General features: G+C 53.1%; 108 protein-coding genes, 1 other RNA gene, 1 pseudogene and 1 other annotated feature (2 of these 111 running past the window's edge). Of the genes and pseudogenes, 50 read left to right on the forward strand and 60 right to left on the reverse strand.

Annotated features, from left to right (window positions below; genetic code table 11):
- Window positions 1–1486: the 3' portion of a hypothetical protein gene (locus HV352_RS17580; protein ID WP_181634941.1), read on the forward strand. Its footprint begins 659 nt before the window's first position; the window shows 1486 of its 2145 coding nt (coding positions 660–2145); the start codon falls outside the window, past its left edge; it ends in the stop codon at window positions 1484–1486.
- A complete protein-coding gene (locus HV352_RS17585) occupies window positions 1456–2172 on the forward strand; it encodes a DUF3142 domain-containing protein (protein WP_047416837.1) in 717 nt (238 codons plus the stop codon). Before HV352_RS17580 ends, HV352_RS17585 begins: the two co-directional genes overlap by 31 nt.
- Here HV352_RS17585 and cueR read toward each other — a convergent pair.
- A complete protein-coding gene (gene cueR, locus HV352_RS17590; protein ID WP_029139441.1) occupies window positions 2169–2579 on the reverse strand; it encodes a Cu(I)-responsive transcriptional regulator in 411 nt (136 codons plus the stop codon). The two genes, HV352_RS17585 and cueR, sit on opposite strands and share 4 nt — an antisense overlap.
- A 290-nt stretch (window positions 2580–2869) precedes the next feature.
- On the opposite strand from cueR, the gene HV352_RS17595 reads away from it, so the two are divergent.
- From HV352_RS17595 to ybaK, 10 genes are all read left to right on the forward strand, one after another.
- Window positions 2870–5014 (forward strand): TonB-dependent receptor, encoded by a 2145-nt coding sequence (locus tag HV352_RS17595; protein WP_181634942.1) that lies wholly within the window; start codon window positions 2870–2872, stop codon window positions 5012–5014.
- 2 nt (window positions 5015–5016) lie between these two features.
- Window positions 5017–5841, forward strand: a complete 825-nt coding sequence (locus HV352_RS17600) for an ABC transporter substrate-binding protein (protein ID WP_016152100.1) — start codon at window positions 5017–5019, stop codon at window positions 5839–5841.
- Window positions 5842–5859: 18 nt separating this feature from the next.
- Window positions 5860–7206 carry a heme anaerobic degradation radical SAM methyltransferase ChuW/HutW gene (gene hutW / locus HV352_RS17605; RefSeq protein WP_019076190.1) on the forward strand — a complete coding sequence of 449 codons (1347 nt, stop codon included), beginning with the start codon at window positions 5860–5862 and terminating at the stop codon, window positions 7204–7206.
- Window positions 7207–7209: 3 nt separating this feature from the next.
- The gene (gene hutX, locus HV352_RS17610) at window positions 7210–7704 is read left to right on the forward strand and encodes a heme utilization cystosolic carrier protein HutX (RefSeq protein ID WP_181634943.1); all 495 of its coding nucleotides are present in this window, start codon (window positions 7210–7212) and stop codon (window positions 7702–7704) included.
- Window positions 7704–8327: an anaerobilin reductase gene (chuY, locus tag HV352_RS17615; protein ID WP_016152097.1), complete on the forward strand. Its 624-nt coding sequence runs from the start codon at window positions 7704–7706 to the stop codon at window positions 8325–8327. Before hutX ends, chuY begins: the two co-directional genes overlap by 1 nt.
- Before the next feature lie 51 nt (window positions 8328–8378).
- The gene (locus tag HV352_RS17620) at window positions 8379–9371 is read left to right on the forward strand and encodes an iron ABC transporter permease (protein WP_016152096.1); all 993 of its coding nucleotides are present in this window, start codon (window positions 8379–8381) and stop codon (window positions 9369–9371) included.
- On the forward strand, window positions 9368–10138 hold the full coding sequence (locus HV352_RS17625; RefSeq protein ID WP_019076187.1) for a heme ABC transporter ATP-binding protein: 771 nt from the start codon (window positions 9368–9370) through the stop codon (window positions 10136–10138). Before HV352_RS17620 ends, HV352_RS17625 begins: the two co-directional genes overlap by 4 nt.
- A gap of 146 nt (window positions 10139–10284) precedes the next feature.
- The gene (gene copA / locus HV352_RS17630) at window positions 10285–12786 is read left to right on the forward strand and encodes a copper-exporting P-type ATPase CopA (RefSeq protein ID WP_181629062.1); all 2502 of its coding nucleotides are present in this window, start codon (window positions 10285–10287) and stop codon (window positions 12784–12786) included.
- A gap of 202 nt (window positions 12787–12988) precedes the next feature.
- Window positions 12989–13783, forward strand: coding sequence for a TraB/GumN family protein (locus tag HV352_RS17635; protein WP_047358021.1), 795 nt, complete (start codon window positions 12989–12991; stop codon window positions 13781–13783).
- A gap of 200 nt (window positions 13784–13983) precedes the next feature.
- On the forward strand, window positions 13984–14463 hold the full coding sequence (ybaK, locus tag HV352_RS17640) for a Cys-tRNA(Pro)/Cys-tRNA(Cys) deacylase YbaK (RefSeq protein ID WP_049042602.1): 480 nt from the start codon (window positions 13984–13986) through the stop codon (window positions 14461–14463).
- A 181-nt stretch (window positions 14464–14644) separates the two neighbouring features.
- On the opposite strand, the gene ushA is transcribed toward ybaK, so the two are convergent.
- Window positions 14645–16297 carry a bifunctional UDP-sugar hydrolase/5'-nucleotidase UshA gene (gene ushA, locus HV352_RS17645; protein WP_016155880.1) on the reverse strand — a complete coding sequence of 551 codons (1653 nt, stop codon included), beginning with the start codon at window positions 16295–16297 and terminating at the stop codon, window positions 14645–14647.
- Between the two features lie 297 nt (window positions 16298–16594).
- Between ushA and fsr the strand changes: the two genes are divergently transcribed.
- Both fsr and ybaL read left to right on the forward strand, forming a co-directional pair.
- On the forward strand, window positions 16595–17815 hold the full coding sequence (gene fsr / locus HV352_RS17650) for a fosmidomycin MFS transporter (RefSeq protein ID WP_016155879.1): 1221 nt from the start codon (window positions 16595–16597) through the stop codon (window positions 17813–17815).
- 224 nt (window positions 17816–18039) lie between these two features.
- Window positions 18040–19719, forward strand: a complete 1680-nt coding sequence (gene ybaL, locus HV352_RS17655; RefSeq protein ID WP_016152087.1) for a YbaL family putative K(+) efflux transporter — start codon at window positions 18040–18042, stop codon at window positions 19717–19719.
- A gap of 45 nt (window positions 19720–19764) precedes the next feature.
- Here the strand turns inward: ybaL and gsk are convergent, their stop codons facing one another.
- Window positions 19765–21069, reverse strand: coding sequence for an inosine/guanosine kinase (gsk, locus tag HV352_RS17660; RefSeq protein WP_016152086.1), 1305 nt, complete (start codon window positions 21067–21069; stop codon window positions 19765–19767).
- 152 nt (window positions 21070–21221) lie between these two features.
- Here gsk and aes point away from each other — a divergent pair, with 152 nt between their 5' ends.
- Window positions 21222–22181 (forward strand): acetyl esterase, encoded by a 960-nt coding sequence (aes, locus tag HV352_RS17665; RefSeq protein ID WP_016155878.1) that lies wholly within the window; start codon window positions 21222–21224, stop codon window positions 22179–22181.
- On the opposite strand, the gene hemH is transcribed toward aes, so the two are convergent.
- The 8 genes from hemH to HV352_RS17705 form a co-directional block, all read right to left on the reverse strand.
- The gene (gene hemH / locus HV352_RS17670; protein ID WP_016152084.1) at window positions 22178–23140 is read right to left on the reverse strand and encodes a ferrochelatase; all 963 of its coding nucleotides are present in this window, start codon (window positions 23138–23140) and stop codon (window positions 22178–22180) included. The genes aes and hemH overlap by 4 nt on opposite strands.
- A gap of 180 nt (window positions 23141–23320) precedes the next feature.
- The gene (gene adk, locus HV352_RS17675) at window positions 23321–23965 is read right to left on the reverse strand and encodes an adenylate kinase (RefSeq protein ID WP_003021773.1); all 645 of its coding nucleotides are present in this window, start codon (window positions 23963–23965) and stop codon (window positions 23321–23323) included.
- Between the two features lie 232 nt (window positions 23966–24197).
- The gene (gene htpG / locus HV352_RS17680; protein WP_016152083.1) at window positions 24198–26072 is read right to left on the reverse strand and encodes a molecular chaperone HtpG; all 1875 of its coding nucleotides are present in this window, start codon (window positions 26070–26072) and stop codon (window positions 24198–24200) included.
- Window positions 26073–26182: 110 nt separating this feature from the next.
- The gene (gene recR / locus HV352_RS17685) at window positions 26183–26788 is read right to left on the reverse strand and encodes a recombination mediator RecR (RefSeq protein ID WP_016152082.1); all 606 of its coding nucleotides are present in this window, start codon (window positions 26786–26788) and stop codon (window positions 26183–26185) included.
- Window positions 26788–27117 (reverse strand): YbaB/EbfC family nucleoid-associated protein, encoded by a 330-nt coding sequence (locus tag HV352_RS17690; RefSeq protein ID WP_003021764.1) that lies wholly within the window; start codon window positions 27115–27117, stop codon window positions 26788–26790. Before HV352_RS17690 ends, recR begins: the two co-directional genes overlap by 1 nt.
- Window positions 27118–27175: 58 nt before the next feature.
- Complete coding sequence (dnaX, locus tag HV352_RS17695) at window positions 27176–29104, reverse strand: DNA polymerase III subunit gamma/tau (RefSeq protein WP_019076181.1); 1929 nt, start codon at window positions 29102–29104, stop codon at window positions 27176–27178.
- Window positions 27779–27843 (reverse strand) — a sequence feature (DnaX frameshifting element). Its footprint overlaps the gene before it by 65 nt.
- A 118-nt stretch (window positions 29105–29222) precedes the next feature.
- A complete protein-coding gene (gene apt / locus HV352_RS17700) occupies window positions 29223–29774 on the reverse strand; it encodes an adenine phosphoribosyltransferase (protein WP_006685676.1) in 552 nt (183 codons plus the stop codon).
- 193 nt (window positions 29775–29967) lie between these two features.
- On the reverse strand, window positions 29968–30345 hold the full coding sequence (locus HV352_RS17705; RefSeq protein WP_103284448.1) for a DUF454 family protein: 378 nt from the start codon (window positions 30343–30345) through the stop codon (window positions 29968–29970).
- A 69-nt stretch (window positions 30346–30414) separates the two neighbouring features.
- On the opposite strand from HV352_RS17705, the gene priC reads away from it, so the two are divergent.
- Both priC and rsmS read left to right on the forward strand, forming a co-directional pair.
- A complete protein-coding gene (gene priC, locus HV352_RS17710; RefSeq protein WP_103283557.1) occupies window positions 30415–30942 on the forward strand; it encodes a primosomal replication protein N'' in 528 nt (175 codons plus the stop codon).
- 14 nt (window positions 30943–30956) lie between these two features.
- A complete protein-coding gene (gene rsmS / locus HV352_RS17715) occupies window positions 30957–31118 on the forward strand; it encodes a pleiotropic regulatory protein RsmS (protein ID WP_016155875.1) in 162 nt (53 codons plus the stop codon).
- Window positions 31119–31192: 74 nt separating this feature from the next.
- Here the strand turns inward: rsmS and mscK are convergent, their stop codons facing one another.
- The gene (mscK, locus tag HV352_RS17720; RefSeq protein ID WP_016152076.1) at window positions 31193–34558 is read right to left on the reverse strand and encodes a mechanosensitive channel MscK; all 3366 of its coding nucleotides are present in this window, start codon (window positions 34556–34558) and stop codon (window positions 31193–31195) included.
- 127 nt (window positions 34559–34685) lie between these two features.
- Window positions 34686–35336: a multidrug efflux transporter transcriptional repressor AcrR gene (acrR, locus tag HV352_RS17725; RefSeq protein WP_016152075.1), complete on the reverse strand. Its 651-nt coding sequence runs from the start codon at window positions 35334–35336 to the stop codon at window positions 34686–34688.
- A gap of 141 nt (window positions 35337–35477) precedes the next feature.
- On the opposite strand from acrR, the gene acrA reads away from it, so the two are divergent.
- From acrA to HV352_RS17755, 6 genes are all read left to right on the forward strand, one after another.
- Window positions 35478–36671 carry a multidrug efflux RND transporter periplasmic adaptor subunit AcrA gene (acrA, locus tag HV352_RS17730; RefSeq protein ID WP_053389373.1) on the forward strand — a complete coding sequence of 398 codons (1194 nt, stop codon included), beginning with the start codon at window positions 35478–35480 and terminating at the stop codon, window positions 36669–36671.
- 22 nt (window positions 36672–36693) lie between these two features.
- Window positions 36694–39843: an efflux RND transporter permease AcrB gene (acrB, locus tag HV352_RS17735; protein WP_016152073.1), complete on the forward strand. Its 3150-nt coding sequence runs from the start codon at window positions 36694–36696 to the stop codon at window positions 39841–39843.
- A gap of 487 nt (window positions 39844–40330) precedes the next feature.
- Window positions 40331–40705 carry an Hha toxicity modulator TomB gene (tomB, locus tag HV352_RS17740; RefSeq protein ID WP_019076175.1) on the forward strand — a complete coding sequence of 125 codons (375 nt, stop codon included), beginning with the start codon at window positions 40331–40333 and terminating at the stop codon, window positions 40703–40705.
- A gap of 27 nt (window positions 40706–40732) precedes the next feature.
- Window positions 40733–40951, forward strand: a complete 219-nt coding sequence (locus HV352_RS17745) for an HHA domain-containing protein (protein WP_002892050.1) — start codon at window positions 40733–40735, stop codon at window positions 40949–40951.
- A gap of 180 nt (window positions 40952–41131) precedes the next feature.
- Window positions 41132–41683: a maltose O-acetyltransferase gene (gene maa, locus HV352_RS17750; protein ID WP_016155874.1), complete on the forward strand. Its 552-nt coding sequence runs from the start codon at window positions 41132–41134 to the stop codon at window positions 41681–41683.
- Window positions 41684–41799: 116 nt separating this feature from the next.
- Window positions 41800–42270, forward strand: a complete 471-nt coding sequence (locus HV352_RS17755) for a YlaC family protein (RefSeq protein WP_016152071.1) — start codon at window positions 41800–41802, stop codon at window positions 42268–42270.
- A 78-nt stretch (window positions 42271–42348) separates the two neighbouring features.
- On the opposite strand, the gene ykgO is transcribed toward HV352_RS17755, so the two are convergent.
- Together ykgO and HV352_RS17765 are read right to left on the reverse strand one after the other, a co-directional pair.
- Window positions 42349–42489 (reverse strand): type B 50S ribosomal protein L36, encoded by a 141-nt coding sequence (gene ykgO, locus HV352_RS17760; RefSeq protein WP_005125190.1) that lies wholly within the window; start codon window positions 42487–42489, stop codon window positions 42349–42351.
- A 1-nt stretch (window position 42490) separates the two neighbouring features.
- Window positions 42491–42751: a type B 50S ribosomal protein L31 gene (locus HV352_RS17765; protein WP_016152070.1), complete on the reverse strand. Its 261-nt coding sequence runs from the start codon at window positions 42749–42751 to the stop codon at window positions 42491–42493.
- Between the two features lie 188 nt (window positions 42752–42939).
- Between HV352_RS17765 and HV352_RS17770 the strand changes: the two genes are divergently transcribed.
- Window positions 42940–44493 carry an EAL domain-containing protein gene (locus HV352_RS17770; protein ID WP_016155873.1) on the forward strand — a complete coding sequence of 518 codons (1554 nt, stop codon included), beginning with the start codon at window positions 42940–42942 and terminating at the stop codon, window positions 44491–44493.
- 51 nt (window positions 44494–44544) lie between these two features.
- Here the strand turns inward: HV352_RS17770 and HV352_RS17775 are convergent, their stop codons facing one another.
- Both HV352_RS17775 and HV352_RS17780 read right to left on the reverse strand, forming a co-directional pair.
- On the reverse strand, window positions 44545–44898 hold the full coding sequence (locus HV352_RS17775; RefSeq protein WP_003831033.1) for a DUF1428 family protein: 354 nt from the start codon (window positions 44896–44898) through the stop codon (window positions 44545–44547).
- A 64-nt stretch (window positions 44899–44962) separates the two neighbouring features.
- Window positions 44963–45592, reverse strand: coding sequence for a membrane protein (locus HV352_RS17780; protein ID WP_016155872.1), 630 nt, complete (start codon window positions 45590–45592; stop codon window positions 44963–44965).
- An 87-nt stretch (window positions 45593–45679) separates the two neighbouring features.
- On the opposite strand from HV352_RS17780, the gene HV352_RS17785 reads away from it, so the two are divergent.
- Window positions 45680–47107, forward strand: a complete 1428-nt coding sequence (locus HV352_RS17785; protein WP_181634944.1) for a PLP-dependent aminotransferase family protein — start codon at window positions 45680–45682, stop codon at window positions 47105–47107.
- A gap of 59 nt (window positions 47108–47166) precedes the next feature.
- Here the strand turns inward: HV352_RS17785 and HV352_RS17790 are convergent, their stop codons facing one another.
- The 3 genes from HV352_RS17790 to ffs all read right to left on the reverse strand — a co-directional run bounded on the left by HV352_RS17790 (window position 47167) and on the right by ffs (window position 47927).
- Entirely contained in the window at window positions 47167–47385 is a 219-nt protein-coding gene (locus tag HV352_RS17790; protein WP_016155870.1) for a hypothetical protein, read from the reverse strand.
- Window positions 47382–47633 (reverse strand): hypothetical protein, encoded by a 252-nt coding sequence (locus tag HV352_RS17795; protein WP_016152065.1) that lies wholly within the window; start codon window positions 47631–47633, stop codon window positions 47382–47384. Before HV352_RS17795 ends, HV352_RS17790 begins: the two co-directional genes overlap by 4 nt.
- A 197-nt stretch (window positions 47634–47830) precedes the next feature.
- An RNA gene (ffs, locus tag HV352_RS17800) (signal recognition particle sRNA small type) lies at window positions 47831–47927 on the reverse strand.
- Between the two features lie 150 nt (window positions 47928–48077).
- Here ffs and HV352_RS17805 point away from each other — a divergent pair.
- Window positions 48078–48401 (forward strand): annotated as a pseudogene (locus HV352_RS17805) (MGMT family protein); the annotation flags it as partial.
- Between the two features lie 31 nt (window positions 48402–48432).
- Here the strand turns inward: HV352_RS17805 and HV352_RS17810 are convergent.
- Window positions 48433–49002, reverse strand: coding sequence for a YbaY family lipoprotein (locus HV352_RS17810; protein WP_016152063.1), 570 nt, complete (start codon window positions 49000–49002; stop codon window positions 48433–48435).
- Window positions 49003–49214: 212 nt separating this feature from the next.
- Between HV352_RS17810 and tesB the strand changes: the two genes are divergently transcribed.
- On the forward strand, window positions 49215–50075 hold the full coding sequence (gene tesB / locus HV352_RS17815; RefSeq protein WP_016152062.1) for an acyl-CoA thioesterase II: 861 nt from the start codon (window positions 49215–49217) through the stop codon (window positions 50073–50075).
- A gap of 49 nt (window positions 50076–50124) precedes the next feature.
- On the opposite strand, the gene amtB is transcribed toward tesB, so the two are convergent.
- The 5 genes from amtB to decR form a co-directional block, all read right to left on the reverse strand.
- Complete coding sequence (gene amtB / locus HV352_RS17820) at window positions 50125–51411, reverse strand: ammonium transporter AmtB (RefSeq protein WP_008783954.1); 1287 nt, start codon at window positions 51409–51411, stop codon at window positions 50125–50127.
- A 31-nt stretch (window positions 51412–51442) separates the two neighbouring features.
- Entirely contained in the window at window positions 51443–51781 is a 339-nt protein-coding gene (glnK, locus tag HV352_RS17825) for a P-II family nitrogen regulator (protein ID WP_003021657.1), read from the reverse strand.
- A gap of 256 nt (window positions 51782–52037) precedes the next feature.
- Window positions 52038–53816: a SmdB family multidrug efflux ABC transporter permease/ATP-binding protein gene (locus HV352_RS17830; RefSeq protein ID WP_016152061.1), complete on the reverse strand. Its 1779-nt coding sequence runs from the start codon at window positions 53814–53816 to the stop codon at window positions 52038–52040.
- Complete coding sequence (locus HV352_RS17835; RefSeq protein ID WP_080858958.1) at window positions 53809–55581, reverse strand: SmdA family multidrug ABC transporter permease/ATP-binding protein; 1773 nt, start codon at window positions 55579–55581, stop codon at window positions 53809–53811. The genes HV352_RS17830 and HV352_RS17835 overlap by 8 nt, the downstream gene beginning before the upstream one ends.
- Before the next feature lie 44 nt (window positions 55582–55625).
- Window positions 55626–56084, reverse strand: coding sequence for a DNA-binding transcriptional regulator DecR (gene decR / locus HV352_RS17840; protein ID WP_016152059.1), 459 nt, complete (start codon window positions 56082–56084; stop codon window positions 55626–55628).
- Between the two features lie 116 nt (window positions 56085–56200).
- Here decR and HV352_RS17845 point away from each other — a divergent pair, with 116 nt between their 5' ends.
- Entirely contained in the window at window positions 56201–57256 is a 1056-nt protein-coding gene (locus HV352_RS17845) for a PLP-dependent cysteine synthase family protein (RefSeq protein WP_152692699.1), read from the forward strand.
- Window positions 57257–57306: 50 nt separating this feature from the next.
- Here HV352_RS17845 and cof read toward each other — a convergent pair whose 3' ends face one another.
- Window positions 57307–58125 (reverse strand): HMP-PP phosphatase, encoded by an 819-nt coding sequence (cof, locus tag HV352_RS17850; RefSeq protein ID WP_016152057.1) that lies wholly within the window; start codon window positions 58123–58125, stop codon window positions 57307–57309.
- 217 nt (window positions 58126–58342) lie between these two features.
- On the opposite strand from cof, the gene HV352_RS17855 reads away from it, so the two are divergent.
- Both HV352_RS17855 and queC read left to right on the forward strand, forming a co-directional pair.
- On the forward strand, window positions 58343–60043 hold the full coding sequence (locus HV352_RS17855) for an SgrR family transcriptional regulator (RefSeq protein WP_016152056.1): 1701 nt from the start codon (window positions 58343–58345) through the stop codon (window positions 60041–60043).
- Window positions 60044–60107: 64 nt separating this feature from the next.
- Window positions 60108–60803, forward strand: a complete 696-nt coding sequence (queC, locus tag HV352_RS17860; RefSeq protein ID WP_003021638.1) for a 7-cyano-7-deazaguanine synthase QueC — start codon at window positions 60108–60110, stop codon at window positions 60801–60803.
- Window positions 60804–60910: 107 nt separating this feature from the next.
- Here queC and fadM read toward each other — a convergent pair whose 3' ends face one another.
- From fadM to bolA, 9 genes are all read right to left on the reverse strand, one after another.
- On the reverse strand, window positions 60911–61309 hold the full coding sequence (gene fadM, locus HV352_RS17865) for a long-chain acyl-CoA thioesterase FadM (RefSeq protein ID WP_016152055.1): 399 nt from the start codon (window positions 61307–61309) through the stop codon (window positions 60911–60913).
- Window positions 61310–61414: 105 nt separating this feature from the next.
- A complete protein-coding gene (locus tag HV352_RS17870; protein WP_047416882.1) occupies window positions 61415–61789 on the reverse strand; it encodes a helix-hairpin-helix domain-containing protein in 375 nt (124 codons plus the stop codon).
- Window positions 61790–61935: 146 nt separating this feature from the next.
- Complete coding sequence (ppiD, locus tag HV352_RS17875) at window positions 61936–63810, reverse strand: peptidylprolyl isomerase (protein ID WP_016152053.1); 1875 nt, start codon at window positions 63808–63810, stop codon at window positions 61936–61938.
- A gap of 267 nt (window positions 63811–64077) precedes the next feature.
- Entirely contained in the window at window positions 64078–64350 is a 273-nt protein-coding gene (hupB, locus tag HV352_RS17880) for a nucleoid-associated protein HU-beta (protein WP_003021629.1), read from the reverse strand.
- 208 nt (window positions 64351–64558) lie between these two features.
- Window positions 64559–66913: an endopeptidase La gene (lon, locus tag HV352_RS17885; protein WP_016152052.1), complete on the reverse strand. Its 2355-nt coding sequence runs from the start codon at window positions 66911–66913 to the stop codon at window positions 64559–64561.
- A 184-nt stretch (window positions 66914–67097) separates the two neighbouring features.
- Window positions 67098–68372 (reverse strand): ATP-dependent protease ATP-binding subunit ClpX, encoded by a 1275-nt coding sequence (clpX, locus tag HV352_RS17890; RefSeq protein WP_003831013.1) that lies wholly within the window; start codon window positions 68370–68372, stop codon window positions 67098–67100.
- Between the two features lie 126 nt (window positions 68373–68498).
- The gene (gene clpP, locus HV352_RS17895; RefSeq protein ID WP_003021624.1) at window positions 68499–69122 is read right to left on the reverse strand and encodes an ATP-dependent Clp endopeptidase proteolytic subunit ClpP; all 624 of its coding nucleotides are present in this window, start codon (window positions 69120–69122) and stop codon (window positions 68499–68501) included.
- A 247-nt stretch (window positions 69123–69369) separates the two neighbouring features.
- A complete protein-coding gene (gene tig / locus HV352_RS17900) occupies window positions 69370–70668 on the reverse strand; it encodes a trigger factor (RefSeq protein WP_181634945.1) in 1299 nt (432 codons plus the stop codon).
- Window positions 70669–71012: 344 nt separating this feature from the next.
- The gene (bolA, locus tag HV352_RS17905; RefSeq protein WP_016152051.1) at window positions 71013–71330 is read right to left on the reverse strand and encodes a transcriptional regulator BolA; all 318 of its coding nucleotides are present in this window, start codon (window positions 71328–71330) and stop codon (window positions 71013–71015) included.
- Window positions 71331–71636: 306 nt separating this feature from the next.
- Here bolA and HV352_RS17910 point away from each other — a divergent pair, with 306 nt between their 5' ends.
- The 7 genes from HV352_RS17910 (at window position 71637) to cyoE (ending at window position 78988) form a co-directional block, all read left to right on the forward strand.
- Window positions 71637–72215 (forward strand): lipoprotein, encoded by a 579-nt coding sequence (locus HV352_RS17910; protein WP_016152050.1) that lies wholly within the window; start codon window positions 71637–71639, stop codon window positions 72213–72215.
- A 44-nt stretch (window positions 72216–72259) separates the two neighbouring features.
- Window positions 72260–73735: a muropeptide MFS transporter AmpG gene (ampG, locus tag HV352_RS17915; RefSeq protein WP_016155863.1), complete on the forward strand. Its 1476-nt coding sequence runs from the start codon at window positions 72260–72262 to the stop codon at window positions 73733–73735.
- A 459-nt stretch (window positions 73736–74194) separates the two neighbouring features.
- Window positions 74195–75142, forward strand: a complete 948-nt coding sequence (cyoA, locus tag HV352_RS17920; protein WP_003847580.1) for a cytochrome o ubiquinol oxidase subunit II — start codon at window positions 74195–74197, stop codon at window positions 75140–75142.
- Between the two features lie 19 nt (window positions 75143–75161).
- The gene (gene cyoB, locus HV352_RS17925) at window positions 75162–77153 is read left to right on the forward strand and encodes a cytochrome o ubiquinol oxidase subunit I (protein ID WP_003831008.1); all 1992 of its coding nucleotides are present in this window, start codon (window positions 75162–75164) and stop codon (window positions 77151–77153) included.
- The gene (locus HV352_RS17930) at window positions 77143–77757 is read left to right on the forward strand and encodes a cytochrome o ubiquinol oxidase subunit III (RefSeq protein WP_003831007.1); all 615 of its coding nucleotides are present in this window, start codon (window positions 77143–77145) and stop codon (window positions 77755–77757) included. The genes cyoB and HV352_RS17930 overlap by 11 nt, the downstream gene beginning before the upstream one ends.
- Complete coding sequence (locus HV352_RS17935) at window positions 77757–78086, forward strand: cytochrome o ubiquinol oxidase subunit IV (protein WP_003831006.1); 330 nt, start codon at window positions 77757–77759, stop codon at window positions 78084–78086. The genes HV352_RS17930 and HV352_RS17935 overlap by 1 nt, the downstream gene beginning before the upstream one ends.
- Before the next feature lie 11 nt (window positions 78087–78097).
- Window positions 78098–78988 carry a heme o synthase gene (gene cyoE, locus HV352_RS17940; RefSeq protein ID WP_003831005.1) on the forward strand — a complete coding sequence of 297 codons (891 nt, stop codon included), beginning with the start codon at window positions 78098–78100 and terminating at the stop codon, window positions 78986–78988.
- Between the two features lie 59 nt (window positions 78989–79047).
- On the opposite strand, the gene HV352_RS17945 is transcribed toward cyoE, so the two are convergent.
- Genes HV352_RS17945 through tssD form a run of 3 tightly spaced genes read right to left on the reverse strand, consistent with a single transcriptional unit; the run spans window position 79048 to window position 80320 of the window.
- Window positions 79048–79392 carry a DUF1493 family protein gene (locus HV352_RS17945; protein ID WP_046276090.1) on the reverse strand — a complete coding sequence of 115 codons (345 nt, stop codon included), beginning with the start codon at window positions 79390–79392 and terminating at the stop codon, window positions 79048–79050.
- Window positions 79377–79826, reverse strand: a complete 450-nt coding sequence (locus tag HV352_RS17950) for an STM2901 family protein (RefSeq protein ID WP_049042295.1) — start codon at window positions 79824–79826, stop codon at window positions 79377–79379. The genes HV352_RS17945 and HV352_RS17950 overlap by 16 nt, the downstream gene beginning before the upstream one ends.
- Before the next feature lie 11 nt (window positions 79827–79837).
- The gene (gene tssD / locus HV352_RS17955) at window positions 79838–80320 is read right to left on the reverse strand and encodes a type VI secretion system tube protein TssD (RefSeq protein ID WP_016155861.1); all 483 of its coding nucleotides are present in this window, start codon (window positions 80318–80320) and stop codon (window positions 79838–79840) included.
- Window positions 80321–80502: 182 nt separating this feature from the next.
- On the opposite strand from tssD, the gene HV352_RS17960 reads away from it, so the two are divergent.
- Window positions 80503–81867, forward strand: coding sequence for an MFS transporter (locus HV352_RS17960; protein WP_016152045.1), 1365 nt, complete (start codon window positions 80503–80505; stop codon window positions 81865–81867).
- Between the two features lie 94 nt (window positions 81868–81961).
- Here HV352_RS17960 and HV352_RS17965 read toward each other — a convergent pair whose 3' ends face one another.
- Window positions 81962–82453 carry a YajQ family cyclic di-GMP-binding protein gene (locus tag HV352_RS17965; RefSeq protein WP_003831002.1) on the reverse strand — a complete coding sequence of 164 codons (492 nt, stop codon included), beginning with the start codon at window positions 82451–82453 and terminating at the stop codon, window positions 81962–81964.
- Between the two features lie 174 nt (window positions 82454–82627).
- Here HV352_RS17965 and panE point away from each other — a divergent pair, with 174 nt between their 5' ends.
- The 3 genes from panE to HV352_RS17980 are packed head-to-tail and all read left to right on the forward strand — an operon-like array spanning window position 82628 to window position 85203.
- Complete coding sequence (panE, locus tag HV352_RS17970) at window positions 82628–83539, forward strand: 2-dehydropantoate 2-reductase (protein ID WP_016155860.1); 912 nt, start codon at window positions 82628–82630, stop codon at window positions 83537–83539.
- The gene (yajL, locus tag HV352_RS17975) at window positions 83502–84092 is read left to right on the forward strand and encodes a protein deglycase YajL (protein ID WP_016152043.1); all 591 of its coding nucleotides are present in this window, start codon (window positions 83502–83504) and stop codon (window positions 84090–84092) included. Before panE ends, yajL begins: the two co-directional genes overlap by 38 nt.
- A gap of 31 nt (window positions 84093–84123) precedes the next feature.
- Window positions 84124–85203, forward strand: coding sequence for a hypothetical protein (locus HV352_RS17980; protein ID WP_181635484.1), 1080 nt, complete (start codon window positions 84124–84126; stop codon window positions 85201–85203).
- Between the two features lie 99 nt (window positions 85204–85302).
- Here the strand turns inward: HV352_RS17980 and thiI are convergent, their stop codons facing one another.
- A complete protein-coding gene (gene thiI / locus HV352_RS17985) occupies window positions 85303–86751 on the reverse strand; it encodes a tRNA uracil 4-sulfurtransferase ThiI (protein WP_005125147.1) in 1449 nt (482 codons plus the stop codon).
- 208 nt (window positions 86752–86959) lie between these two features.
- Between thiI and xseB the strand changes: the two genes are divergently transcribed.
- Genes xseB through yajO form a run of 4 tightly spaced genes read left to right on the forward strand, consistent with a single transcriptional unit; the run spans window position 86960 to window position 91020 of the window.
- Complete coding sequence (xseB, locus tag HV352_RS17990; RefSeq protein WP_016152040.1) at window positions 86960–87202, forward strand: exodeoxyribonuclease VII small subunit; 243 nt, start codon at window positions 86960–86962, stop codon at window positions 87200–87202.
- Window positions 87203–88102: a (2E,6E)-farnesyl diphosphate synthase gene (gene ispA / locus HV352_RS17995; protein WP_016152039.1), complete on the forward strand. Its 900-nt coding sequence runs from the start codon at window positions 87203–87205 to the stop codon at window positions 88100–88102.
- A gap of 24 nt (window positions 88103–88126) precedes the next feature.
- The gene (gene dxs / locus HV352_RS18000; RefSeq protein ID WP_019076160.1) at window positions 88127–89989 is read left to right on the forward strand and encodes a 1-deoxy-D-xylulose-5-phosphate synthase; all 1863 of its coding nucleotides are present in this window, start codon (window positions 88127–88129) and stop codon (window positions 89987–89989) included.
- 56 nt (window positions 89990–90045) lie between these two features.
- Window positions 90046–91020 (forward strand): 1-deoxyxylulose-5-phosphate synthase YajO, encoded by a 975-nt coding sequence (gene yajO, locus HV352_RS18005; RefSeq protein WP_049270173.1) that lies wholly within the window; start codon window positions 90046–90048, stop codon window positions 91018–91020.
- 100 nt (window positions 91021–91120) lie between these two features.
- On the opposite strand, the gene pgpA is transcribed toward yajO, so the two are convergent.
- The 6 genes from pgpA to nrdR form a co-directional block, all read right to left on the reverse strand.
- Window positions 91121–91639, reverse strand: a complete 519-nt coding sequence (pgpA, locus tag HV352_RS18010) for a phosphatidylglycerophosphatase A (protein WP_016152036.1) — start codon at window positions 91637–91639, stop codon at window positions 91121–91123.
- Window positions 91617–92594, reverse strand: coding sequence for a thiamine-phosphate kinase (thiL, locus tag HV352_RS18015; protein WP_019076158.1), 978 nt, complete (start codon window positions 92592–92594; stop codon window positions 91617–91619). Before thiL ends, pgpA begins: the two co-directional genes overlap by 23 nt.
- A gap of 77 nt (window positions 92595–92671) precedes the next feature.
- Complete coding sequence (gene nusB, locus HV352_RS18020) at window positions 92672–93091, reverse strand: transcription antitermination factor NusB (RefSeq protein WP_000801129.1); 420 nt, start codon at window positions 93089–93091, stop codon at window positions 92672–92674.
- Between the two features lie 19 nt (window positions 93092–93110).
- On the reverse strand, window positions 93111–93581 hold the full coding sequence (gene ribE, locus HV352_RS18025) for a 6,7-dimethyl-8-ribityllumazine synthase (RefSeq protein WP_016152034.1): 471 nt from the start codon (window positions 93579–93581) through the stop codon (window positions 93111–93113).
- 86 nt (window positions 93582–93667) lie between these two features.
- Complete coding sequence (gene ribD / locus HV352_RS18030; RefSeq protein ID WP_016152033.1) at window positions 93668–94771, reverse strand: bifunctional diaminohydroxyphosphoribosylaminopyrimidine deaminase/5-amino-6-(5-phosphoribosylamino)uracil reductase RibD; 1104 nt, start codon at window positions 94769–94771, stop codon at window positions 93668–93670.
- A gap of 3 nt (window positions 94772–94774) precedes the next feature.
- Window positions 94775–95224, reverse strand: coding sequence for a transcriptional regulator NrdR (nrdR, locus tag HV352_RS18035; RefSeq protein WP_016152032.1), 450 nt, complete (start codon window positions 95222–95224; stop codon window positions 94775–94777).
- Window positions 95225–95377: 153 nt separating this feature from the next.
- Here nrdR and HV352_RS18040 point away from each other — a divergent pair, with 153 nt between their 5' ends.
- Both HV352_RS18040 and HV352_RS18045 read left to right on the forward strand, forming a co-directional pair.
- The gene (locus HV352_RS18040) at window positions 95378–95917 is read left to right on the forward strand and encodes a DUF3251 domain-containing protein (RefSeq protein WP_029139433.1); all 540 of its coding nucleotides are present in this window, start codon (window positions 95378–95380) and stop codon (window positions 95915–95917) included.
- Window positions 95918–96215: 298 nt separating this feature from the next.
- Window positions 96216–97100, forward strand: a complete 885-nt coding sequence (locus HV352_RS18045) for a nucleoside-specific channel-forming protein Tsx (protein ID WP_016152030.1) — start codon at window positions 96216–96218, stop codon at window positions 97098–97100.
- Window positions 97101–97145: 45 nt separating this feature from the next.
- On the opposite strand, the gene HV352_RS18050 is transcribed toward HV352_RS18045, so the two are convergent.
- The 7 genes from HV352_RS18050 to queA all read right to left on the reverse strand — a co-directional run bounded on the left by HV352_RS18050 (window position 97146) and on the right by queA (window position 103862).
- A complete protein-coding gene (locus HV352_RS18050) occupies window positions 97146–97838 on the reverse strand; it encodes a YafY family protein (protein WP_181634946.1) in 693 nt (230 codons plus the stop codon).
- Between the two features lie 23 nt (window positions 97839–97861).
- Complete coding sequence (locus HV352_RS18055; protein ID WP_016152028.1) at window positions 97862–98227, reverse strand: VOC family protein; 366 nt, start codon at window positions 98225–98227, stop codon at window positions 97862–97864.
- A gap of 169 nt (window positions 98228–98396) precedes the next feature.
- A complete protein-coding gene (secF, locus tag HV352_RS18060; RefSeq protein ID WP_003021550.1) occupies window positions 98397–99368 on the reverse strand; it encodes a protein translocase subunit SecF in 972 nt (323 codons plus the stop codon).
- Window positions 99369–99378: 10 nt separating this feature from the next.
- Window positions 99379–101226 (reverse strand): protein translocase subunit SecD, encoded by a 1848-nt coding sequence (secD, locus tag HV352_RS18065; RefSeq protein ID WP_003021547.1) that lies wholly within the window; start codon window positions 101224–101226, stop codon window positions 99379–99381.
- Window positions 101227–101253: 27 nt separating this feature from the next.
- A complete protein-coding gene (gene yajC / locus HV352_RS18070; RefSeq protein ID WP_003021544.1) occupies window positions 101254–101586 on the reverse strand; it encodes a preprotein translocase subunit YajC in 333 nt (110 codons plus the stop codon).
- A 22-nt stretch (window positions 101587–101608) separates the two neighbouring features.
- Entirely contained in the window at window positions 101609–102736 is a 1128-nt protein-coding gene (tgt, locus tag HV352_RS18075) for a tRNA guanosine(34) transglycosylase Tgt (RefSeq protein ID WP_003021535.1), read from the reverse strand.
- 55 nt (window positions 102737–102791) lie between these two features.
- The gene (gene queA, locus HV352_RS18080) at window positions 102792–103862 is read right to left on the reverse strand and encodes a tRNA preQ1(34) S-adenosylmethionine ribosyltransferase-isomerase QueA (protein WP_181634947.1); all 1071 of its coding nucleotides are present in this window, start codon (window positions 103860–103862) and stop codon (window positions 102792–102794) included.
- Window positions 103863–104079: 217 nt separating this feature from the next.
- Here queA and acpH point away from each other — a divergent pair, with 217 nt between their 5' ends.
- Together acpH and HV352_RS18090 are read left to right on the forward strand one after the other, a co-directional pair.
- Window positions 104080–104661: an ACP phosphodiesterase gene (acpH, locus tag HV352_RS18085; RefSeq protein ID WP_016155851.1), complete on the forward strand. Its 582-nt coding sequence runs from the start codon at window positions 104080–104082 to the stop codon at window positions 104659–104661.
- Window positions 104662–104829: 168 nt separating this feature from the next.
- Window positions 104830–105432, forward strand: a complete 603-nt coding sequence (locus HV352_RS18090) for a peroxiredoxin (RefSeq protein WP_003021524.1) — start codon at window positions 104830–104832, stop codon at window positions 105430–105432.
- A 48-nt stretch (window positions 105433–105480) separates the two neighbouring features.
- On the opposite strand, the gene HV352_RS18095 is transcribed toward HV352_RS18090, so the two are convergent.
- The 5 genes from HV352_RS18095 to HV352_RS18115 form a co-directional block, all read right to left on the reverse strand.
- Complete coding sequence (locus tag HV352_RS18095) at window positions 105481–106875, reverse strand: DUF3999 domain-containing protein (protein WP_181634948.1); 1395 nt, start codon at window positions 106873–106875, stop codon at window positions 105481–105483.
- Window positions 106872–109514: a DUF2339 domain-containing protein gene (locus HV352_RS18100; protein ID WP_181634949.1), complete on the reverse strand. Its 2643-nt coding sequence runs from the start codon at window positions 109512–109514 to the stop codon at window positions 106872–106874. Before HV352_RS18100 ends, HV352_RS18095 begins: the two co-directional genes overlap by 4 nt.
- A 136-nt stretch (window positions 109515–109650) precedes the next feature.
- Entirely contained in the window at window positions 109651–111519 is a 1869-nt protein-coding gene (locus tag HV352_RS18105) for an amidohydrolase (RefSeq protein ID WP_016155848.1), read from the reverse strand.
- A 21-nt stretch (window positions 111520–111540) separates the two neighbouring features.
- On the reverse strand, window positions 111541–112086 hold the full coding sequence (locus HV352_RS18110; RefSeq protein WP_016152022.1) for an antibiotic biosynthesis monooxygenase: 546 nt from the start codon (window positions 112084–112086) through the stop codon (window positions 111541–111543).
- Between the two features lie 173 nt (window positions 112087–112259).
- On the reverse strand, window positions 112260–112901 hold the full coding sequence (locus HV352_RS18115) for a hydrolase (RefSeq protein WP_003021513.1): 642 nt from the start codon (window positions 112899–112901) through the stop codon (window positions 112260–112262).
- A gap of 273 nt (window positions 112902–113174) precedes the next feature.
- Here HV352_RS18115 and HV352_RS18120 point away from each other — a divergent pair, with 273 nt between their 5' ends.
- A complete protein-coding gene (locus HV352_RS18120) occupies window positions 113175–114077 on the forward strand; it encodes a LysR family transcriptional regulator (protein WP_049042268.1) in 903 nt (300 codons plus the stop codon).
- Here the strand turns inward: HV352_RS18120 and malZ are convergent.
- Window positions 114071–115343, reverse strand: partial view of a maltodextrin glucosidase gene (gene malZ, locus HV352_RS18125; protein WP_181634950.1) — the 3' portion only. It continues 545 nt past the right edge of the window; the window shows 1273 of its 1818 coding nt (coding positions 546–1818); the start codon falls outside the window, past its right edge — the gene reads right to left on this strand; its stop codon occupies window positions 114071–114073. The genes HV352_RS18120 and malZ overlap by 7 nt on opposite strands.

The raw sequence follows: 115343 nt of genomic DNA on the forward strand, positions 1-115343 counted from the left end.
AGCCAAAAGCGATCGTCCGTGGCTGGCTGAGACCGCGCAATACATGCTGATACGTGCGGCGTTGAACAAAAGCAGCCAGAACAGCGTGGGCGAGTACGGCGATTTTGATATCACAAAAATTAACCGCGAGGACGCTTCTCAGGCTCAGACGCTGGCGCAAGCCTATCTGCAACACTACCCGCAAGGCCTGTACGCCGCTTCCTCGCACGGTATGCTGCGTCGTATCAACTGGTATTTACAGGCGTGGCCGCAATTGGCGGGGTTGTATGAGCAGACGCTTCAGCAATCGGCTGACGCACAGCAACTGCGTGAGATCGTCATCGAATACGATAATGTCTACGGCATGGCGTTCTACGAACAGTCCGTGGTGGAGGCTTTCCCCGATGCGCCGCTTGTCAGCTATATCGAACTGCTGCGCGCGTTGCGCCTGAATAACAACAACAAACCAACGCTGACGCAGGCCCAGCTTGACGCCAGCAAACCGGTGTTTGAGCAGAGCCAAAAACTGCCGCTATGGCGCGATCTGCAGCTGAATCTGTGGCTGGCAATGGGCAACTACGCGGCGATTATTTCGGCAGTTACCCCAGCGCAGAAACTTCCGGCCCACGATACGCTGGCCTTCAGCGAACAGGTGCTGTACGGCGAAGCGCTGATGGGCCAGCAGAAATGGACCACGGCACGTGATTTCTGGCAGACATTGCTGAAGCTCAGCCAGGACAATGAACAGCAGCAGTATGTGCAGGCTAAGCTAGCCGCGACGCTGGTTTATAGCGGCGACGTGGCGGCAATTTTCGCCCCAGAAAGCGCAGTAACTAACCTGCGCTTTCGCTCGCAGGTGCTGAAAACCCAGGCCACGCCTGAACTACTGCGACAGCAAGCCGTCCACGGTCCTAATAACGAAGAGCGTACCATCGCCCTGCATACGCTGCTGGTGCGGGATCTTACTGAGCATCGCTTTGACGACTGGCTGAATGACAGAAAACTGGCCAACGCCATTACGCCGCCGGTCATTGGCGAAGCGTTTGATGACGTTAATCTGAGTATTTTCGACTGGAACGGAGACTCTGCCGAGAGCGGTTATACCTGTCGCAGCCTCAATGAAACGGTAACAGTTCTGAGCAAACAAGCGCATGATGCCCACGCCCTGAACTGCTTAGGCGAATTTTTCCGCACTACGCAAACCCACGTTGATTTATGGAAAAACAGTTCCGGCAACGATGTGCTTGAATCAGCAATCTCGCGCAAGAAACCGTTCGGCCAGTTCGACAGGCAAAGCTACTACCAGCAGGTGATCACATCGCCAAAAGCAGAGGTTGAAGATAAGAGCTTTGCGCTGTATCGCGCCATCATGTGCTATGCGCCGTCAGGCTCTAACGAGTGCGGCGGTGAGGAAGTGGATAAACTACAGCGTAAAGGCTGGTTCACCCAACTGAAAACGCAGTATCCGGGAAGTCCGTGGGCGCAAAAACTCAAATACTACTGGTAACTGCGCTGCTACTCGGCCAGGCACAGGCGGCGGAAATCGTCGCCGCCCGTGAACATCCGGCCTTCTGGCTATGGTCCGGAGTGAAGGCCAGTGACGAGCTGAAAAACGCACAAACAGTCTATCTGCATCAGGGCGAAGTCCTGGTTCGTTCAGGTAACGTGGTGTTCCAGCGTCTAGGACTGCCGGTTAATCGCCTGACTTTCCCCTCTATCTGGTTGACCGTGCGCTTTACCACACTCGACGTACCGGAGGAGATCCCGGCGCGCATCATACGCTTGATGCAACGCTGGCAGGCGGCCGGAAATCACGTCATCGGCCTGCAGGTTGATTTTGACGCGGCGACCCATCAGCTTGCCGATTACGCCCACTTTCTGCAGCAGTTACGCCAACGGCTACCGACCGAGTTTGCACTTGGCGTAACCGGACTACTGGATTGGGCAAAAACGGGCGACGTCGCCACGCTGAACGCGCTGGCGGTCGATGAACTGGTGGTCCAGAGCTATCAGGGACGTCACACGGTACCGAATTATCAGGCGTATCTGCCCGCCCTCAGTCGTCTGCGCATTCCATTTAAGCTGGGGCTGGTACAAAACGGTAGCCGGGACCCGCAGGCTGAAGCGCAGCTTGAGAAATCACCGTGGTACCGCGGCACTGTGGTGTTTATGCTTAATCCGCCACCCCGTTAAGCCTTCGCTTTATGGTGGCAGCAGCCGGAGAGATTATCAATAATCGGGCATTCAGCGCTGTCATCGCCAGGGCAACTCTCCGCCAGCGCCAACAAATGCAAGCGCATAGCCTGCAGCTCGCTGATATGGCGCTCAATGTCCGCCACCTTTTCTAACGTACGCTTTTTCACATCTGCGCTGTGACGTGCCGGATCGTTAAACAGGTTCACCAACTCGCCGCACTCTTCCAGGTTAAAACCAACCTGTCGTGCCTGTCGTAACAGCGTAAGCTCATTCAGATGCTGTTGGTTGTATGTGCGATAGCCATTTTCGCTACGCAGCGGCGGCGTCACTAACCCCTTTTCTTCATAAAAGCGTATCGCTTTGCTGGTTAAACCGGTTTTTTTCGCAACATCGCTAATATTCACATTTCCCCCGCTGATCTTGTTGGTACTGAGCCACATTATAGCCCACATTGCCGTAATCCTTTACCCAAGAACCCCGCGCATTTTCCACCATCACAGCGATGCACAAATCCTTTTAATTCACATTGTTATATCCGATTCAGATCACATTTCAGCATTTATTGACCACGCAAAATTGACTCAAATCAAAAGATGTATCGGTTCTGCACCTTTCATCTTGAACAAAGGGAAACAATTTTATATACAAACGCGAATGATAATGATGATCATTTACATTCAATAAAGGTTCTCTTATGTTGCCACGGATTAATCAAAGGCCATTTATTCTTTCAGCCCTGACATTATGCATGTCAGGCGCTACTTTTGCAGCGACCTCTCCAACACACGGTTCAACGTCCGACGAAGATACGGTGATCGTTACGGCTAACCGCACAGAAAGTAGTCTCTGGGATAGCCCGGCAACCATTCAGGTTATCGATCGCCAGACGCTACAAAACTCCACCAGCGTTTCTCTTGCTGATGATTTACAAGATATCCCCGGCGTCGAAGTTACCGATAACGCTCTCGCAGGTCGGAAACAAATTCGTATCCGTGGCGAAGCTTCTTCGCGGGTGCTGATTTTGATAGACGGCCAGGTCGTCAGCTACCAACGTGCCGGACAAAACTACGGAGCCGGTTTACTGATTGACGAATCCGCGCTGGAACGCATTGAAGTGGTCAAAGGCCCTTATTCTGTCCTCTACGGTTCGCAGGCAATTGGCGGCGTCGTGAACTTTATTACCAAAAAAGGCGGCGATAAGCCTCTGGGTGGTAGCGTTAAGGCTGTTTATAACTCCGCAACGGCAGGATGGGAAGAGTCAGCGGCAGCCTGGGGAAGCATCGGTAACTTTGACTACCGTATCAATGGCAGCTATTCCGACCAGGGGGATCGCGATACACCTGACGGAAGATTGCCCGACACCAACTTCCGTAATAACGGCCAGGGAGTGTGGCTTGGTTACAACCTCGATCGCCACAAAATTGGACTCTCACTCGACCGTTATAAGCTATCCACTCAAACCTGGTTTGACGATCCCGAAGGTCAGTTCGACGACTTTAGCGTCAAAATTCCTAAGCTGGAACGCGAGAAAATCGGTCTTTTCTACGACTACGCGGCCGACGGGGATTACCTGAAGAATATCCATTTTGACGCATATACCCAGACAATAGAGCGCAAATTTGAAAACCGGGTCAAAACGACCCAGATTATCCCCAGCCCGATGATTAAAGCGCTGACGGTAAGCAATCAAACCAATACCAACGACAAACAACATACCCAGGGTGTAACGCTGCAGGGCAATATCTCCCTTCCGGCTAACAACACGCTGGTGATTGGCACTCAGTATCAGCATGACAAAATAAAACAGGACACGGACGGCAGTACGCGCCAGACCGCGGCTACCGGCTTCTTCGATACGCAAACCCGTACCCTGTCATATAACGAAGCGGAACAAAGCAACACCTCACTGTTCGCGCAAAACGACTGGCGCTTTGCTGATGACTGGACGTGGACCGTGGGCGCACGCCAGTACTGGCTGTCTTCGAAACTCAATCGCAACGATACGCAAACCATCCAAAGCAGCGGCACCACTTGGCAATCCACCGGGGGAAATTCCGTTCACGATGATGAACTGGTGACCTCGACCAGCCTGCGCTATTCCGGCTTTGAAGATCTTGAACTCCGGGCTGCATACGCCCAGGGCTATGTCTTCCCCACGCTTACTCAGTTGTTCATGCAGACATCCGCCGGCGGCAGCGTTACCTACGGCAACCCAAACCTGAAGGCTGAACACTCGAATAACTATGAGTTGGGCGCGCGGTATAAAGGGAATATGTGGCTGATTGACGGTGCTATTTATTACTCCGAAGCCAAAGACTATATCGCCAGTCTGGCCTGTTCAGGCCAACCCGTTTGCAACGGCAACACCACCTCTTCCCGCGGCGGCTATTACTACTACGACAACATCGATCGTGCCAAAACCTGGGGCATGGAATTAACCGCAGAATACAACGGCTGGGCGGTTTCACCCTACCTGAGCGGTAATCTCATTCGCCGTCAATACGAAGGCAACACCATAAAAACCTGGGATACCGGCGAACCCACGCTGACCGGGCGCGTTGGCCTGAAACATACCTGGTTGATGAATGTCGCTAACGTGACGTCCGATGTCTTTATTCGCGCGGCGTCCCGCGCCAAAGATAATACCGGCACCACGGAAATAAACTATCCAGGCTGGGCCACGCTTAACCTCGCATTCAACACCGAGTTTGGTCCGCAGGACCAGTATCAGGTCAACCTCGCGCTCAACAACCTGACCGACAAGCGTTACAGAACCGCGCATGAATCTATCCCAGACGCTGGTTTCAATGCCGCTGTTGGCTTTGCGTGGAATTTCTGACGATGAAAAAACTCATGATTGGCTTACTGAGCCTCGCCTGTGTTTTCAGCGCCCAGTCCGCTGACCGCCTGGTGGTGGCGGGCGGTTCGCTTAGCGAACTGATTTACGCCATGGGCGTCGGCAACCGGGTGGTTGGCGTCGATGAAACCACCTCGTACCCACCTGAAACTGCCGCACTCCCGCATATCGGCTACTGGAAGCAGTTAAGCAGCGAGGGCATTTTATCGCTGCACCCGGACAGCTTTATCACCTGGCAGGATGCAGGCCCTCAAATCGTTTTGGATCAGCTCCGGGCGCAGAAAGTTAACGTCGTTACATTGCCGCGCGTACCGGCCACCGTCGAGCAAATGTACGCCAACATTCGGGAGCTGGCTCAAACGCTGCGCATTCCTGAACAAGGTGAAGCGCTGGTCAATCGCCTGCATCAACGTCTGGATCGTGTTCAGCACAGCGTGGCGGCGAAAAATGCGCCGGTCAAAGCCATGTTCATTCTCTCCGCTGGCGGCAGCGCGCCGCAGGTCGCCGGCAAGGGCAGCGTTGCCGATGCCATTATGACCCTTGCAGGCGCACAAAATGTCGCCACCCACGCGCAGTATAAAAGTTACAGCGCGGAGTCGCTGATCGCCGCCAACCCGGAGGTGATCGTGGTGACGTCGCAAATGGTGGATGGCGATCTGGCTCGTCTGAGCGCGATTGCCGGTATTACCCACACTGCGGCCTGGAAAAATCAGCGCATTGTGGCGGTAGACCAGGCGCTGATTCTGGGTATGGGGCCTCGCGTCGCCGATGCGGTTGAAGCCCTGCACCAGCAATTCTGGCCTCACTAACTGGATTTATAAAAAAGAATGAAAACTGAACACTCGCTGGATCTCACCGCGCATTTTGCGCTTGAGGGAAGTCAGCCCTTTAAGGATCGCCGCGCCACAATGCCATGGCGCGGGGCGATCCCGATTGCCAAAGAGCTATTGTCACAAACCTGGCAGGATGTTATCAGCCAGCCTACCCCGCCGCGTAAACGGCTGGTGTACTTGCATATCCCTTTTTGTGCAACGCATTGTACTTTCTGTGGTTTTTATCAAAACCGGTTCGAAGAAGATCACTGCGCCCGCTACACCAACGCGCTGTTGCGCGAAATCGAGATGGAAGCCGATAGCGCATTACATCAGTCAGCCCCAATTCACGCCGTCTATTTTGGCGGCGGTACGCCTTCAGCGCTGTCAGCACGGGATCTGGGCAGAATCATCACCGCGCTGCGTGAAAAGTTACCGCTGGCACCGGACTGCGAAATTACCATTGAGGGACGAGTGCTCAATTTTGACGATGCGCGAATTGATGCCTGCCTTGACGCTGGCGCCAATCGGTTTTCGATCGGTATTCAATCTTTTAACAGCCGGATCCGCAAGAAAATGGCGCGCACCTCAGACGGCCCGACCGCAATTGCCTTTATGCAGGGGCTGGTAAAACGGGATCGTGCCGCCGTGGTATGCGATCTGTTGTTTGGTCTGCCAGGACAAGATGCAAAACTGTGGGGCGACGATCTGGCGATTGCCCGTGACATCGGCCTCGACGGCGTAGATCTTTATGCGCTGAACCTGATCCCCAATACACCGCTTGGCAAAGCAGTTGAAACCGGGCGCACAACCGTTCCCTCTCCCGCCGAACGTCGCGATCTCTATCTTCAGGGTTGCGATTTCATGGACAGCGCAGGCTGGCGCTGCATCAGCAACAGCCACTGGGCGCGTACCACGCGTGAACGCAATCTGTACAACCTGCTGATTAAACAGGGAGCGGACTGTCTGGCATTCGGCTCAGGCGCCGGGGGATCAGTCAATGGCTATTCCTGGATGGTCGAGCGCAATCTGACAACATGGCATGAATCTATCGCCGCCGGGAAAAAACCGCTAATGATGATGATGCGTACCGCCGAGCGTGGTTTCCAGTGGCGACACACTCTCCAGGCGGGCATTGAAACGGCCCGCGTTCCGCTGGATGAACTGACGCCTCATGCACAAAAACTGACCCCGCTACTGACCCAATGGCATCACGCAGGACTGACGCGAGATGCCAGCACCTGTGTGCGCCTGACCAATGAAGGGCGTTTTTGGGCGAGCAATATTTTGCAGTCTCTTGATGAACTTATTCAGGCACTTAACGCGCCGCGCATTGCGGTAGAACAACCATACCAGGAGTGAATTATGAGCCATGTCTCTTTACAGGATTTTTTGAAAACTGAACCGGACGGTACGCTGGAAGCTATCGCTGCCCAGTACAACACCACGCTGCTGGAGGTGGTGAAAAACCTCCCCTCCCCGACGCTGGTTTCCGGCGATCAATTTGATACCGTCTGGGAAACCGTCAGCGAATGGGGCAAAGTCACCACCCTGGTCCATACTGCTGATGTCATTCTGGAATTCACCGGTGAATTACCTTCCGGATTCCACCGTCATGGCTACTTCAACCTGCGCGGCAAAAAAGGCATGACCGGTCATATCAAGGCAGAAAACTGTACGCATATTGCCCTGATTGAACGCAAATTTATGGGAATGGACACCGCGTCCATTCTCTTCTTTAACCAGGCGGGTAGCGCAATGTTCAAAATTTTCCTCGGTCGGGATGAACATCGACAGCTACTGGCCGAACAGGTCAGCGCCTTTCACGCGTTGTCTTCATCTTTAAGGGAACATGCCTGATGGCTCCATGGCTCATTTTTGGTGCGGGTGGTAGCGGCGTCGGCGCGAAAACGCTTGAACTCGCACTGGCGGAACAACGTCCGGTGATTGCCGTCGTTCGCAACGCACAGGTCGCTGCTGGGTTGCAGGAAAAAGGTGTGCAGGTCTTCATCGGCGACGCCTGCGATAGTCAGGTCACCGCCTGTGCCTGTCGCGCAGCGGGTCAACATGCCACGGTGATCTCCTCCATGGGCGGCGCCCAGGATTATCTGGCGCACAGAACCGTCATTGATGAAGCAGAAAAAGCGGAGATCAAGCGCATGATTCTGGTGACCTCACTCGGCTGCGGTGACAGTTGGCCTTTTCTTTCTTCACGCGCAAAGGCCGCATTTGGTCAGGCTGTACGGGAAAAATCGTTGGCTGAAAGCTGGCTACAAACCAGTCGACTGGACTACGCCATTCTCCGCCCCGGCGGTTTGCTGAACGGTGCAGCCACCGGCCAGGCGCAACGAATACAGGCTCAGGAGTGTCACGGCTTTGTAATGCGTGCAGATGTTGCGAAGCATATTCACGAACTGGCCACTGCGCCGGCACTCAATAACCAGATTTACAGTTTGGTTGAGCCGGGACTGAAACCCGCGTAAACCCCTCACGGCGCGGGAACTCCGCGCCGCAAAGACGTTATGGAGCGTTACGTGCTTAAGGACTCGCTTTCTTCCGTCAGCATCCTGACGGGTCTTTCTCTTTTGCTGGTTGCTCTGATGCTCTTCGGTGCCAGCCAGGGAGCGCTGAACATTAGCTTCAGCGCCCTGTTCAACGACGAATATCGTGATATCTGGTTAAACATCCGCTTGCCTCGCGTGCTGCTGGCCGTTCTGGTCGGTGCTGCGCTGGCGACGGCTGGGGTCATCATGCAGGGACTTTTTCGCAATCCGATGGCCGATCCTGGCCTGCTTGGCGTCAGCAGCGGCTCCGCGCTGATGGTCGGCATCGCGATAGTTATCCCATTTTCGTTCCCCGTGGTGCTGGTGCTGTATGAGCAGATGATTTTTGCCGTCGCTGGCAGCATGGTGGTCTGCACGATTATTTTCCTGATAAGCCAGCGTCATAACCACGGTGGAATGATGCAACTGCTGTTAGCCGGTATCGCTATCAATGCCCTGTGCGGTTCGGCTATTGGCGTACTGAGCTATGTGGGCGACGAGCAGCAGCTACGTCAACTTACATTGTGGATGATGGGAAATCTCGGCCAGGCCCAATGGCCAACGCTGTTGGTTGCCAGCACGTTTGTTCTTCCAGCCATTGTTGTAACCATCTGCATGGCGGGAACGCTTAATTTACTGCAGTTGGGTGATGAAGAGGCGCATTACCTCGGCGTAAACGTCAAACGTAAGCGGCAGCAGTTGCTGTTGCTCAGTTCGCTCCTGGTTGGCGCTGCGGTTTCCGTCAGCGGCGTAATTGGTTTTATTGGCCTGGTGATCCCACATCTGATCAGAATGACGACCGGTGCCGATCATCGCTGGTTGATTCCCTGCTCTACGCTGGCCGGTGCCTGTTTACTTCTGATTGCCGACACGTTGGCCCGCACACTTGTTCAGCCAGCCGAAATGCCCGTTGGCCTGTTAACCAGCCTGATCGGTGGACCGTATTTCCTGTGGTTAATACTGCGTAGCCGGAGGGTGTCATGATCGTCGCTGAAAATCTGGTCTACCACATTCAGGGAAGACGACTGACCGACGACGTTTCCCTGACGCTACCTGATGGAGAGATCATCGCGATTCTTGGCCCGAACGGAGCCGGGAAATCGACGCTGCTACGTCAGCTTACGGGATATCTGCAGCCCCACAGTGGGCGTTGTAGCATGTTTGGCAAGCCGCTGGACAAGTGGTCAATCACCGAACTGGCAAAAACCCGTGCCGTGATGCGCCAGAATAGTCATATGGCCTTCCCGTTTAGCGTTCAGGAGGTCATTCGCATGGGCAGACATCCGTATCGTACGCGCAACACGGGCGATGAAACGGAGTACATCATGGCATTGTGTGATTGCCAGGCGCTGGCCGCACGCGATTACCGGCATCTCTCGGGAGGAGAACAACAGCGGGTACAACTGGCGCGCCTGCTGGTTCAGCTTTGGGAGCCCGAGCCTGGGCCGAAATGGTTGTTTCTTGATGAACCCACCTCCGCGCTGGATATTCACCACCAGCAGCACCTTTTTCGTCTGCTACGTCGTCTGGTGCGTGAACGGCAGTTTAACGTCTGCTGCGTCCTGCACGATCTCAACCTCGCGGCGCGCTATGCCGACCGTGTGGTATTGATGGAACGCGGCAGGATAGTTGATAACGGATATCCGCAGGATGTCCTGAAGCAACGGTCGCTGAACGCGCTGTACGGTGCCGATCTCACGGTCATAAATGAACCGGAGCATCGAACGCCGATTATCGTCCTCAATCAATAACAGACCGGGAACCCCTGACGTGGCGTTCCCGTTTTTCTCCCTTTACACCCTTTTTTCACCTTTTCTAAAAACGCCCTTGACCTTCCCCTTGCTGGAAGGTTTAACCTTTATCACAGTCAGTTAATCCTGCAAAAAAGGAGTTGGTTATGTCTCAAACAATCGATCTAACCCTGGACGGCCTGTCCTGTGGTCACTGCGTAAAACGCGTTAAAGAAAGTCTGGAACAACGTCCGGACGTTGAGCAAGCGGATGTCACCGTGACAGAAGCGCATGTTACCGGGAGCGCCAGCGCAGAAGCGCTGATTGAAACCATTAAACAAGCCGGTTACGGCGCGGAGTTAAGCCACCCAAAGGCTAAACCGCTGACGGAGTCATCAATCCCGTCGGAAGCACTGGCAGCGGTCCCTTCCGAGCTTCCGGCAGCTACGGCTGATGATGACAGCCAACAGTTGCTGTTAAACGGCATGAGCTGCGCCAGTTGTGTGACCCGCGTACAAAATGCATTGCAAAGTGTACCGGGCGTCACGCAGGCACGGGTAAACCTGGCGGAACGCACTGCGCTGGTAATGGGCAGTGCCTCCGCCGCAGATTTAGTACAGGCGGTTGAAAAAGCGGGCTACGGCGCAGAAGCGATTGAAGATGATGCTAAGCGTCGCGAACGTCAGCAAGAAACCGCCGTGGCAACCATGAAACGTTTTCGCTGGCAGGCAGCCGTCGCGCTGCTCCTGGGTATCCCGGTGATGGTATGGGGCATGATTGGCGACAACATGATGGTGAGCGACGACAACCGCAGCCTGTGGCTGATGATTGGTCTGGCAACGCTTGCCGTGATGGTTTTCGCGGGCGGTCACTTTTACCGCAATGCGTGGAAAAGCCTGATGAACGGCACCGCGACCATGGATACGCTGGTGGCGCTGGGTACGGGGGTGGCATGGCTCTATTCCATGAGCGTCAACCTCTGGCCACAATGGTTCCCGATGGAAGCGCGACACCTCTATTATGAAGCCAGTGCCATGATTATCGGTCTGATTAACCTCGGACACATGCTGGAAGCGCGGGCTCGCCAACGCTCGTCTAAAGCACTGGAAAAACTGCTCGATCTGACACCGCCGACCGCACGCGTCGTCACTGACGAAGGTGAAAAGAACGTGCCGCTGGCAGAGGTGCAGGCTGGAATGTTGCTGCGCCTGACCACCGGTGACCGCGTTCCGGTTGATGGCGAAATCACTCAGGGTGAAGCCTGGCTGGATGAGGCCATGCTGACCGGTGAGCCGATTCCACAGCAAAAAGGTGCAGGCGATAGCGTCCACGCCGGTACGGTCGTACAGGACGGTAGCGTGCTGTTCCGCGCCAGCGCTGTTGGCAGTCACACCACGCTGTCGCGCATTATTCGTATGGTGCGCCAGGCGCAAAGCAGCAAACCGGAAATTGGCAAACTGGCCGACCGCATCTCCTCGGTGTTCGTTCCGGTCGTGGTCGCCATTGCGCTGGTCAGTGCGGCTATCTGGTATTTCTTTGGACCGGCGCCGCAGATTGTCTATACGCTGGTAATCGCCACCACCGTCCTGATTATTGCCTGCCCTTGTGCGCTGGGTCTGGCAACGCCGATGTCGATTATTTCCGGAGTCGGGCGTGCCGCTGAATTTGGGGTGCTGGTACGTGATGCCGATGCGCTACAGCGCGCCAGCACGCTCGATACCATCGTGTTTGATAAAACCGGGACGCTAACTGAAGGCAAACCACAGGTTGTCGCCATCAAAACGTTTGCCAATACCGACGAAGCACTGGCAATTCGTCTGGCAGCGGCCCTTGAACAGGGTTCCAGCCACCCGTTAGCCAGGGCGATTCTGGACAAAGCAGGTGATGTCACGCTGCCGCAGGTCAACGGTTTCCGTACGCTGCGCGGTTTAGGCGTCAGTGGCGAAACGGAAGGTCACACGCTGCTGCTGGGAAACCAGGCGCTGCTCAATGAACAGCAGGTAGATACCACTGAAATGGAGGCTGAAATCACCGCTCAGGCTTCCCAAGGCTCAACCCCGGTACTGTTAGCGATTGACGGTAAAGCAGCAGCGCTGTTAGCGGTACGTGATCCTCTGCGTAGCGACAGCGTGGCAGCACTCCAGCGTCTGCACCGCGCCGGGTATCGTCTGGTGATGCTCACCGGCGACAACCCAACGACCGCCAACGCCATTGCCAAAGAGGCGGGTATTGATGAGGTGATTGCTGGCGTTCTGCCGGACGGTAAAGCCGAGGCGATTAAACGTCTGCAGAGCCAGGGGCGTCAGGTTGCCATGGTCGGTGACGGTATCAACGATGCGCCTGCGCTGGCTCAGGCTGACGTAGGGATTGCCATGGGTGGCGGCAGCGATGTGGCGATTGAAACCGCCGCGATTACGCTGATGCGCCATAGCCTGATGGGCGTTGCCGATGCGCTGTCTATCTCCCGGGCAACGCTGCGCAATATGAAGCAGAACCTGCTCGGCGCGTTTATCTATAACAGCATCGGTATCCCCGTTGCCGCCGGGATTTTGTGGCCGTTCACCGGAACACTGCTCAACCCGGTCGTTGCCGGGGCGGCGATGGCGCTCTCCTCCATTACCGTGGTGAGCAACGCTAATCGACTGCTGCGCTTCAAACCTAAAGAGTAAGCCTTTACCGGATGGCGCTCTGAACGGAGCCCCAAATCATTCGCATTGCCTCAAAGCTGCAAGTATAAAAACCCCAGGAGCATAGCCAACTATGTGACTGGGGTTTTTGCTCGCTGCCAATAAAGAGGCGGAGGGAATGATGAAGTGTATTTGCACCTTCCAGGACCACGCGCTAGCATGGAAGTCTACTTAGGGAGGCCGTATGGATCTGTTGTACCGGGTAAAATCATTTTTCACCGCGCTACGCGGCAACCACTATACCTGGCCTGCCATCGACATCTCCTTGCCCGGTAACCGCCATTTTCACCTGATTGGCAGTATTCACATGGGCAGCCGCGATATGGCGCCTCTGCCTGCCAAATTACTCAAAAAGCTCCAGCGTGCCGATGCGCTCATTGTCGAAGCCGATGTTTCCGGCGACGACGCGCCGTTTGCCAACCTTCCGACCTTTGCCGCACTGGAAGAGCGCATCAGCCCAGAGTTGCTAGATAATCTGCACAAAGTCACCGACGAGCTGGGTATTTCCCCTTCCCTGCTGTCTACCCAGCCGCTGTGGCAAATCGCCATGGTCTTGCAGGCAACGCAGGCGCAGCAGTTGGGGTTACGGGCGGAATACGGCATTGATTACCAACTACTGAATGCGGCAAAACAGGTGCATAAACCCATAATCGAGCTGGAAGGCGCATCCAGCCAAATCGAGCTGTTATGTCAGTTACCCGATAACGGACTGGCTCTGCTGGACGATACCCTGACGCACTGGCATACCAATGCCAGACTGCTACAACAGATGATGGGCTGGTGGCTTAAAACGCCGCCACGCAATAGCGAACTCACTCTACCCAATACTTTTAGCCAGTCGCTGTATGACGTTTTGATGCATCAGCGTAATGCGGCCTGGCGCGATCGACTCAGGGCGATGCCTGCCGGTCACTATGTTGTAGCCGTTGGCGCGCTGCATTTGTATGGAGAAGGAAATTTGCCGGAGATGTTACGGTAAAAAAATGGCCAATATTGCTATTGGCCCGTCAAAGAGGAATTTCATCATTATTATGATCCCGACGCTTAAAGCATCGGTGTAGTTCGATTGTCGCTCAAAGTCATCATCCTGCCAACACTATTGCGCAAGATGGTACTATTTTTTAGACAGACATCAGGCGTATGCTTGTGTCGTATTTTGTCTGGGCCAGGAAAATTGCTATGACACCCGCCGTTAAATTACTCGAAAAAAACAAAATTTCTTTCCAGATCCACACCTACGATCACGATCCGTCCGAGACGAACTTTGGTGACGAAGTGGTACGCAAGTTAGGTCTGAATGCGGACCAGGTCTACAAAACGCTACTGGTTGCCGTGAATGGCGATATGAAGCACCTGGCGGTTGCCGTTACGCCGGTAGCCGGTCAACTGGATCTCAAAAAAGTCGCCAGGGCGTTGGGAGCCAAAAAGGTCGATATGGCCGATCCGATGATCGCGCAGCGAACCACCGGGTATCTGATTGGCGGCATCAGCCCGCTGGGACAGAAAAAAAGATTGCCGACGCTCATCGACGCTCCCGCCCAGACGTTTGACACCATTTATGTGTCCGGCGGCAAACGCGGGCTGGATATTGAACTGGCAGCGGGCGATTTGGCGAAAATTCTGGATGCGAAATTCGCCGATATCGCACGCCGTGATTAATTGTCTTTTGCCCGGTGATACGGCGATTGAGCCTACTGCGATTACAGGGCGTGATTGGTGAAGACAGTTTGGACTCGGCCAGCGCGCAAGAACCGGAGCATAGAGGTAATAAGTAGAATTATTGGGCCGCCATGAAGGGCGGCCCGTAGGAGCGGATAAAATGATGCCCCAAATTGCCCTGTTACTGCCAGCTTACCTCACCCTTCGGCTCATACGCACCAGCATCGAGCGGTGAGTTCTTCTGCACGTACTCTTTCAGCACCTCCGCATCAATAAACCCGGTATTCACATAGCCAGGCTTGTTATCAATTCGCGGATAGCCATCGCCGCCGGTGGCATTGAAGCTCAGCGTTGCCATGCGATAGGTTTTGGCTGGATCAACGGGTTCGCCTTTAATTTTCAAATCGTTAAGCTTGCCGTCTTTCGCCACGAAGCTGACGTTGGCAAACTGCGGATAAGCCCCGGAATCCGGCTTCATTTGTGCCACGGCGGTCAGATAGTCAATCACCTCTTTCCCGCTCATGTCGGCGTACACCACGATGTTACCGAACGGCTGCACTTTCAGCACGCTCTTATAGGTGATATCACCGCCTTCGATGGAGTCACGGATACCGCCGCCGCTCATCACGCCAAAATCAGCGCTGGTTCGCGCCATTTGCGCAGCCAGCAGTAAATGCCCCATGTTGGTCTGTACGAAACGGACTTTGCTACGGTCGCCTTCGAGGCGCGCATTGACGCTACCAATTTTCACATCGAGCTGCGCTTTACCTTTATTCTGGAACGGCGTCAGCAGAGAAAGCATTTGCTGATTTTCTGCAATTTCCGGGGTGTAGAGTACGCGCTCACTTTTACCGTTGTCCCAGGTCACTTTTTTCTTAAGGTTGACGGGGATGAGCTGGTAGTTAACCATTTTCATTTCGCCATTGCGGAACTCAAAGTCCGCCCGCCCCACGTATTTCCCCCACTCATGCGCCTGCACAATCCAGATCCCGTTTTGCTTGTCTGGCGCACACGGCGTACCCGGTACGTAATCAACCTGCTTCTTGTTTTCCGCGGCCATACATACCGGATCCTGCGAGTGACCACCCACAATCATTGCCAGCGATCCCGCCGGCAGGCTGCGCGCCATTTCTACGTCGCCAGGCGCGTTCGAGCCGTGATTGCCATTGTCATAATGTCCCATATGGGTGGTCGCAATAATGATGTCCGGCTTTTCCCCCATGTTCAGTTCCTGGATAACCAGTTTGGCTTCATCAGCAGGTTTACGGAACTCAATATCGGTAAAGAACTCTGGGTTGCCAATTTTCGCCGTATCGTCAGTGGTTAAACCGAGTACGGCAATTTTTAAATCCTGGCGCTTAAAGATGGCCCACGGCTTAAACAAACGCTCGCCGGTGCTTTTCTGATAGATATTGGCCGAGAGAAACGGGAATTTGGACCATTTTTCCTGCTGGCGCAATACGCTAAGCGGATTATCAAACTCGTGGTTTCCGACCGCCATAGCATCATAGCCAATCAGGTTCATTCCGCGAAAATCAGGTTCCGCATCCTGCAGATCAGACTCCGGTACGCCGGTATTAATGTCGCCACCGGAAAGCAGCAGTACACTGCCTCCTTCCTCAGCCACCTCTTTACGAATACCGTCCACCAGCGTTTTTTGTGCCGCCAGCCCGTATTCACCGTATTCGCTGCGCCAGAAGTGACCGTGATGATCGTTGGTATGCAGAATGGTAATTTTGTAGGTTTTATCTTTTTCGTACGCCTGTGCAGGTTGACCTGCCAGCGCAAATGCGGCTAATAACGCCAGCGCCACGCCCCGTTTTAAAAACTTCATATTTCACTCCCTGACTCAATATCAACCGCCATACCCGTTATCCTTCAAATTACATGTGCGTTGGCTGCGCTCACTTCCCCCTGTCGCTTATGCAGTAAGCTCCTGGGACTCTCGCGTTTGCCGCCTACCTGTAAGTCGAATTAGTTCGGGCATAAAATTACAGCTACTGAAAATAATAGCCGAAAATGTTTTCAGAAATGAGACTTCCTTCAAACACCTTCCGCAGGTATGTTAGTCAGGTAATAATAACAAATTAGATTACCCTCATAATCGCAACCCAAACAGAAGTGACTTTCTATGGCAATAAGTGAACCAACCCAGCCAGTGGCTGGCGCGTCAGCGTCGGTTGCTAAAGCACGCACCTCATTTGGCATTTTAGGGGCAATCAGCCTCTCCCATCTGCTAAACGATATGATCCAGTCGCTGATCCTGGCGATTTATCCGCTATTGCAGTCAGAGTTCTCGCTGACGTTTATGCAGATAGGGATGATTACCCTGACCTTCCAGCTTGCTTCCTCACTGCTGCAACCGGTTGTGGGTTACTGGACGGATAAATACCCGATGCCGTGGTCGCTGCCCATTGGGATGTGCTTCACGCTGAGTGGGCTTGTTTTGCTGGCCATGGCCGGCAGTTTCCATATGGTCCTGCTCGCCGCGGCGCTGGTTGGTACCGGCTCTTCGGTATTTCACCCGGAATCATCCCGCGTGGCGCGAATGGCCTCCGGCGGTCGTCACGGTCTTGCCCAGTCAATTTTCCAGGTTGGCGGCAACTTTGGTAGCTCTCTGGGACCGTTACTGGCGGCTGTCATCATCGCGCCATATGGTAAGGGTAATGTGGCCTGGTTTGTGCTGGCTGCGTTATTAGCGATTGTCGTTCTGGCGCAAATCAGCCGTTGGTATGCCGCGCAGCACCGGATGAGTAAAGGAAAACCGAAAGTCGCCATCGTGAATCCGTTACCACGGAATAAAGTGGTGTTGGCGGTAAGCATCCTGTTGGTGCTGATTTTCTCCAAATACTTCTATATGGCGAGCATCAGCAGCTATTACACCTTTTATCTGATGCAAAAATTCGGATTATCGGTACAAAATGCCCAGTTTCACCTGTTTGCCTTCCTGTTTGCCGTCGCAGCCGGGACGGTGATTGGTGGACCATTGGGCGATAAAATTGGCAGAAAATATGTTATTTGGGGCTCTATCCTCGGTGTAGCACCCTTTACCCTCTTTTTACCCTACGCAACGCTGGAATGGACCGGGATTTTAACCGTGATCATTGGTTTTATCCTCGCATCGGCGTTTTCTGCCATTCTGGTCTACGCGCAGGAGCTGCTTCCTGGCCGTATCGGCATGGTTTCTGGGCTATTTTTCGGTTTTGCCTTCGGCATGGGCGGCTTGGGAGCCGCGGTGTTAGGGCTGATTGCCGACCATACCAGCATCGATTTGGTCTACAAAATATGTGCTTTCCTGCCACTACTGGGGATACTGACCATATTCTTACCTGATAACCGACATAAAGCGTGATTTCCTGACGGCCAAAAGTAAATTTTGGCCGTCAGACTTACAGTAGCCATCAGCCTTTGCCTCTCACATACCGCTGTACTTTTCCGATCCGTGCTTTTTTACGTCTAAAATCCTATTTTCATCAAAATTCAATAATTATTCACAAACAAAAACATCAAAATTGTCATAAACTATTACTCGTCGTTTGAGTTTTCAGGATTATCACAGCAACCAAAGGAGACGGAATGCATCACGCCACCCCGCTTATCACCACCATTGTCGGCGGCCTTGTGCTCGCTTTTATATTAGGCATGATTGCCAATAAACTACGTATTTCTCCTCTGGTGGGATATCTGTTAGCGGGCGTTCTGGCCGGTCCATTTACACCTGGTTTTGTTGCTGATACCAAGTTAGCGCCTGAACTGGCCGAGCTTGGCGTAATCCTGCTGATGTTCGGCGTGGGGCTGCACTTTTCGCTGAAGGATTTGATGGCGGTAAAGTCTATCGCCATTCCCGGCGCGATTGCCCAGATAGCGGTGGCAACGCTGTTGGGCATGGCGCTTTCAGCGGTGATGGGCTGGTCGCTGATGGTTGGGATCGTGTTTGGTCTGTGTCTTTCAACCGCCAGTACCGTGGTGCTATTGCGTGCGCTTGAAGAAAGGCAGCTCATTGACAGTCAGCGCGGGCAAATCGCCATTGGCTGGCTGATTGTCGAAGACCTGATGATGGTACTGACGCTGGTTCTCCTGCCAGCCGTCGCTGGAATGCTGGAAAAAGAAGATGTCGGCTTTGCCTCGCTGGCCGTAGATATGGGCATTACCATCGGTAAGGTGGTGGCGTTTATCGCAATTATGATGCTGGTTGGTCGTCGCCTGGTGCCGTGGATTATGGCCCGTAGCGCCGCAACCGGCTCACGCGAACTGTTTACCCTGTCAGTCCTCGCCCTCGCATTAGGTATCGCATTTGGCGCAGTGGAGCTGTTCGATGTCTCCTTTGCACTGGGGGCATTCTTCGCCGGCATGGTGCTGAACGAATCTGAACTGAGTCACCGTGCGGCGCATGACACCCTGCCGCTGCGCGATGCGTTCGCCGTACTGTTCTTTGTTTCCGTCGGGATGCTCTTTGATCCCATGATTCTGATTCAGCAACCGCTGGCGGTGCTGGGCACGCTGGCGATTATCATCTTTGGTAAATCCCTTGCCGCCTATTTCCTGGTGCGCCTGTTTGGTCACTCCCAACGCACAGCGCTCACCATTGCCACCAGCCTGGCGCAGATTGGTGAATTTGCCTTTATCCTGGCGGGTCTGGGCATGGCGTTAAACCTGCTGCCGCAGGCCGGACAGAATCTGGTGCTGGCGGGGGCGATCCTGTCCATCATGCTTAACCCGGTGCTGTTCGCGGTGTTAGAAAAATATCTCGCCAAAACAGAAACGCTGGAAGAACAGACGCTGGAAGAGGCTATTGAAGAAGAGAAGCAAATTCCGGTGGATATCTGCAATCACGCCCTGCTGGTTGGCTTTGGGCGCGTCGGTAGCCTGCTGGGCGAGAAATTGATGGCTGCGGGGATCCCGCTGGTAGTTATCGAAACCTCACGCACCCGAGTGGATGAACTGCGCGAGCGCGGGATCCGCGCGGTGCTGGGAAATGCCGCCAACGAAGAAATTATGAATCTGGCGCATCTGGATTGCGCACGCTGGCTGCTGCTGACTATTCCCAATGGCTATGAAGCGGGTGAAATTGTCGCTTCAGCACGCGAGAAGTGCCCGTCGATTGAAATTATCGCCCGCGCGCATTATGACGACGAGGTGGAATACATTACCGAACGCGGCGCCAATCAGGTCGTCATGGGTGAGCGTGAAATCGCCCGTACCATGCTGGAGCTGATTGAAACGCCGCCTGCTGGTGAGGTGGTCGTTACAGGCTGATGTCGTTGCCGGATGACGCTATCGCTTATCCGGCATGTGCATGATTTAACGATCCCAGTACGACTCTTCGAGGCTATCTTCGCGTTCCGGCAAACCGCGCGTCAGGCGCGGGGAATGCTGGTTCAGTACCTGATAACTCACGCGATTCGCATATTTACACACCTGGGCTAACGACGAATAGGTCAGCCAGGTGAACTTGTGCTTGCTGGAGTTAGGCACGTTGCTGCGGTGATAGCTGTTAGCGGTAATATCATGCAGCAATGCCGCCAGCGCGCCGTCGCCAGCGCCGTTGGTATTCATGATCTTCTCTGGGCCGCCCATATACGGCGCGATGTGCGAATACACACGCAGCGGATTGGTACAATCTTTATGGCGCATGGCGCGGCTAAACTCGTACTGGTTGAATTCGGCAATGGCCCCAGGCAGCAGCGGATGCTGGGTTTTACGTTTGACTTCTTCTTCCGTAAAGCCCGCCATATAAAGACCCGCCGGACCCGCTGTGCACAGCACCAGATCCACCCAATCCAGCGCCTTGTCGGACGCCAGCAGCGGATCGTTTTCGCCGGTCAGCGCTTCGGCCTCTTCTTCATTCATCGCCAGAATTGAGACATGCTCTTTCAGGAATGCCTGCCACCACTGCGGATTATCGGCAATGACAAATTTGGTGCCCAGCGTCAGTACCACCGGTACATTGTGTTTTTTAGCAAATTCGATCGCCTTCATGGTCGCTTCCGGCATTGGCTCGCCCGGCTCGCAGCGCACCAGATAGGACGTCAGCACAAGCGCGGACGCTCCGGCAATCACCGATTCAGGGATGCTATCCGCCCGTAGCTTGTTCATATGCCCTGGGCTGATTGCAAAGGTACGCTCACCGGACTCGCCAATCAGCGTAAAGCAGCGACCAATCGGTCCATCTACGCCCTGCAGGTAGTTCAGATCGGTACGACTGGAGGTATTGCATAAATAGCGGTACGCATAGCTGCCAATCTCGATATTGCTGCACATCACACCCAGCAGCACCGAGCGGTCATCCGCCAGCACGGAGTAGTTGTGCATTGTATTACCGATAGTACCGCCCGCAAACTGATGGGTGATCAAATTTTCACGCACCAGTTCCTGGTAGAGCGCTTCAGCGACATCATCTGCAATCACCAGAGAGTGCCCGGCGCTTAATCCATAACGTTTTACAAAGTTATCATCAACTTTGGCTTCAATATCCACCAGCGTCTGGTCAATACCCACCACCCAGGCTGCGCTGGTTTCATTTTCTGGCTGAATTTGTTGCAGCAACGGATCGCGCGCGCTGACGGGAAAATAGTGTTTGGATTTACGTTTACCGGGAAATTTCATGGTCGATTTTACGGGTGGTTAGCTGAGCGATGCATGGTAGCACATTCCCCGCTGCGCATGCGATGCGGCGCTGAGTTTCAATATCGGACGGTGAGATCGCAGTTTATCCGGGATGAATTTCTACAATAACTCACCTTCACAAGGAGCGCTTTATGAAGCCGGAAAACAAGATCCCCGTACTCGACAACATTTCGGATGAAATGAAAAGTGTGGTGAATTTTCATCGCGAAGATTTGCCGCCGTGGCCCGCTGCCGATGACTTTGTGGCCCAGCGTAAACACTACATTCATGAACGGCAGTTGTGGAATGCCGATGCCCCACAGATGAATACCCGAGAATGCGTTATTTCCACCGCATGCGGCCCCGTTGCCACACGAATTTACGCTCCGCTGCCCCATAGCCAGGCGACGCTATATTACCTGCACGGCGGCGGTTTTATTCTCGGTAATCTGGATACCCACGATCGCATTATGCGTTTACTGGCGCGCTATACGCAGTGCACGATAATTGGCATCGACTATTCGCTTTCGCCAGAGGCCCGCTACCCGCAAGCCATCGAAGAGATTGTCGCCGTCTGTCAGTACTTTTATCAGCACGCTGGCGATTATTCCCTTAATGTGAATCATATTGGTTTTGCGGGCGATTCCGCCGGGGCCATGCTGGCGCTTGCCAGCGCGTTGTGGTTGCGGGATAAACACATTGCCTGCGGCAAGGTGGCTGGCGTGCTGTTGTGGTATGGGCTTTACGGCCTGCAGGATTCACTGAGCCGACGGCTAATGGGCGGAGCCTGGGATGGTTTAACTCGCGAGGATCTGCAGATGTACGAAAACGCGTACCTGCGTAGCGCCGACGATCGTGAATCACCGTACTATTGCCTGTTTAATAACGACCTGACGCGCGACGTGCCGCCGTGTTTTATCGCCGGTGCGGAGTTTGATCCGCTGATTGACGACAGCCGCTTATTGTTCCAGACGCTACAGGCGCATCAGCAGCCCTGCCAGTACAAAATGTACCCCGGCACGTTGCACGCCTTCCTGCACTATTCGCGGATGATGAAAACCGCCGACGATGCGTTGCGGGAGGGCGCGCGTTACTTCAGAGCGCAGCTTTAACGGTAGGCTGCGGTCAGTTTAACCATCATTTCGATATGTTCCGGTGTGGCATTCAGCGCCGGAATATACTCATATTGCTTACCGCCTGCCTCGAGGAAAATCTCCCGGTTTTGCACCGCTATCTCTTCCAGCGTTTCGAGACAATCAGCCGCGAAGCCCGGACACATGACCTGGATATGTCGGGTCCCTTTCTCCGCCAGCATTTTTAACGTTTCATCGGTATATGGCGTCAACCACGGTTCACGGCCAAAACGAGACTGGAAGGTCATCATCACTTTTTCCGGCGGCAAGCCAAGCGCAGAAACCAGCTCACGAGTCGTATCACGACAGCGCTGCGGGTAGTCATCGCCTTCATCGGCGTAGCGCTGCGGAATGCCGTGATAGGAAAGCAGCAGCAAATCGGGTTCACCATGTTGAGCAAATGAATCACGGGCGCTCTTGGCCAGCGCATCAATGTAGCTGCTGTCATCGGCGTAATCACGAATAAATGAGATGCCAGGAATACTGCGTTTACGCGCTAAGATTCGCGCCAGTTCATCCCAGACTGCCGCCACGGTAGAACAGGAATATTGCGGGTACAGCGGTAACACCACCATGTGTTCAACTCCGCTTGCCAGCAGTTCATCGACCGCGCTTTCAAGCGACGGTGAACCGTAGCTCATCCCCAGCGCGACAGGCGTATTTGGCAGACGTTGTGCCAGCGCCTGCTGTTGCGCCTTGCTGTAGACCATCAGCGGGGAACCGTCTTCCATCCAGATTGACTGGTACAGCTTTGCCACGCGTGGCGCACGTAGCGGCAAAATCACACCACGCAGCAGCGGCCACCACAGCGCAGGTGACGTATCGACTACGCGTTGATCGCTTAAAAACTGGCGCAGGTAGCGCTTAACGGCTTCGGGGGTTGGGGCATCGGGAGTGCCGAGGTTTGCCAGCAGGATACCGGTTTTCGTCTGACGCATTACCGCCTCTTATCGATTCAAATTGTTGATAATTGTAGCGGAAAAGCGATAAAGAAGAACTAATTGCTGTGAAAGGTAAGACGAGAATTTGCCTGATGGCGCTGTGCTTATCAGGCCTACATAAAATCGTAGGCCGGATAAGGTGTTTACACCGCCATCCGGCATTGACTGCGCTAAAACTTAACCGAGGATTTTTTCCAGCGCTGCGCGAACGTCAGCCACAGCCTGGGTGCCGTCAACTTTCGCGTATTTGGTGTTACCCGCCTGCGCTTCTTTAGAGTAGTAGCCGATCAGCGGAGCGGTCATCTGATGGTATTCCACCAGGCGCTTACGTACGGTCTCTTCCTGATCGTCTTTACGGGTGGTCAGCTCTTCGCCGGTCACGTCGTCTTTGCCTTCAACCTTAGGCGGGTTGAATTTGATGTGGTAAACGCGGCCAGAAGCAGCGTGTACGCGACGACCCACGATACGGTCAACGATCAGCTCGTCCGGAACGTCGAATTCAAGAACGTAGTCCACGTTGATACCTGCTTCTTTCATGGCATCAGCCTGCGGAATAGTACGCGGGAAGCCATCAAGCAGGAAACCATTACGGCAGTCTTCCTGAGCAATACGCTCTTTTACCAGCGCGATCACCAGCTCATCAGTCACCAGCTTACCGGCGTCCATGATGTCTTTCGCTTGTTTGCCCAGCTCGGAGCCAGATTTCACGGCAGCACGCAGCATATCACCGGTGGAGATTTGCGGAATACCATACTTCTCCATGATGAACTGAGCCTGAGTTCCTTTACCCGCGCCCGGAGCGCCAAGCAGAATGATACGCATTACGAAAATCCCCTTAAAGGTTGTCGATATTTTTTAAAAAGCGCTAAACGATACCACCATCACGCAATTGGCTCAAGGAAGACGCCCGACGCTGAAACGGTTAACGATGGGAAAATTAAAAATGAGGAGAGAAAATGCCGGATCGCGGTGTAAACACCGTATCCGGCCAGGGATCGACGAGATGGTGTAAGCCGGACACGCGTTAGCATCATCCGGCATTACCTTACGGCTATCAGGACACCAGCAACTGGTTCATACGACGAATGAACTGGTTCGGATCTTCCAGCGTGCCGCGTTCAGCAAACAGCGCCTGATCCAGCAGCAGTTCAACCCATTCTTTGAACTGCGCTTCGTCCTGGGTATCCGCCGTGCGTTTGACCAGCACGTGATCCGGGTTGAGTTCAAAGATATATTTCACTTCCGGTACGGCCTGGCCGGCAGCAGCGAACAGTTTCGCCATCTGGGTGCTCATTTCGTCCGCATCGGTGGTAACGATGGCCGGCGTGTCGGTCAGACGGTGAGTCAGACGCACTTCTTTTACGCGATCGCCCAGCAGGGTTTTCACGCGCTCAACGAACGGCGTCAGCGCTTTTTCCGCTTCTTTTGCCGATTCGTCAACGTCATCCGCCAGCTTGTCGATGGACTCGTCAGCTTTGGCTACGGACTGGAATGCCTTACCGTCGAACTCGGTCAGGTAGTTCATCATCCACTCATCGATACGGTCAGAAAGCAGCAGCACTTCGATGCCTTTCTTACGCAACAGTTCCAGGTGCGGGCTGCTCTTCGCCGCCGCATAGCTGTCTGCGGTGATGTAGTAGATTTTCTCCTGCCCTTCTTTCATACGCGACACGTAGTCTTCCAGCGACACGGTTTGTGCGGAGGAATCAGTGTGCGTGGACGCGAAGCGCATCAGCTTAGCGATCGTTTCCTGGTTAGCGTTGTCTTCCGCCGGACCTTCTTTCAGTACCAGGCCGAACTGTTTCCAGAAGGTCTGGTATTTTTCCGCGTCGTCTTTCGCCAGTTTTTCCAGCATCTGCAGTACGCGTTTGGTCAGCGCGCTACGCAGGTTACGGGTGACGGTGCTGTCCTGCAGGATCTCACGAGAAACGTTCAGCGGCAGATCGTTAGAATCTATCAGGCCACGCACAAAGCGCAGGTAATTCGGCATAAACTGCTCGGCGTCGTCCATAATGAACACGCGCTGAACGTACAGTTTCAGACCATGCTTGTGATCGCGGTTCCACATATCCCACGGAGCCTGAGACGGGATGTACAGCAGGCTGGTGTACTCCTGCTTACCTTCCACACGGTTATGACTCCAGGTCAGCGGATCAGTGAAGTCGTGCGCGATATGTTTGTAGAATTCGTTGTACTCGTCGTCTTTGATTTCCGACTTGTTACGGGTCCACAGCGCCTGCGCCTTGTTGATCTTTTCCCAGGAAACCACGGTCTCGCCGTCTTTCTCTTCGGATTTTTCGATCTCTACCGGCAGCGCGATATGGTCGGAATATTTGCTGATGATGGAACGTACGCGCCAGTCATCAAGGAACTCGTCTTCGCCTTCGCGCAGATGCAGCGTGATTTCGGTGCCGCGATCGTCTTTGGTGATGTCGGCAACGGTGTACTCACCTTCACCCGCAGATTCCCAGAACACACCATTTTCCGGTTTATCGCCCGCTGCGCGGGTACGCACGGTGACTTTATCCGCCACGATGAACGCAGAGTAGAAGCCAACCCCGAACTGGCCGATCAACTGGCTGTCTTTCGCCTGATCGGATCCCATGGATTCAAGGAAAGATTTAGTACCGGATTTCGCAATGGTCCCCAGATGATCGATAACGTCATCACGGTTCATCCCCACGCCGTTATCGGCAATGGTCAACGTACGCTTATCTTTATCGAAGGAAACACGCACACGCAGCTCACCGTCACCTTCATACAGGTCCGGGTTAGACAGTGCGCGAAAACGCAGCTTGTCTGCCGCATCCGAGGCGTTAGAGATAAGCTCACGCAGGAAGATTTCTTTATTGGAATACAGAGAATGGATCATCAGGTGCAGAAGCTGTTTTACTTCTGACTGAAAACCACGAGTTTCTTGTCCTTTCATGTAGGTCTACCTCAACAATGCCATTTTCAATGGTAAAAACAGGTTGAGGGTGAAATGGGGACAAGCGGGAAGGATTTCAAGCGGAAGCCGCCGTCGCGGCCTCCGTTTGTTCAGAATTTAATCTTGTGTCGTCCTGCCAGAGAGTGCGACAGCGTGGTGCCATCGACCATTTCCAGCTCGCCACCAACCGGAACGCCATGGGCGATACGGCTGGCTTCAACGTCATATTGCATGCAAAGCTCAGCAATATAGTTGGCGGTCGCCTCTCCTTCGACCGTGGGATTGGTCGCCAGGATCAGTTCGCTGATTTGCTCAGATGCCAGCCGCTGCTCGAGACGATCCAGCCCGATATCATCAGGACCAATACCGTCCAGCGGCGACAGGTGTCCCATCAGCACGAAGTAACGTCCAGAAAATTGCCCGGTTTGCTCAATGGCGTAGATGTCCGCCGGACTCTCCACCACGCAAATCTGACCGTTTTCCTGGCGACGCGGGTTCGAGCAGATGTTGCAGACGTCTTGTTCTGTGAATGTGCGGCAATCGGCACAGTGGCCGATTTCCGACATCGCCTTCGTTAACGCCTGCGCCAGACGCATCCCGCCGCTGCGATCGCGCTGAAGCAGCGTGAACGCCATGCGCTGCGCAGACTTCGGGCCAACGCCCGGCAGACAGCGCAGAGCTTCCATAAGCTGAGTTAACAGCGGGCTGGTTTGCATCAGAACGGCATCTTAAAGCCAGGCGGCAGCTGCATTCCGGAGGAAACAGAGGCCATCTTCTCTTTCTGCGTCTCTTCAATACGGCGCGCGGCGTCGTTGAATGCCGCAGCAACCAAGTCTTCCAGCATCTCTTTGTCGTCTTCCAGCAGGCTTGGATCGATCTCCACACGACGGCAGTTATGCGCGCCGTTGATGGTTACTTTTACCAGACCCGCGCCAGATTCGCCGGTCACTTCCAGCTTGGCGACTTCTTCCTGCATCTGCTGCATTTTTTCTTGCATCTGCTGGGCCTGTTTCATCAGGTTACCCAGACCGCCTTTACCAAACATAGGCTTCTCTCTCAATCACGTTAAGGGATGACGACCGTCAAACCGTAATGGCTGACGATCAAATGGGGCGAATACTCTCTTCGTCCAGGTCCGCATCGAAAAAACGACGCAGCGTCTGAATGTTATTATCCGCAATAATCGACTCACGCGCCTGCGCGAGTTTCTCTTCATAAATGGCCTGACGCCACTCCAGCGGCGTGCGCACCGCTGGATTATCATCTTCAACGATGGTCAATTCAACCGTTGACCCTGTTAAGGAACTCAATGCTTCGGCCAGTTTTTGCTGCGCGCCGCTGGAGTTAAGGTGTCGCTGCGTGGAACGCAGGTGCAGGCAAACCACGTTGCCATTCTCTTCTTTCCAGGCATTAAGCGCCACCTGCTCCACCAGTTTAGGCAGCGAGAGCTGGCTTACCTGTGCGGCCCACGGGTCGCGTTCGATGGCCTCAGCCGCCAGCTTTGCCGCCAGTTCTGGCGTTTTTTCATGCTCAAGCGCTTTTTTCAGCGCTTTCGGCGTAGCGACGACTTCTTTGACTTCTGCAACAGGATTGGTCGCTTTCCAGCGATACGCTTCTTTCTTCGCTGGCGCTTTTTCCAGCGCAGAGACCGCTGGACGCGCCTGAACACGTTCCGACACCGAAGCCAGTCTTTCCAGCGCAGCATTATTCACCGGCCGCGCGCGGGAAGCGGCTGCCGGTTCACTCTTTTTTGGTTTGGTTGCTCCCTGAGCGCGTTGCAGCTGGCTGCGTGCCGCCAGCACCTGGCTGGTAGCATCGGAGAGCGGTACATTCTGTTGCTGTTGCGCTGCCGCAGGCTGCTGCGGCACCTGCGTCGGGTTCATCACCGCAGTGGGGGCGACCGGGGCAAAAGACTGTCGCGGGGCTTCAGGTTCCGGGAGCGGCATGCGCGGATGAAAAGCCAGCGCACGTAGCAGCGTCATTTCAACGCCCATTCGCCTGTCCGGCGCATACGGCAGTTCTTTGCGCCCGATTAACAGGGTCTGGTAGTAAAGCTGCACATCGGTTGGCGGGACGATTCGCGCCAGTTCGCGCATACGCTGTTCAATGGCGGCCATATCGCTGCCGAGCGCGGCAGGTGAAAGCTGAACCATGGCAATACGATGCAGCAGAGCCGACATCTCAACCAGTAGCGCTTCCCATTCAATACCGCGCGCGGCGGCATCGTTCACCAGCGTCATAACGCGTTCGCCGTCCGCAGCCACAACCGCTTCAACCAGCGAAAGCGCCTGGTCGTCGTCCAGCGTACCAAGCATGGTGCTGACCGCGTCGGTCGAGACCTGACCATCGCCGCTGGCGATCGCTTGATCGGTCAGGCTCAGCGCATCGCGCAGGCTGCCGTCCGCGGCGCGAGCCAGCAGTTGCAACGCACGTGGCTCATGGGCGATATGCTCTTCTTTGAGGATATGCTCAAGCTGATGGCGAATCTGTTCGACATCCAACGCTTTAAGATGGAATTGCAGACAGCGCGACAGGATAGTCACCGGCAGCTTCTGCGGATCGGTGGTCGCCAGCAGGAACTTAACGTGTGCGGGCGGCTCTTCGAGCGTTTTCAGCAAGGCGTTAAAACTGTGGCGCGACAGCATGTGCACTTCGTCAATCAAATAGACCTTAAAGCGACCGCGCGCTGGCGCGTACTGGACGTTATCCAGCAGGTCACGGGTGTCTTCGACTTTGGTGCGTGAGGCGGCGTCGATTTCAATCAGATCGACAAAGCGCCCCTGCTCGATTTCACGGCAGTTATCACACACGCCGCACGGCGTAGCGGTGATGCCGGTTTCACAGTTTAATCCCTTCGCCAGCAAACGGGCGATTGACGTTTTCCCGACGCCACGGGTGCCGGAAAACAAATAAGCATGATGAATACGCCCTAACGACAAGCCGTTCGCCAGTGCCGTCAGCACATGTTCCTGGCCGACGACGTCAGCAAAGGTTTGTGGGCGCCATTTTCGGGCTAAGACCTGATAACTCATTGGCAGGCTCTGAAAGGCTGGAGGGTGGATTCACAGGGAGATAATGCTAACACAACCTCGCAGCGACGGCGAGGTTGTGTGTCTCGGTATTAATCTGCCGAGATAAGATAGCCCGAAATTAGTGGCCCGGGAATGGAACCAGGCTATAACAGGTCAGTCCCTGCTTTTCCAGACGCTGCTCGCCACCCAGATCAAACAGGTTAATGATAAATGCAGCATCGGTCACTTCGCCACCCAGACGGCGGATCAGTTTCACGGTCGCTTCAATCGTGCCGCCGGTTGCCAACAGGTCGTCCACAACCAGGACTTTATCACCAGGTTTGATGGCATCAACGTGGATTTCCAGTTGATCGGTGCCGTATTCCAGCTCATAGCTCTCAGCAATAACTTCACGCGGAAGCTTACGGGGTTTACGTACCGGAACAAAACCAACGCCCAGACCCAACGCTACCGGCGCGCCAAACAGGAAGCCACGCGCTTCGGTACCAACCACTTTAGTGATACCCGCATTTTTGTAGCGTTCAACCAGCAATTCAATACTGAGGGCGTAGGCTTTCGGGTCTTCCAGTAAACTGGTGACATCACGAAAAAGAATGCCCGGTTTTGGGTAATCGTGGATGCTTTTGATGCTATTTTTGAGAAACTCAAGCTGCTGTGCAGTCGCGGTCATAAGTTTGTGCCTGATTAATACAGTATTACTTCACGGCGCACTATACACTTCATCCTCGACGTATCTTGAATGATTTTGTGTCTGTATAAGAGCCAAGGTTATATTTGCTTAACCTTTGACCACCTGCGCCTGTGCTCGAAAACGGTCGAATTTACTGGCTGTGAGAGACAATTGCAACAGCGTTTATTGCGCTTTACTGCTTTTGTTGTTTTTCATCAATCACCGGGATCCGCCACATAAAAATCAGTAAACAGGCGAGAATAACCAGCAGCAGGCCGCGTACCCACATCATATTGACCAGCCACAGTGAAATACTAAACGTTACCAGGATCAACAAAATAGCGCGCGGCTTTGCTCCCGGCGGCATCGCGCGGTGTTTTTGCCAGTGGCGCAGATACCCGCCGAACCACGAACGGTACAGCAACCAGTCGTGAAAACGCGGCGACGAGCGAGCAAAACACCAGGCGGCCAGCAAGATAAACGGCGTTGTCGGCAACAGAGGCAATACAACGCCCAGCGTTCCTGACACTACCGCTATCCAGCCTATGATGATTAGAATAATGCGTTGCATAATATGAATACTTAACACAGAGAATCGCTACTTTATCATAACAGTTCTCATTTTCATCGGAGTGTTGTCGTGAAAACCGTCATGCTGCTTCAGACGCTCGAAAACCAGCTTAACCGCTTGCGGCAGCGTTGTGCCCCACTGGCACACCATGCCACGCTTAGCGCCCGCTTTGACAGGCATCTGTTTCACACCCGCAGCACGTTGCTACAGGCCTGTCTGGATGAAGCTGATGATAATCTCACTGCTCTACGTCGCGCAGTTGAACAGCAACAACTACCACAAATTACCTGGCTTACGGAACACCTTGCCTCACAGTTAGAGGCGATTTCACGTGAAACCGCCAGTTGGTCGCTCCGGGAGTGGGACTGCGCCTCTCCTGGTCTGGCGCGCTGGCAGCGTAAGCGAGTTCAACACCAGGAGTTTGAGCGCCGCCTGGTTGAAATGACGCGTGAACGTAAAGAACGCCTGGCACAGGTTACAGGCTTTGAAGAACAGCAAAAACTGCATCGCGAAGTAGAGGCATTCGAAGCACGACTGGCACGCTGTCGTCATGCACTGGCAAGAATAGATAACATGCTGGCGCGTTTAACCCGCTAATCCCCGGAGAATTTATGTCATTAGAGAACGCCCCAGATGAAGTCAAACTGGCCGTCGATTTGATTGTCCTGCTTGAAGAGAATCAGATGGAGCCTGAAACAGTTCTGAAAGCACTGGAGATTGTGAAGCAGGATTACGAGAAGAAACTACTCTCTTTATCTAAAAAAGAGCTGTAACTGAAAACCTGATGGCTTTGCACTTATCAGGCCTACGAATGAATCGAAGCTCGCAGGCCTGATGATTATTTCTGTTAACCTACCGAAGGCGTCGGATCGTCACCTTTAATGATGTCACGTTTAACCTCGGTCACGGTGTCACCTTTCGCGTTATGCAGATGAACTTCGAGCTGGTTAAAGGCGATATCAATGTCATTTTCACGGCACAAACGATCGACCGCCCGGTTAAGTTCATCAACCGTGTGGCTACGATCGCGCAATTCACGCACGTATAAACGCAGCTCATGATCCAGCGTGCTGGCGCCGAAGGCAGTAAAGAACACTGCAGGCTCCGGATCGTGCATCACTTTCGGGTGTTCTGTCGCCGCCTGCAACAGCACCTTCTTCACTTTGTCCAGATCCGAACCATAGGCCACGCCAATGCGGATCACCAGACGCGTGGTGGTATCGGAGAGCGACCAGTTGATCAAACGCTCCGTCACGAATGCTTTGTTCGGGATGATCACCTCTTTACGATCGAAGTCAGTAATGGTGGTGGCACGGATACGGATCTTGCTGACCGTTCCGGAGAACGTACCGATGGTCACGGTATCGCCGATGCGTACCGGGCGTTCAAACAGAATAATCAGACCGGAAACAAAGTTACCGAAAATTTCCTGCAAGCCGAAACCAAGACCAACCGAGAGAGCAGCGGCCAGCCACTGTAGCTTATCCCACGAAACGCCGAGCGATCCGAAGACCGTCATCGCACCGATGGCGATGATGGCGTAATTCAGGATCGTGGTGATCGCATAAGAAGCCCCCTGGCGCATCTTCAGTCGCGAGAGCACCAGCACTTCCAGCAGGCCGGGTAAGTTGCGGATCAGCGCCCACGCGACCATTGACGCAATAATCGCAAACAACAGGCTGCCCATGGTGACGTCTTTCACCACTGCCGCACCCGCTTCGGTGCCGTTGTAATGCCAGAGCGTTATGCTGTCGAGATAGCTGAACACGGTTATCAAATCAGACCAAATGGCCCAGAACAGAACACCAAACAGGGCAACCATCACCAGCATGGTTATACGCAGCGTTTGCTGGTTAACCTGTTCCAGCGCAATAGTCGGTTCTTCCTGCGGCTCTGCGCCTTCGGCCCCTTCTTTCACCAGGTTCTGACGACGCGCTAACGCACGACGCCAGGCGATACGGCGAGCCGCTACGCTCAACCCTCGCAGTACCGTCTGGTACAGCAGATTCCAGAGGATAACCAGATAGACCGTTTCAATCCAGCGGCCCGCCAGGCGCAGCGTGGTGTAGAAATACCCTGTCGCCGTCAGCACCATTAATGCAATCGGAATAATAGACAGCACGGTAATAGTGACCAGACGCAGACCATGCGACTCTTTGTCACGCCAGCTTTCGCGGCACATTGGCCATACCAGGAAGGCGATCAGCAGCAGGTTGAGGAAAATGACCACCTGGCCAAGCACATCGTCCATCAAATTAAGCGGCGACAGCTCAGCAATGACCGACCAGAAGTTAAGCGGCAACAGCGCAAGGCTAATACGCACAATCTGGCGACGCCAGTGGCTGGTCTGCTTCGCTGGCATGCCAAAATGACGTATCGCCACGCCATCTTTTTCCAGCACCTTCCAGCACAGACCAAACACCAGCCAGAAGATGGTCATCTTCTTACTGAACGCCCACAGCAGGTCGCTAATATTCAGTTGCATAGTCAGCAGAATCAGACCCACCGCGAGGATAATCAGACACGCCGGCAAGGCTCTGATGAGATCGATCAGAATCGCTTTTGGCGTATTAAGCTGACTGTCATTGCGCAGGTTCCCCACCGCGGCGGCTAATTTTGCCTGATAATCCTTCAGCCACTTCAAACGCCAGCGGATTAACCCGGCGATAAGCAGCAGCGGCAGCCCCGCCAGGAACGCAATAAATACGGCGGGCCAGGCTTTTTCCCAGTTCACCGTGATTTTCATCGACTTAAACTGGTCTTTTAGGGTTTGCGGGAAGGCTTTGATCCAGTCCCAGTCCATCGGACGGTTACTGTTAACCCAGAAGATTTGTTGCGTGAGGATCTCTTTCAGGTTTTTCGACACGCTCATTAACTGCTGCTGGTTGATTTGCAGATTAATCGCCATCATCAACTGGTTGCCCAGCTGCTTATTTAGCTGATCCAACAGTTCACGACGCATATCCACAACCTGCAGCAGGGCATCATGGACTTCAGGGTTAACGTCGTTGCTGTGCCCTTCTTCCAGTTTGGCGACAAACGCATCATTCTGGAACAACGTATCGCGCTGCTGGTTAACTTCGAACTGCTCCAGACGCAAATCGGCGATCCGGTTGGTCATATCGGCAAGCTCATCCGCCGACGGCAGCGTTTGTTGTTGCTGATATAAAATGCGCGACAGCAGCAGACTGCCTTTCAGAACGGCGATCTGCTCTTTAATGTTGCGTTCGGATTGCAGCGCGCGGTCAAGCCAGTTTTTGACCTTGATATTTTGCTGCATCAGGCTGTTGCCGTTTTCAGTCGCGGCAATCAGGCGCTGGCTGAGCTGATGGTTAACATCAAGTTCCTGCTTCACTAACGGATTGGACTGAATACGCTCGGCTTCGTCCGGCGTTACCGCTTCCTGTGCCGTCTTTTCGGTTAACGTCAGTCGTTTGCTGTTCACCGCCTCTTGCAGGAGCTGGAGCTGGTGTTCAAGGCGGTTACTGTGCGCCGTCACATAATCGCGTTGTTTTTGCAGGGTATCCTGCAAAACGGTATTCCCTTCGAGGCTCTTACGCTGCTGGTCGATCTGCGCGTTCAGCAACGCTTGCTGCGCCTGCAGCAGCACCTGCTGGCTGGGGCGTAAAGCCGCCTCTCCCACAGTGGTGCCATCGAGTCGATTGCGGATTTGCTGCATCTGTTGCGACGCGGTGTACATCGCATTTTGTACGCGCTCTGGCTGTGTCTGCAGCGATACCAGTTGGCTGTTGTAAGCGGCCAGATCGTTTTGCGAGCTTTGCAGGTCATCCAGGACCTGCGACACGCGCGACTCAAGCTGTCGTAAGGAGAGCGTACTCAGCGTTTTTCGCGTTTCATCGTCATTATCGACATCGCTAAGCGAATTTAGCGCATCCGTCGCCTGACGCATTTTCTCCGGCGCCTGGGCAACTTTTTGCCGAAGCTGTACGGTTTCATCCTTCACACGATCGATTTTATCCAGCGTGGCAATGGTATCGATGAGATCCTGTTGAACCAGCTTATCCTGTGCGGAGAGATCTTTTTGTTTATTCAGCGTGTCTAACTGGCTCTGAATATCCGCTTTCGTCGGCAGTTCACCACTCTGTTGCGCCCGCGCAAATGCAGATGACTGGCAGGATAGCAATAGAATGAAGAAAAGAATGGTAATAGCAATAAGATGCTGTGAACGTTTATAGAGCTGCAACATAGTCATGAGAATGAAGGTTTCTGAACCGGAAAAGTGACCGAAAATAGTCAAGCGGCAAGAATATCACGGCTGTGACCGGCAGAATAGCAGGAGGCAAAATGACCAGGAGAATTCCTGGTACAGACCCAGAGAGTTAACAGGTTTCCGCTACGTTAACCCGCAAGGTTGGGCAGAGAAGACACATCTCAAGCAGCACGGCGACGTATTCCCGAGCCTCTTTTTTCAGATCAAAAGATTCAGGGGCAAATAACCAGTTCTCGATAATTCCGGTAACATAACTACGCAGCAGCACCGCCACGCGACGCGTGTTCAGATTTTCCGGCAGCATGTTGGCGTTCATGCAGTGCCGCAATGTTTGTTCGATACGGTCGTAATTTTCAATACACAGACTGCGTTGAGCTAGCTGAACTGAGGCCATTTCCCCGACAAATTCGCATTTGTGGAATATAATTTCCAACAATAAACGTCGGCGTTCTTCTGTCACGGTAGCTTCAAGAACGTAAATTAAAATTTCTCTTAATACTGATAGTGGATCGTCGGGGAATTTTGCCTGATACTCAGTCTCTAACTCATCAATGTTAGGTTTTGCTAGCTCCCAGATTTCACTGAATAAATCCGATTTGTTTTTGAAATGCCAATAGATCGCGCCGCGCGTGACACCAGCGGCTGCTGCGATCTCCGCAAGCGAGGTGGATGATACCCCTTGTTGCGAAAACAAACGCAGAGCGACATCGAGAATGTGCTGTCGAGTTTCCTGTGCTTGTTGTTTGGTTTTTCGTGCCATAGGTCAGTGAATTTACAGGCGTTAGATTTACATACATTTGTGAATGTATGTACCATAGCACGACGATAATATAAACGCAGCAATGGGTTTATGGGCTTTCAGCCATTGATCAATTTGAAATCGGACACTCGAGGTTTACATATGAACAAAAACAGAGGGTTAACGCCTCTGGCAGTCGTTCTGATGCTCTCAGGCAGCTTAGCGCTAACAGGATGTGACGACAAACAGGCCCAACAAGGGGGCCAGCAGATGCCAGAGGTTGGAGTTGTTACGCTCAAAACTGAACCTCTACAGATAACAACCGAACTCCCGGGTCGCACCAGTGCGTATCGCATTGCAGAAGTTCGTCCTCAGGTTAGCGGTATTATCCTGAAGCGTAATTTCACGGAAGGTGGTGACATCGAAGCGGGTGTATCTCTCTATCAGATTGATCCTGCTACTTACCAGGCCGCTTATGAAAGCGCAAAAGGCGATCTGGCAAAAGCACAAGCCGCAGCAAATATCGCTCAACTGACGGTCAAACGTTATCAGAAACTGTTGGGTACTAAGTACATCAGTCAACAGGATTACGATAGTGCACTGGCAGACGCACAGCAGGCGAACGCCTCCGTTGTCGCCGCGAAAGCCGCGGTAGAAACTGCACGCATCAATCTGGCTTATACCAAAGTGACGTCGCCGATCAGCGGCCGCATTGGTAAATCATCCGTTACTGAAGGCGCTCTGGTGCAAAACGGTCAGGCAACCGCACTGGCAACCGTTCAGCAGTTGGATCCCATCTATGTGGACGTGACGCAGTCAAGCAACGATTTCCTGCGCCTGAAACAAGAGTTGGCCAACGGCACGCTGAAGCAGGAAAACGGTAAAGCGAAAGTCGAACTGGTGACCAATGACGGCATTAAATTCCCGCAGTCCGGTACGCTGGAATTTTCTGATGTCACGGTAGATCAAACCACCGGGTCGATTACGTTACGCGCAATCTTCCCTAACCCGGATCACACCTTACTGCCGGGTATGTTCGTCCGTGCTCGTCTGGAAGAAGGAACTAACCCAACTGCACTACTGGTTCCACAGCAAGGCGTTACCCGCACACCGCGTGGCGATGCCAGTGCATTGGTTATCGGTGCAGACAACAAAGTTGAAACTCGTCAAATTGTCGCCGCACAAGCGATTGGCGACAAATGGTTAGTCACTGATGGACTTAAACCGGGCGACCGCGTGATTGTCACTGGGCTGCAAAAAGTACGTCCTGGCGCGCAGGTAAAAGCGCAGGAAATCACCGCTGATAACAACCAGCAAGGTGCAAGCGGTAGCCAGCCTGAACAGTCCAAGTCTTAACTTAAACAGGAGCCGTTAAGACATGCCTAATTTCTTTATCGATCGCCCAATATTTGCGTGGGTGATCGCCATTATCATCATGTTGGCAGGGGGGCTCGCGATCCTCAAATTGCCGGTAGCGCAATATCCGACTATTGCACCGCCAGCAGTGACGATCTCCGCGACCTACCCTGGCGCTGATGCCAAAACAGTACAGGATACTGTTACTCAGGTTATCGAACAGAATATGAACGGTATCGATAACCTGATGTACATGTCCTCAAACAGTGACTCCACGGGTACCGTGCAGATCACGCTTACCTTTCAGTCTGGTACTGATGCGGATATCGCGCAGGTACAGGTGCAGAACAAACTGCAGCTGGCAATGCCGCTTCTGCCGCAGGAAGTACAACAACAGGGTGTGAGCGTTGAGAAATCATCCAGTAGCTTCCTGATGGTTGTCGGCGTAATCAACACCAACGGCACCATGACGCAGGAGGATATTTCCGACTACGTGGGCGCCAACATGAAGGACGCCATCAGCCGTACTTCAGGTGTGGGTGATGTTCAGCTGTTCGGTTCCCAGTACGCGATGCGCATCTGGATGGATCCGAACAAACTGAATAACTTCCAGCTGACGCCGGTTGATGTGATCAGCGCCATCAAAGCGCAGAACGCCCAGGTTGCAGCCGGTCAGTTAGGCGGTACGCCGCCGGTGAAAGGCCAGCAGCTTAACGCTTCGATCATCGCGCAAACCCGTCTGACCTCCGCCGATGAGTTCAGCAAAATTCTGCTGAAAGTGAATCAGGACGGTTCCCAGGTGCGTCTGCGTGACGTAGCGAAAGTAGAACTGGGTGGCGAAAACTACGACATCATTGCGAAGTTCAACGGTAAACCGGCATCCGGTCTGGGTATCAAGCTGGCGACAGGCGCTAACGCCCTGGACACCGCAAACGCTATCCGCGATGAACTGAAGAAGATGGAACCGTTCTTCCCGTCAGGTCTGAAGATCGTTTACCCGTATGACACTACGCCGTTCGTGAAAATCTCTATTCACGAAGTAGTGAAAACGCTGGCGGAAGCCATCATCCTCGTGTTCCTGGTAATGTATCTGTTCCTGCAGAACTTCCGCGCGACGCTGATTCCGACTATCGCCGTGCCGGTGGTGCTATTGGGTACGTTTGCCGTCCTTGCGATTTTCGGCTTCTCGATAAACACGCTGACGATGTTCGGGATGGTGCTCGCCATCGGCCTGTTGGTGGATGACGCCATCGTTGTGGTCGAGAACGTTGAACGTGTAATGGCTGAGGAAGGGCTACCGCCGAAGGAAGCAACACGTAAATCGATGGGCCAGATTCAGGGCGCACTGGTTGGTATCGCTATGGTGCTGTCAGCGGTATTTATTCCGATGGCCTTCTTCGGGGGATCTACCGGTGCAATTTACCGTCAGTTCTCCATCACCATTGTTTCGGCGATGGCGTTATCAGTCCTGGTGGCATTGATTCTGACCCCTGCCCTGTGTGCGACCATGCTCAAACCGGTTGCTAAAGGCGATCACGGAGAAGGCAAAAAAGGTTTCTTCGGCTGGTTTAACCGCATGTTCGATAAGAGCACGCACCATTACACCGACAGCGTGGGCGGAATTCTGCGCAGCACCGGTCGTTATCTGGCGCTGTATCTGATCATCGTCGTGGGTATGGCCTATCTGTTCGTTCGTCTGCCAAGCTCGTTCCTGCCGGATGAAGACCAGGGGGTATTCCTGTCAATGGCTCAGCTGCCAGCGGGTGCAACGCAAGAGCGTACCCAGAAGGTGCTGGACGAAATGACGGATTACTATCTGACCAAAGAAAAAGCGAACGTTGAATCGGTGTTTGCCGTTAACGGCTTCGGTTTTGCAGGACGTGGTCAGAACACCGGTATCGCATTCGTGTCTCTGAAAGACTGGAGTGAACGTCCAGGCGAGGAGAACAAGGTTGAGGCAATTACTCAACGTGCGATGGGCGCATTCTCGCAGATTAAAGACGCGATGGTCTTTGCTTTTAACCTGCCAGCGATTGTGGAGTTAGGGACCGCGACCGGTTTCGACTTCCAGCTGATTGACCAGGCAGGTTTAGGTCATGAGAAGCTAACCCAGGCGCGTAACCAGCTGTTTGGTGAAGTTGCGAAACATCCTGATCTGTTAGTCGGCGTACGTCCTAACGGTCTGGAAGATACGCCGCAGTTCAAGATCGATATCGATCAGGAAAAAGCGCAGGCTCTGGGTGTATCCATTAGTGATATTAATACAACGCTGGGTGCAGCATGGGGCGGAAGCTACGTAAATGACTTCATCGACCGTGGTCGTGTGAAGAAAGTTTACATCATGTCTGAAGCGAAATACCGTATGTTGCCGGAAGATATTGGAAACTGGTATGTCCGCGGTAGCGATGGACAGATGGTACCGTTCTCCGCCTTCTCTACCTCACGTTGGGAATATGGTTCACCGCGTCTGGAACGCTATAACGGTCTGCCTTCCATGGAAATCTTAGGCCAGGCCGCACCGGGTAAAAGTACCGGTGAAGCCATGGCAATGATGGAGGAACTGGCCAGCAAACTGCCATCCGGTATCGGCTATGACTGGACCGGTATGTCCTACCAGGAACGACTGTCCGGCAACCAGGCCCCTGCTCTGTATGCCATTTCACTGATTGTCGTATTCCTGTGTCTGGCGGCATTGTACGAGAGCTGGTCAATTCCGTTCTCCGTCATGCTGGTGGTACCGTTAGGTGTTATCGGTGCATTGCTGGCAGCAACGTTCCGCGGCCTGACCAACGACGTTTACTTCCAGGTAGGCCTGCTCACAACCATTGGGTTGTCGGCGAAGAACGCGATACTTATCGTCGAATTCGCCAAAGACTTGATGGATAAAGAGGGTAAAGGTCTGATAGAGGCGACGCTGGATGCGGTCCGCATGCGTTTACGTCCGATCCTGATGACATCGCTGGCCTTTATTCTGGGCGTAATGCCGCTGGTTATCAGCTCCGGCGCAGGCTCCGGCGCGCAGAACGCCGTTGGTACTGGCGTAATGGGCGGGATGGTGACGGCAACCGTGTTGGCTATCTTCTTTGTTCCGGTGTTCTTTGTGGTGGTACGCCGCCGCTTTAGCCGCAAAAGTGAAGATCTTGAGCATAGCCACTCAGTAGACCATCATTGATAGATCTCTAAAGATAAGGCCGCGCAAGCGGCCTTTTTTCTGGAAAAATCATAAAAATCACTTATTGCTATTTCGTTTATTTTCTCCAGGGTAAATAAGCGATATAATCCCTGTAGCCTTAAAGGCTATTCTTAAAAATCATTGAGAGTTCTTATTTACTTTAATAAATATTAAGATTATTCCTGGTAAGCGGTTCACATTGTCGATTGTTACCTTTCGTTGCTAAACCTAATCAAGATAACTCGATGATTGCCCGAAGAATAAAGAAATTGTCCGATTCCGAATAACCGCATTTATCTGTTAAAATGTAAAAATGACCTGACATCATAAGTTTGCATAATTGTAATTTTTCGTGATATGACGATGAAATCTTTTTTAGACTAGATTATAGTTAAATCATCAGGAGTCGCGGGCAAGTTCCAGGTAGTCTGTTGTATCCATCCCGAAGGTGTTCGGTTAGTTTAAGCCACGAAGAAGGGGATGCGTTATGGATGAATACTCACCCAAAAGACATGATATCGCGCAGCTTAAATTTCTCTGCGAAACCCTGTATCATGACTGTCTTGCAAACCTTGAACAAAGTAACCATGGCTGGGTTAATGACCCTACCTCTGCCACCAGCTTGCAGCTCAATGAACTGATAGAGCATATTGCAACCTTCGCACTTAATTATAAAATTAAGTACAATGAGGACAATAAGCTGGTCGCGCAGATAGATGAATACCTGGATGACACTTTTATGTTGTTCAGCAGTTATGGTATTAATACGCAGGATCTGCAGAAATGGCGGAAGTCAGGTAATCGACTGTTTCGCTGTTTTGTCAATGCCACCAGGGCTAATCCTGTTAGTTTGTCTTGTTAAAAATTATTACAATCATAGGTAAGATTTATGTCCGATAAACCATTAACTAAAACTGATTATTTGATGCGCCTGCGACGTTGTCAGACAATTGACACACTTGAGCGCGTTATTGAAAAAAATAAATATGAATTGTCCGACAACGAACTGGCTGTATTTTACTCAGCAGCAGATCACCGCCTTGCTGAATTGACTATGAATAAGCTCTACGACAAGATTCCAACTTCTGTTTGGAAATTCATTCGCTAATTGCTCACGGGTTAAGTCAGGTATAGCGGTACATTTGTCTGGCTGACCATTTTCGTATTTACAATGGTTATTTAAATCAAATCACGTGACTACGATCACAGCGAAGAAGTGGGAACGTTCCCCTTGTTTGCATTGCGTTTTACTGTGTTGAAATGACCTCCAGTACACAGGAAATTCGTAATGAGTAATGAAAAGCAAAAAATGATCGCCGGTGAACTTTATCGCCCGGCGGATGAAACATTGCGCCACGACCGACTACGCGCTCGTCAGTTGACCCATCGCTACAACCTCACCGCTCCCGATGAAAAAAATGCGCGACAAGCTATCCTGCATGAGCTGTTGGGCCAGAGCGAAGGGGCTTATATTGAACCCTCTTTTCGTTGTGATTACGGCTATAACATCTATCTCGGTAAAGAATTTTACGCCAACTTCGACTGCGTTATGCTCGACGTCTGCCCAATCCATATTGGCGACAACTGCATGTTAGCCCCAGGAGTCCATATTTATACCGCCACCCACCCGCTGGATGCCACCGAGCGAAACAGTGGCATGGAGCTCGGCAAACCCGTGACTATTGGCCACAACGTCTGGATAGGTGGACGCGCAGTGATAAACCCTGGCGTAACGTTGGGTGATAACGTGGTTGTGGCCTCGGGCGCGGTGGTCACGAAAAGCGTTCCGGCAAACTGCGTGGTTGGGGGCAATCCCGCCAGGATTATCAAAACGCTGTGATCTTAAATGTAACTGTTATGCTAAATTGTGGTTAATCTGTTACTTTCTTCACAAGGTATCCCCTTTTAAAATAGGGCGATCGCATCTGAATATCGCAGACACCACAAAGGCAAGAGATGACAGAAATACAGCGCCTGCTTACCGAAACCATCGACGACTTAAATATTCGCGAAAAGCGCGACAACAAACCGCGCTTTAGCATCAGCTTTATTCGCAAACATCCCGGCTTGTTCATCGGCATGTATGTTGCGTGGTTTGCCACGCTGGCGGTGATGCTGCAGTCAGAAACGTTAGTCGATTCAGTATGGCTGCTGGTGGTTCTGTTCGTCATACTCAACGCGTTTTTCTTTTTCGACGTTGCGCCGCGATACCGCTTTGAAGATATCGACGTACTGGATTTCAGAGTTTGCTATAACGGGGAATGGTATAACACGCGCTTTGTCCCCCCTTCACTCATCGATACCATCCTGCACTCACCTTCCGTCGATAGCGAACATAAAGCGCAGCTGCAAAAGATGATATCGCGTAAGGGTGAACTCTCGTTTTACGATGTCTTTACGCTAACCCGTCCCCAGACCAGCCAGTAACCACATCTCAACGCAGATAAAAAAAGTGCGTCCCGGTGAAGGAAACGCACTTTAATCCCTGAAATGTTGGTAAAGAAACTAACGTCTTTTTTTACGCCCCTGAACAGCTTTAAAGCGCGGATTCGTTTTACAGATTACGTACAAACGCCCTTTGCGTTTCACTATCTGGCAGTCAGGATGACGCTGTTTTGCACTACGAAGTGAATTGAGTACCTGCATCTTAACCTCGCTTAGTGCCAATAAAATGACCAAAACGTTTCTGGAAACGTGCTGCACTGCCTTCGTTATCAAAGGTTTTTTGTTTCCCGGTATAGTACGGATGCGATTTGGAAGAGATATCCAGGGTCACGTACGGATACATTTTCCCCTCAAACTCAATCTCACGTTCCGTTTTAATGGTCGAGCCGACCTTAAAAAATTCATTGGCGCTGGTATCGTGAAACACCACAGTACGGTAAAAAGGATGAATATCCGGCTTCATGGCAACCTCAATTTGTTACGTTATAACATAACCACAAAAATACACCACTCTTGTATAAATCACAACCTGGTTTACGCGATTAAGAGTTAAACGGGATGATAAGTGGCCGTAAATATATGATGCCAATCGAATAGCTTTTTCGGCTTTCGGATATACTTTCCCTACGCTGTGTTAATAAGGATATCACTGTGATAACACGACATCTGATAAGCCTGGTGACTGGGGTGCTGTTTCTTTCCATCCTCGCGCCCGTAGGTTTAAGCCTGTGGCTGGCGCATCGTCAGGTCGAAACGAAATTTATCGATGAGCTCGATATGTTCTCAACCCGAGTCGCATTACGTACGGAACGCGTAGGTGAACAGGCCAAAAAAGCGTTGCGCCATATTGAAGCTTTTCAGGGTGAACCTTGTAGTGAAGAGCATCTGCTTGAAATGCGTCGTTTGTCATATAGCTATCGCTATATTCAGGAAGTGCTGTACCTCAAAGATAACGTTCCACAATGCTCATCCCTGGAAAAAAGAAGCCGGGCAGCCGCGTTTCCTCCAGCAATGAAAATCACGCCCGATGGCTACCACGCATGGTTGACCATGCAAAACGATTTGGGCATCAAGCGTTTTATGGCGGCATTAGGTAGCAAGCATTACGTCGTGATGATCGATCCCGGTTCTTTTATTGATGTCATCCCGTTTGGCTCATGGCCGATTGAAGTCGCTATCATTGGTACCGCGCGTAACACGGTGGTAGCCAGTAGCACCGATCTGCCACCGGATGTTTTACAACATGTGCAACTAGAGCATTCGATTACCCATCTTCAGAAAGGCGGCAGTATTTATAACGCCCGCCCCTTCCCCGAACTGGGCATTACGGTTGTAACCTGGGCATCCACTGTACCTTTGCAAAAAAGCTGGCACCGACAAGCGCTAATCTGGCTGCCGGCAGGGATCCTTCTCGGCTTACTCACCGCAGCCTTTATTCTGCGTATTTTGCGCCGTTTACAGTCCCCTCATCACCAGTTGCAGGACGCTATCCAGCATCGGGATATCAAGGTCTACTACCAACCGATTATCTCGCTCAAAACGGGGAAAGTGGTCGGGGCAGAAGCGCTGGCTCGCTGGCCACAGGCCGACGGGAGCTATCTGTCGCCTGAGATTTTCGTCGCACTGGCGCAAGAGACCGGGCTTTCAGAGCCGCTCACCCGTTTGATTATTGAAAGCGTATTTGACGATTTAGGAAAATGGTTGCGTCAATATCCCCACCAGCATATATCCATTAACCTTGAGTCAGCCGATCTGACCTCCGAAACGCTTCCTGCTCTGTTAAGCCAGAAGGTGAACCACTGGCAACTTAAGCCTGCACAAATCGCGCTGGAATTGACCGAACGCGAATTTGCCGACCCAAAAAACAGCGCGCCGTTTATTGCTAAATACCGACAGGCAGGCCATTCGATCTATATTGATGATTTTGGTACCGGCTATTCAAGTCTTAGCTATTTGCAGGATCTGGATGTGGATATCCTGAAGATTGACAAATCGTTCGTCGATGCGCTGGAGTACAACAACGTCACGCCGCATATCATCGAGATCGCGAAAACGCTGAAGCTGGAGATGGTGGCAGAAGGTATTGAAACCGAGAATCAGGAAGCCTGGCTACGCCAGCACGGCGTGCAGTACGGTCAGGGCTGGCTCTACAGTAAAGCGCTGCCGAAAGCGGAATTTATTCTGTGGGCAGAAAAACGGCTTTAGCATGGCTGTTGATGTTGAGATGGCTGGCGGCACGCCGCACAGCCAGTCACATCACTCTTCCATAATGGGCGCAAATCCACCGTAGATCATTCGCTTGCCATCAAATGGCATAGATTCACCGAATTCCTTCATACGGGGATCGGACATCATCTTCTGATTCGCCGCATCGCGGACCTCTTTGGAAGGGTATTCAATCCAGCTGAATACCACTTCTTCATGATCCTGCGCTTTCACAGCCATGCGAAAATCGGTCAGTTTGCCGTCGGGGACATCATCTGCCCAGCACTCCACCACGCGCAATGCACCGAACTCCTTGAAAAGCGGAGCTGCTTTTGCCGCCATCGCAATGTACGCCTCCTTGTTTTCAGCGGGTACGGCAACCACAAAGCCATCAACATACTTCATGAGAAAAACCTCCGAAGTGTACTGCGCGGCAAGCCGATTCCGGCCGCGTCAGTCGAGGTTAAGTTTAGTCGCCAGCAGGCGATCGTGCCCCAGGCGCATTCCTGATGCGAATACGCGCCTGTGGCTGATGGCAAAACCATGGCAGGCAAATTTGAATCAGCGGCCCAATAGCCAGTGCATACAGCACCGTTCCAAACCCAACGGTTCCCCCCAGCAGCCAACCAATAAGCAACACGGACACTTCGATTGCGGTTCGAATTCGTCGTACTGGCCAACCGGTACGCGCGTGAATTCCAGTCATCAGACCGTCACGCGGGCCCGCGCCAAAACCGGCACCAATGTACAGAGCGGTTGCTAACGCATTCAGTATCACCGCTGACACCAGCAGCCCGCTGCGCGCCAGCAGGGATTCAAATCCCGGAATCACCAGCAGCGCGACATCTGCCGCCAGCCCAATCATAATCACGTTGCTTAACGTGCCAAACCCTGGGCGCTGGCGTAGCGGTATCCACGCCAGAAGCACCAACACACCCACGGCAATAATCACCACGCCGATATTCATCGACAGTAAATTTGCCACCCCCAGGTGGAACACGTTCCACGGATCGGCCCCTAAATCGGCACGGACAAACATCGCCGTCGACACACCGTACAGCGTCAGCCCGATAAACAGCTGAAGTAAACGACGCAGCATGTTCTTCCCCTCTTACTCTCAGATAACTTTCATCTTCACCGCAATTGGCACTATGATTAATGTCCAGTTTTCAAAAAGTGGACTGCTATGTCATCTCGCCGTTACGGAAGCCAGTCTTTGCAACGCCTGCTCGGACACTGGCAGGAAAGTCCCTCGCGAACGCCCATCTGGCGACAGCTGGCAGAAGCGTTACGTTTGCTGATCCTCGATGGACGACTGGCGCTGAATAGCCGCTTGCCCGGTGAACGCGAGCTCGCTGCCGTTCTGCAAGTCAGCCGAACCACCGTCGCCAGCGCCATGGCGCAACTGCGTGAGGAGGGATATCTGGAAAGCCGACATGGTAGCGGTTCACGGGTGATCCTGCCGGAGCACATTCGCCATGTGCCAACGCGGACCAGCACTGGAACAGCGCTTGATTTGTCCACGGCAGCGCTGAGTGCCGGTCCTGAAATTCATCAGGCTTACCAGCAGGCACTGTTCGCAATGCCGCAGCATCTGCTGAGCTCCGGGTATCTACCGCAGGGACTGTCGGTTTTGCGTGAATCCATCGCCCGGCATTATTGCGAACGCGGACTCCCGACGCAGCCCGACGAAATAATGGTCGTGAACGGCGCGGTTAGCGGTCTGGCACTGATCCTGCGTTTACTCACCGGCCCCGGCGATCGCGTAGTGGTAGATCACCCCACTTATCCGCTGGCCATTGCAGCAATACAAGGGGCGTCATGTCGCCCCGTCGGCGTGTCGCTGCCCGAGCACGGTTGGGATACGGCGGGTCTGGTCGCCACCATCGCGCAAACTGCACCGAGAATAGCCTATCTGATGCCGGATTTTCACAACCCGACCGGGCGCTGTATGGACACGGCTACTCGCCAGGTCGTGGCGGATATTGCTGAAAGAACCCGCACGACGTTGGTGGTCGATGAGACCATGGTGAACCTGTGGTATGACGCCCCACCGCCACCGCCGCTTGCCGCATTCAATCGCGATGCCCCGATCATCCTGCTCGGTTCAGCAGGGAAAAGCTTTTGGGGCGGATTACGTCTGGGCTGGATTCGGGCGTCGGCGCGTACCATCGCCGCGCTGGTCCAAACCCGCGACACCTTCGATTTGGGCTCCCCGGTGCTTGAACAACTCGCCACCAGTTGGCTGCTGGATAACGCTGAGGACTTTCTTCCTGACAGAAGACGCCGGCTCACATCACAGCGAGACCTGTGCTCGCGCCTGATGAACTCACATTTTCCGGAATGGCAATTTACCCAGCCACAAGGAGGACTCTCTTTCTGGGTTGAACTGCCTGATACGCTGGCGACGCTCTTTGCCACGCGCGCCGAAAGTGCAGGCATTCAGTTGGGAACCGGTACGCGGTTCGGCCTTGATGGCGCATTCGACCGCTTTTTGCGTATGCCCTTCACGTTGCAGGATGACACAGCATGTGCCGCCTTCAGAGTGTTGCAACCTATTTGGGATAGCCTGCGTTTGCAGGCTAGCGGCGGGAAAATGCGTAAAATAATCTAAACGACGAGTTAAAGGACTCGCTCTTGAATGCCGTGATGGACGAGGAGGTCCTGGCAATACTACCGCTGAGGAGGAACCGGAAAACCCTTCAGGGAAATCACGAAATTCTCACCGTCTTTCTTAATTTTTGCCCCAGCATCACACCAATCGGAGGCAATACGGAAGAACTCATCGCTGCCGACATTCCAGCACAGACGAACGTGTTTCACATAACCGGAGCGCAGCATTTCACAGGCTTCGCCATAATTACAGGCGGTTGAGAGCGATTGTTGTTTCATTTTTTCTTCTTCAGTAATCTTCGCAATGCTTTGATTTCTTTAGGAGTCAGTGCATCAACTACGGATTCTTCCGTATGCTGGCTATCGATATCCTCAGCGGAGACTCCCACCTCTTCAATGGCGGAAAACGCGATTAGTAGCAGTTTTTCCGTGGCGATACTCAAATTTTCATTATGCACTTCAGCATAATGGCGAAGCTTTTCTTTTAGTGCCTCATCAACTTTGACATTCAATACAGCGGTCGACATCGTAGAAAATCCTTGTGGTCAGCCACAACACACCGGATGTAAGACCATGTCATTACAGCGCAATGGCGGCGGCAAAAGCTCAAATAACATCCCCAAAACACAGTGACAGTATTTGATGACAATAAAATGACGATCCGATGACAAAGAAAAGAAGATAAACAGAAGAGAAATTGCCGGACGGCAGAATTGGGTGGGGGCCCTGCCAGCTACATCCCGGCACACACGTCATCTGCCTTGGCTGCTTCCTTCCGGACCTGACCTGGTAAACAGAGTAGTGTTGCGGGAGAACCAACAGAGCCCCCATTGAGAGCGTTGTTAACCAACGCGCAGGCGCATTATCACTGCTGCACCCTGTAATTGCAACCCATCCAGCATCGGATGCTGTTTTCTTGTGCAATGCGGCTTCACTCCTTCGCCATTCGGCATTATGCTGGAGGATTAGCGCAGGAATAAATGATGGATATACAGGACTCTTTCCCCCAACGCGTCTGGCAAATTGTCGCTTCAATCCCTGAAGGTTTCGTCACCACGTATGGCGATGTTGCCCGGCTTGCGGGATCGCCGCGCGCTGCGCGTCAGGTAGGCGGCGTGCTTAAGCGTCTCCCCGAAGGCAGCACCCTGCCCTGGCATCGGGTGGTCAATCGCCACGGGGCCATTTCGCTGACAGGTCCCGACCTACAACGACAACGTCAGGCGTTGCTGGCTGAAGGAATAGTGGTTTCAGGAAGCGGACAGATCGATTTACAGCGCTATCGCTGGGTGTACTAACCCTCTCCAGGCGGAGAGGGTTACAACGACCTTAGTACTGCGTGGGAGCCGGAACCGCAGATGACGGATTCACCTGGGTTGGTGACGTTGACGGAACCGTGGTAGTAGCCCCACCGCTCGCCTGAACCGGTACTGCTGTTTGCTGTACAGGGACCAGCGTCAGGTCAGCTTTAGTCCCACCCTGATTGATGACCGTCTGAACGGTATCAGTAATAAAGACCAGTTTATCATTTACCGTAATAGCCGCACTCAGCAGAATACGGGCGTTAGGTTGAATATCTGCCGGGTTAAACGGTAATACAAAGCTGAATGGCGCTTGTTTACCTTCAGTACGAACCGCTTTTTGCGACAGCACTTTTGACGGCGCATCGGCCAGTGAAGCATCTGACAGCGTAACGGTTAGCACCGCATCGGGTGGCAAGGCCACTTTCTGACGGATCCATACTGTACCGGAGACATTTGGCTGCTGAATTTTAGACTGTGTGTCAGAAATTGACGTATTAGGGCTTGGCGCAGGTGTCTGAATATCAGCGCTTTTATCGGCACAGGCCGCCAGAGCGACTGCAACCGCTAAACCACTTACCATGTGCACGAGTTTCATTAAATTCTCCTTATCATCTATGCACCAGCGAGAACTTTCCTCGCCAGAAGAGTGGTTAACAAAAACATAACGTGACTAAGTGTGGCACAAGACAGCTATTTTTGCCTGTAATAGGCCAGTAATTCAGACAATTGCACCCATCGGACCACTTTTAAAATTGCGTTATACTCTGCCTACCTCGCTGCGACATCGATATCACCTGGAGAGCACGTATGAGTCTGGCACTGAAAAATTTGCTGACATTGTTAAATCTGGAAAAAATTGAAGAAGGACTCTTTCGGGGCCAAAGTGAAGACTTAGGGTTACGTCAGGTTTTTGGGGGACAGGTTGTCGGTCAGGCGCTATATGCCGCAAAAGAAACCGTACCGGAAGAGCGTCTGGTACACTCTTTTCACAGCTACTTTTTACGCCCCGGCGATAGCCAAAAGCCCATCATCTATGATGTGGAAGTCCTGCGTGATGGTAACAGCTTCAGCGCGCGCCGCGTTGCCGCGATCCAGAATGGTAAACCCATTTTTTACATGACTGCCTCTTTTCAGGCACCGGAAGACGGATTTGAACATCAGAAAACCATGCCGGATGCGCCGGGTCCCGATGAGCTGAAATCAGAAACGGAAATTGCCCGCTCAGTGGCGCATTTGCTGCCGCCGCTGTTGAAAGAAAAATTTATCAACGATCGTCCGTTGGAAGTACGCCCTGTCGAGTTTCATAACCCCCTAAAAGGTCACGTCGCACCTCCGACGCGCCAGGTATGGATCCGAGCTAACGGCGTGCTGCAGGACGATCTGCGCGTCCATCAGTATCTGCTGGGTTATGCCTCAGACCTGAACTTCCTGCCTGTTGCGCTGCAACCGTACGGGATTGGCTTCCTGGAAAAAGGGATTCAGATCGCCACCATTGACCATTCCATGTGGTTCCACCGTCCGTTTAATATCAATGAATGGCTGCTGTATAACGTCGAGAGTACTTCGGCATCCGGTGCCCGGGGCTTTGTACGCGGAGAGTTTTATACCCAGGATGGCGTGCTGGTCGCTTCTACCGTACAGGAAGGGGTAATGCGTAATCGCAATTGAGAATTACCGGATGGTGGCGCAAAAGCGTTGCCATCCGGCAAATTGAGAATCAGGCGTTGTAAGCGTTCTCGCCGTGACTGTTTACATCCAGACCTTCGCGCTCCTGCTCTTCCGGTACGCGCAAACCAACCGTCATATCCGCCAGCTTATAGCCAATGAAAGCCACCACGCCAGACCAAACGATGGTGATCGCCACGCTTTCCAGTTGCACCAGCAGCTGATGCCCCATGGTCACGCCCTCGGCAAAGCCCACGCCTCCCAAAGAGCTGGCAGCGAAAACTCCGGTCAGGATACAGCCGACAATGCCGCACACGCCGTGAACGCCAAACACGTCACACGGATCGTCCACACGCAGAAAACGCTTCAGCATGGTCACGCCCCACAGGCCTGCCAGACCCGCAACAACACCGATAATCAGCGCGCCGCCGACACCGATATAGCCACATGCAGGTGTTACGCCCACCAGACCCGCAATGGCACCAGAGCAGGCGCCCAGCAGAGACGGTTTACCACGTAGCGCCCATTCACCGAAGATCCATCCGAGGATGGCTGCTGCGGTGGCGACCACGGTATTGACGAAGGCCAGTGCGGCGATTTCATTTGCCGTACCCGCTGAACCAGCGTTAAAGCCAAACCAACCAATGTAGAGAATAGCGGTACCGGTGAAGACCATCGGCAGGTTATGCGGTTTAAAAGCTTCTTTGCCAAAACCGACACGTTTGCCAATCAGATACGCGCCTACCAGACCGGCAATCGCCGCGTTGATGTGCACAACCGTTCCGCCGGCAAAATCCAGCGCGCCGTGGGAAGCCAGCAAGCCGCCGCCCCAGACCATATGGGCAATGGGGATGTACGACAGCGTTAACCATACCACCACAAAAATGAGCACCGCGGAGAAGCGAATACGTTCAGCCAGCGCACCGACGATTAGCCCAACGGTGATGCAGGCGAACGAGCCCTGAAAAGCAACGTGAATGTACTGGTAGAAGCTCCCCGTTACCGCCGTTAGCGCAATATTCTTCAGCAATACCCAGTTGAAGTTGCCGAAGAAATTATTTCCTTCGCCAAAGGCCAGTGAGTAGCCATAAACCACCCATAAAATACAAACCAGAGCAAATGTCACCGTAACCTGAGTCAGCATCGACAGCACGTTCTTACCGCGAATCAAACCGCCGTAGAACAGCGCAATGCCAGGGATGGTCATAAACAACACCAGCGCGGTACAGATCATCATAAAAGCGTTATCCGCTTTATCCGCAACCGCCGGTGCCGCCATCGCCAGTCCCGGCAGCAGCGCCAGTGAAGCAATACCTGTTTTCATCGTTGCTATCTTCATTTTTTGGTTTCCTATCACTGTGTGCCAGACGTTACAGTGCGGCTTCGTCGGCTTCGCCGGTACGAATACGAATCACACGTTGCAGCTCGGCGACGAAGATTTTGCCGTCGCCAATTTTTCCGGTGTATGCCGCCTTACTGATGACATCAATCACGCCATCCAGTTGGTCGTCGGCAATCGCCACATCAATCTTCACCTTGGGCAGAAAATTGACGCTATATTCAGCCCCACGGTACAGCTCAGCATGACCTTTCTGTCGGCCAAACCCCTTCACTTCGGTGACGGTCAGCCCCTGAATACCAATAGACGACAATGCTTCACGGACGTCTTCCAGTTTGAACGGTTTGATTACCACGGTAACCAGCTTCATAGATCCCCTCCAGTCAGAATTCAGTAGTGGCTGCAGATACACGAGAGGAATATTGCAAGGGATGTGCCAGGAATGAAAAAGGCGGGATGATTCAGGTTCTCAGGGTACTTCCGGGAGAGAAAAAGAAAAAACGCACTATAACGGTGCATAGTGCGTTACATTTTTGCACCAGATTGTTGATTGCCGGATGGCAGCGTAAACGCCTTATCCGGCCTACGAGACCGCGCTGGCCGCAGACCGGGTAAGCGCCGCGCCATCAGGCGATAACAGAATCGTCTTGCGTACTGGCGGCTAACTCTTCACCCGCCAGCTGCAGCTGATACATCTGCCAGTAACGGCCTTGCGCCGCCAGTAATTGCTGGTGCGTACCACGCTCAACCGCCTGACCGCGATGCAGCACCAGAATGGTGTCCGCATCGACAATCGTCGATAACCGATGCGCAATCACCACCAGCGTGGTGTGTTCACGTACCGCCGCCAGAGCTTGCTGAATGGCCTGTTCAGTACCGGAGTCAATACTGGCCGTGGCTTCGTCGAGGATCAACACCTGTGGCGTTTCAACCAACACCCGCGCCAACGCCAGCAGCTGTTTTTGACCAACGGAGAGATTATTGCCCTGCTCGCCCAGCCGGGTATGAATCCCCTCGCTCAGACCTCGCGCCAGTTCTGCCAGTTGCACGGTCTCCAGCGCCTGCCATACCCGCTCTTCTGAGATATCGCGGCCCAGCGTGACGTTCGCCAGGAAGGTATCTGCCATCACCACCGGATCCTGCTGCACCATGGCGATGCCCTGACGTAACGCACCGTGGCTTAGTGAAGATAGCGGCCGTCCATCAAGACGGATTTCCCCCTGCGTCAGCGGGTAGTAACCCATCAACAGGCTGGCGAGCGTGCTTTTACCACTGCCGGTGTGTCCGACCAAAGCCACAAAGCTGCGCGAAGGCACGGACAGACTGATATTTTGCAGCACCAGATTGTCGTCGCGATAGGCAAATGAAACGTTATCCACCTCAATGTCCCCGCTCTTTAGCGGTCGCTCATCTTCACCATAGCGCTGACGTGGCCCATCCATCAGTTCGAACACTCGCTCACCGGCGACAACCGCCTGCTGCAGCATTGATTGCTGAGTGGTCAACTCGATCAGCGGTTCGTTCAAACGGCCGAGGTAGCTGATAAACGCGTACAGCACGCCAACCTCGATCGAGCTGCCAGAGGTAAAACTGAACAGCATCAGCAATCCGCAGAGGATCAGCGCCGAGAAAAGGCTAAGCAGCGGGCGCAACAAAAAACCATCCAGTCGCAGGGTCTGCATACGCGCCATATAGTGCGAGCGGCTTGCTTCGCCCATTCTCTCGCCAAATCGCGCCTGCTGGCGGAACTGCTGGATAACACTCATGCCGTTGATGACTTCGTTAAAGCCATCGTTAATATCCGCCAGATAAGCGCGAACCCGGCGCACAATCGGGGTGCTGTAGCGTTGATAAATCACCATCACCACCAGCACGGCCGGGAAAATGGCCATCGCCACTAACGCCATACGCCACTCAAGGCTGAACATCGCTACCAGCATGGCGCCAATTAATGCCGCGCTGCGCAGGACTGTTGCTACCACTGTCACGTACAGGTCGCGAATAACTTCAGTGTCGTTGGTCACGCGGGAGATTAGCTGCCCGACAGGTTGAGTATCAAAGGCGCTGAGCGGCTGGCGCAGCGCAGCGTCCATTACGTCGGTGCGCAACTGTTGTACTACGCCAACTGCCGCCTGGTTAAACAACAATGACTGCGCGTAATGCAGGCCAGCCGCCAGCAGTTGCAGACCGATATATGCCGCAACCAGCCCGGCGACCATCGCCAGCGGCAGATTATTCTTCGCCACCATGTTATCGATAAAATAGCTAATCAGCAGCGGACCGCTGACTTCCGCCGCAGCCGCCACCCACAGCATGACTACCGCAATAGCCAGCTGTTTTCGCCATGGAGAGCCATACGCCAGCAATCTTTTCAGGGTCGGCCATAATTGCCCAAAACTACGCATTAGCCGCCTCCTCGTTTATCTCTGGTGCATCAGTCAGCGCCGCTTCCAGTTGCTGATAGCGGTACATATCGCGATACCAGCCAGGCTGCTGCACTAACGCATCATGCTCGCCGCGCTGGGCAATATGCCCATGCTGCATCACGATAATCTCGCTGGCTTCCGTCAGGGCCGATAAACGGTGGGCGCTAATAATGACGGTTCTGCCTTCGCCCCACTGGCGCAGGTTATGCAGGATCTGATGCTCGGTACGACCATCTACCGCCGACAGCGCATCATCCAGAATCAGGATTTCAGCGTTCAGGAGTAGCGCTCGAGCGATAGAAATACGCTGCTTTTGCCCACCAGACAGCATCACCCCACGTTCGCCCACTTCGGTGTCGTAGCCCTGCGGAAGACGTAAAATATCCTCATGAACGCTGGCAAGGCGTGCCACATACTCGATCTCTTCCTGCGTGGCCTGAGGGCGACCTAACGCGATGTTATTGCCAACGGTATCCGAAAACAGGAATGGCGTCTGGCTGACAACTGCCAGCCGGCTGCGCCAGCTATCCAGTTGTAATCGCGTTAAGGGGATATCATGAAAGCGCACATCGCCGTGGGTGATATCAAAATGACGCTGAATCAGCGACAGCACCGTACTTTTCCCCGCGCCGGTAGGCCCACAAATGCCCAGCATCTGCCCAGGTTTAAGCTGGAAGTTCACATTTTCCAGCGCCGGGTGTGTCGTTTGCGGGTAGCAAAATTCGCGAATCGCCACCGCCAGCTCCCCACGCCCTTCCGGTACCGGTTCAGTGCCGTCATCCACCACCGGCGCTTCAGACAGCATGGCGCGAATACGGCTGTACGCCGCGCTGCCACGTTCGACGATGTTAAACATCCATGCCAGCGCCAGCATCGGCCAAATCATCAAACCGAGATACATCATAAAGCTGGTGAGCTGGCCGAGCGTCAGCGAGCCGTGCACCACCATCCAGCTTCCCCCAGCAATCGCCAGTAAGTTAGCCATGCCAATGGCGATATAAATCGTGGGATCAAAGCGGGCGTCAATGCGCGCCACGCGCAGGTTTTTCTTACCGGTATCTTCGGCATCGGCGGCAAATAATGCCGATTGCCGATCCTCCAGACCGAAGGCCTTGATCATGCGAATACTGGTCAGGCTTTCCTGAGTACGGTCGTTGAGACTGGAAAACGCCGCCTGCGCCAGCTTAAAGCGATTATGGAGTCGATCGCCGTAACGTTTGATCATCAACGCCATCACCGGCATCGGCAGCAGCGCAATTAACGTCAGTTGCCAGCTTATCTGCGTTGACATCACGATCAGCACCGCACATCCCATTACCAGCGAATCTACCAGCGTCAGCACGCCTTCTCCGGCGGCAAATACGACCCGATCAACATCGTTGGTCGCACGCGCCATCAGATCGCCCGTGCGGTGACGCAGATAAAATTCTGGATGCTGGCGACTCAACTGACGGTAATAATCTTCCCGCAGCTCAACCGCCAGTTGGTAGGATGCGCCAAACAGCAGCACGCGCCAGACATAGCGCAGCAAATAAACCACCACTGCAATCAGGGCAATTGTTCCCACCCACATCAGCAGCCACTCGGTGGTGAAGCGTTGAGTCGTCACGCCATCCACAATGATCCCGACCACTTTCGGCGGAATAAGCTGAAGGATAGCGATGATGATAAGCAGGGCCACCGCCCCGAGGTAGCGACGCCACTCCCGGCGGAAGTACCAGCTTAATTGAGCAAATAATCGCACGCGTTATATCCTGACAAGATTTCCGGCAATAAGCGCCGGGAGAGTTATTCAATAGGGAGCGCAGTTGTGTATTTAATCTGTTCCATCGCAAAGCTGGAGGTGACGTCAGACAGGCCCGGTACGCTGTTCACCAGGCGCTTATAAAATTCATCGTAGCTTTTCATATCGGCGACCTGCACTCGCATCAGGTAATCATATTCCCCTGCCATACGCCAGAACCCCAGAACCTCCGGCATACCGGTGACTTCGGTGACAAAGCGGCAATACCATTCACTGCTGTGATGCTGAGTCTTAATCAGCACAAACGCGGTCAGCCCCAGTCCCAGTTTTTCTGGATCCAACAGGGCGACTCTACCCAGCAGGATACCGTCATCCTCAAGCCGTTTGAGGCGTTTCCAGCAGGGGGTGGTAGTCAGATTAACGGCATCTGCTAACGCCTGCAAAGAAAGGGTGCAGTCCTGTTGCAGTAAGCTAAGCAGCTTACGGTCAATTTTGTCTAACATATCCACTCCACAGAGAAGAATTTTCTCCTTACATTCTATTTTAAAGGCTAAATGGCAACAATTTTTTCCGTGCTTTTCGCTATTCTTGGCACAAAATGACAAATGGATATCTATTAATGATGAATAGCTCCTGGGTTAAAAACGCCATCAATGAAATCAACGCGGATTATCAGCGTTCTGCGGATACGCATCTCATTCGTCTGTCGCTACCGGCGTTCCCGGGCATTCAGATCTATTTAAAAGATGAGAGCACGCATCCCACCGGGAGCCTGAAGCATCGTCTGGCGCGTTCACTGTTTCTGTACGGATTGTGCAATGGCTGGATTAAAGAAGGCACCACCATCATTGAATCATCGTCCGGTTCAACGGCGGTCTCCGAGGCTTATTTCGCTCGACTGTTAGGACTGCCGTTTATTGCCGTCATGCCTTCCTGTACGGCGAAGCGTAAAATTGAACAGATTGAGTTTTACGGCGGTCGCTGTCATTTCGTGGAAAGCGCCTGTGAAATCTATGCGGCCTCTGAACAGCTGGCGCGTGAGCTGAACGGTCATTACATGGACCAGTTCACTTATGCTGAGCGCGCTACCGACTGGCGTGGCAATAACAATATTGCTGACAGCATCTTCCGCCAGATGCAGTGCGAGCCCAACCCCGTCCCCCGCCATATTGTGATGAGCGCCGGAACCGGCGGCACCTCTGCAACCATTGGCCGCTATATTCGTTGTCAGGGCTACGATACTCGCCTGATGGTGGTGGATCCGGAAAACTCAGTCTTTCTGCCCTTCTGGCAGGATCGCGATGCAACGTTACGCAGCCCGGTAGGAAGCAAAATCGAAGGCATCGGCCGCCCACGTGTCGAACCCTCCTTCATTCCTGACGTAGTCGATGAAATGCTGCGCGTGCCGGATGCCGCAAGCGTGGCCACCGCACACTGGCTGGAAACGCAGTTGGGCCGCAAAGTCGGCGCTTCAACTGGCACCAACATGTGGGGAACGCTGCAACTTGCCGCCCGTATGCGCGATGCAGGAGAAAGCGGTTCACTGGTCACGCTGCTGTGCGACAGCGGCGAACGCTATCTTGAAACCTACTACAACCCGCAGTGGATCGACACGCACATCGGTGATTTAACGCAGTGGAAAGCGGAACTCACCCGGCTTCTGAACACCCATTAATGGGATAAAAAAAAGCCAGACGCGAAGTCTGGCTTGCTGGAAGGGATCTCTCATTCGGGGGAATAAGGTAGATGCGGATTGTCCAGCCAATGCGTCAAAAAGTGTGACACCGCCTGATTTCGGCAATGCCCAATCACCGACAAATGCGGCAGTTCAGCAATCAGTTGTGGCATCGCGTTACCCATAATCAGGCCGCGCCCAACGCTACCTAACATTTCGCGATCGTTCATGGCATCGCCAAACGCCATACATTCGGCCATTGAATAACCTAAGTGGTCGCTTAGTACCGCCAGCGCCGATCCTTTGTTACAGCCCACCGGCAGCACCTCAAGGCAATCAACCGCGGAAAAACAGAGATTTGCCTGCTCACCCAGCGCCTCATTCAGTTGAATGCGTAATTGGATCAGGGAGTCATGATCCCCACAGAAACAGACTTTCGTTACCTGATGAGCCGGGATACGTTTCACATCGACGATCTGGTAGCGAAATCCGCTATACACATGCGCCTGTAGCAGCGATGGGATCTCTTGTCCGGTGAACCAACCGTTGTCATTAAAGACATGCATGCTGGCTGTAGTATCCCACTTCTGATGTAACACGATATCCGCCACAGTCGGATCCAGATCCTGACGGTGCAATACATCGCCCTCAACAGAGTGAATGCGCGTGCCGTTACCCGTGATCAAAAAGGCGTCCAGTGAGATAGACCCCAAAATATGGCGCATCTCCAGCACATGGCGGCCGGTGGCAAATGTCAGGGTGATCTCGCGTTCACGCAGGCGCGCCAGCGTTGAAAGCGTTTCGTCACCTAAATGGTGATTCGGCATCAAAAGGGTGCCATCCATATCAAATGCAGCCAGACGAGCCATTTCTTTCTCCACACTGTGACGCGGTTAACTTGTGATTCAGTATTACCTGAGATATACGGAAGTAATAGTGAATAGATAAAATGAATTGTTCCGGGTTTATTACACAAAATCATTCAAGTTGCATCCAGGCGGCAAGTGAATGAACGTCCAGGAGCATGCAGTGACTGGGGTGAATTAACGCCGCCAACAAAGAGGCAGCTTGAAGGATGACGTGTATATGAGATTGTTGAATCGCCTGAATCAGTACCAACGCCTGTGGCAGCCTTCGGCGGGAGAACCGCAGTCGGTGACCGTCGGGGAGCTGGCAGAACGCTGTTTTTGCAGCGAGCGCCACGTGCGTACCCTGCTGAAGCAAGCGCAGGATGCTGGCTGGCTGGAGTGGCATGCCCAGTCGGGGCGTGGGAAACGCGGGCAACTGCGCTTTTTGGTGACGCCAGATTCGCTACGCAGCATTATGATGGAGCAAGCGCTGCAAAAGGGGGAGCAACTTAGCGTACTGGAGCTGGCTCAGCTGGCGCCGGGAGAATTAAGAACGCTGCTCCAGCCGTTTATGGGCGGGCAGTGGCAAAACGACACGCCAACCCTGCGCATCCCCTATTACCGCCAGCTCGACCCTTTGCACCCTGGATTTCTCCCTGGTCGCGCAGAACAACACCTCGCCGGACAAATATTCTCGGGCCTGACCCGGTTCGACAGTGTTACGCAACGCCCCTGCGGAGATTTAGCCCACCACTGGAATATCTCCGCCGACGGCCAGCGCTGGGATTTCTATATTCGTTCCACCCTGTACTGGCATAACGGCGATGCGGTCAGCAGCACACAGCTACATCAACAGTTGCTGAAGCTGTTAGAGCTACCCGCGTTAAACAAGCTGTTTATCAGCGTAAAGCGCATTGAGGTGACGCATCCCCAGTGCCTAACCTTTATTTTGCATCGCCCAGACTTCTGGCTGGCGCATCGTCTGGCAAGCTACAGCAGTCACCTGGCACATCCCGAACTCCCGTTTGTTGGTACCGGTCCGTTCCGGTTGACGCTGTTTACCCCAGACCTGGTGCGCATCGAGAGTCACGATCACTACCACCTGAGTCACCCGCTACTAAAAGCCATTGAATACTGGATAACCCCGCAGCTTTTCTCCCAGGATTTGGGCACCAGCTGTCGCCATCCGGTTCAAATTGCAATTGGTAAACCCGAAGAGCTTCCCATGCTAAGCCAGGTAAGCAGCGGGATCAGCCTCGGTTTCTGCTATCTCACGCTCAGAAAAAGCGCGCGGCTGAATACGCAGCAGGCCCGTCGCCTGGTCAATATTATCCACCGCTCTTCCCTGCTACAAACGCTTGACGTGGATGAAAACCTGATCACGCCAAGCAATGCGCTGCTGCCGGGATGGACGATCCCCCAATGGGATGAACTGGACGACGTGCCGCTACCGGAAAAACTTACGCTGGCCTATCACCTGCCGGTAGAGTTGCACGCCATGGCTGAGCAGCTTCGCCAGGCGCTGGCGCTACTCGGCTGTGAGTTAACGCTTATTTTTCATAATGCTAAAAACTGGGATGGCGACCATCCTTTAGCCCAGGCCGACCTGATGATGGGAGACAGGCTGATTGGCGAAGCACCTGAATATACCCTCGAACAGTGGCTGCGCTGCGATCAGCTCTGGTCACATGTATTGAGCTCGCCGGCATATACTCATCTGCAAACCACCCTGGATGCCCTGCAAATCCAGGCCGATGAGGACGATCGTCATGCGGCTTTACAACACGTTTTCGCCTCGCTGATGCATGACGCGACCCTGACACCGCTGTTCAATTATCACTATCGTATTAGCGCTCCGCCGGGCGTGAACGGCGTACGCCTGAATCCTCGCGGCTGGTTTGAATTTACCGAAGCCTGGCTACCGCCCCCGTCGGCGTGAAGAAGCTGGTCGGCGACACGCCCAGACGCTACCATAAGGGTTTCGTTATTTGTCAGGAAAAACCATGAAACGTGCCGTTGTTGTATTCAGTGGGGGTCAGGACTCCACAACCTGTCTGGCGCAAGCGCTGCATCAGTATGATGAAGTGCACTGCGTGACCTTTGATTATGGTCAGCGCCATCGCGCAGAGATTGATGTCGCACGTGACCTGGCCTTAAAACTTGGCGCGCGTGCGCACAAGGTACTTGATGTAACGCTGCTCAGCGAACTGGCCGTCAGTAGCCTGACCCGCGATAACATTCCGGTACCCGATTACGAACCGGATGCGAACGGCATTCCTAATACCTTTGTGCCAGGACGCAATATTCTGTTTTTAACGCTGGCGGCGATTTACGCGTATCAGGTGCAGGCGGAGGCAGTCATTACCGGCGTTTGTGAAACGGATTTCTCTGGATATCCGGACTGCCGCGATGAGTTCGTCAAAGCCCTGAACCATGCCGTAAGCCTGGGAATGGCGAAAGATATCCGCTTTGAAACCCCGCTGATGTGGATCGATAAAGCCGAAACCTGGGCACTGGCCGATTACTGGGGCAAGCTGGACCTGGTACGCGAAGAAACGCTGACCTGCTATAACGGCATCAAAGGTGACGGTTGCGGTCACTGCGCGGCCTGTAATCTGCGCGCCAACGGCCTGAACCATTATCTGGCAGATAAACCGGCAGTGATGGCGGCAATGAAGCAGAAAACAGGACTAAAGTGATCGTTTTGCCGGATGGCGGTGCACGCACCTTATCCGGCTTTCGACATTCACCGTGGTCAATATCGCCCGTAAGCCTGATAAGCGAAGCGCCGTCAGGCTTCCTTCCATCACTTCACCATCTGCTCCAGTTTTTCGCGCAACTCCCCTTCCAGCGGTAGCGCCTTTTGCGTTTTCAAATCAATACAGACGAAGGTAATCAACGCGTCTGCCACCACCTGTCCTTCCGGCTCCAGGGTGATAGTCTGGTTCAACACACCGCTTTTGCCATTTAACTGTTGCACCTGACTGGTAATGGTCAGCAGGTCGCTCAGCACCGCAGGGCGGCGGTAGTTAATGTTAATATTCACGACCACAAAAGCGATGTTGTGTGCGGTCATCCACTGAAAGCTGTCGCTGTTTTCCAGGCCATCCCAGCGGGCTTCTTCCAGAAACTCAAGATAGCGAGCATTGTTAACGTGCTGATAGACATCAAGATGAAAACCACGAACTTTGATTTGTGTTTGCATAGCGCAGGAGCCTTACGTTGTTTTTATAGGAACACACTTCAGGGTAAGAGGTCATAACTGGTATGACCTCTACAGTCTGGCAAACTTTCAGCACTCTGCAAGTTATTAAAGTGTTAAAACTGCCAGATTGCGCTCTACCAGCGAACTCCCCATGCCCGGTACCTGCTTTAAGTCCTCCACCGTTTTAAACGGCCCGTACTCCTCACGATAGCTGACAATCGCCTGCGCTTTCTTCAGACCCACGCCATTCATGACTCGCGCTAAATCCTCCGCAGAAGCGCTGTTGATGCTTACCCTGGTGCCTTCATCATCGCTCGCTTTAGCCGGTTGCGTGGCTTTGCTTTGTGCTACTCCCGTAGCATCCGCTTTGGCTTGAGTCGCCTGGCTTTTGGCGACTGGCTCTGCAGCTAGTGCGCTTTGAGCCATACCGGCACAGGTCAATGAAAGGGTAATAAGCAGGGCTTTGATTCCATGTTTCATACTGTTTTCTCCTTGTTTGTTAACAGTGGAATCACGATAGCGAGGTGCAGAACGGCAGACAAACGGCAAATATCAGAAATGGAAAAGGCCGCGAAAGCGGCCTTTGGTTGATACAATTTTTTGCAATTTTTTGCGAGTAGCCTCGGTTATTGCTGCTGTTCCAGCGCGTCACCGACTTTAATTTTTGCGGCTTTACGCAGGTTGCTCATCAGCGCTTCAAAGACAATCTGCGCATTGTTCTGGGTAATCCCCTGAACCATCGCTTTCTTCTGCTCTTCAGGCATAGAACCGGCTTTCACCTCGTCCAGCGCCAGCAGTACAACGTTACCCTGCATGTCGTTCGCCACGCCGTAGCTCGGTTTGTCTTTCGCCGGCAGGCTCAGGCCAAAGGCCGCCTGACTCAGCGGATCCTGACCCGTACGGCTCAGCGTTTTCGCCTCGCCAAAGCTCAGACCCGCCGCTTTCATGGCTTCATCGCCTTTACCAGCTTTCAGATCCGCCAGCAGTTTATCGGCATCAAGCTTCGCCTGCTGCTCTGCTTTATTGTGCTTAACAAGCGCAGTTACCTGATCTTTCACTTCAGCCAGTGGTTTAACGGCTTCAGCTTTGTGCTCTGCAATACGCAGTACAAACGCGCGATCGCCATCCACGGTGATGATGTCAGAGTTACTGCCAGGCGTACCGTTCTCACCAACCAAACCACCATTGAAAATGATGTCAGCGACCGGTTTGAAGTTCAGCTCTTCCGGCAGGCTGTCACGGCTAAACCAGCCCGTTTCAACCGCTTTCATACCCGCCGCCTGCTCCGCGCCCGCCAGGGATTCGTTATCGTTGCTGGCGGCATCGCTCACTTTCTGCTGCAGCGCATAGTAGGCATCCAGCGCTTTTTCCTGCTTCACTTTCGCCGCAATGTCGTCACGGGCTTCGCTCAGCGGTTTAACCTGCGCAGGCTGTACGTCGTCAAGACGCGCAACGAGGAAACCAACGGAAGACTTAATCACACCTGACAGCTGGCCTTTCTCTTTCAGACCGGCATTCTTCAGCTCATCCGGGGTGGTGGAATCTTCCAGCCATCCCATATCGCCGCCTTTACGGGCAGAGATGATGTCAGCAGATTTTTCTTTTGCCAGCGCAGCGAAATCACCGCCTTTGTTCAGCTCGTCCAGTACCGCTTTGGCTTCATCTTCCGTTTTGGTCTGAATGATGCTGTAGCGGTTACGCTGCGGCTGAGTGAACTGATCCTGATGCTGGTCATAATAAGCCTGAATATCCGCATCGCTGGCCGTCTCCTGCATAGCAGCAGCATCCAGCTTGATGTAGCTCACGCGGAACTGTTCCGGCGTCATAAAGTTGTTTTTATTCTGCTCGTAGTAGCTGGCAACTTCCTGCTCGGTAACAGACTGCTTCGCGGCCAGTGCGTTAACGTCAATTGTCGCCTCGCGAACGATACGCTGCTGTGCGACCAGCGCCGCCAGCTCGTCCGTTTCGCCTTTCAGCATGAAGTCCGTACCGGCAACGCCGTTAATCAGTTGCTGGGTAGTAAGCTGATTACGTAATGCCTGAGCGTACTGGTCTGCGGTCATTCCCATCTGATTAACAATCGCGTTGTAGCGATTGTTATCAAATTTACCGTCCACCTGGAACGCAGGCGTGGCGAAAATAGCCTGTTTAACCTGATCGTCGCTGATGTTGAGATTAAGCTCGCGGGAGTACTGATCCAGCAGCGCTTCGTCAATAAGACGATTCAGCACCTGCTGACGCAGCGTTTTCATGTAGCCTTCGTTCGCAGCCAGTTCGGAGTATTGATCGCCCAGCTGTTGCTGCATGCGGTTACGTTCGCTGTTGAACGCATTCTCGAACTGCCCGCGGCTAATCTCCTGGCCATTCACTTTGGCGGCGAAGTTATTGCCCCCGCCAATCAGGTAACCACTCACGCCGGTCAAAATGAACGACACGATAATGATACCGAAAATAATCTTGAGCACGAGACTGTTAGCAGCCGTGCGTAAGCTGTCCATCATGGTGTAACCACACTCCGCTGTAGATGACTATACGCGTTATCTCTCAAGCCGCCTGCGCGTTGTCACCACAGCGGCGGCAAGGATTTTGAGTATATATGCTTCACGCAGCATAGCGTTTCCTGAACGCTGCGTACAAAGGCCTATTGTGACAAGAAACAGGGGCAATTGTCAGCCCACAACGCATAGAAAGTACCGGAATTACAAATAAAAAAGGCACATCAGTCGATGCGCCCTTGTACTTCGTCACATCCCCAAAGGGGAAATCACTTAGTTTACCGCGTCTTTCAGTGCTTTACCTGCACGGAAGCCCGGTACTTTAGCCGCGGCGATGGTGATCTCTTTACCTGTTTGCGGGTTGCGACCAGTACGGGCAGCACGCTCTTTAACGGCAAAAGTACCAAAACCTACCAGCGCTACGTCATCACCTTCTTTCAGAGATTCGGTAACAGAAGCAATAATTGCATCTAACGCACGTCCAGCCGCAGCTTTAGAGATATCAGCCCCTGCAGCAATTTTGTCGATCAGTTGAGATTTATTCACTCTTCTCTTCCTCTTTATAATTTATATCGCACCTGAATCCTTCAAAGTGCGAACGCGCAGCAGTTATATCAGGCCTGCCATGCCCTTACAACACCCGTTAATGATGGCAAGCCTAATCCGTCATCTAAATTAGCTATACAAAAAAAGGCTGGCAAGTCCGAAATGGCCTGCCAGCCCTGTTTTTATTAGTGCTCTTTGCGCGAGGTCACTATTTTGCGGTCACAACCTGCATTCCGGAGGGCTCATTTTGCAACGCGAGCGTCAGAACCTCCTCAATGCGTTTCACCGGATGGATGTCCAGATCGGCAATTACGTTGTCCGGAATCTCTTCCAGGTCACGTTTGTTTTCGTCTGGAATTAAGACCGTTTTAATACCACCACGGTGTGCCGCCAGCAGTTTTTCTTTCAACCCACCAATAGGCAGAACCTGGCCACGCAGGGTGATCTCGCCGGTCATCGCCACGTCGGCGCGAACCGGGTTACCGGTCAGACAAGAAACCAGCGCGGTACACATGGCAATACCCGCACTTGGACCGTCTTTCGGCGTCGCCCCTTCAGGTACGTGAACGTGGATGTCGCGTTTTTCGTAAAAGTCCGGATTAATGCCCAGTTTTTCCGCGCGCGCGCGCACCACGGTCAGCGCAGCCTGAATGGATTCCTGCATGACTTCACCCAGAGAACCGGTGTAGGTCAGCTTACCTTTACCCGGTACGCAAGCGGTTTCGATGGTCAGCAGATCGCCGCCCACTTCCGTCCATGCCAGACCGGTTACCTGACCAACGCGGTTTTCATTGTCCGCGCGGCCATAGTCAAAGCGCTGTACGCCCAGGTAGTCGTGCAGGTTGTCGCCATTGATCTCAATATGTTTCAGCGACTTGTCGAGCAGCAGCTGTTTCACCGCTTTACGGCACAGTTTGGAAATTTCACGCTCCAGACTACGCACGCCAGCTTCACGGGTGTAATAACGAATAATGCCCACAATGGCGCTATCGTCGACCGTCAGCTCGCCTTTTTTCAGCGCGTTACGCTCAATCTGTTTCGGCAACAGATGACGTTTAGCAATGTTCAGCTTCTCGTCTTCGGTATACCCGGACAGACGGATCACTTCCATACGATCCAGCAACGGTGCGGGAATATTCATGGAGTTAGAGGTCGCAACGAACATCACGTCGCTGAGATCGTAGTCCACTTCCAGGTAATGATCGCTGAACGCCACGTTCTGCTCTGGATCCAGCACCTCAAGCAGTGCGGAAGCCGGATCGCCACGCATGTCGGAAGACATTTTGTCGATCTCATCAAGCAGGAACAGCGGGTTTTTAACGCCCACTTTAGCCATTTTCTGGATCAGTTTACCCGGCATCGAACCAATATAGGTCCGGCGGTGACCGCGAATTTCAGCTTCATCACGCACGCCGCCCAGTGCCATACGGATATATTTACGTCCGGTTGCTTTAGCGATGGACTGTCCCAGAGAAGTTTTACCTACCCCCGGCGGCCCAACCAGGCACAGGATCGGCCCCTTGATTTTATTCACACGGCTTTGAACCGCGAGATACTCAAGAATACGGTCTTTGACGCGTTCCAGACCGTAATGGTCAGTATCGAGGATTTCCTGAGCCTGACGCAGATCTTTTTTGACCTTGCTACGCGCATTCCACGGCACCTGAACCATCCAGTCGATGTAGCCACGGACTACGGTTGCTTCCGCTGACATCGGAGACATCATTTTCAGCTTCTGCAGTTCTGCTTCCGCTTTCTCTTTTGCCTCTTTCGGCATTTTCGCCGCGTCGATTTTACGCTTCAACGCTTCGTTTTCGTCCGGCGCATCATCCATCTCGCCGAGCTCTTTCTGAATGGCTTTCATCTGCTCGTTCAGATAGTACTCACGCTGGGATTTTTCCATCTGCTTTTTCACGCGGTTGCGAATGCGTTTCTCAACCTGCAGCAGATCGATTTCAGATTCCATCATCGCCATCAGATATTCCAGACGTTCGTTAACGTCGGACATCTCCAGTACGGACTGCTTGTCAGCAAGCTTCAGCGGCATGTGCGCAGCGATGGTGTCCGCCAGACGTGCAGGATCGTCAATGCTGTTCAGCGACGTCAGCACTTCGGGCGGGATTTTCTTGTTCAGCTTGATATAGCCTTCGAACTGGCTGATAGCGGTACGCACCAGCACTTCCTGTTCGCGCTCATCAATAGCAGGCGAGTCAAGGTACTCCGCTTTCGCAGAGAAGTGCTCGCCGTTGTCAGACAGCGCTGAAATACGCGCGCGCTGTAACCCCTCGACCAGCACTTTTACGGTGCCGTCAGGCAGTTTCAGCATCTGCAAAATAGAGGCCACGGTCCCGACGGTGAAAAGATCGTTTACACCCGGCTCATCCGTTGACGCTTCTTTCTGAGCAACCAGCATGATTTTTTTATCATGGTCCATAGCCGCTTCCAGACAACGGATAGATTTTTCCCGCCCTACAAATAAGGGTATGACCATGTGCGGATAAACCACCACATCGCGCAACGGCAATACGGGGATTTCAATGCGTTCAGAACGCTCAGGATTCATAGAGCTCTCTCTTAGTTTAGTTTCCGCCAGGTAATCAGGTGGTACGACTGTGCTCCACACCACCTTTAACATGTATGTCAGTATATGGGGATGTTTCCCACACATTCAACGCCATGTTTACGGAAAAATAAAAGGGGAGATAAAATCCCCCCTTATTAATTAAATGTCTGTATGAATTGATGAATTATTCGCCAGATGCCTGCTGCGCTTCCGGCTTACCGTAAATCAGCAATGGCTTGCTCTGGCCGCCAATCACCGACTCATCGATCACCACTTTTTCGACGTCTTCCATAGAAGGCAGATCGTACATGGTGTCAAGCAGTGCGGCTTCGACGATAGAACGCAGACCACGAGCACCGGTTTTACGTGCCATCGCTTTTTTGGCGATCGCATCCAGCGCTTCCTCACGGAATTCCAGATCAACACCTTCAAGATTGAACAGCGCCTGGTACTGCTTGGTCAGGGCGTTTTTCGGCTCTTTCAGGATCTGGATCAGCGCTTCTTCACTCAGTTCGCTCAGCGTCGCTACAACCGGCAGACGCCCGATGAACTCAGGGATCAGACCAAATTTGATCAGATCTTCCGGCTCCACCTGCGACAGCAGTTCACCTTCGCTGGCTTTATCAGACTGCGCTTTTACCGTTGCGCCAAAACCAATGCCGGAGCCCGTTTCAACACGGTTAGCAATGACTTTATCCAGACCGGCAAAGGCACCGCCGCAGATAAACAGGATCTTGGAGGTATCAACCTGCAGGAATTCCTGCTGAGGATGTTTACGCCCCCCCTGCGGTGGAACGGCAGCAACCGTACCTTCGATCAGTTTCAACAGCGCCTGCTGTACGCCTTCGCCGGAAACGTCACGGGTAATGGACGGGTTGTCAGACTTACGAGAAATCTTGTCGATTTCATCGATATAGACGATCCCGCGCTGTGCTTTCTGCACGTCGTAATCGCACTTCTGCAGCAGTTTCTGAATAATATTTTCAACATCTTCACCCACATAACCAGCTTCGGTCAGCGTGGTGGCATCGGCCATAGTGAACGGAACGTCCAGCAGGCGTGCCAGCGTTTCAGCCAGCAGCGTTTTACCGGAACCCGTTGGGCCAATCAGCAGGATGTTACTTTTGCCCAACTCGACGCCATTGCTGGTGTCGCCGTTGCGCAGACGTTTGTAATGGTTGTATACCGCGACCGCCAGCACTTTCTTCGCCTGCTCCTGACCGATAACGTAATCGTCCAGGTGGTTGCGAATTTCATGCGGCGTCGGCAGCGCACTGCGTTCACGGTGCGGTGCTACTTCCTTAATCTCTTCGCGAATGATGTCGTTACATAAATCAACACATTCGTCGCAGATATACACGGATGGTCCGGCAATCAGCTTACGCACTTCATGCTGGCTTTTGCCGCAAAAAGAGCAGTACAACAATTTGCCCGAGCCATCTTTGCGTTTATCTGTCATGGGTCAAAACCTCTTCTTTGTTCTTTGTGCCGCACACGACGACGCAAATGCCATTCTCAGGCGCAAGACGCTAGTCAGCGTTGTGCCGCTCCAGGTAATTATAGCGGTACACCTGCGCGCTGGGCATTAATTACGATGGGTCAAAATCGAGTCGACCAGACCGTACTCTACCGCTTCAGAAGCGGAGAGGAAGCGATCGCGCTCGGTATCACGTTCAATCTGCTCAAGAGATTGACCCGTATGATGCGCCATAAGTTCGTTCATGCGCCCTTTTACCTTCAGGATTTCACGGGCATGAATTTCAATATCCGTTGCCTGGCCCTGGTAACCGCCCAGAGGCTGGTGGATCATGACGCGAGAGTTAGGCAGGCAAAAACGTTTACCTTTCGCCCCGGCAGTCAGCAGGAACGCGCCCATTGAGGCCGCCTGGCCCATACAAATGGTGCTGACGTCCGGCTTAATAAACTGCATGGTGTCATAGATAGACATCCCGGCAGTGATCACTCCACCAGGGGAGTTGATGTACAGGTAGATATCTTTTTCTGGGTTTTCTGCTTCCAGGAACAGCATCTGCGCCACGATCAGGTTAGCCATATGGTCTTCGACCTGGCCGGTCAGAAAAATGACGCGTTCCTTAAGTAGACGAGAATAGATATCAAAAGAGCGCTCACCACGTGAGGTCTGTTCAATGACCATCGGCACCAGCGCCATATGGGGTGCAAAGTTATCTCGTTCGCCGCTGTATGACATTTCCGTCTCCTGGATAAAATTTGAAAAAACCTGCTGTGCTGATTGTAACCTTATGGACGGATTATCAGCTAGTCCCTCTGTAATGGGTACGACATCGCCATAATTCAAGCATAACAATCTTTTGTTGTAACGCTAACACTGAAACGCTGTTTTCGCACTCTTCCCATGCAAAATCCGTGACAAAAAAAAACCCGCCACCAAAAGGTGACGGGCTTGCGTACGAAATTCGTGCTAAATAAGCGACGAATTACGCCTGCTGGTTCATCAGCTCGTTGAAGGAAGTGGCTTTTTCAGTCACTTTCGCTTTCGCCAGAACGGCTTCAACAGCCTGCTCTTCCAGAGCGACGTTACGCATGTTGTCCATCAGCTCTTTATTTTTGCTGTAGAACTCAACAACTTCTTTCGGATCTTCGTAAGCAGAAGCCATCTCTTCGATCAGGCCTTTAACGCGATCTTCGTCAGCTTTCAGCTCGTTGGTACGAATCACTTCGCCCAGCAGCAGACCTACAACTACGCGACGCTTAGCCTGTTCTTCGAACAGTTCACGCGGCAGTTCCAGAGCTTGTTTTTCGTTGCCGCCAAAACGCTGTGCAGCCTGACGACGCAGAACGTCGATTTCGCTGTCGATCAGAGCAGCCGGAACGTCGATGTCGTTAGCTTTTACCAGACCTTCGATCGCCTGAGACTTAACGCGGTTACGCACAGCGCCTTTCAGCTCGCGTTCCATGTTTTTACGTACTTCAGCGCGCAGACCCGCTACGGAACCATCTTCAACGCCGAAACGTTTGATGAATTCTTCAGTTAGTTCCGGCAGTTCGCGCTCTTCAACTTTCTTCAGGTTGATAACGAACTTAGCGGCTTTACCTTTCAGGTTTTCAGCGTGGTACTCTTCCGGGAAGGTCACATCGATAGTGAACTCTTCGCCAGCTTTGTGGCCTTTAACGCCTTCTTCAAAGCCTGGGATCATACGACCCTGGCCCATCGCCAGTACGAAGTCAGACGCTTTGCCGCCTTCGAACTCTTCGCCGTCTACAGAGCCGGTGAAGTCGATGGTTACACGGTCTTCTGCATCAGCAGCGCCTTCTTTGTCTTTCCAGGTAGCCTGCTGCTTACGCAGGGTGTCCAGCATCACGTCAACGTCAGCGTCGGTGACTTCAACAACCGGTTTTTCAACTTCGATTGCTTCCAGGCCAGTCAGCTCAACTTCCGGGTAAACTTCGAACTCTACCGCGTAAGTAAAATCTTCACCCAGTTTGTATTCGCCCGGAACGTAGTTCGGTGCGCCAGCCGGATTGATTTTTTCTTTGATGATCGCGTCAACGAAGTTGCGGCTCATCAGGTCGCCCAGAACGTCCTGGCGAACAGACGCGCCATAACGCTGAGCAACAACATTCATCGGTACTTTTCCTTTGCGGAAACCGTCAATACGCACTTTCTTCGCTACGTTGACCAGCTCGCTTTTCACAGCGGTCTCGATGCTGTCAGCAGCGATAGTAATCGTTACACGGCGGCCAAGGCCTTGAGTGGTTTCAACTGAAACTTGCATCTTGTTACCTCAAAAAATCACAGTGCTCGGTCAACTCTTCTCCGCAAGCACAGGTTGTTGGCTTCGCGGAACTGGGATGTTCTCATAAGCAATCACATTCCCTGTCGTCAGAATCATCCCGAAGACATTCCGAAAAATAAGACGCGCATTATAGCGGCATCACTTTTATGAGTCGAGAACGGTTATCGCGCGTTGCTGCGGCTTTTTTCACAATTCCCGGCTAATTTTTGTCTGAATACTGTACGACTGCCCCAGAATTCAGACAAAACAAAACGGCCCGCAGGCCGTTTTCACATAATCTGTAGCAACATACTGGAAAAGCGTCGGTTGTTGCAAATCCGTTTTTACGCGATGCTTCCCGCCCCACGACACGGAGGCGATGCAAAAATCGTATCCTGCAACGCTTCCCACTCCTTAATGGTGTAGGTATGCAGGGCAAGTGCATGAACGGTTGTGGAAAGCTCCACCGTTAAGGTGCTGTAAATCATCCGATGACGATTCAGAAAACGCTCACCTGTAAAGCGATCGCTAACCAGCACAACCTTAAAGTGGCTTTCAGAACCTGCCGGGACATTGTGACGATAGCTTTCATCCACAACTTCGAGGAACACGGGTTGGAACGCTGCCCTTAATTTTTCTTCTATTTGCTCACGAATCATCATGAAGTTTTTCCTCCGACAACGCTGAGATGTCACCCATCCCTTTAAATACTAGCCGCTTTTACCGCTTTCATTACACCTTAGCAACAAAAAATTAGCGTTTGTCTGATTTTCTCAGCCAAATGGATGAAGTTCACTAAATCCTCACTTCGATTTATTGCAAAAAGTCCGTTTATGGTCTCCACAAAGACATAAAACTGACAACACAATGAATTTACATGCGTTACCCACTTCCCCTCATCGTTGGCGATGTTATGATGGCGGGAATTTTCTCCAACCATACAATTTAGATTCGCTGAGAGCCCTGGCATGTTTAAAAAAATCCTCGTCCCGTTTGTCGCGCTGTTTATGTTAGCTGGATGCGCAACGCCGCCGACCACTATTGAAGTTTCCCCGAAAATTACCCTGCCACAGCAGGACCCGAGCCTGATGGGTGTGACCGTTAGCATCAACGGTGCCGACCAGCGTCAGGATCAGGCGCTGGCTAAAGTTACCCGTGACAACCAGCTTGTTACCCTGACCGCGTCCCGCGATCTGCGCTTCCTGCTGCAAGAAGTACTGGAAAAACAGATGACCGCACGCGGTTATATGATTGGGCCAAACGGTGCTGTTAACCTGCAAATCATTGTTAGCCAGCTGTATGCAGACGTGTCCCAGGGTAGCGTGCGCTATAACATCGCCACCAAGGCAGACATCGCCATCATTGCGACCGCTGCTAACGGCAACAAGATGACCAAAAACTACCGCGCAAGCTATTCTGTTGAAGGCGCACTGCAGGCCTCTAACAAAAATATCGCTGACGCCGTTAACAGCGTGCTGACCGATACCATCGCTGATATGTCTCAGGACACCAGCGTTCACGATTTCATCAAGCAGAACGCTCGTTAATTTCTGCCCATATGGCCCGGCGTTCGTCGGGCCTATAGAAGCCCATGTCCAGTCATTACTTACGTATTTTTCAGCAACCACGTTCAGCTATCCTGCTCATACTGGGATTCGCCTCCGGTTTACCACTCGCACTGACCTCGGGTACGCTTCAGGCATGGATGACAGTCGAGAATATCGATCTTAAAACCATCGGTTTCTTTTCTCTGGTCGGCCAGGCCTACGTGTTTAAGTTCCTCTGGTCTCCGCTAATGGACCGCTACACGCCGCCGTTTTTAGGTCGACGCCGTGGTTGGTTGCTGGCAACTCAGGTGTTGTTACTGATTTCTATTGCCGCGATGGGCTTTCTGGAGCCTGGCACGCAGCTACGCTGGATGGCCGCGCTTGCGGTGGTGATCGCATTTTGCTCGGCATCGCAGGATATCGTCTTTGACGCATGGAAAACCGACGTGCTACCCGCCGAAGAACGCGGTACCGGCGCGGCTATCAGCGTGCTGGGCTATCGTTTAGGGATGCTGGTTTCCGGTGGGCTGGCTCTGTGGATGGCCGACCGCTGGCTGGGCTGGCAAGGAATGTACTGGCTGATGGCGGCGCTGCTGATACCTTGCATCATCGCTACCCTGCTAGCGCCCGAACCGACTGATGCCATTCCGGTGCCCAAAACGCTGGAGCAAGCGGTTGTGGCCCCGCTGCGCGACTTCTTTGGTCGTAACAACGCCTGGCTAATTCTGCTGCTTATCGTTCTGTATAAGCTCGGGGATGCCTTTGCCATGAGCCTGACTACAACCTTTTTAATCCGCGGCGTCGGATTTGATGCGGGTGAAGTTGGCGTGGTGAATAAAACGCTCGGACTGCTGGCAACCATCGTTGGCGCGCTGTACGGCGGGATCCTGATGCAACGCCTTTCGCTGTTTCGCGCATTGCTGATTTTCGGCATCCTGCAGGGGGCGTCGAATGCGGGCTACTGGTTATTGTCCATCACTGACAAACACATGTTCAGTATGGCCGCCGCCGTCTTCTTTGAAAACCTGTGTGGTGGCATGGGTACGGCAGCGTTTGTCGCCTTATTAATGACGCTGTGCAATAAGTCCTTCTCAGCGACCCAGTTCGCTCTGCTCTCCGCGCTTTCAGCCGTTGGTCGCGTTTACGTTGGCCCGGTAGCAGGTTGGTTTGTTGAAGCGCACGGGTGGCCAACGTTTTATTTGTTCTCTGTGTTTGCCGCTATCCCCGGCCTCATACTGCTGCTGGTTTGTCGTCAGACTCTGGAACATAGCTGGCAAAATGAGAGCTTCATTCCGCGCACGGAATTTCGTGGCGCGTACAGCCTGGCATTAATGACGTTGGTTGCGGGCTGCGGGCTGCTGGTGGTTTGGCTGCTGCTGTTAACCATGAACGCGCTGGATTACACCAACTTCTCCTTCCTGCCGGAACTGCTGGAAATCTCGGTGGTGGTCGCGGTCTGCGGGGTCGTTTTTGGTGGATTGCTGGATTATCTGGCACTGCGCAAAACCCGCCTGGCGTAAAAATCCACATTAATATCGCCGTTGTAATCACCCTGCGTAATTATAACGGCTAAATAAACAACAATTACTAAAAATATTATTTGTTATTTTGTGCGCCAAAGAATTTGGAAATTATTGACGCCTTTTATATATACTATTTCCCTTACTCGATTCAGCCACTACAGATTTATTTTTTGTTCTTCAATTGTCTTTTTATTGATAATCAATTGTTAAACAATTGTTTTATTTTCGTATTGGTTATACCAATTGCCCTCAGCACGTCTCCCGCTTGCCCGCTTTCGTTATAACGTGATGTTGCAACAGGTTCTTAAAGTCAAAACGACATATATTGCAACATATGTGACATGCCCGGCAGAACCCAGTAACACAGATCCAAGGATGTTTACAGTAATGTAACCTTCCCGTAAAATGCCCTCACACTTTAAACGCCACCCGGTCCCGTGGAATTGAGGTCGTTAAATGAGACTCAGGAAATACAATAAAAGTTTGGGATGGTTGTCATTAATTGCAGGCACTGCATTACTCAGTGGCTGTAATTCTGCGCTGCTTGACCCTAAAGGACAGATTGGACTGGAACAACGTTCTCTGATACTGACGGCATTTGGCCTGATGTTGATTGTCGTTATTCCTGCCATCTTGATGGCTGTTGGTTTCGCCTGGAAGTATCGTGCAAGCAATAAAGATGCGAAGTACAGCCCGAACTGGTCACACTCCAATAAAGTGGAAGCTGTGGTCTGGACGGTGCCGATCTTAATCATCATTTTCCTTGCCGTACTGACCTGGAAAACCACTCACGCTCTTGAGCCAAGCAAACCGCTGGCGCATGACGAGAAGCCCATTACCATTGAAGTGGTTTCCATGGACTGGAAATGGTTCTTCATCTATCCGGAACAAGGTATCGCTACCGTGAATGAAATCGCCTTCCCGGCGAATACTCCGGTTGAGTTCAAAGTGACGTCCAACTCCGTGATGAACTCCTTCTTTATCCCGCGTCTGGGTAGCCAGATTTATGCCATGGCCGGTATGCAGACTCGACTGCATCTGATCGCCAACGAAGTCGGTACTTATGATGGTATCTCCGCAAGCTATAGCGGACCAGGCTTCTCCGGTATGAAGTTCAAGGCTATCGCAACAAAGGACCGCGCCGAATTCGACCAATGGGTTGCTAAAGCTAAACAGTCCACGAACACCATGAGCGACATGGCTGCGTTCGAAAAAGTGGCTGTGCCAAGCGAATACAACCAGGTGGAATACTTCTCCAACGTGAAACCAGATTTGTTTAAAGACGTTATTAACAAATTTATGGCTCACGGTAAGAGCATGGACATGACCCAACCCGAAGGTGAGCACAGCGCACACGAAGGAATGGAAGGCATGGACATGAGCCACGCGGAATCCGCTCACTAAGGGGCCGAGGAAGAATACGATGTTCGGAAAATTGACGCTGGATGCAGTGCCGTTCCATGAACCAATTGTCATGGTTACGATCGCTGCCATTATCATCGGTGGTGCGGCCTTACTGGGCCTAATCACTTACTTCGGTAAGTGGACCTACCTGTGGAAAGAGTGGCTAACTTCGGTTGACCACAAACGCCTTGGCATCATGTATGTCATTGTCGCAATCGTCATGTTGATTCGTGGCTTTGCCGACGCCATCATGATGCGTAGTCAGCAAGCGCTGGCTTCTGCAGGTGAAGCGGGCTTCCTGCCACCTCACCACTACGACCAGATCTTCACGGCTCACGGCGTGATTATGATCTTCTTCGTGGCAATGCCATTTGTTATCGGTCTGATGAACCTGGTGGTTCCGCTGCAGATCGGCGCACGTGACGTTGCATTCCCGTTCCTGAACAACCTGAGCTTCTGGTTCACCGTTGTCGGCGTAATCCTGGTTAACCTGTCTCTGGGCGTGGGTGAATTCGCACAGACCGGTTGGCTGGCGTACCCGCCACTCTCGGGAATAGAGTACAGTCCAAGCGTCGGGGTCGATTATTGGATATGGGCAGTCCAGTTGTCCGGTATTGGTACAACCCTAACCGGGATCAACTTCTTTGTGACCATCATTAAGATGCGTGCGCCAGGAATGACCATGTTCAAGATGCCGGTATTTAGCTGGGCATCGCTGTGTGCGAACATCCTGATTATCGCGTCTTTCCCAATCCTGACGGTTACCGTCGCGTTGCTGACCCTGGATCGCTATCTGGGCACCCATTTCTTTACCAACGATATGGGCGGCAACATGATGATGTACATCAACCTGATTTGGGCCTGGGGCCATCCGGAAGTGTACATTCTGGTTCTGCCGGTCTTCGGTGTGTTCTCCGAAATCGCTGCAACCTTCTCACGTAAACGTCTGTTTGGTTACACCTCACTGGTGTGGGCAACCGTGTGTATCACCGTTCTATCGTTCGTTGTTTGGCTGCACCACTTCTTCACCATGGGTGCAGGCGCTAACGTTAACGCCTTCTTCGGTATTACCACCATGATTATCGCCATCCCGACCGGGGTGAAGATCTTCAACTGGCTGTTCACCATGTACCAGGGTCGTATCGTATTCCACTCAGCGATGCTGTGGACGATTGGCTTTATCGTTACCTTCTCAGTCGGCGGCATGACCGGCGTACTGTTGGCGGTTCCGGGTGCGGACTTCGTGCTGCACAACAGTCTGTTCCTGATTGCGCACTTCCATAACGTTATCATCGGCGGCGTCGTATTTGGATGCTTCGCAGGTATGACCTACTGGTGGCCAAAAGCGTTTGGCTTCACGCTGAACGAAACCTGGGGTAAACGCGCATTCTGGTTCTGGATCATCGGCTTCTTCGTGGCGTTTATGCCGCTGTATGTGCTGGGCTTTATGGGGATGACCCGTCGCCTCAGCCAGCAGATTGACCCGCAGTTCCATCCGATGCTGGTCGTTGCCGCCTGCGGTGCCGCGCTGATTGCATTGGGTATCCTGTGCCAGCTGATTCAGATCTTCGTTTCTATTCGCGACCGCGAGCAGAACCGCGACCTGACCGGTGACCCATGGGGTGGTCGTACGCTGGAGTGGGCAACCTCTTCCCCGCCTCCGTTCTACAACTTTGCCGTTGTGCCGCACGTTCATGAGCGTGATGCCTTCTGGGAAATGAAAGAAAAAGGTGAAGCGTACAAGCAGCCTGCGCACTATGAAGAAATTCATATGCCGAAAAACAGCGGTGCCGGTATCGTCATTACCGCCTTCGCAACACTGTTTGGTTTCGCCATGATCTGGCATATCTGGTGGCTGGCGATTGCAAGCTTCGCAGGCATGATCATCAGCTGGATTGTGAAAAGCTTTGATGAAGACGTGGATTACTACGTGCCGGTCCCGGAAGTCGAAAAACTGGAAAACCAGCATTTCGATGAGATTACTAAGGCAGGGCTGAAAAATGGCAACTGATACTTTAACGCACGCGACTGCCCACGCGCACGAACACGGGCACCACGATGCAGGCCAGACCAAGATCTTCGGATTCTGGGTCTACCTGATGAGCGACTGCATTCTGTTCTCTATTCTGTTTGCAACCTATGCCGTTCTGGTGAACGGCACAGCAGGTGGCCCAACAGGTAAGGACATTTTTGAACTGCCGTTCGTTCTGGTTGAAACATTCCTGCTGTTATTCAGCTCTATTACTTACGGCATGGCGGCGATCGCCATGTACAAGAACAACAAGAGCCAGGTTATCTCCTGGCTGGCGTTGACCTTCTTGTTCGGTGCCGGATTCATCGGGATGGAACTCTATGAATTCCATCACCTGATTGTTAACGGTATGGGCCCGGATCGCAGCGGCTTCCTGTCTGCGTTCTTCGCGCTGGTCGGCACGCACGGTCTGCACGTCACCTCCGGTCTTATCTGGATGGCGGTGCTGATGGTGCAAGTTGCTCGTCGCGGCCTGACCAGTACTAACCGTACCCGCATCATGTGCCTGAGCCTGTTCTGGCACTTCCTGGATGTGGTGTGGATCTGTGTGTTCACTGTTGTTTATCTGATGGGGGCGATGTAATGAGTCATTCTAACGAGAGCGGCGGCGCATCCCATGGCAGCGTAAAAACCTACATGACAGGTTTTATCCTGTCGATAATCCTGACGGTTATTCCGTTCTGGATGGTCATGACAGGTTCTGCCTCTCCTGCCGTCATTCTGGGAACTATTCTGGCAATGGCAGTGGTACAGATTCTGGTGCACCTGGTGTGCTTCCTGCACATGAATAGCAAATCTGATGAAGGTTGGAACATGACAGCCTTTGTCTTTACTGTGCTAATCATCGCCATCCTGGTTGTGGGCTCCATCTGGATTATGTGGAACCTTAACTACAACATGATGATGCACTAAGAGCGGCGATTATGATGTTTAAGCAATACCTGCAAGTAACAAAACCAGGCATCATCTTTGGCAACCTGATCTCGGTGATTGGGGGATTCCTGCTGGCCTCGAAAGGCAGCATTGATTATCCCCTGTTTATCTACACGTTGGTTGGGGTGTCACTGGTTGTGGCGTCGGGTTGTGTATTTAACAACTACATCGACAGGGATATCGACAGGAAGATGGAGAGGACCAAAAACCGTGTGCTGGTTAAAGGTCTGATTTCCCCTGCGGTCTCGCTGGTATACGCCACCCTGCTGGGTATTGCTGGCTTTATGCTGCTGTGGTTTGGCGCGAACCCTCTGGCCTGCTGGCTGGGGGTAATGGGCTTCGTGGTCTATGTGGGCGTCTATAGCCTGTACATGAAGCGCCATTCCGTTTATGGCACGCTGATTGGCTCACTCTCCGGCGCTGCGCCGCCGGTGATTGGCTACTGCGCCGTAACAGGTGAGTTCGATAGCGGTGCGCTGATTCTGCTGGCTATTTTCAGTCTGTGGCAGATGCCGCACTCTTACGCGATTGCGATTTTCCGCTTTAAGGATTATCAGGCAGCCAACATCCCGGTACTGCCGGTGGTGAAAGGTATTTCGGTCGCGAAGAACCATATCACGCTGTACATCGTGGCGTTTGCTATCGCCACGCTGATGCTAACCCTGGGCGGCTATGCTGGTTATAAATACCTGATTGTTGCTGCGGCGGTGAGCGTCTGGTGGTTGGGCATGGCGCTGCGCGGTTATAAAGTGGAAGATGACAGGGTCTGGGCGCGCAAGCTGTTCGGTTTCTCCATCATCGCCATTACCGCGCTTTCCGTGATGATGTCAGTTGACTTTATGGTGCCAAACTCGCAGAACCTGCTGACTTACGTCTGGTAACGATCTGCTGATACGAAAAGGGTGCCTCCGGCACCCTTTTTTATTGGCAGGGATGTTATTCAGTCATAAAGCCATTTCCCCGCTTCAGCCGACTCAGCAAACATCCTTACGGTTAGCGGTATGCGTGTTGCTTCCACTTCTTCCCGGTTAGCTTTGAACCACCGAGTCAGAAGAGGCGTGTTTTCCCAAGGAAAATAGCGGGTCCAGTCAACATTCGATAAATCTACATTGAATGCTTTCTGAAACTCTTCTACTGCATCTGAGAGGTCATCTCGTGGCTCATCGAATAAATCTGTGTCCAATTCTAATGGGATCTCATTTCCGTCTTTATCGTCGTATCCAGGTATCTCCTTCCTGAATAGCTTCAACACTTCATTTTGTATGCTCATTAGAAAGATGTCCACTGTATGCGATCTTTTGGGCGGGCAATCAGATTGTATTTATTCTGTGTACGCCGTGAGATCTGGTAAATAGCGTTGGTTAACGCCACCCATCCTAACCAAGGGCAATAACGCCCAATCACAGCAGCAACCTTGTTAGTTTTCTTCATGGTAAAACCAACTGGTGTTTTAACTCTGAGGCCAAAAGGTAATCGCATATCTCTCAGTATAATTCTTGCGTACTTTGAGGCAACACTTGTTCCTTTAGTCGCGTCTCGTGGTTTTTGCCTTGTCTTCAACCAGGGTTGACCAGCCAGAATAGCGGCTCCCGATTCAATACCAATACCTAACTCATCACAAAACTGTTCCAGAAAGATGAGATCGAACAATTCGCCAGCGGACAGATTGCTGTGACCATGATACCAATAGGTTCCATTCGCCTCTTCAGTTGTGTCCATTCAATCCCCCATTATGCCGTCTGCCGGTCATTCCATGCGTCGGTATAGATAATGTTCCCGTCGCAATGCTTCCAGGTGATTTTTTCGTAGCGTAATTCTATGGTTTCAAGATGGTTATTATTCATGTCCTCTGGACCAGCCATCGAGGGAGAAACGGAGACAATCCGCACCCCTTCCAGAAACATATTGAAGTATTCAACTTCCTGACCGGCATCATTGATTTTGTACCAACGAATCTCTGCGGACTTAAGATTCTGACCAGAAGCGACAGCTTTGTATAAATACGGGCTAGAGTAGTCAAACTCTTTGACGATCATCATCGGTGAATGTTGGCGTGTGCCTGTTGGCTTGCCTGTACCGTTATCAGTGGGAATAGACAAATTGTGATGAAAGCCTTTAAATTCAATACTGTATTCTCTTCCCTTTACATCACACCCGCCCTTAATCAGCGCACCACCATCGTCATAAATCCACATATTGCCCGGAATCGCCATTTTCCTTTTCCCTCTTTCCATTAGAAATAACCACAAAAAGACTACACCTGTAATTATCGCAAGTAAATTAGTCGCAGTTGTAATTATTTCGATTTTCCCACTACACAATTCCACATATCGTAGAGGTTTACCGCACTCCTTCCCCGCTTTACACTAGGCGCGAAATTAATACAGAGGTGGGAATGAACGATTACAAAATGACGCCCGGTGAGTTGCGCGCCACCTGGGGTTTAGGGACCGTATTCTCGTTGCGCATGCTTGGCATGTTTATGGTTCTGCCGGTTCTGACCACGTACGGTATGGCGCTACAGGGTGCCAGTGAAGCGCTAATTGGCCTTGCCATTGGCATTTATGGTCTGGCGCAAGCCGTTTTCCAGATCCCCTTTGGTCTGCTTTCTGACCGCATCGGTCGTAAGCCGCTTATCGTCGGCGGGCTGGCGGTGTTCGTTCTCGGCAGCGTGATTGCCGCCCTCTCCGATTCAATCTGGGGCATTATTCTCGGTCGCGCTTTGCAAGGCTCTGGCGCGATTGCCGCCGCCGTGATGGCGCTGCTTTCCGACTTAACCCGTGAGCAAAACCGTACCAAAGCGATGGCGTTTATCGGCGTCAGCTTTGGTATCACCTTCGCCATTGCGATGGTGCTAGGACCGATCGTTACCCATGCGCTGGGACTACACGCGCTGTTCTGGATGATTGCAGCTCTTGCAACCACCGGCATCGTGCTAACCATTTGGGTCGTTCCCAATAGCACCAGCCACGTGCTGAACCGCGAATCTGGCATGGTAAAAGGCAGCTTCAGCAAAGTGCTGGCGGAGCCCAAACTGCTCAAGCTCAACTTTGGCATCATGTGTCTGCACATTTTGTTGATGTCCACTTTCGTCGCCTTACCGGGCCAACTGGCGAAAGCCGGTTTCCCCGCCGCAGAACACTGGAAAATTTATCTGGTGACGATGCTGCTGTCCTTTGTTTCCGTGGTGCCGTTCATCATCTACGCAGAAGTGAAGCGGCGGATGAAGCGCGTATTCCTCGCCTGCGTGTTACTGATCCTTATCGCAGAGATTGTATTGTGGAGCGCTAACGTGCGTTTTTGGGGGCTGATTGCGGGCGTTCAGATATTCTTCCTCGCCTTCAACCTGATGGAGGCCCTCCTCCCCTCGCTTATCAGCAAAGAGTCTCCGGCTGGCTATAAAGGCACGGCGATGGGCGTTTACTCCACCAGCCAGTTTCTTGGCGTGGCGATTGGCGGTTCGCTCGGCGGTTGGGTGGTCGAAATGTTTGATGGTCAGGCGGTATTCCTGGCCGGCGCGCTTCTGGCGGCAGTTTGGTTGTTGGTGGCAAGCACAATGAAAGAGCCGCCATATGTCAGTAGCCTGCGAGTGGAAATCCCGCCTGAGATTGCCGCAGATGACACCCTTAAGCAGCGTCTGCTGGCTAAAGAAGGGATAAGCGAAGTGTTAATTGTTGCGAAAGAGCATTCGGCTTACGTGAAAATCGACAGCAAAGTGACGAATCGATTTGAGGTTGAACAGGCCATCAGCCAGGCGTGAAGAGTGCCAGATGGCGACTATCGTTTGAGCCGGCCTACAAATAGCGTGTGCAACCTGTAGGCCGGATAAGCGTAGCGCCATCAGGCATTACGACTTAATCGCGGAAGTTCTTAAACTGGAACGGCTGGCCGAGATCGCCGCCGCGAACCAGCGCCATAACGGATTGCAGATCGTCACGCGCCTTGCCGGTCACGCGGATTTCTTCGCCCTGAATCTGCGCCTGCACCTTCAGTTTGCTGTCTTTGATCAGCTTGACGATTTTCTTTTGCACCGCGCTTTCAATGCCCTGTTTCAGCTTAGCTTCAACAAACCAGGTTTTACCGCTGTGCACGAAGGTTTCTGGTACGTCCAACGAAGTGCCTTCAATACCACGTTTCAGCAGCTTGGCACGTAAAATATCCAGCAACTGATTGACCTGGAAATCAGACTCGCTTAGCACCTTAATCGTCTTATTCGACTCGTTCAGCTCAAAAGTCGCTTCAACGCCACGAAAATCAAAGCGTGACTCCACTTCACGGCTGGCGTTATCTACCGCGTTACGGGCTTCCTGAAGATCAACTTCAGAAACAATATCGAAAGATGGCATCTTTTCCTCTCCCTTCATTTTTGATGCGAAGCATAATACCTGCAAAGTTACACAACAGACAGCGCTATACTAGGCTGTATCCTTTAATTGTACGTGGTACTGATACCTGCGAACAATAATGGGGTACGGCCGATATGGATTAACACCTGGTGATGTTGCAGGTGAGGAGGAAGAATGAAAATTACCGTACTGGGATGTGGAGCGTTAGGACAGCTTTGGCTAACCACGCTGTGCAAACATGGACATGAGGTTCAGGGGTGGCTACGCGTACCGCAACCCTATTGCAGCGTTAACCTGATCGACACGGATGGGTCAGTATTCAATGAATCCCTGACGGCAAACGACCCCGATTTTTTGGCGAAAAGCGACCTGTTGCTTGTCACTCTGAAAGCCTGGCAGGTTTCTGATGCGGTCAAAGGCCTGGCCGCCATTCTGCCTGACACCACTCCCATTCTGCTGATTCACAACGGTATGGGGACGATTGAAGAGTTGCATAACATTAAGCAACCTCTGCTGATGGGCACCACAACCCACGCGGCACGCCGTGACGGCAACGTGATCATTCATGTCGCTCAGGGAACAACAAGGATTGGTCCGGCGCGTGAACAAGACGGTGATTTCAGTTATCTGGCTGAAGTCCTGCAAGAGGTGCTGCCGGACGTCGCCTGGCACAACAATATTCGCGCTGAGTTGTGGCGTAAGCTGGCCGTCAACTGCGTCATTAACCCGCTGACCGCATTATGGGATTGCTCAAATGGAGAGTTACGCCATCATCCTGAAAAAATAGCGCTCATCTGCGAGGAGGTGGCGGCGGTCATTGAACGCGAAGGCCACCACACATCAGCAGATGATTTACGCTATTATGTTGAGCAAGTGATTGACAGTACGGCGGAAAATATCTCATCAATGCTGCAAGACATACATGCCCTGCGCCATACTGAGATCGACTACATTACCGGTTATTTGTTAAAACGCGCCCGCGCGCACGGCATCGCCGTCCCGGAAAATGCCCGCCTGTTTGAAATGGTTAAGAGAAAGGAAAGTGAGTATGAGCGCTCAAGCACTGGTATGTCTCGCCCCTGGTAGTGAAGAGACCGAAGCGGTCACCACTATCGATCTGCTGGTTCGCGGCGGAATTAAGGTCACGACCGCAAGCGTTGCCAGCGATGGCGGCCTGACGATCGTGTGCTCACGCGGCGTAAAACTACTGGCGGATGCGCCATTAGTGGAAGTTGCTGACGGGGATTTCGACATTATCGTGCTGCCCGGCGGTATTAAAGGCGCCGAGTGTTTTCGCGACAGCCCTCTGCTTGTCGAAACCGTGAAACAGTTTCATCGCTCCGGGCGCATTGTCGCGGCAATTTGCGCCGCTGCCGCCACAGTCCTCGTCCCACACGATATTTTCCCCATCGGTAACATGACCGGTTTTCCGGCGCTGAAAGACAATATTCCCACTGACCAGTGGCAGGATAAGCGCGTCGTATGGGATCCGCGCGTCAATCTGTTAACCAGCCAGGGCCCGGGAACCTCAATCGATTTCGGTTTAAAAATCATTGATCTCCTGGTGAGTCGCGAAAAAGCTTACGAAGTGGCATCACAACTGGTGATGGCTGCGGGTATTTATAACTACTACGAGTAATCTTCAGGCCACTCGCATTCAAGGAATTATGATGAAAGGATATCTGAGCGGAGTGGCTTTACTGCTCCTTTCCGGCTACGCCAGTGCGACTCAACTTGAAATTGAGAGCCTTGAGTATCGCTATCCCGCAAGCACTGAGATGCAATATCGCGTGCCGTGGTTTACCTCAACGGATAACCCACAGGTTGCAAAACGCATTAACGATTATATTTTCACAAGCTTTATCAATCAGCTACCGGGAAATAATCCACGAGCGACCGTGAATCAGTTTGCGAAATCAGAGATGAATCCCACCGCAAACCTTGACTACACGGTTGAGTATCGCGACGCCAAAGTGTTGACCCTCAACATGTTTGTCGAAGGCTGCGGGGTGTATTGCGAGTCGTACAATGTACCGATCAGCTTCGATTTAGCCAACGGCGCGACAATTACCCTTAACGACCTCTTTTCCCGCTCCACGATGACCGAATTGAACACCCGCATCAGAAAAGATATCCGCAGCCAAATTGATACCTTTGTTGTCGCACAGAAATCACAAAAGCCAGAGCAAATAAAAGAAGACGGTGGAGATTCTGGCTTTGCCGAATTCTACGCATCGTGTGCAACCTACACCGACGGTCTGTACTACATCGACAAATTCTCACTGCAAAAAGACCATCTGGCTTTCCTGAACGGACGTTGTAGCAACCACGCCAATCGCGCGGGTGACGAACTGGGCGATTTCACCACGAAAATCCCGACCGTTGAACTGCATAATCAGCTCACGCCTTACGGCCAGTATCTGACTGCCGCAAAGAGATCTACACCGGTTTCGCCAGCGCCCGGCATTGACGGCAAGGTCATGTACGGCACGTTGGGAAAAAGCATGCGTATTGTGTTGAAGGTCGACTGCAAATACGGTGATTTTTTTGAAGGGGCTTACTTTTACCAGAAATTTGGCGCACCGATTGAATTAAACGGTAAATGCAACACAGCCGACAATCAACATTATGTACTGAAGACCTCTGCCGCTGAACAATCGGAAGAGAAGATAACGCTGGAGTTAAAAGACGGCGTCTATCAGGGTGTCTGGGAGTCGAACGGGAAAAAGCTCCCCATCCGTTTTGAATAATATTGTTATATTGCCGGATGGCAGCGTAAACAATTTATCAGGCCTACAAAACATACCGCTTGCAGGCCTGATAAGCGCAGCACCCTCAGGCAAAAGTCACTACGGGCGATATACCTTCACGTTTTCAAAGCCCTGCTCGCGCAGATACAGCGCCTGCAGACGGCTCATCACCCCGCGTTCACACCACAGCAGCCAGGTTTTACTCTGGTCCAGATCGCCAAATTTGGTGCTCAGTTTGTAGAACGGCAGAGAAACGACGTCCACACCGTCAACCTTCAGCGGTTTGTCATCCTGTTCATCCACAGAGCGGATATCCAGAATCACATCGTTCGGGCCGAAGCCGCTCACGGTTTCCACTTCCACCACAGTCTGCTGCGTCTGCTGGGCGATATCACGAATATCGATATTGTTCGCTTCTTCAACCACTTTATCGAGGATAGAGAAATCGAAGTTTTCTTCTTCGGCCTCAATCTTCGCTTTAATCGCTTTCACCGTCGGGCTTTTTGAAATCACACCGCAGTATTCCGGCATGGTACGGGCAAAGTCCTCAGTACCAATTTCACGCGCCAGATTAATGATGTGCTCCTTATCATGGGAGATAAGCGGGCGCAGGATCAGGGTGTCAGAAACGTTATCGATCAGGCGCAGGTTGGTCAGCGTCTGGCTGGACACCTGGCCCAGCGCTTCACCGGTTACCAGCGCCTGTACGCCGTAGCGCTCAGCGACTTTCGACGCTGCACGAACCATCATACGTTTAAGGACCACGCCCATCTGACCGTCGTCGACTTTCTCCAGGATCTCGCCAACCACCGGCTCAAAGTTGATCGCGACAAAACGCACGCGATGCGAGCTACCAAAGCGGTTCCACAGATAATGCGCCACCTGACGAACGCCGATTTCATGCGCTGCGCCGCCGAGATTAAAGAAGCAGTAGTGCACACGGCAGCCGCGACGCATCAGCATATAGCTGGACACGCCGGAGTCGAAACCACCGGAAATCAGCGACAGTACATCTTCCTGCGTCCCGATCGGGAAACCGCCAATACCTTCATAGCGGCCTTTAACCAGCAGCAGACGGTCGTTTTCGATTTCAAGATTAACCGTCACGTCCGGCTTCGTCAGCTTCACGCGCGCGGATTCAATATGCTGGTTCAGTCCACCGCCAACATAGCGTTCCACCTCAATAGAGCTAAACTCATGCTTACCGCGACGCTTAACGCGTACGCAGAAGGTTTTGCCTTCCAGTTGATCGCGATACTGCACCAGCGCTTTCTCGAAAATATCGTGCATATCGGTAAACGGCACGTCTTCAACTTCGAGAATATGGTGGATCCCCGGAATACGGGTCAGCGCGTCGCGAATATCCAGGCGCTGGCTTTCATCTTTAGCGCGAACCTCAACGTGATCCCAGTGGCGGACAACGGCAAGGTCTTCATCATAGTGCTTTAAAACGTTACGAATGTTCCCTGTCAGAATTTTTATAAAGCGCAAACGCACAGATTGGCTTTTGATGGTGATTTCTGGGAACAATTTAATGATAAACTTCATGGCGGCAATGGTTCTTTGGCAAGTCTGAATGACTTGTAATGGAAAAAAATACAGCAGCCCATACCCTGCGGCTGCATCCAGGCGCGCAAGTATACCACCATCATGGTCATCCTGTGCACATCGCCTTACCATTGTGCGTTATTTGCTTATCAGTGCGAGTCCGTTACCATAGCCTTGTGCTGCCAATACAGAGAGTCAGACATTCATTATGCCGAAGAAAAATGAAGCGCCAGCCAGTTTTGAAACAGCGCTGAGCGACCTGGAACAGATTGTTACCCGTCTGGAAAGCGGCGACCTGCCGCTGGAAGAAGCGCTGAACGAATTTGAACGTGGCGTACAGTTAGCACGTCAGGGACAGGTCAAGTTGCAGCAGGCTGAACAGCGCGTACAAATCCTGCTGTCAGATACTGAAGACGCCGCCCTTACGCCTTTCACACCGGATAATGAGTAAATGGATTTTACGCAGCAGCTACAGGCTTGCGTTGAGCAGGCCAACCAGGCACTGAGCCGTTTTATCGCGCCATTGCCCTTTCAGAACACTCCCGTGGTCGAAACCATGCAATATGGCGCATTATTAGGCGGTAAACGTCTGCGCCCGTTTCTGGTGTATGCGACCGGTCAGATGTTTGGCGTCAGCCTGAGTACGCTTGATGCTCCCGCTGCCGCCGTCGAGTGTATCCATGCCTATTCGCTGATGCACGATGACTTACCCGCGATGGACGACGATGACCTGCGCCGCGGTCTGCCGACCTGCCACGTAAAATTTGGCGAGGCTAATGCGATCCTGGCCGGAGATGCGCTACAGACGCTGGCGTTCTCCATTATCAGCGACGCCCCGATGCCGGAAGTTTCTGATCGTGACCGCATCGCGATGATCTCTGAACTGGCCCAGGCCAGCGGTATCGCCGGTATGTGCGGCGGTCAGGCGTTGGATCTGGACGCTGAAGGCCATCAGGTAGAACTGGATGCGCTGGAGCGTATTCACCGCCATAAAACCGGGGCATTGATTCGCGCCGCCGTGCGTCTGGGTGCGTTAAGCGCTGGCGATAAAGGGCGAGAATGCCTGGCAATACTCGACAAGTACGCAGAAAGCATCGGTCTGGCCTTCCAGGTTCAGGATGACATCCTGGATGTGGTAGGCGATACTGCAACATTGGGTAAACGTCAGGGTGCTGACCAGCAGCTTGGCAAAAGTACCTATCCTGCACTTCTGGGTCTTGAGCAAGCCCAGAATAAAGCCCGGGATTTAATTGAGGATGCCCGCCAGTCGCTAAGTTTGCTGGCCGCACAGTCACTCGATACCTCGGCACTGGAAGCGCTAGCGGACTACATAATCCAGCGTGATAAATAAACCAACATATCCCATGAGCTTGCGATGAGTTTTGATATAGCCAAATACCCGACCCTGGCGCTGGTCGACTCCACTCAGGAGTTACGCCTGCTGCCAAAAGAGAGCCTGCCAAAGCTTTGCGACGAACTGCGCCGCTATTTGCTCGACAGCGTAAGCCGTTCCAGCGGGCACTTCGCCTCTGGTCTGGGCACGGTGGAACTCACCGTAGCGCTGCACTACGTCTACAACACCCCGTTTGACCAGTTAATCTGGGATGTGGGACATCAGGCTTACCCGCACAAAATTCTGACCGGCCGCCGCGATAAAATCGGCACCATTCGGCAGAAAGGCGGTTTGCATCCATTCCCATGGCGCGGTGAGAGCGAATATGACGTACTGAGCGTTGGGCACTCCTCAACCTCCATCAGCGCAGGTATCGGTATTGCGGTTGCCGCCGAGAAAGAAGGCAAGGAACGCCGTACCGTTTGTGTGATTGGGGACGGTGCAATCACCGCAGGCATGGCATTTGAAGCGATGAACCACGCGGGTGATATTAAGCCCGACATGCTGGTTATCCTCAACGACAACGAAATGTCGATTTCAGAGAACGTCGGCGCGCTGAACAATCACCTGGCGCAACTGCTCTCAGGCAAACTCTACTCCTCGCTGCGCGAAGGCGGGAAGAAAGTGTTCTCCGGTGTACCACCGATTAAAGAACTGCTCAAACGTACCGAAGAGCACATCAAAGGCATGGTTGTGCCGGGTACGCTGTTTGAAGAGCTGGGCTTTAACTATATTGGTCCGGTGGACGGACACGACGTGCTGGGGCTTATCACCACGCTTAAGAACATGCGCGATCTCAAAGGTCCACAGTTCCTGCACATCATGACCAAAAAAGGTCGTGGCTACGAGCCTGCGGAAAAAGATCCAATTACGTTCCACGCGGTACCCAAATTCGATCCATCCAGCGGATGCCTGCCGAAAAGCAGCGGCGGCCTGCCGAGCTATTCAAAGATCTTCGGTGACTGGCTGTGTGAGACCGCGGCGAAAGACAATAAGCTGATGGCGATCACCCCGGCGATGCGCGAAGGCTCCGGTATGGTTGAGTTCTCACGTAAGTTCCCGGACCGCTACTTTGATGTGGCGATTGCCGAGCAGCACGCGGTGACGTTTGCGGCCGGTCTGGCGATTGGCGGTTATAAGCCGGTCGTGGCTATTTACTCCACCTTCCTGCAACGCGCTTACGATCAGGTACTGCATGATGTCGCCATCCAGAAACTGCCGGTCCTGTTCGCCGTCGACCGGGCAGGTATCGTTGGCGCAGATGGACAAACCCACCAAGGGGCGTTCGACCTCTCTTTCCTGCGCTGTATCCCGGAAATGGTCATTATGACCCCAAGCGATGAGAACGAATGTCGCCAGATGCTGTTCACCGGCTATCACTACAACGACGGTCCAACGGTCGTACGTTATCCGCGCGGTAACGCGGTGGGCGTTGAGCTGGCGCCGCTGGAACATCTGCCAATCGGCAAAGGCATCGTGAAGCGTCACGGTGCGAAAGTAGCGATCCTCAACTTCGGCACCCTAATGCCGGAAGCCGCTCAGGTCGCAGAGTCACTGAACGCCACGCTGGTTGATATGCGCTTTGTGAAACCGTTGGATGAAACGTTGATCCTCGAAATGGCAGCCCAACACGAGGTGCTGGTCACCCTCGAAGAGAATGCCATTATGGGCGGCGCTGGTAGCGGCGTAAACGAAGTGCTGATGGCCCATCGCAAGCCTGTTCCGGTGCTGAACATTGGCCTGCCTGACTTCTTCATCCCGCAGGGGACTCAGGACGAGGCTCGCGCCGAACTGGGACTTAATGCCGCCGGAATTGAGGCCAAAATCAAAGCCTGGCTGGCATAATCCCCTCCCCGCTCCTGCTATGCTTAACTCATCACGAGCTAAGCAGGAGTGGATTAATGAAATACAACACCTTAGGAAAAACCGACCTACGGGTCTCCCGCCTTTGCCTGGGTTGCATGACGTTTGGCGAGCCCAATCGCGGCAATCACGCCTGGACGCTACCTGAAGAAAGCAGCCGCCCGATAATCAAACACGCTCTTGAAGGCGGCATTAACTTTTTTGATACCGCCAACAGCTACTCCGCTGGTAGCAGCGAAGAGATTGTCGGCCGCGCGCTGCGTGATTTCGCCCGCCGCGAAGAGGTCGTGGTCGCCACCAAGGTTTTTCACCAGGTTGATGATTTAGCGGAAGGATTATCCCGCGCACAAATCTTGCGCTCAATCGACGATAGCCTCAGACGCCTGGGTATGGACTATGTGGACATCCTGCAAATTCACCGCTGGGATTACAATACGCCTATCGAAGAAACGCTGGAAGCCCTTAACGACGTAGTGAAAGCCGGTAAAGCTCGCTATATTGGCGCCTCATCCATGCACGCGTCTCAGTTTGCTCAGGCGCTGGCTTTACAGAAACAACACGGCTGGGCGCAGTTCGTTAGCATGCAGGATCACTACAACCTGATCTACCGTGAGGAAGAACGCGAAATGCTGCCGCTTTGCTATCAGGAAGGCGTCGCGGTGATCCCTTGGAGTCCGCTGGCGCGTGGTCGCCTGACGCGCCCCTGGGGAGAAACGACCGCACGTCTGGTTTCTGATGAAGTCGGTAAAAATTTATACAGTGACAGCGATGAAAACGACGCGCAAATTGCCGCGCGGCTGACCGGTGTCAGTGAGGAATTAGGCGTAACGCGTGCGCAGGTTGCGCTGGCCTGGCTGCTGAGCAAACCGGGGGTGGCAGCGCCGATTATCGGCACTTCACGCGAGGAACAGTTGGATGAGTTACTTAATGCGGTGGATTTGACGCTGAAGCCAGAGCAGATTGCCGAGCTGGAAACGCCGTACAAACAGCATCCGGTGGTCGGATTTAAATAATCTGGCATTGCCCGATGGCGCTACGCTTATCGGGCCTACGAAACCGCCATCGTGTTTCCAGGCCAGATAAGGCGTTTACGCTGCCATCCGGCAAGCCCATTTAAATGATACCTACCGGCCAGTGATGGCCGATAAAATACAAAATTCCGGCGGAGAGTATTCCGGCCACAATATCATCAATCATGATCCCCGTACCGCCATGCACGTTGCGATCGAACCAACGGATCGGCCACGGCTTCCACATATCCAGAATACGGAAAATCACAAATCCGGCGGCGACCCACTGCCAGTCGTGGGTCGGCAGCGCCATCAGGGTTATCCACATCCCGACAAACTCGTCCCAGACAATGCTACCGTGATCGTGCACGCCCATATCTTTCGCCGTTTGATGGCACAGATAAACGCCGATACAGATAGACAACATGACCACCAGTGAATACAGCTGCCACGGCAGAAACGTCATTAAATACCAAAAAGGGATCGCTGCCAGCGATCCCATCGTGCCTGGAACAATTGGGCTCAGCCCGCTGCCAAAACCGGTGGCCAACAGGTGCCACGGATTGCGCATACTCAGGCGGCTTTTGGCGACATCTTTTTTAAGGCGCGGCAAAATGGTCATATCCTTTCCAGTCGAACGTGACGGGTTTTCCGTCGCGCGTAAAGTGAATGCCTTCCACGTCCGCGCTCATCTGCCCAATGCAGGTAAACGATGCGCCGAGATTCCCCAGCGCCACGTCCAGTGCGCCACGGTTAATTTCCGGTACGGTAAAGCATAACTCATAATCTTCACCACCCGAAAGCGCCCAGCGCAGGGCTTGTTCCGGCTCAACGTGTTGGGCAAATGCCGTAGAGTATGGCAACGCATCGACGTTAACCCGCGCCCCACAGCCGCAGGCATTGACGATATGCCCCAGATCGGAAATCAGGCCGTCGGAAATATCGATAGCCGCACTGGCCAGATCGCGCAGGGCTTGTCCCTGCAAAATACGCGGTGTTGGACGCAGATGACGTTTAAGCAGATAGTCTGCGTCTTTTGCATCTGCCACCTGCAAGCGATCCTGCAAAATCGCCAGCCCGGCCGCGCTGTCGCCCGGCGTACCGGTCACATAAATCCAGTCCCCCGGTTTCGCACCGGAGCGTTTTAAGGCCCGTCCAACAGGGACGTAGCCGTGGATACCCAGCGTCATCGACAGTGGCCCACGCGTGGTGTCACCACCTATCAGCTGCATATCATAGTAATTGAGGAGTTCAAACAGGCCATCGCTGAAGGCTTCAAGCCAGGCTTCATCGACGTCAGGCAGCGTGAGCGCCAGCGTCAGCCACGCAGGATCGGCTCCCATCGCCGCCAGATCGCTCAAATTCACCGCCAGCGCTTTCCAGGCGAGATCGGTGGGATCAATGTCGGGGAGGAAGTGGTTGCCTGCCACCAGCGTATCAGTGCTGATCGCCAGCGTCTGTTTTTCAGGGATGTTCAGAAGTGCGCAATCGTCACCAATACCGGTTTCGACATCAAGACGAGACGTTCTTACGCGGTCAAAATAACGGGCAATCAGGGAAAATTCGCCGCATGCCATACGTTATGCCTCAGCAGAAAAAAAAGAAAAAGCCGGGGGCAGCGGAAACAAGTTCCACCATCCAGCCGGCCTCGGGATTACTTTTTGTTGGGGCGAATCACAGGTGCTGCTTTATCCAGTACGCCGTTCACGAATTTATGGCTGTCTTCAGCGCCGAAGGTTTTCGCCAGTTCAATCGCTTCGTTGATGGCCACTTTGTACGGCACATCACTACGTTTAGACAGTTCAAACAGCGCAATACGCAGCACGGCTTTTTCTACCTGACCCAGCTCTTCCAACAGACGAGACAGATAAGGCTTCATTAATCCATCCAGGTACGCGCTGTTAGTCGCCACCCCGGACAGCAGTTCACGGAAATACAGAACGTCGACATCTTTTACGTCCTGTTCCGCCAGGAACTGGTATTCAACATCAGCGATGTCGTTCTGGGACAACTGCCAGGAGTAGAGCGCCTGGACGGCACACTCACGGGCGCGGCGACGAGCAGCAGGTTTCACGGATTTCCCCTTACAAAAATCAGGCCTTGATGGCTTTCAATACATTAATCATTTCAAGTGCAGTCAGTGCAGCTTCTGCGCCTTTGTTGCCAGCTTTAGTGCCAGCACGTTCGATGGCTTGTTCAATACTTTCGGTGGTCAGAACACCGAAGGCTACCGGAATGCCACTGTCCTGAGCGACATGCGCCAGGCCATTGCTTGCACCGCCAGCCACATATTCGAAGTGCGCGGTACCACCACGAATCACCGTACCTAACGCAATCACCGCGTCGTATTTACCGGATTTTGCAAGTACTGAGGCTGCCAGCGGCAGCTCATACGCGCCCGGAACCCAAACGACGGTAATGTTTTCATCTTTAACCTGACCAATACGTTTCAGGGCGTCGATCGCACCTTCCAGCAGGCTGTCATTGATAAAGTTGTTGAAACGCGCAATGGTGATGGCGACGCGAGCGTCCGGGGTAGCAACGTTAGCTTCAATAATGTTCATATTCTTCCTTCGGATTCACTAGACCCCGCAGGGGGGCGGATTTTATCATAATAATCTGTGCGCTGCTTCCCTTTCGAACCGGGAGATCATGCGCCCACTAAATGCAGGCAAAGGTCCGGACCTACATGGCGTATTTCGTTGAATTTGAAATGGGGGGCGTCAGCCAGTTTCTCAAGGCCTGGAAGCACACATAATCCTCGTGCATCGCTGCCTAACAGTTTAGGCGCAACATACACGATTAGCTCATCGACCAGACCGGCCTGTAATAACGCGCCCGCAAGCGTTGGACCTGCTTCAACCCAAATGCTGTTAATTTGCTGCTTGCCCAGTTGCATCATCAGCACCACCAGATCCAGATGCCCGTTATGTTCCGGCACCTTCAGGCTGCGCACCGTCTCCGGCCAACTACGAGGATCATCTTTTGTCCGGGCAATCCAGGTTTCTCCAGGCTGTTGCACAATACGGTGTTCCGGCGTGACCTGATTCTGGCTATCAACAACAATGCGGATAGGCTGGCGCAGATTTTCCTGCGGGTAACTCGCCTGGGTTGACTCCCCAAGTTCCGACCAACGCACGGTAAGCTGAGGGTCGTCAGCCAACACCGTAGCGCTGCTGGTTAAGATGGCGTGGCTTTGCGCCCGTAATCGTTGCACATCGCGACGCGCCTGCGGCGAGGTTATCCACTGGCTTTCACCACTGGCCATCGCCGTACGCCCATCAAGCGACGCACCAAGTTTAAGCTGCACGTAGGGGAATCCCGTACGCATACGCTTGAGAAAGCCTTTATTAAGCTGCTCAACCTCGCTCATCATCAGCCCGTGACTGACGTCAATGCCCGCCTGCTGCAAACGGTAGAGACCACGACCTGCTACCTGCGGATTGGGATCCTGCATCGCTGCAACCACACGTGACACGCCTGCGGCAATCAGCGCATCGCAGCACGGGGGTGTACGACCATGATGGCTGCAGGGTTCAAGCGTTACATAGGCAGTCGCCCCTTGCGCTTTTTCTCCAGCCATGCGCAGAGCGTGGACTTCGGCATGCGGTTCGCCCGCGCGGTGATGATACCCTTCACCGACGATCTCCCCATCTTTGACAATCACGCAGCCCACGTTGGGATTGGGGTGAGTGGTAAAACGTCCGCGCGCAGCAAGCTTCAGCGCGCGCGCCATGTACAATTCATCCTGCATGGCTTAGTCCTGTAGGCGAGCAATCTCTTCGCCAAATTCTTTGATATCTTCGAAACTCCGGTAAACCGAGGCAAAGCGGATGTAGGCGACTTTATCGAGTTTTTTCAACTGCTCCATCACCAGGTTGCCGATCATCTTGCTCGGCACCTCACGCTCGCCAGTCGCACGCAGTTGTGATTTGATATGGTTCAACGCCATTTCGACGTCATCTGAGCTGACCGGACGTTTCTCAAGCGCTCTGAGCATGCCGCTGCGCAGCTTATCTTCATTAAAGGGTTCACGCACATCGTTGCTTTTCACAACGCGTGGCATGACAAGTTCAGCCACTTCAAAAGTGGTGAAACGTTCGTTACAGACCAGACACTGCCGACGGCGGCGTACTGAGGAGCCCTCGCCTACAAGACGAGAGTCAATTACCTTAGTGTCTACGGCGAAACAGAATGGGCAATGCATACGGCGTCCTGTCCTCAGTGGTTAACAGAAATCTATTTTACCCTGAACTGGCGTGACAACAAAGGCGCAGCGCTTTTGAGACAAAGGATCGATGCCTTCGTGCTCGGTGCGCACTACCATTATGCTATCGCGACAATGAAGGAAGTAATCACAATGACAAGACGTTACCTAAGAATTCTCCTGGTGGGAAGTCTCTTTAGTCTTAGCGCATGCGCACAGCAAAGCGAAGTACGCCAGATGCATCAAAGTGTTAGCACGTTGAATAAAGAGATGACACAGCTAAATCAGGAAACGGTAAAAATTACACAACAAAATATGTTGAATGCCAAATCAACCAGCGGAGCCTATCTGCTGCCGGGTTCCAATACACCAGCCCGACTGGACAGCCAGATTGGCATGTTACGGATGTCACTTGTCAATATTGCGCCGAACGCCGACGGCACGCGGCTCACATTACGTATTCAGGGTGAATCTACTACGCCTTTACCCGCCTTTAGCGCCACCGTCGAGTATGGACAAATTCAGGGCACCACGGATAACTATCAGGAAGCGAACGTTCAGAACCAGTTGGTAACGGCCCCGGCAAGTATCCTTGCTCCCAGCGACGTAGACATTCCGCTGCAGATAAATGGCCTCTCTCCGGACCAGTTAGGATTTGTTCGTATCCACGACATCCAGCCTGTTAATCAATAAACTTTTTTGCGGGACGTTTTGTGCGTTCCGCAACATCACTCCGGCCCGTTTTGTTACTCACCTGACATAACCGATATTTCTGGTAAAACTTGGCAACATTCATGGGAGCCAGTACAATTCGCCGCCTAAAGTAAGCAAACGTGAACGCAATCGATTACGTAAATGATAGAACTGTGAAACAACACATATTTTTGTGAACAATGATTTTTATAATAGGCTCCGAAGAAACACGAAATATTTAGAAACGCAATTTGCGCCTTTTTCACTCCCGAAAGGGATTTCAAACAGTGGCATACATATGAAAAAAACATTACTTGCAGCCGGTGCAGTGCTGGCGCTCTCCTCGTCTTTTACTGCCAACGCTGCAGAAAATGACAAACCGCAATATCTGTCCGACTGGTGGCACCAGAGCGTCAACGTAGTGGGTAGCTACCACACCCGTTTCGGACCGCAGATTCGCAACGATACCTACCTGGAATATGAAGCTTTTGCGAAAAAAGATTGGTTCGATTTCTATGGTTACATGGATGCACCTGTCTTCTTTGGTGGTAACACTGATGCGAAAGGTATCTGGAACCACGGTTCTCCGCTGTTTATGGAAATTGAACCGCGCTTCTCCATCGATAAACTGACCGGCACCGACCTGAGCTTCGGTCCATTCAAAGAGTGGTACTTCGCCAATAACTACATCTACGATATGGGTCGTAACAAAGATGGCCGCCAGAGCACCTGGTATATGGGTCTGGGTACCGATATCGATACCGGTCTGCCGATGAGCCTGTCTCTTAACGTGTATGCCAAATATCAGTGGCAGAACTACGGTGCAGCCAACGAAAACGAGTGGGACGGCTATCGTTTCAAAGTGAAATATTTTGTACCAATCACTGAACTGTGGGGCGGTAATCTTAGCTACATTGGCTTTACCAACTTCGATTGGGGATCCGATCTGGGCGACGATGATTTCTCCGATCTTAATGGCAATAAAGCGCGTACTAACAACTCTATCGCTTCCAGCCATATTCTGGCGCTGAATTACGATCACTGGCATTATTCCGTCGTCGCTCGTTACTGGCACAACGGGGGTCAATGGAATGATGATGCAGAGCTGAACTTCAATAAAGGCAACTTTAACGTCCGTTCTACCGGTTGGGGTGGTTACCTGGTCGTAGGTTACAACTTCTAATCCTGCCAATTTATCGCAGACAAGCCAGCTTAACCGCTGGCTTTTTTATAGCTGGTCTTCACAGCGTACTTTACGTAAAAAATCACTTAGCGAGCGATCTGCAGATTCACGAAAATGCCTGTCGAGCGGCGTGATCTTCAGACAACGATCAACGCGAAAGCAGCGATAATCGTCACGTTTCTCGCACCAGGCAACCAGCAACCAGTGCTCACCCCAGAAAAATAACCCCAGCGGCTGAACGTCGCGCCAGGAGAGATTCCCTGACTCGTCGCGATAATGCAGCGCCAGCACCTGCTGCGCCGAAACCGCGCGATGTATGAGATCAAAAGCACTGCGTGAATGCGGCTGATTGCCAAAATCTGGCGCGAAAACCCGCGTTTGCTCGGCTCTGCGCCGACACTCTGGCGGCAATATCGCCAGCACTTTTTCCTGCGCGGATTCCAGCGCCTGTGAGAGTGAATCCCCGCCCCATGTTTTCAGCAACCGAATCGCTACCATTAACGCTTCTGATTCGCGATGCGTTAACATCAACGGCGGCAGATCAAACCCCGCCATTAAGCGGTATCCACTGCCCACTTCACCTTCAATGGGCACGCCGGATAAAGAGAGATCGCGGATATCGCGATAAATCGTCCGTTCAGAAACCTCAAGACGTTCTGCCAGCAGCGCCGCCGTTGTCACTCGCCTGCCACGCAGGATTTGTACAATCTGAAACAAGCGGTCGGCGCGTCTGGTCATTTTAATCCTCAGTCCTGAAAATATTACGCGGGTTGATGTAAACCAACACGATTGCCTTCGCTGTCAGTAAACAGCGCAATAGTGCCAATATCCTGCCCCAGTTCGAGCGGACCAAACACGCACTGGCCGCCAGCGGTGGCGACGCGTTTAAGCGTTGCAGCCAAATCATCCGTATGCAGATAAATAATAGCGCCCTGCGCTGAAGGCGTAATACCGTCAAATTTAGCCAGCGCCCCGCCGGGAGCGGGATCCTGATGTGGAAATACGGCCAGCTCCGCGCTGTCCATATTCTCACGACGCAAAGAAACCTGCATCACTGGCTCATAAAAAGCAATGGCGCGCTCCATTTGTGCCACGGGGATTTCAAACCAGCTAATTACGTTATTCATACTTCCTCCTGCCTGTGTGGGTAATCTCAGAAGGACTATAAGACAGGGCTACTGACAGCATACTGTCAGTAGTATGGCGACCGGAAAAGATAATGGACTGCTACCAAATCACAGGCAAAAAAAATCCCGACCTTGCGATCGGGATTCCAGTATCTTCACTCTTAATAGTTTAAGGCAGAATTGACGGTTGATCCGCCCCTTCTTTCTCAACCTTCTGCTGCAGCATGTGCTCACGCTTCATACCCAGCTTCAGCGCCAGCGCCGATGCTACGTAGATAGAAGATGCAGTACCGATGGAAACACCGATCAGCATCGTCAGCGAGAAGCCTTCCAGTACCGGACCACCGAACAGGAACAGCATCAGAATAACCATCAACGTCGTACCGGACGTAATCAACGTACGGTGCAGCGTCTGAGTCAATGACACATTAAAGATTTCGTAAGGCGTACCGCGACGAATTTTGCGGAAGTTTTCACGAATACGGTCAGATACGACGATACTGTCGTTCAGCGAGTAACCGATTACCGACATCAACGATGCGACGATAGTCAGATCAATCTCGATATGGAACAACGACAGGATCCCCAGTGTGATAATCACGTCGTGCGCCAGAGCGATAACTACCCCTGCCGCCAGTCGCCACTCAAAGCGGAAACCGACGTACACCAGGATGGATATTAACGCCGCCATCAGCGCCATTGCACCGGTTTGCGCCAGGTCTGCACCCACGCTCGGACCCACGAATTCAATTCGCTTCACCGCGGCGTTTTGGTTGGTGGATTCGTTAATCACACTCAACACTTTGCTGCCCAGTACCTGACCGCCGTCTGCGCCTTCAGTTGGCGGCATACGCACCATAATGTCGTGGCTGCTGCCGAAGTTCTGCAGAAGCGGATCAACAAAGCCCGCTTTCTCCAGCGCATCGCGCATCACGTCCATATCGGCCGGTTTTTCCAGCGTGATTTCAATTACCGTACCACCGGTGAAATCGAGACCCCAGTTAAACCCGCGTACGCCCATCACCACGATGGCCGCAATCAGCAGGAAACCTGAAATGCCGAAAGCCCAGTAGTCCCAGCGCATAAAGTCCCAGACTTTACGGCCGTGGTTCAATTGTTCAACAGTATATTCCTGTGCCACTTCGCACTCCTCAGATTGACAGCTTTTTGACGCGCTTGCCGCCATACAACAGGTTTACGATGGCACGTGTACCGACAATCGCGGTAAACATCGACGTCGCCACACCAATACCGGTAGTAATCGCGAACCCTTTAATTGCCCCGGTGCCAACTGCGTACAGGATAATGACCTTAATCAGCGTCGTAATGTTCGCATCAAAGATGGAGCTAAATGCACCCGCATAACCTTCATTGATGGCCTGCTGCACCGAACGCCCGTTACTCAACTCTTCTTTGATACGTTCGTTAATCAGTACGTTCGCATCGACCGCGACGGCAAGGGTTAAGACGATCCCCGCAATCCCCGGCATACTCAGCGTAGCGCCCGGCAGCAGCGACATAATACCGACAATCAGTACCAGGTTAGCAATCAGCGCACTGGTCGCGATCAGACCGAACTTCTTATAGAAGAAGATCATGAACAGAATAGACACCACCAGACCGGCCAGACACGCTTCCAGACCCTGTTTAATGTTCTGCATACCCAGGGTAGGACCGATGGTACGTTCTTCAACAATCTGAATCGGCGCAATCAACGCACCGGCACGTAACAGCAGAGAAAGCTGACGCGCTTCGTTCGGGTTGTTAATACCGGTGATACGGAAGCTGTTGCCCAGGCGAGACTGGATGTTGGCGATGTTAATCACCTCTTCCTGTTTCACCAGCACTGCGCGACCGTTGGCATCTTTTTTACCGCTGTCTTTGTACTCCACGAACAGGGTCGCCATCGGCTTACCGATGTTGTCCTTGGTGAAGTTGGACATGATGTTACCACCCGCGCTATCCAGCGAGATGTTAACCTGCGGCTGATTGTATTCGTCCTGGCTGGAAGTGGAGTCGGTGATATGATCACCGGTCAGGATCACGCGTTTGTACAGCACAACCGGTTGACCTTCACGAGACTGTTTCACTTCCGAATCACCCGGTACACGCCCGGATGCCGCAGCAGACTGGTCAACGTTGGTGTTCACCAGACGGAATTCCAGCGTCGCGGTAGCGCCCAGAATTTCTTTCGCACGCGCGGTATCCTGAATGCCTGGCAATTCGACCACAATGCGGTCAGCACCCTGACGTTGGACCACCGGCTCAGCAACACCCAGTTGGTTAACACGATTACGCAGAATGTTGATGTTCTGCTGTACCGCGTATTCACGGGCTTCGCTCAGGCGCGCATCGGTCATCACCGCACGCAGAGCATTGCTGCCCTGGCTGGAAATAACCAGATCCTGGTGACGCTTGCTCAGGTAAGAGATAGCTTCATCACGGGCGCTGCTATCACGGAAGGTGATGCTCAGACCGTAGTTATCTTCTTTGCGAACGGTAGTATAAGGAATGCCTTTTTCACGCAGATCGCTGCGCAGGCTATCGATATTTTGTTCCTGCAACTTACTCAGCGCGGTGTCCATATCCACTTCCATCAGGAAGTGAACGCCGCCACGCAGGTCAAGTCCGAGTTTCATCGGTTCTGCGTGAATGGCTGCCAGCCAGCGTGGAGTTGCCGGTGCAAGGTTAAGGGCCACGACGTATTGATCGCCCAATACGCCCATTAACACTTCACGTGCGCGCAGTTGGGTATCAGTGGAGTCGAAGCGCGCAAGAATAGCACCCTCTTCCAGAGCCACAGACTTAGGTGTGATTTTATCTTCTTGTAACGTTTTCTGGACCTGGATCAGCGTTTGCTCACTGGCGGCGGCACCGCGCACGCCAGTGATTTGAACAGCCGGATCCTCACCATACAGGTTGGGAAGCGCATAGAGCAGACCGACGACAATAACGACGATCAGCATGACATACTTCCACAAAGGATAACGGTTTAACACGGCAGTTCCCTTTGGGAAAACAATAAGTTACAGCGCCTTCATGGTGCCTTTCGGCAGAACGGCAGCTACGAAATCACGTTTAATAACCACTTCAGTGGTGTCGTTCAGCGCGATAGCGATGTAGCCAGATTCTGCTACTTTGGTCACGCGACCCACCAGACCACCGTTAGTCAGCACTTCATCGCCTTTCGCAATGGAGTTCATCAGATTTTTGTGTTCTTTGGTGCGCTTTTGCTGCGGGCGCAGGATCATGAAGTAGAAAATCAGACCAAACACCACCAGCATCAGAATCAGAGACATCGGGCTGCCCTGCGCCGGAGCACCTGTTGCCGCTACCGCATCAGAAATAAAAAAGCTCATTCAAATTCCCTCATTATTAAAATTAATCAACGTTCACAGGTGGAACTGGTCTACCCTGACGTTGGTAAAAATCGGTCACGAAGCTCTCTAATTTACCCTCTTCAATAGCCTTGCGTAAACCCGCCATCAAACGCTGGTAGTAGCGAAGGTTATGAATCGTGTTGAGTCGCGCGCCCAATATTTCGTTGCAACGGTCGAGATGATGCAAGTAAGCGCGCGAATAATTGCGACAGGTGTAGCAATCACACTCAGCATCGAGCGGACTGGTGTCGCTTTTATGTTTCGCGTTACGAATTTTTACCACGCCGTCAGTCACAAACAAATGACCATTACGGGCATTTCGCGTTGGCATCACGCAGTCAAACATATCGATACCGCGACGTACGCCTTCAACCAGATCTTCTGGTTTGCCGACGCCCATCAGGTAACGAGGTTTATCTGCCGGAATCTGTGGGCATACATGCTCCAGGATGCGGTGCATATCTTCCTTCGGCTCACCGACAGCCAAACCGCCGACAGCGTAGCCATCAAAACCGATGTCTACCAGACCTTTAACGGAGATATCACGTAAATCTTCGTAAACACTGCCCTGAATGATGCCAAAAAGCGCATTTTTGTTGCCGAGGCTATCAAAACGATCCCGACTGCGCTTCGCCCAACGCAGAGACATCTCCATCGAGCGTTTAGCATAGTCCCAGTCGGCCGGATACGGTGTACATTCGTCGAAGATCATGACGATATCGGAACCGAGATCGTATTGAATCTCCATTGATTTCTCGGGATCGAGGAAAATCGGATCGCCGTTGATCGGGTTACGGAAATGCACGCCCTGCTCGGTAATCTTACGGATATCACCCAGGCTGAAAACCTGGAAGCCGCCGGAATCGGTGAGGATTGGCCCTTTCCACTGCATAAAATCGTGCAGATCGCCATGCAGTTTCATGATTTCCTGCCCCGGGCGCAGCCACAGGTGGAAGGTGTTACCGAGGATAATCTGCGCGCCAGTTGCTTCAACTTCTTCCGGCGTCATGCCTTTCACGGTGCCGTAAGTACCGACCGGCATAAAAGCAGGTGTTTCTACTACGCCACGATCAAAAACCAGGCGGCCGCGGCGAGCGCGACCGTCTGTGGTATCCAGTTCAAATTTCATCTTAACTCCTGCGTCAGAAAAACAGTCCGACGTTTTAAATACTCATATCGCGGATTTATTCCCCGACACGCTCAGAAATAGCCTGCGGATTGTACGTGATAAACATCGCATCACCGTAACTAAAAAAGCGATATTCCGCTTTTACCGCTTCATGATAGGCGTGCATGGTGTTTTTATAACCAGCAAACGCGGAAACCAGCATGATCAGCGTTGATTCCGGCAGGTGGAAGTTGGTTACCAGGGCATCAATCACCTGATATTTATAGCCAGGATAAATGAATATTTGCGTATCGCCGAAAAACGGCTCGATAAGGTCGTTTTTGGCCGCCTGTGCCGCGCTTTCCAGTGAACGTACGGAGGTGGTGCCCACCGCAATCACGCGGTTGCCGCGCGCTTTCGCCGCCAGCACAGCATCAACGACATCCTGCGGCACTTCCGCATATTCGGAGTGCATGATGTGATCTTCGATGGTGTCTACGCGCACCGGCTGGAAAGTCCCCGCGCCCACGTGAAGCGTGACGAACGCCATTTCAATGCCTTTATCGCGCAGCTTAGCCAGCAGCGGATCGTCAAAGTGCAGACCCGCAGTCGGCGCGGCGACCGCACCGGGCTTTTCGCTATACACGGTCTGATACAGCTCGCGATCGGCATCTTCATCCGGACGGTCAATATACGGTGGCAGCGGCATATGGCCGATGGCGTTAAGGATATCCAGCACGCTGCGCTCGTCGTTAAACTCGACTTCAAACAGCGCGTCATGGCGTGCCACCATCGTTGTTTTAATACTTTCGTCGTCGCCCAGCAGCAGCTCGGCCCCCGGCTTTGGCGCTTTCGAGGCGCGAATATGCGCCAGAATACGTTTGTCATCCAACATACGCTCGACCAGCACTTCGATCTTGCCGCCGCTGGCTTTACGGCCAAACAGACGCGCCGGAATAACGCGGGTGTTGTTAAAGACCAGCAAATCGCCAGGGTTGAGCTTATCGAGCAAATCGGTGAAAGTACCGTGCGTCAGCGCGCCCGTCGGCCCGTCCAAAGACAGCAAGCGGCAACTACTGCGCTCAGCTTGCGGATAGTGGGCAATCAGGGATTCGGGTAGTTCAAAGGTGAAATCGGTAACGCGCATGACACTGACTCAGACTAAAATAAGAGGCGGGTAGTCTAGTGCCGGGGCGTCCTCCCTGCAACCTTTACCCCTCAAGTTAAGAGACATAATCTATACACAAAATCATTCAAGATGCATCGAGGCGGCAACTGAATGAGTCCCCGGGAGCTTACTCAAGTAAGTGACTGGGGTGAGTGAAGGCAGCCAACAAAGAGGTCGTTTGAAGGATGAAGTGGATATGAATTTTCTTGCACATTTGCATCTGGCTCACCTTGCCGACAGCTCACTTTCCGGCAATTTGTTGGCCGACTTTGTCCGGGGCAATCCGGAAACGCACTTTTCGCCTGACGTGGTGGAAGGCATCTTCATGCATCGTCGTATCGACGTGATGACCGATAACCTGCCGCAGGTGCGTGAAGCCAAAGAGTGGTTTCGCAGCGAAACGCGCCGTGTCGCGCCAATTACGCTGGACGTAATGTGGGATCATTTTCTGTCGCGCCACTGGTCGGAAATATCCCCCGACTTCCCGCTGGCGGACTTTGTGCGCTATGCTCGCACCCAGGTGACCACTATTTTGCCTGAATCGCCACCGCGCTTTATCAATTTAAACAACTATATATGGTCAGAGAAATGGCTTGAGCGCTATCGGGACATGGATTTTATCCAGAACGTCCTGAATGGCATGGCCAGCCGCCGCCCACGACTCGATGCCCTGCGTGACTCATGGTATGACCTGGATACGCATTACGATGCGTTAGAGGAACGATTCTGGCAGTTTTATCCGCAAATGATGGAACAGGCGCAGCGTAAAACCCTTTGACTACAGCCCGTATTAGCCGCCGGATAAGCAGTAGCCGCCATCCGGCAAAAGATTGATAGACAAAACCTGTCTCATTGATTGCCAGCGCCTCTTTGTCTTATTCCCGAACACTCTCTATACTGGCCCGCGTTGCGTTCCAAAAACCCCTTAACATTGCAGGAGAATTATATGGTACTGGTAACTCGTCAGGCTCCGGATTTCACAGCAGCTGCGGTACTAGGTAGCGGTGAGATCGTTGAAAACTTCAACTTCAAACAGCATACCAACGGTAAAACTACCGTTCTGTTCTTCTGGCCGATGGACTTCACCTTCGTTTGCCCGTCTGAACTGATCGCTTTCGACAAACGTTACGAAGAATTCCAGAAGCGCGGCGTGGAAGTTGTTGGCGTTTCCTTCGACTCTGAATTTGTCCACAACGCATGGCGTAACACCCCTGTCGACAAAGGCGGCATCGGTGCAGTGAAATACGCAATGGTTGCTGACATCAAACGCGAAATCCAGAAAGCCTACGGCATCGAACACCCGGAAGCGGGCGTTGCTCTGCGCGGTTCTTTCCTGATCGACGCTAACGGCGTTGTTCGCCACCAGGTGGTTAACGATCTGCCGCTGGGTCGTAACATCGACGAAATGCTGCGCATGGTTGACGCGCTGCAGTTCCACGAAGAGCACGGCGACGTTTGCCCGGCACAGTGGGAAAAAGGTAAAGAAGGTATGAACGCGTCTCCGGACGGCGTGGCAAAATACCTGACCGAGAACGTTTCCAGCCTGTAATTGGCATGAATCGTAAGAGGCCCGCAAATGCGGGCCTTTTTTATTGGTCTATGTCGGATTATCCTTTTTCACTTCACGCCAGATTCGCCACGCCATAAGCGCCAGTACGGCGACCCCAAGAATTAACGCCCCCCACACCAACAGCGTTTTCCACTGGCTTTGTTGCTCAGCTACTGACGTTGCCGTCAATCGCGCTTCACCACCAAGCGCCACGCTCTCCTGAAGAGTCGCCCACGGTAGATAATCTATCTCCTGCGATTTACGCAGCGACGCCGGGATCAGCATATCGAGACCAACATCAGCCTTTTTCGCCGCCCGGTTTCCCCACGCCAGCATATAAGGCCCTTTGCCCTGCGTATTAAACACCAGTTGATAACTGTCGCGCATGCCGCTCAACTCAGGCAGCCTCTCTGGCAACCGGGCGTTAATGGTCGTCATCCGGACGGCCTCAACCAACTGACCGGAAAGACGAATATCTTCCGAACTCCTCCAGTCCAGATTGTAAAGCATGGTTTTTGTCAGCGGCTGCCAGGGCTCTTTTTCAGCGCTGCGCCAGGCCAGTTCCACCGGTAAAACACCTTCACTTTCCAGATCGATGCGAAGCGAGGTCAGCGGCTGGGGCTGCGCCCATCGCCAGACGGCTTCGTCATCCGAAACCTTATTCCCCTGGGCTTCAATCACGATACGCTCGGATTCCGGCTCGCTGCTGGCCGCTATCGCGCTCACGCTGTTTAACGTCAGCGCCGGACTTTGCGAGTCGAGGATCACAAGCAGGTAGCGAGTCGCCTCCACAGAAAGCGTGAGGCTGGCGCTGATGGTGTCCATTTTCAGGCGATCGTTATCACGCGTCAGATCCATTAACGGCGCATCTTCCTGCACGGGTCGCCAGTAGCGCAAATCACTGCTTGCATAAACCGAGGCTTTCCCCTGCCAGTTGCCCGCCTGCGAGTCCCAGTTCAGGCGTAACTGCGCCAGTGAAAAGGCATCTTTCGTCTCTTCCGGGAGCGTCAGTAAATAGCTCTGGCCGAGCGCTTTGACATCATCACTTTGCAAATGAATTTCAATGCCGCTCTTCGAGCGTAAAACAATAGCGTCTCCGCCTCGTTGCCCCTCCTCACGCGGCGCAACCGGTGACATATCAAGCGGGAAAAAACGCAGCGCCACTGCCTCTGGCGTAACGGGCTGGGTTTTCTGCGCCACCAGAGTAAACGGCACCGTCTCCCCCAGATGGTTAAAGACCCGGACATCGCGCAAATCCGCCCAGGCGGTACCCGGATACACCGCCGGAGGTAGCGAAAGGCGATACCACGGCGATGTGCCCGTAGTTTCCAGCGTCACCCCCGTTACGTAGTCCGCCGGAGACTCTTTCACTTCATCGCTGCTTACCGCCGCGCCTGTCACGCCCAGCAGTACGCTGCATAACACCGCTTTCATCCATTTCATTTTTCTTCTCCAGCTTTGGGCGGTAATGGTGAAAAATACCCGATAATCAACACCAGAATGGCCACACCGATAAACGCAACCGCGCGCGCCAGGCCGCCTCCTCCTGCGCTGTCCACCAGCATCAGTTTCACAATGACTATCCCCAGCAATACCGCGCCACACAGCCATTCCCGACGCGAGCGGCGCCGGGTCGCCCGCAGCATCACCACCAATGCCGCCAGCATCCAGAACAGAGCAAAACAGGTTTGAATCAGCCGTGAATCCCATAGTGTGTCTACACGCCACGCAACCTCGCCATACCAGGACAATGCGCGCAGCAGCACACCATTGAGCCACCAAAAGCTGAGCGCCATCAGCGCCACAACCGGCCATGGGCGACATACCGAAAGCTGCGCCGGGAAATAGCGTTCAGACGCGCGATAAAACACCACCAAGCCCAGCAGGGCAAAAGCTGCGCCCTCTTCCAGCGGGTTGAGCAACGGCAGATAAGTCTGACGATAAACCACGCCATCTTGTAAATTCGTCAGCACGAGCAGACCGACCAGCACCAGCACAACGGGAACCATCGCCTGAACAGAATAGAGGGCCGGCCAGATGCGAAACGGCCAGATTTGTCGATGAACAGACTGATAAATCAGGAAAATAAGCAGCCCGCCAGCCGCCATCATCAGGCCGCTACCCCACGCAGCCCTTCCCCACGGCAGCCCCTGCGCGAACCAGAACAGCTCAACCGCGAGCGCCAGTAAAATCATCCAGAAGAACGATAAATGCGCCAGTCTGGAAAGCATTGGCGGTAATATTTGTGCGTCACGCCAGAGCAGCGCTACCGCAACAATTAGCGCCGCGCACCAGGCCAGATTCGGCCAGCCCGCCGCAAAAATCTGCTGTACAGCGATCTGATACATCAGCATCACCAGCATCATCGGCCACAGCAGCCATTTACTGGCATCCAGCTCCCGCCACGCCAGGCGACCCGCGATACTTCGCCAGCCCCAGCTCGATACCGCCATTAATGCCAGCACGCCAGACAGTACCCACCGATCCTGTTTCAGAACGAGTTGCGATGCCGCAACGAGCGCAACAATCCAGAAAACCAAACCACCAGCGAGTAGCGCCCAACTGCCCGGCATCCAAATGTTGCGCCATAGCCATGCAGCAACCAGCCAACTGAGGCTGAGCACGGCAAAAATCAGCATGACTGAGAGCGCGGTTGTTCCGTTCGCCAGCGCCCATAGCGCGCTCCCCACGGCCAGCACGAGCAGCGCCGTACCGCTATAACTCATGCGTCGTTGCTGTTGTTGCACGCCCAGCCAGAGGATCCCAAGCCCCTCCAGCGACCAGGCCATCGCCGTCCAACGGGCTGAAAGCGCCAACGGGATAGCAAGCGTGGTAAACGCACCACCGAGCGCCAGGGCGGACAATACCAGAGGTCTCCCCAGAGAAGAGGAACGGCGCAACGCAAACTTTGCTAACACCAGATAGAAACCACCGTAGCCCAGCGCACTAAGCGCCGGACCATAAGCCATATGCCGGGTAATGGCATACTGCATTCCAAAACCGATCAGCGGTGGGGCAAACAGCAGTACGCCGTCAATAATCTGTTTGCCTTTTTCCTGCGCCCGGAGCGACAACGCCACGCTCAGCACGCCAAAAATAATCGTGTTGGCGATCAGGAACAGTTGGCAACTCAGGTAATACTCTGGTCGATAGCCCTCCAGGCCCCACATCCCGCCAACGCCGAAGGTGAACAACAGGCCGAGCAGATTAAGCTCCCGCCAGTGCTGCCAGATGCTGATGGCGAGAATGCCGACCGAGAGCAGAAGATAGAAAGAGAAGAGCGCGACATGACTGCCGCCGCCGGTGGAAAGCAGCAGCGGCGCGAGATAACCGCCAAGACTTGCCAGCATCGCCAGGCTGAGCGCCTTTTGCAGAATAGCCAGCCCCACACTCGCCGCACAAATCACCACCAGCAGCGCAAATGCCAGCGTCATTGGCAGCATTTGCCACAGCCGGAACGCGCCAAAGACGGTGAGATAGAGTGCTCCGGTAGCTCCCCCCTGTAATATCAGCGCATAGATCGGTTGCTTATGCCGCAACCGCCAGCCCAACGCCAACAGCACAATAGCGAACAGCGCGGCCGCCACCAGACGCAGCTCCAGCGGAAACAGAGAATGTTCGACCGTATAACGCAGCAGGAAAGAAAGCCCCAAAAACAGGAGCAAAATACCGAGCTTTGCCAACGGGTTACCCTGCATAAACCAGCGCACCAGCGATGACATTACCCCGCCAAAAGCAGAAGGCCGCTCGACGTCGGGCGTAGATACCGCCGCATTATCCGGCTTCGGCTGTGAAGCCCACGGGTTAACGGGCTCAGGCGGCGGCTCAGTTACAGGCTCCGGCGATACGCTGCTCATCGCAGCCGTTGGCTCAACGGCAGGAACAATTTCTTTTGCTGCCGTTGGCTCAACGGCGCTGGTCTGCGCCACACCGCGCAGCTCCAGCTCCTCTACCCGACGGCGCAAGACCATCAGCTCAGAACGTACAGCCGCACTGCGTCTGAATGCCACGATCGCGAGGCCAGGAACCACTACCAGCGCGAAGAATAATACAATGCAGCCAAGGGTTAGCAGCTCATCCATGTTTCCACCTTCACTGTATAAAGACAGACCAGAATGACACAAATTGTTGCAGTTGCGCCATATCGGTTAACACGATGAACCGCTTTTCAGAATAGACAATCAGCCCCTGCGTTTGGCCAGGGGCTGTGATGAGGGATTAAAACGCGAAGCAGGAGCAGCCAAGCGCGCCCCAGAAAGCCCGGTCATCTGACACCGGAATTGCCGATTTACGCGCTATATCATGCTGATGACCGTGTACGCCGCAGCTGCCGCAGCACTGGTGCATCTGCACCATTGCGCCAATTTTCGCCGCAGCAGGCGGCGCTGAGCGATAGTGCCCCGGCACTTTTACCACCGGCGACCAGTCAGGTACAACCGGGATGGCCGGCGGCGCCAGCGGAGTGAAATGCCCGGCCGCATACACCACTTTGCCATCGACAATGGTCATTACCGACTCTATGCCTTTGATCTCCTCTTCCGGCACACTGAAGTAATCTTTAGACAGCACCACCAGGTCGGCCAGTTGGTCTTTCTCGATGCGCCCTTTCTTACCCTGTTCGCTGGAGAACCAGGCGCTACCGGCCGTCCACAGTTCCAGCGCCACATCGCGCGGCAGGCGATTGTTATCATCGTACATCGCCATCCCTCCCACAGTACGGCCCGAAACCAGCCAGTAGAGCGCTGTCCACGGGTTGTAGCTGGCCACGCGGGTGGCATCAGTCCCCAGCCCTACCGGAACGTCAGCCGCCAGCATTTTCGCCACTGGCGGGGTATGTTTGACCGCATCTTTGCCATAGCGATCGACAAAATATTCGCCCTGGAACGCCATACGGTGCTGAACAGCGATCCCGCCCCCCAGCGCTTTTACGCGCTCGATATTCCGTTCGGTAATCGTTTCAGCGTGATCGAAGAACCAGTGCAGGCCATTGAACGGGATATCGCGATTCACCTTCTCGAATACGTCGAGCATTCGGCTGATGGATTCATCGTAGGTGGCGTGCAGGCGGAACGGCCAGCGGTGCTCCACGAGGTGGCGCACCACGCGCTCCAGCTCATCTTCCATACCTTCCGGCAGATCCGGGCGTGGCTGGAGAAAGTCTTCAAAATCCGCGGCCGAGAAGACCAGCATTTCCCCTGCCCCATTGGCACGGTAGAAGTCGGTCCCCTGCCCTGGTTTGAGCATATCGGTCCAGCGCTCAAAGTCTTCCAGTTCCTGCTGCGGACGCTGGGTAAACAAGTTGTAGGCGATGCGCACCGTCATCTGTTTGTTGGCGTGTAGCTGCTCAATTATCTCGTAATCTTCCGGGTAGTTCTGAAAACCACCGCCTGCATCGATGGCGCTGGTCAGCCCGAGACGGTTCAGCTCGCGCATAAACTGCCGGGTCGAGTTGACCTGCATTTCCAGCGGCAGTTTTGGTCCTTTTGCCAGCGTCGAATAAAGGATCATGGCGTTGGGTTTGGCGATCAGCATCCCGGTTGGGTTACCGTTGCTATCACGCACAATCTCACCACCCGCCGGGTCCGGCGTCGCTTTGGTGTAGCCGACTGCTTTCAGTGCGGCACGGTTCAGCAAAGCTCTGTCGTAGAGGTGCAGAACAAAAACTGGGGTATCCGGGGCAGCTTCATTCAGTTCTTCGAGGGTTGGCATGCGACGTTCGGCAAACTGGAATTCGCTCCAGCCGCCCACCACGCGCACCCATTGCGGCGATGGCGTTCTGTCAGCCTGCTCTTTGAGCATGCGTAGCGCGTCCGCCAGCGACGGTACGCCTTCCCAACGCAATTCCAGGTTGTAATTCAGACCGCCGCGAATGAGGTGCAGGTGCGAATCGTTCAGGCCCGGGATCACCGTATGTCCCTGCAGATCGACAACCTGCGTCCCGTCGGTGGCAAAACTCATGATGCGATCGTGGCTACCGGTCGCCAGGATCTTACCATTGGCGATCGCCACCGCCTCGACCTGCGGGTTTTGTCTTTCGAGAGTATGAATTTTTCCGTGAGTCAGAATCAGTGTGGCAGTTTGAGACATAACAATCTCCTGAGAAACCGGTCAGGCTTTTTTCAGCCATCCGGCAAACAGACGGGTTACGATGGGCATCCAGAACCAGACCACCAGCGCAACCACACAGGCATCATTGATCAAATGCAGGAGTAACGAGCCCTTCATGGCAGGCAGCACAATGCCGGTCAACCACGGCACCAGATTGGTGCTGGGAAAAATCACCAGCAGGGTTATCAGAAACTGTTTCCAGCGCCTGGGCTGACGTACATGGGGCGCGGGCGGCGTAAACCAGAACGCTGCTTCGGTGCGGATTTCGGTTTTATCCCCCTCCGCCAGCAGCGGGGCAATCTCTTCGACCAGCACGCGGCGCGTATCGGACTGGGTCCAGTTATACAGATGCTCAAGCGTGTCGAAGCGGATAATGATGTTCCACAGATTGTTGCCATCTGCAGGACGAATCACATTCGCCCCCAGATGACCGGGAAACTCGGCCGCCACCGGCATGATTTTCCCCAGCCACTGCTCATACCGCTGCGCTTGTTCAGGCAGCAGGGTGTGGGAAATCACCAACGTCACATGTTTGTTCTGCGCCATAAAGGGTTCCTTGTGGAGAGGAAACAGGCCCGCTTAGGCCACGGAAGCAATACACAAAATCATTCATGGCGCATCGAAGCGGCAAGATTGTGTATCCCCGGAAGCTGACAAAGTGAGTGACCGGGGTACGCAAACGAAGCCTACAAAGAGGCAACATGAAGGATGAGGTGTATTTAGGCTTTACGTTCCGGCGCGCCATGCACCATGGTGTAGGCGTAATCCACGCCCATACCGTAGGCGCCGCTGTGCTCACGTACCAGATCCATGACGGCGTCGTAGGTTTCTTTGCGGGACCAGTCGCGCTGGTACTCGAGAAGAACCTGTTGCCAGGTCACTGGTACGGCGCCCGCCTGTACCATGCGGTCGATAGAACGCTCATGGGCATCCACGGACGTGCCGCCGGAAGTGTCAGTTACCACATAAACTTCGTAACCCGCTTCCAGCGCCATCAGCGCCGGGAAAGTCAGGCATACTTCGGTCCACAGCGCGGAGATAATCAATTTTTTACGCCCGGTCGCTTCCACGGCTTTCACAAACGCCGCATCTTCCCAGGAGTTCATCGAGGTGCGTTCAATTGGTTTCACATCAGGATGAACCGCTAACAATTCCGGCCAGATATAACCGCTAAAACTTTTCGTTTCCACAGAAGTATAAATCACCGGAACATTGAATATTTTCCCGGCCTTCGCTAATGCCACGGTATTATTTTTCAAAGTCTGGCGGTCAATATTCGCCACACCAAATGACATTTGCGGCTGATGATCAATAAAAATAAGCGTTGAATTTTGAGGGTCAATCAGTTCCCGAATAGACATAGCACACCTTCTTAATCAATAAGTTAAAAGGCAACGGTCTGTATCTGCCGTCAGCAGCAGGATCCTGAATCAGAAAGCTTGTTGAGTATAGCGGGAAATTTCTAACGAGTTATTAAAGAAAACTTACCATCCAGTGAAACTATTAATTTTGTGTTGCGATATATCCTAAACAACATCAAAAAAATGCGCATGACTCATCTAATTTATTCACTGGCATTGTTTTTCTCCATTCGGTACAACAGAGGGGTTTAATTTTCAGGATATTTTCTGCTTATGCGCATCAATCTGGATGTTTTGCTAATTCTCGACGCACTTGATAAACAGGGTTCATTTGCTGCGGCGGCCGAATCGCTGTTTAAAACCCCTGCAGCACTCAGCTATATGATTCAAAAGCTGGAAAGTGATTTGAATATCGAGTTGCTTGACCGTTCCGGTCACCGAGCAAAATTTACCGACACCGGTCAGATGATGCTGGAAAAGGGACGTTTGCTGCTGAGTGCGGCAAAAGATCTCGAAAAGCAGGCGGTGCAGCTGAGTTCAGGCTGGGAAAAAGAGCTGGCGATTGCGCTGGACGACTCCTTCCCTTTCGCCTCGCTGTTGCCCATTATCGATGAATTTCACGCGCTGAATAAGCAAACCCGCCTTAACTTCACCCACCATACGCTGGCGGGCTCCTGGGAGGAGCTGACGCATAATGGAGCAGATATTATTTTGGGGGCGATTAATGAACCGCCTACGTCAGCGGCCTGGTCCTACAAAATGCTTGGCACGCTGGACAATGTGTTTGTCGTTGCGCCTGAGCATCCGCTGGCCGCAGCACCGGATGGCCTGACTAACGAACAGCTGTGCCTGCACCGGGCGATTGTCATTAGCGACAGCGCCCGCTTTTGTCATCCGTTACAAACTAATCTGATGGAGGAGCAGGCGCAGATTCGCGTTGATGATTTCCACAGTAAGGTGATGCTACTGCGGGCCGGCTTGGGCTGCGGATTTCTCCCCCGCCATATTGCTAACCCGTGGCTTGCCACGGGCGAGCTGGTGGAAAAAACGGTGATCTCATTTCGCCAAAAAGACGTGGCCTATATGGCCTGGCGCAATAACCGCGATGGACTGGCGCAGCGCTGGTGGCGGGAAACGCTGCTGGCAAGCCAGGATGTTACGCGCTTATATCAATGACCCATCCACACCGAGGCGGAAATCGCCGGCAGCGTCAGGATATCCTCGGCAAGCACGCCTTTGCCCTCCTGGTGCTGCCATTGACTGACGCTCAGTAATGGCGAGGCTGGCAGGACCACTTCACAGGCGTGGCCACGGTTAATCGCCACCAATACACGCTGGCGGTTTAGCACGCGTACAAACACCACCACGTTATCCTCGGCGTAAATCACCTGACAACCACCATGGCGCAGCGCCTGGCTCTGGTGGCGTAATGTTGCCAGCCGCTGATACAACGCCAGCAGGTTAGCGTCCTGTTTTTCAGGCTGCCACGGGAATGGTTTGCGACAAAACGGATCGTTGTTCCCATCCAGTCCCACTTCGTCACCGTAGTAAATACAGGGCACGCCAGGCCAGGTAAACAGCCACACCACCGCCAACGGTAAACGTGCGACGTCTTTACCGAGCAGAGATTTAAAACGGGCGGTATCGTGGCTGTCGAGCTGGTTGAACATCCGCAACTGCTGCTGATGCGACAAACCCGCGCGATAGTTATCCATCCACGCCATACAGGTCCGGGCGTCAATGAATTGCGGATCGTATGAGATATCGGTATTGGCGAGAAATCCCCATATCGGGAAGGTAAAACCGCGATAGTTCATGGCGGCATCTTCCGCGTCGGCCTGCAACCATTGGCGCGCGTCGCCAAAATGCTCGCCCACCACATACGCCTCTGACTGGGTCTCTTTCGCCGCCTGCGTAATTCCGGCCACGTGCTGCAGGTTGTTGTGCGCACCACCGGCCTCTCCCAGCATATGCACCACGTCAAGACGCCAGCCGTCCATACTCCACGGCGCTTTCAGCCAGTGGCGAACGATACTGTCTTCGCCGCGATAAATTTCATTCACCAGGCTTTCAGAGGAAAAGTCCAGCTTGGGCAGGCTGGAATACCCCAGCCAGTCGAGCGCGACGCCGTCGGCTGAGAAATGATACCAGTCGCGCCAGGGGGATTGCGGATTATGGCACGCGCCATCCGTTCCCCGGTTATGTCGGTCAAACCAGGCGTGTGAATCGCCGCTATGGTTAAAAACACCGTCGAGAATCAGGCGCATCCCCTGCTGTTGGGTGGTGTGACGCAGACGCAGCAGCGCCCTGTCGCCGCCAAACTGCGGATCAACATGACGGTAATCTTCGGTATCGTATTTATGCACGCTCGGCGCGGTAAATACCGGATTCAGGTACAGCGCCGTGACGCCTAACGTTTTCAGATACGGCAGCTTTTCGCTG

The organism is Citrobacter sp. RHBSTW-01044 (genome assembly GCF_013781945.1).
Taxonomy (GTDB): Bacteria; Pseudomonadota; Gammaproteobacteria; order Enterobacterales; family Enterobacteriaceae; genus Citrobacter; species Citrobacter braakii.

Excerpts from the sequence above, each read along its gene's own strand:
- cof (WP_016152057.1), bottom strand. The coding sequence starts at position 58,125 with ATGGCTCGTCTGGCTGCATTTGATATGGATGGCACCCTTTTGATGCCG.
- acrA (WP_053389373.1), top strand. The coding sequence starts at position 35,478 with ATGAACAAAAACAGAGGGTTAACGCCTCTGGCAGTCGTTCTGATGCTC.
- xseB (WP_016152040.1), top strand. The coding sequence starts at position 86,960 with ATGCCGAAGAAAAATGAAGCGCCAGCCAGTTTTGAAACAGCGCTGAGC.
- yajL (WP_016152043.1), top strand. The coding sequence starts at position 83,502 with ATGAGCGCTCAAGCACTGGTATGTCTCGCCCCTGGTAGTGAAGAGACC.
- HV352_RS17870 (WP_047416882.1), bottom strand. The coding sequence starts at position 61,789 with ATGAAACATGGAATCAAAGCCCTGCTTATTACCCTTTCATTGACCTGT.
- acrR (WP_016152075.1), bottom strand. The coding sequence starts at position 35,336 with ATGGCACGAAAAACCAAACAACAAGCACAGGAAACTCGACAGCACATT.
- rsmS (WP_016155875.1), top strand. The coding sequence starts at position 30,957 with ATGTCATTAGAGAACGCCCCAGATGAAGTCAAACTGGCCGTCGATTTG.
- HV352_RS17930 (WP_003831007.1), top strand. The coding sequence starts at position 77,143 with ATGGCAACTGATACTTTAACGCACGCGACTGCCCACGCGCACGAACAC.
- HV352_RS17775 (WP_003831033.1), bottom strand. The coding sequence starts at position 44,898 with ATGAAGTATGTTGATGGCTTTGTGGTTGCCGTACCCGCTGAAAACAAG.
- HV352_RS17965 (WP_003831002.1), bottom strand. The coding sequence starts at position 82,453 with ATGCCATCTTTCGATATTGTTTCTGAAGTTGATCTTCAGGAAGCCCGT.
- glnK (WP_003021657.1), bottom strand. The coding sequence starts at position 51,781 with ATGAAGCTGGTTACCGTGGTAATCAAACCGTTCAAACTGGAAGACGTC.
- yajC (WP_003021544.1), bottom strand. The coding sequence starts at position 101,586 with ATGAGCTTTTTTATTTCTGATGCGGTAGCGGCAACAGGTGCTCCGGCG.
- HV352_RS17910 (WP_016152050.1), top strand. The coding sequence starts at position 71,637 with ATGTTTAAAAAAATCCTCGTCCCGTTTGTCGCGCTGTTTATGTTAGCT.
- HV352_RS17810 (WP_016152063.1), bottom strand. The coding sequence starts at position 49,002 with ATGAAACTCGTGCACATGGTAAGTGGTTTAGCGGTTGCAGTCGCTCTG.
- HV352_RS18050 (WP_181634946.1), bottom strand. The coding sequence starts at position 97,838 with ATGACCAGACGCGCCGACCGCTTGTTTCAGATTGTACAAATCCTGCGT.
- HV352_RS18045 (WP_016152030.1), top strand. The coding sequence starts at position 96,216 with ATGAAAAAAACATTACTTGCAGCCGGTGCAGTGCTGGCGCTCTCCTCG.
- amtB (WP_008783954.1), bottom strand. The coding sequence starts at position 51,411 with ATGAAGATAGCAACGATGAAAACAGGTATTGCTTCACTGGCGCTGCTG.
- tgt (WP_003021535.1), bottom strand. The coding sequence starts at position 102,736 with ATGAAATTTGAACTGGATACCACAGACGGTCGCGCTCGCCGCGGCCGC.
- ybaK (WP_049042602.1), top strand. The coding sequence starts at position 13,984 with ATGACACCCGCCGTTAAATTACTCGAAAAAAACAAAATTTCTTTCCAG.
- mscK (WP_016152076.1), bottom strand. The coding sequence starts at position 34,558 with ATGACTATGTTGCAGCTCTATAAACGTTCACAGCATCTTATTGCTATT.
- htpG (WP_016152083.1), bottom strand. The coding sequence starts at position 26,072 with ATGAAAGGACAAGAAACTCGTGGTTTTCAGTCAGAAGTAAAACAGCTT.
- HV352_RS18095 (WP_181634948.1), bottom strand. The coding sequence starts at position 106,875 with ATGAAATGGATGAAAGCGGTGTTATGCAGCGTACTGCTGGGCGTGACA.
- HV352_RS17845 (WP_152692699.1), top strand. The coding sequence starts at position 56,201 with ATGATGAATAGCTCCTGGGTTAAAAACGCCATCAATGAAATCAACGCG.
- HV352_RS17855 (WP_016152056.1), top strand. The coding sequence starts at position 58,343 with ATGAGATTGTTGAATCGCCTGAATCAGTACCAACGCCTGTGGCAGCCT.
- queC (WP_003021638.1), top strand. The coding sequence starts at position 60,108 with ATGAAACGTGCCGTTGTTGTATTCAGTGGGGGTCAGGACTCCACAACC.
- ribE (WP_016152034.1), bottom strand. The coding sequence starts at position 93,581 with ATGAACATTATTGAAGCTAACGTTGCTACCCCGGACGCTCGCGTCGCC.
- thiI (WP_005125147.1), bottom strand. The coding sequence starts at position 86,751 with ATGAAGTTTATCATTAAATTGTTCCCAGAAATCACCATCAAAAGCCAA.
- HV352_RS17960 (WP_016152045.1), top strand. The coding sequence starts at position 80,503 with ATGAACGATTACAAAATGACGCCCGGTGAGTTGCGCGCCACCTGGGGT.
- HV352_RS17600 (WP_016152100.1), top strand. The coding sequence starts at position 5,017 with ATGAAAAAACTCATGATTGGCTTACTGAGCCTCGCCTGTGTTTTCAGC.
- HV352_RS17765 (WP_016152070.1), bottom strand. The coding sequence starts at position 42,751 with ATGAAGCCGGATATTCATCCTTTTTACCGTACTGTGGTGTTTCACGAT.
- HV352_RS17755 (WP_016152071.1), top strand. The coding sequence starts at position 41,800 with ATGACAGAAATACAGCGCCTGCTTACCGAAACCATCGACGACTTAAAT.
- HV352_RS18115 (WP_003021513.1), bottom strand. The coding sequence starts at position 112,901 with ATGTCTATTCGGGAACTGATTGACCCTCAAAATTCAACGCTTATTTTT.
- decR (WP_016152059.1), bottom strand. The coding sequence starts at position 56,084 with ATGTTAGACAAAATTGACCGTAAGCTGCTTAGCTTACTGCAACAGGAC.
- ribD (WP_016152033.1), bottom strand. The coding sequence starts at position 94,771 with ATGCAGGATGAATTGTACATGGCGCGCGCGCTGAAGCTTGCTGCGCGC.
- HV352_RS17790 (WP_016155870.1), bottom strand. The coding sequence starts at position 47,385 with ATGAAACAACAATCGCTCTCAACCGCCTGTAATTATGGCGAAGCCTGT.
- tomB (WP_019076175.1), top strand. The coding sequence starts at position 40,331 with ATGGATGAATACTCACCCAAAAGACATGATATCGCGCAGCTTAAATTT.
- acrB (WP_016152073.1), top strand. The coding sequence starts at position 36,694 with ATGCCTAATTTCTTTATCGATCGCCCAATATTTGCGTGGGTGATCGCC.
- HV352_RS18100 (WP_181634949.1), bottom strand. The coding sequence starts at position 109,514 with ATGGATGAGCTGCTAACCCTTGGCTGCATTGTATTATTCTTCGCGCTG.
- HV352_RS17795 (WP_016152065.1), bottom strand. The coding sequence starts at position 47,633 with ATGTCGACCGCTGTATTGAATGTCAAAGTTGATGAGGCACTAAAAGAA.
- HV352_RS18110 (WP_016152022.1), bottom strand. The coding sequence starts at position 112,086 with ATGGCGCAGAACAAACATGTGACGTTGGTGATTTCCCACACCCTGCTG.
- ybaL (WP_016152087.1), top strand. The coding sequence starts at position 18,040 with ATGCATCACGCCACCCCGCTTATCACCACCATTGTCGGCGGCCTTGTG.
- acpH (WP_016155851.1), top strand. The coding sequence starts at position 104,080 with ATGAATTTTCTTGCACATTTGCATCTGGCTCACCTTGCCGACAGCTCA.
- dnaX (WP_019076181.1), bottom strand. The coding sequence starts at position 29,104 with ATGAGTTATCAGGTCTTAGCCCGAAAATGGCGCCCACAAACCTTTGCT.
- panE (WP_016155860.1), top strand. The coding sequence starts at position 82,628 with ATGAAAATTACCGTACTGGGATGTGGAGCGTTAGGACAGCTTTGGCTA.
- HV352_RS18120 (WP_049042268.1), top strand. The coding sequence starts at position 113,175 with ATGCGCATCAATCTGGATGTTTTGCTAATTCTCGACGCACTTGATAAA.
- pgpA (WP_016152036.1), bottom strand. The coding sequence starts at position 91,639 with ATGACCATTTTGCCGCGCCTTAAAAAAGATGTCGCCAAAAGCCGCCTG.
- fadM (WP_016152055.1), bottom strand. The coding sequence starts at position 61,309 with ATGCAAACACAAATCAAAGTTCGTGGTTTTCATCTTGATGTCTATCAG.
- ppiD (WP_016152053.1), bottom strand. The coding sequence starts at position 63,810 with ATGATGGACAGCTTACGCACGGCTGCTAACAGTCTCGTGCTCAAGATT.
- HV352_RS18090 (WP_003021524.1), top strand. The coding sequence starts at position 104,830 with ATGGTACTGGTAACTCGTCAGGCTCCGGATTTCACAGCAGCTGCGGTA.
- cyoA (WP_003847580.1), top strand. The coding sequence starts at position 74,195 with ATGAGACTCAGGAAATACAATAAAAGTTTGGGATGGTTGTCATTAATT.
- HV352_RS17705 (WP_103284448.1), bottom strand. The coding sequence starts at position 30,345 with ATGCAACGCATTATTCTAATCATCATAGGCTGGATAGCGGTAGTGTCA.
- HV352_RS17745 (WP_002892050.1), top strand. The coding sequence starts at position 40,733 with ATGTCCGATAAACCATTAACTAAAACTGATTATTTGATGCGCCTGCGA.
- hutX (WP_181634943.1), top strand. The coding sequence starts at position 7,210 with ATGAGCCATGTCTCTTTACAGGATTTTTTGAAAACTGAACCGGACGGT.
- gsk (WP_016152086.1), bottom strand. The coding sequence starts at position 21,069 with ATGAAATTTCCCGGTAAACGTAAATCCAAACACTATTTTCCCGTCAGC.
- apt (WP_006685676.1), bottom strand. The coding sequence starts at position 29,774 with ATGACCGCGACTGCACAGCAGCTTGAGTTTCTCAAAAATAGCATCAAA.
- nrdR (WP_016152032.1), bottom strand. The coding sequence starts at position 95,224 with ATGCATTGCCCATTCTGTTTCGCCGTAGACACTAAGGTAATTGACTCT.
- clpP (WP_003021624.1), bottom strand. The coding sequence starts at position 69,122 with ATGTCATACAGCGGCGAACGAGATAACTTTGCACCCCATATGGCGCTG.
- tssD (WP_016155861.1), bottom strand. The coding sequence starts at position 80,320 with ATGGCGATTCCGGGCAATATGTGGATTTATGACGATGGTGGTGCGCTG.
- HV352_RS17950 (WP_049042295.1), bottom strand. The coding sequence starts at position 79,826 with ATGGACACAACTGAAGAGGCGAATGGAACCTATTGGTATCATGGTCAC.
- tig (WP_181634945.1), bottom strand. The coding sequence starts at position 70,668 with ATGCAAGTTTCAGTTGAAACCACTCAAGGCCTTGGCCGCCGTGTAACG.
- HV352_RS17935 (WP_003831006.1), top strand. The coding sequence starts at position 77,757 with ATGAGTCATTCTAACGAGAGCGGCGGCGCATCCCATGGCAGCGTAAAA.
- tesB (WP_016152062.1), top strand. The coding sequence starts at position 49,215 with ATGAGTCTGGCACTGAAAAATTTGCTGACATTGTTAAATCTGGAAAAA.
- HV352_RS18105 (WP_016155848.1), bottom strand. The coding sequence starts at position 111,519 with ATGTCTCAAACTGCCACACTGATTCTGACTCACGGAAAAATTCATACT.
- lon (WP_016152052.1), bottom strand. The coding sequence starts at position 66,913 with ATGAATCCTGAGCGTTCTGAACGCATTGAAATCCCCGTATTGCCGTTG.
- hutW (WP_019076190.1), top strand. The coding sequence starts at position 5,860 with ATGAAAACTGAACACTCGCTGGATCTCACCGCGCATTTTGCGCTTGAG.
- HV352_RS17690 (WP_003021764.1), bottom strand. The coding sequence starts at position 27,117 with ATGTTTGGTAAAGGCGGTCTGGGTAACCTGATGAAACAGGCCCAGCAG.
- queA (WP_181634947.1), bottom strand. The coding sequence starts at position 103,862 with ATGCGCGTTACCGATTTCACCTTTGAACTACCCGAATCCCTGATTGCC.
- adk (WP_003021773.1), bottom strand. The coding sequence starts at position 23,965 with ATGCGTATCATTCTGCTTGGCGCTCCGGGCGCGGGTAAAGGAACTCAG.
- HV352_RS17830 (WP_016152061.1), bottom strand. The coding sequence starts at position 53,816 with ATGCGTAGTTTTGGGCAATTATGGCCGACCCTGAAAAGATTGCTGGCG.
- HV352_RS18055 (WP_016152028.1), bottom strand. The coding sequence starts at position 98,227 with ATGAATAACGTAATTAGCTGGTTTGAAATCCCCGTGGCACAAATGGAG.
- bolA (WP_016152051.1), bottom strand. The coding sequence starts at position 71,330 with ATGATGATTCGTGAGCAAATAGAAGAAAAATTAAGGGCAGCGTTCCAA.
- ampG (WP_016155863.1), top strand. The coding sequence starts at position 72,260 with ATGTCCAGTCATTACTTACGTATTTTTCAGCAACCACGTTCAGCTATC.
- HV352_RS17635 (WP_047358021.1), top strand. The coding sequence starts at position 12,989 with ATGGATCTGTTGTACCGGGTAAAATCATTTTTCACCGCGCTACGCGGC.
- HV352_RS17625 (WP_019076187.1), top strand. The coding sequence starts at position 9,368 with ATGATCGTCGCTGAAAATCTGGTCTACCACATTCAGGGAAGACGACTG.
- cyoE (WP_003831005.1), top strand. The coding sequence starts at position 78,098 with ATGATGTTTAAGCAATACCTGCAAGTAACAAAACCAGGCATCATCTTT.
- chuY (WP_016152097.1), top strand. The coding sequence starts at position 7,704 with ATGGCTCCATGGCTCATTTTTGGTGCGGGTGGTAGCGGCGTCGGCGCG.
- ispA (WP_016152039.1), top strand. The coding sequence starts at position 87,203 with ATGGATTTTACGCAGCAGCTACAGGCTTGCGTTGAGCAGGCCAACCAG.
- HV352_RS17595 (WP_181634942.1), top strand. The coding sequence starts at position 2,870 with ATGTTGCCACGGATTAATCAAAGGCCATTTATTCTTTCAGCCCTGACA.
- HV352_RS17780 (WP_016155872.1), bottom strand. The coding sequence starts at position 45,592 with ATGCTGCGTCGTTTACTTCAGCTGTTTATCGGGCTGACGCTGTACGGT.
- maa (WP_016155874.1), top strand. The coding sequence starts at position 41,132 with ATGAGTAATGAAAAGCAAAAAATGATCGCCGGTGAACTTTATCGCCCG.
- thiL (WP_019076158.1), bottom strand. The coding sequence starts at position 92,594 with ATGGCATGCGGCGAATTTTCCCTGATTGCCCGTTATTTTGACCGCGTA.
- HV352_RS17785 (WP_181634944.1), top strand. The coding sequence starts at position 45,680 with ATGTCATCTCGCCGTTACGGAAGCCAGTCTTTGCAACGCCTGCTCGGA.
- aes (WP_016155878.1), top strand. The coding sequence starts at position 21,222 with ATGAAGCCGGAAAACAAGATCCCCGTACTCGACAACATTTCGGATGAA.
- dxs (WP_019076160.1), top strand. The coding sequence starts at position 88,127 with ATGAGTTTTGATATAGCCAAATACCCGACCCTGGCGCTGGTCGACTCC.
- hemH (WP_016152084.1), bottom strand. The coding sequence starts at position 23,140 with ATGCGTCAGACGAAAACCGGTATCCTGCTGGCAAACCTCGGCACTCCC.
- ushA (WP_016155880.1), bottom strand. The coding sequence starts at position 16,297 with ATGAAGTTTTTAAAACGGGGCGTGGCGCTGGCGTTATTAGCCGCATTT.
- recR (WP_016152082.1), bottom strand. The coding sequence starts at position 26,788 with ATGCAAACCAGCCCGCTGTTAACTCAGCTTATGGAAGCTCTGCGCTGT.
- HV352_RS17980 (WP_181635484.1), top strand. The coding sequence starts at position 84,124 with ATGAAAGGATATCTGAGCGGAGTGGCTTTACTGCTCCTTTCCGGCTAC.
- copA (WP_181629062.1), top strand. The coding sequence starts at position 10,285 with ATGTCTCAAACAATCGATCTAACCCTGGACGGCCTGTCCTGTGGTCAC.
- fsr (WP_016155879.1), top strand. The coding sequence starts at position 16,595 with ATGGCAATAAGTGAACCAACCCAGCCAGTGGCTGGCGCGTCAGCGTCG.
- HV352_RS18040 (WP_029139433.1), top strand. The coding sequence starts at position 95,378 with ATGACAAGACGTTACCTAAGAATTCTCCTGGTGGGAAGTCTCTTTAGT.
- ykgO (WP_005125190.1), bottom strand. The coding sequence starts at position 42,489 with ATGCAGGTACTCAATTCACTTCGTAGTGCAAAACAGCGTCATCCTGAC.
- cyoB (WP_003831008.1), top strand. The coding sequence starts at position 75,162 with ATGTTCGGAAAATTGACGCTGGATGCAGTGCCGTTCCATGAACCAATT.
- yajO (WP_049270173.1), top strand. The coding sequence starts at position 90,046 with ATGAAATACAACACCTTAGGAAAAACCGACCTACGGGTCTCCCGCCTT.
- clpX (WP_003831013.1), bottom strand. The coding sequence starts at position 68,372 with ATGACAGATAAACGCAAAGATGGCTCGGGCAAATTGTTGTACTGCTCT.